This is a genomic window from Paenibacillus sp. P46E (assembly GCF_001909095.1).
GTDB lineage: Bacteria > Bacillota > Bacilli > Paenibacillales > Paenibacillaceae > Paenibacillus_AQ > Paenibacillus_AQ helianthi.
In genome coordinates this window covers 1-93,117 of sequence record NZ_LVYZ01000045.1, presented here as the reverse complement: position 1 = coordinate 93,117, position 93,117 = coordinate 1, and the positions used below count along the sequence as shown (strand labels likewise).

At 51.4% G+C, this 93,117-nt stretch carries 75 protein-coding genes, 1 other RNA gene and 1 other annotated feature; of the genes, 70 read left to right on the top strand and 6 right to left on the bottom strand.

Going from position 1 to position 93,117, the window contains the following annotated elements; translation table 11 throughout:
* Positions 1-42 precede the first annotated feature (42 nt).
* Together A3849_RS17360 and leuS are read left to right on the top strand one after the other, a co-directional pair.
* Entirely contained in the window at positions 43-1,110 is a 1,068-nt protein-coding gene (locus tag A3849_RS17360; protein ID WP_074112548.1) for an AI-2E family transporter, read from the top strand.
* Positions 1,111-1,237: 127 nt separating this feature from the next.
* Positions 1,238-1,503: a binding site (T-box leader), on the top strand.
* Between the two features lie 385 nt (positions 1,504-1,888).
* A complete protein-coding gene (gene leuS / locus A3849_RS17355) occupies positions 1,889-4,342 on the top strand; it encodes a leucine--tRNA ligase (protein WP_074112547.1) in 2,454 nt (817 codons plus the stop codon).
* Between the two features lie 100 nt (positions 4,343-4,442).
* On the opposite strand, the gene comER is transcribed toward leuS, so the two are convergent.
* Entirely contained in the window at positions 4,443-5,291 is an 849-nt protein-coding gene (comER, locus tag A3849_RS17350; protein ID WP_074112546.1) for a late competence protein ComER, read from the bottom strand.
* Positions 5,292-5,574: 283 nt separating this feature from the next.
* Here comER and A3849_RS17345 point away from each other — a divergent pair, with 283 nt between their 5' ends.
* The 6 genes from A3849_RS17345 to A3849_RS17320 all read left to right on the top strand — a co-directional run bounded on the left by A3849_RS17345 (position 5,575) and on the right by A3849_RS17320 (position 12,603).
* Complete coding sequence (locus A3849_RS17345) at positions 5,575-6,081, top strand: ComEA family DNA-binding protein (protein WP_074112545.1); 507 nt, start codon at positions 5,575-5,577, stop codon at positions 6,079-6,081.
* Between the two features lie 156 nt (positions 6,082-6,237).
* A complete protein-coding gene (locus tag A3849_RS17340; protein ID WP_074086294.1) occupies positions 6,238-6,756 on the top strand; it encodes a deoxycytidylate deaminase in 519 nt (172 codons plus the stop codon).
* 168 nt (positions 6,757-6,924) lie between these two features.
* Positions 6,925-9,606 carry a ComEC/Rec2 family competence protein gene (locus tag A3849_RS17335; RefSeq protein ID WP_074112544.1) on the top strand — a complete coding sequence of 894 codons (2,682 nt, stop codon included), beginning with the start codon at positions 6,925-6,927 and terminating at the stop codon, positions 9,604-9,606.
* A gap of 114 nt (positions 9,607-9,720) precedes the next feature.
* Positions 9,721-10,257, top strand: coding sequence for an RNA polymerase sigma factor (locus tag A3849_RS17330; protein ID WP_074112543.1), 537 nt, complete (start codon positions 9,721-9,723; stop codon positions 10,255-10,257).
* Positions 10,254-11,420, top strand: a complete 1,167-nt coding sequence (locus A3849_RS17325) for a hypothetical protein (protein ID WP_074112542.1) — start codon at positions 10,254-10,256, stop codon at positions 11,418-11,420. The genes A3849_RS17330 and A3849_RS17325 overlap by 4 nt, the downstream gene beginning before the upstream one ends.
* Before the next feature lie 157 nt (positions 11,421-11,577).
* The gene (locus A3849_RS17320) at positions 11,578-12,603 is read left to right on the top strand and encodes a LacI family DNA-binding transcriptional regulator (protein ID WP_074112541.1); all 1,026 of its coding nucleotides are present in this window, start codon (positions 11,578-11,580) and stop codon (positions 12,601-12,603) included.
* A gap of 132 nt (positions 12,604-12,735) precedes the next feature.
* Here the strand turns inward: A3849_RS17320 and A3849_RS17315 are convergent, their stop codons facing one another.
* Entirely contained in the window at positions 12,736-13,689 is a 954-nt protein-coding gene (locus A3849_RS17315; protein ID WP_074112540.1) for a sugar kinase, read from the bottom strand.
* A 340-nt stretch (positions 13,690-14,029) separates the two neighbouring features.
* Between A3849_RS17315 and A3849_RS17310 the strand changes: the two genes are divergently transcribed.
* From A3849_RS17310 to holA, 5 genes are all read left to right on the top strand, one after another.
* A complete protein-coding gene (locus A3849_RS17310) occupies positions 14,030-14,671 on the top strand; it encodes a bifunctional 2-keto-4-hydroxyglutarate aldolase/2-keto-3-deoxy-6-phosphogluconate aldolase (RefSeq protein ID WP_074101918.1) in 642 nt (213 codons plus the stop codon).
* 257 nt (positions 14,672-14,928) lie between these two features.
* The gene (locus A3849_RS17305) at positions 14,929-15,477 is read left to right on the top strand and encodes an RNA polymerase sigma factor (protein ID WP_074086301.1); all 549 of its coding nucleotides are present in this window, start codon (positions 14,929-14,931) and stop codon (positions 15,475-15,477) included.
* Positions 15,474-16,715 (top strand): anti-sigma factor family protein, encoded by a 1,242-nt coding sequence (locus tag A3849_RS17300; protein ID WP_074112539.1) that lies wholly within the window; start codon positions 15,474-15,476, stop codon positions 16,713-16,715. The genes A3849_RS17305 and A3849_RS17300 overlap by 4 nt, the downstream gene beginning before the upstream one ends.
* 67 nt (positions 16,716-16,782) lie before the next feature.
* Positions 16,783-16,944 (top strand): hypothetical protein, encoded by a 162-nt coding sequence (locus A3849_RS32960; protein WP_178382726.1) that lies wholly within the window; start codon positions 16,783-16,785, stop codon positions 16,942-16,944.
* A 54-nt stretch (positions 16,945-16,998) separates the two neighbouring features.
* Positions 16,999-18,018 carry a DNA polymerase III subunit delta gene (holA, locus tag A3849_RS17295; RefSeq protein ID WP_074112538.1) on the top strand — a complete coding sequence of 340 codons (1,020 nt, stop codon included), beginning with the start codon at positions 16,999-17,001 and terminating at the stop codon, positions 18,016-18,018.
* Positions 18,019-18,194: 176 nt separating this feature from the next.
* Here the strand turns inward: holA and rpsT are convergent, their stop codons facing one another.
* Positions 18,195-18,467, bottom strand: coding sequence for a 30S ribosomal protein S20 (gene rpsT, locus A3849_RS17290; protein WP_074086304.1), 273 nt, complete (start codon positions 18,465-18,467; stop codon positions 18,195-18,197).
* A gap of 179 nt (positions 18,468-18,646) precedes the next feature.
* Here rpsT and gpr point away from each other — a divergent pair, with 179 nt between their 5' ends.
* From gpr to dnaJ, 11 genes are all read left to right on the top strand, one after another.
* Complete coding sequence (gene gpr / locus A3849_RS17285; RefSeq protein ID WP_074112537.1) at positions 18,647-19,657, top strand: GPR endopeptidase; 1,011 nt, start codon at positions 18,647-18,649, stop codon at positions 19,655-19,657.
* A gap of 204 nt (positions 19,658-19,861) precedes the next feature.
* Positions 19,862-21,205, top strand: coding sequence for a stage II sporulation protein P (locus tag A3849_RS17280; RefSeq protein ID WP_074112536.1), 1,344 nt, complete (start codon positions 19,862-19,864; stop codon positions 21,203-21,205).
* Positions 21,206-21,243: 38 nt separating this feature from the next.
* A complete protein-coding gene (locus A3849_RS17275; protein ID WP_074112535.1) occupies positions 21,244-21,735 on the top strand; it encodes a hypothetical protein in 492 nt (163 codons plus the stop codon).
* A 205-nt stretch (positions 21,736-21,940) separates the two neighbouring features.
* Positions 21,941-23,755: a translation elongation factor 4 gene (gene lepA, locus A3849_RS17270; RefSeq protein WP_074112534.1), complete on the top strand. Its 1,815-nt coding sequence runs from the start codon at positions 21,941-21,943 to the stop codon at positions 23,753-23,755.
* A gap of 327 nt (positions 23,756-24,082) precedes the next feature.
* Entirely contained in the window at positions 24,083-25,255 is a 1,173-nt protein-coding gene (gene hemW / locus A3849_RS17265; protein WP_074112533.1) for a radical SAM family heme chaperone HemW, read from the top strand.
* A gap of 74 nt (positions 25,256-25,329) precedes the next feature.
* The gene (locus tag A3849_RS17260; protein WP_143191846.1) at positions 25,330-25,839 is read left to right on the top strand and encodes an N-acetyltransferase; all 510 of its coding nucleotides are present in this window, start codon (positions 25,330-25,332) and stop codon (positions 25,837-25,839) included.
* 183 nt (positions 25,840-26,022) lie between these two features.
* The gene (locus A3849_RS17255) at positions 26,023-26,754 is read left to right on the top strand and encodes an SDR family NAD(P)-dependent oxidoreductase (protein WP_083613556.1); all 732 of its coding nucleotides are present in this window, start codon (positions 26,023-26,025) and stop codon (positions 26,752-26,754) included.
* Between the two features lie 133 nt (positions 26,755-26,887).
* Positions 26,888-27,919, top strand: a complete 1,032-nt coding sequence (hrcA, locus tag A3849_RS17250; protein WP_074112532.1) for a heat-inducible transcriptional repressor HrcA — start codon at positions 26,888-26,890, stop codon at positions 27,917-27,919.
* Between the two features lie 48 nt (positions 27,920-27,967).
* Positions 27,968-28,558, top strand: a complete 591-nt coding sequence (grpE, locus tag A3849_RS17245; RefSeq protein WP_256700806.1) for a nucleotide exchange factor GrpE — start codon at positions 27,968-27,970, stop codon at positions 28,556-28,558.
* Between the two features lie 102 nt (positions 28,559-28,660).
* Positions 28,661-30,505 (top strand): molecular chaperone DnaK, encoded by a 1,845-nt coding sequence (gene dnaK / locus A3849_RS17240; protein WP_074112531.1) that lies wholly within the window; start codon positions 28,661-28,663, stop codon positions 30,503-30,505.
* Between the two features lie 119 nt (positions 30,506-30,624).
* Positions 30,625-31,749 carry a molecular chaperone DnaJ gene (gene dnaJ / locus A3849_RS17235; RefSeq protein ID WP_074086315.1) on the top strand — a complete coding sequence of 375 codons (1,125 nt, stop codon included), beginning with the start codon at positions 30,625-30,627 and terminating at the stop codon, positions 31,747-31,749.
* A gap of 226 nt (positions 31,750-31,975) precedes the next feature.
* On the opposite strand, the gene A3849_RS33895 is transcribed toward dnaJ, so the two are convergent.
* Positions 31,976-36,076, bottom strand: a complete 4,101-nt coding sequence (locus A3849_RS33895; RefSeq protein ID WP_074112530.1) for a S8 family serine peptidase — start codon at positions 36,074-36,076, stop codon at positions 31,976-31,978.
* Between the two features lie 653 nt (positions 36,077-36,729).
* Here A3849_RS33895 and A3849_RS17225 point away from each other — a divergent pair.
* The 3 genes from A3849_RS17225 to A3849_RS17215 all read left to right on the top strand — a co-directional run bounded on the left by A3849_RS17225 (position 36,730) and on the right by A3849_RS17215 (position 37,839).
* Entirely contained in the window at positions 36,730-37,101 is a 372-nt protein-coding gene (locus A3849_RS17225) for a hypothetical protein (protein WP_074112529.1), read from the top strand.
* 69 nt (positions 37,102-37,170) lie between these two features.
* On the top strand, positions 37,171-37,350 hold the full coding sequence (locus A3849_RS17220; protein ID WP_074106767.1) for a YfhD family protein: 180 nt from the start codon (positions 37,171-37,173) through the stop codon (positions 37,348-37,350).
* Positions 37,351-37,464: 114 nt separating this feature from the next.
* Positions 37,465-37,839, top strand: coding sequence for a hypothetical protein (locus tag A3849_RS17215; protein ID WP_074112528.1), 375 nt, complete (start codon positions 37,465-37,467; stop codon positions 37,837-37,839).
* Between the two features lie 152 nt (positions 37,840-37,991).
* Here the strand turns inward: A3849_RS17215 and A3849_RS17210 are convergent, their stop codons facing one another.
* Positions 37,992-39,428: a DHA2 family efflux MFS transporter permease subunit gene (locus tag A3849_RS17210; protein WP_074112527.1), complete on the bottom strand. Its 1,437-nt coding sequence runs from the start codon at positions 39,426-39,428 to the stop codon at positions 37,992-37,994.
* Between the two features lie 126 nt (positions 39,429-39,554).
* On the opposite strand from A3849_RS17210, the gene A3849_RS17205 reads away from it, so the two are divergent.
* The 13 genes from A3849_RS17205 (at position 39,555) to A3849_RS17145 (ending at position 53,378) form a co-directional block, all read left to right on the top strand.
* The gene (locus A3849_RS17205) at positions 39,555-40,193 is read left to right on the top strand and encodes a TetR/AcrR family transcriptional regulator (RefSeq protein ID WP_074112526.1); all 639 of its coding nucleotides are present in this window, start codon (positions 39,555-39,557) and stop codon (positions 40,191-40,193) included.
* A gap of 133 nt (positions 40,194-40,326) precedes the next feature.
* Positions 40,327-41,142 (top strand): DUF2935 domain-containing protein, encoded by an 816-nt coding sequence (locus A3849_RS17200; RefSeq protein ID WP_074112525.1) that lies wholly within the window; start codon positions 40,327-40,329, stop codon positions 41,140-41,142.
* Positions 41,143-41,373: 231 nt separating this feature from the next.
* The gene (locus tag A3849_RS33890) at positions 41,374-42,285 is read left to right on the top strand and encodes a methyl-accepting chemotaxis protein (RefSeq protein ID WP_074112524.1); all 912 of its coding nucleotides are present in this window, start codon (positions 41,374-41,376) and stop codon (positions 42,283-42,285) included.
* A 139-nt stretch (positions 42,286-42,424) separates the two neighbouring features.
* A complete protein-coding gene (locus tag A3849_RS17190; protein WP_074112523.1) occupies positions 42,425-42,988 on the top strand; it encodes an RNA polymerase sigma factor in 564 nt (187 codons plus the stop codon).
* A complete protein-coding gene (locus A3849_RS17185; protein ID WP_074112522.1) occupies positions 42,948-44,612 on the top strand; it encodes a DUF4179 domain-containing protein in 1,665 nt (554 codons plus the stop codon). Before A3849_RS17190 ends, A3849_RS17185 begins: the two co-directional genes overlap by 41 nt.
* Positions 44,613-44,774: 162 nt before the next feature.
* The gene (locus tag A3849_RS17180) at positions 44,775-45,536 is read left to right on the top strand and encodes a glycosyltransferase (RefSeq protein WP_074112521.1); all 762 of its coding nucleotides are present in this window, start codon (positions 44,775-44,777) and stop codon (positions 45,534-45,536) included.
* A gap of 32 nt (positions 45,537-45,568) precedes the next feature.
* A complete protein-coding gene (locus A3849_RS17175) occupies positions 45,569-46,147 on the top strand; it encodes a DNA-3-methyladenine glycosylase I (RefSeq protein WP_074112551.1) in 579 nt (192 codons plus the stop codon).
* A gap of 84 nt (positions 46,148-46,231) precedes the next feature.
* Positions 46,232-47,290 carry a 50S ribosomal protein L11 methyltransferase gene (gene prmA / locus A3849_RS17170; RefSeq protein ID WP_074112520.1) on the top strand — a complete coding sequence of 353 codons (1,059 nt, stop codon included), beginning with the start codon at positions 46,232-46,234 and terminating at the stop codon, positions 47,288-47,290.
* A 2-nt stretch (positions 47,291-47,292) separates the two neighbouring features.
* The gene (locus tag A3849_RS17165) at positions 47,293-47,976 is read left to right on the top strand and encodes a site-2 protease family protein (protein WP_074112519.1); all 684 of its coding nucleotides are present in this window, start codon (positions 47,293-47,295) and stop codon (positions 47,974-47,976) included.
* A gap of 152 nt (positions 47,977-48,128) precedes the next feature.
* A complete protein-coding gene (locus A3849_RS17160) occupies positions 48,129-48,893 on the top strand; it encodes an RsmE family RNA methyltransferase (protein WP_074112518.1) in 765 nt (254 codons plus the stop codon).
* Between the two features lie 3 nt (positions 48,894-48,896).
* Complete coding sequence (gene mtaB / locus A3849_RS17155) at positions 48,897-50,237, top strand: tRNA (N(6)-L-threonylcarbamoyladenosine(37)-C(2))-methylthiotransferase MtaB (protein WP_074112517.1); 1,341 nt, start codon at positions 48,897-48,899, stop codon at positions 50,235-50,237.
* Positions 50,238-50,569: 332 nt separating this feature from the next.
* Complete coding sequence (locus A3849_RS17150) at positions 50,570-51,004, top strand: NUDIX hydrolase (protein ID WP_074112516.1); 435 nt, start codon at positions 50,570-50,572, stop codon at positions 51,002-51,004.
* A gap of 133 nt (positions 51,005-51,137) precedes the next feature.
* Positions 51,138-53,378, top strand: a complete 2,241-nt coding sequence (locus tag A3849_RS17145) for an Ig-like domain-containing protein (RefSeq protein ID WP_074112515.1) — start codon at positions 51,138-51,140, stop codon at positions 53,376-53,378.
* Positions 53,379-53,540: 162 nt separating this feature from the next.
* Here A3849_RS17145 and A3849_RS17140 read toward each other — a convergent pair whose 3' ends face one another.
* A complete protein-coding gene (locus A3849_RS17140) occupies positions 53,541-54,530 on the bottom strand; it encodes a Na/Pi cotransporter family protein (RefSeq protein WP_074112514.1) in 990 nt (329 codons plus the stop codon).
* Between the two features lie 98 nt (positions 54,531-54,628).
* On the opposite strand from A3849_RS17140, the gene A3849_RS17135 reads away from it, so the two are divergent.
* The 30 genes from A3849_RS17135 (at position 54,629) to rnpB (ending at position 92,769) form a co-directional block, all read left to right on the top strand.
* Positions 54,629-56,026: a class I SAM-dependent rRNA methyltransferase gene (locus tag A3849_RS17135; protein WP_074112513.1), complete on the top strand. Its 1,398-nt coding sequence runs from the start codon at positions 54,629-54,631 to the stop codon at positions 56,024-56,026.
* Between the two features lie 289 nt (positions 56,027-56,315).
* Positions 56,316-59,843, top strand: coding sequence for a helicase-exonuclease AddAB subunit AddB (addB, locus tag A3849_RS17130; RefSeq protein WP_074112512.1), 3,528 nt, complete (start codon positions 56,316-56,318; stop codon positions 59,841-59,843).
* Positions 59,840-64,006 (top strand): UvrD-helicase domain-containing protein, encoded by a 4,167-nt coding sequence (locus tag A3849_RS17125; protein ID WP_074112511.1) that lies wholly within the window; start codon positions 59,840-59,842, stop codon positions 64,004-64,006. Before addB ends, A3849_RS17125 begins: the two co-directional genes overlap by 4 nt.
* A gap of 81 nt (positions 64,007-64,087) precedes the next feature.
* Positions 64,088-65,272 carry an exonuclease SbcCD subunit D gene (locus tag A3849_RS17120; protein ID WP_074112510.1) on the top strand — a complete coding sequence of 395 codons (1,185 nt, stop codon included), beginning with the start codon at positions 64,088-64,090 and terminating at the stop codon, positions 65,270-65,272.
* A 1-nt stretch (position 65,273) separates the two neighbouring features.
* Positions 65,274-68,870, top strand: a complete 3,597-nt coding sequence (locus A3849_RS17115) for an AAA family ATPase (protein WP_074112509.1) — start codon at positions 65,274-65,276, stop codon at positions 68,868-68,870.
* Positions 68,871-69,388: 518 nt separating this feature from the next.
* The gene (locus A3849_RS17110; protein WP_074085707.1) at positions 69,389-69,748 is read left to right on the top strand and encodes a histidine triad nucleotide-binding protein; all 360 of its coding nucleotides are present in this window, start codon (positions 69,389-69,391) and stop codon (positions 69,746-69,748) included.
* Positions 69,749-69,889: 141 nt separating this feature from the next.
* Complete coding sequence (gene rpsU / locus A3849_RS17105; RefSeq protein ID WP_005547957.1) at positions 69,890-70,063, top strand: 30S ribosomal protein S21; 174 nt, start codon at positions 69,890-69,892, stop codon at positions 70,061-70,063.
* 15 nt (positions 70,064-70,078) lie between these two features.
* Positions 70,079-70,522: a GatB/YqeY domain-containing protein gene (locus tag A3849_RS17100; RefSeq protein WP_074085706.1), complete on the top strand. Its 444-nt coding sequence runs from the start codon at positions 70,079-70,081 to the stop codon at positions 70,520-70,522.
* Positions 70,523-70,737: 215 nt separating this feature from the next.
* Entirely contained in the window at positions 70,738-72,120 is a 1,383-nt protein-coding gene (locus tag A3849_RS17095; RefSeq protein WP_074112508.1) for an NfeD family protein, read from the top strand.
* Between the two features lie 39 nt (positions 72,121-72,159).
* On the top strand, positions 72,160-73,161 hold the full coding sequence (gene floA, locus A3849_RS17090; protein WP_074112507.1) for a flotillin-like protein FloA: 1,002 nt from the start codon (positions 72,160-72,162) through the stop codon (positions 73,159-73,161).
* Positions 73,162-73,176: 15 nt separating this feature from the next.
* Entirely contained in the window at positions 73,177-73,755 is a 579-nt protein-coding gene (locus A3849_RS17085) for a hypothetical protein (RefSeq protein ID WP_074112506.1), read from the top strand.
* Positions 73,756-73,902: 147 nt separating this feature from the next.
* On the top strand, positions 73,903-74,196 hold the full coding sequence (yqfC, locus tag A3849_RS17080) for a sporulation protein YqfC (RefSeq protein ID WP_074085702.1): 294 nt from the start codon (positions 73,903-73,905) through the stop codon (positions 74,194-74,196).
* On the top strand, positions 74,193-75,374 hold the full coding sequence (gene yqfD / locus A3849_RS17075) for a sporulation protein YqfD (protein ID WP_074112505.1): 1,182 nt from the start codon (positions 74,193-74,195) through the stop codon (positions 75,372-75,374). The genes yqfC and yqfD overlap by 4 nt, the downstream gene beginning before the upstream one ends.
* Positions 75,375-75,389: 15 nt before the next feature.
* Positions 75,390-76,361: a PhoH family protein gene (locus tag A3849_RS17070; protein WP_074112504.1), complete on the top strand. Its 972-nt coding sequence runs from the start codon at positions 75,390-75,392 to the stop codon at positions 76,359-76,361.
* A gap of 17 nt (positions 76,362-76,378) precedes the next feature.
* Positions 76,379-78,634, top strand: coding sequence for an HD family phosphohydrolase (locus A3849_RS17065; protein ID WP_074112503.1), 2,256 nt, complete (start codon positions 76,379-76,381; stop codon positions 78,632-78,634).
* The gene (ybeY, locus tag A3849_RS17060) at positions 78,631-79,128 is read left to right on the top strand and encodes an rRNA maturation RNase YbeY (RefSeq protein ID WP_074112502.1); all 498 of its coding nucleotides are present in this window, start codon (positions 78,631-78,633) and stop codon (positions 79,126-79,128) included. The genes A3849_RS17065 and ybeY overlap by 4 nt, the downstream gene beginning before the upstream one ends.
* Positions 79,128-79,523, top strand: a complete 396-nt coding sequence (locus A3849_RS17055; RefSeq protein WP_074112501.1) for a diacylglycerol kinase family protein — start codon at positions 79,128-79,130, stop codon at positions 79,521-79,523. Before ybeY ends, A3849_RS17055 begins: the two co-directional genes overlap by 1 nt.
* A gap of 134 nt (positions 79,524-79,657) precedes the next feature.
* Positions 79,658-80,077, top strand: a complete 420-nt coding sequence (gene cdd / locus A3849_RS17050) for a cytidine deaminase (protein WP_074085696.1) — start codon at positions 79,658-79,660, stop codon at positions 80,075-80,077.
* Between the two features lie 394 nt (positions 80,078-80,471).
* Complete coding sequence (gene era / locus A3849_RS17045; RefSeq protein WP_074112500.1) at positions 80,472-81,365, top strand: GTPase Era; 894 nt, start codon at positions 80,472-80,474, stop codon at positions 81,363-81,365.
* Positions 81,366-81,483: 118 nt separating this feature from the next.
* Positions 81,484-81,627 (top strand): YqzL family protein, encoded by a 144-nt coding sequence (locus tag A3849_RS17040; protein ID WP_074112499.1) that lies wholly within the window; start codon positions 81,484-81,486, stop codon positions 81,625-81,627.
* 36 nt (positions 81,628-81,663) lie between these two features.
* Complete coding sequence (gene recO / locus A3849_RS17035) at positions 81,664-82,419, top strand: DNA repair protein RecO (RefSeq protein ID WP_074112498.1); 756 nt, start codon at positions 81,664-81,666, stop codon at positions 82,417-82,419.
* A gap of 412 nt (positions 82,420-82,831) precedes the next feature.
* A complete protein-coding gene (glyQ, locus tag A3849_RS17030) occupies positions 82,832-83,719 on the top strand; it encodes a glycine--tRNA ligase subunit alpha (RefSeq protein WP_074112497.1) in 888 nt (295 codons plus the stop codon).
* The gene (gene glyS / locus A3849_RS17025) at positions 83,712-85,790 is read left to right on the top strand and encodes a glycine--tRNA ligase subunit beta (protein WP_074112496.1); all 2,079 of its coding nucleotides are present in this window, start codon (positions 83,712-83,714) and stop codon (positions 85,788-85,790) included. The genes glyQ and glyS overlap by 8 nt, the downstream gene beginning before the upstream one ends.
* Before the next feature lie 202 nt (positions 85,791-85,992).
* Entirely contained in the window at positions 85,993-86,472 is a 480-nt protein-coding gene (locus A3849_RS17020) for a YaiI/YqxD family protein (protein ID WP_178382725.1), read from the top strand.
* 39 nt (positions 86,473-86,511) lie between these two features.
* Entirely contained in the window at positions 86,512-88,332 is a 1,821-nt protein-coding gene (gene dnaG, locus A3849_RS17015; RefSeq protein ID WP_074112549.1) for a DNA primase, read from the top strand.
* 40 nt (positions 88,333-88,372) lie between these two features.
* On the top strand, positions 88,373-89,506 hold the full coding sequence (rpoD, locus tag A3849_RS17010) for an RNA polymerase sigma factor RpoD (protein ID WP_036683799.1): 1,134 nt from the start codon (positions 88,373-88,375) through the stop codon (positions 89,504-89,506).
* A 98-nt stretch (positions 89,507-89,604) separates the two neighbouring features.
* Positions 89,605-90,429 carry a hypothetical protein gene (locus A3849_RS17005; RefSeq protein WP_074112495.1) on the top strand — a complete coding sequence of 275 codons (825 nt, stop codon included), beginning with the start codon at positions 89,605-89,607 and terminating at the stop codon, positions 90,427-90,429.
* Positions 90,426-91,202 (top strand): tRNA (adenine(22)-N(1))-methyltransferase, encoded by a 777-nt coding sequence (locus A3849_RS17000; protein ID WP_074112494.1) that lies wholly within the window; start codon positions 90,426-90,428, stop codon positions 91,200-91,202. Before A3849_RS17005 ends, A3849_RS17000 begins: the two co-directional genes overlap by 4 nt.
* On the top strand, positions 91,178-92,293 hold the full coding sequence (locus tag A3849_RS16995) for a Nif3-like dinuclear metal center hexameric protein (RefSeq protein ID WP_074112493.1): 1,116 nt from the start codon (positions 91,178-91,180) through the stop codon (positions 92,291-92,293). Before A3849_RS17000 ends, A3849_RS16995 begins: the two co-directional genes overlap by 25 nt.
* Positions 92,294-92,355: 62 nt before the next feature.
* Positions 92,356-92,769, top strand: an RNA gene (gene rnpB, locus A3849_RS16990) — RNase P RNA component class A.
* Positions 92,770-93,117: the final 348 nt, after the last annotated feature.

The window sequence follows — 93,117 nt, the reverse complement described above, 5'->3', positions numbered from 1 at the left end:
TCGTATGCCTGTCTTGGGCTGAATACGATCAGGAGGGATAACATGGAGCAATGGTCCCAAAGTAAATGGTTCCGCCGGATGATCGGAGTACTGCTTGCCCTGATCATATTATATTTCGTTTGGCTCCTCCGTCCGATGTTAATGGGAGTTTTCGTCTTTCTCAAAGCCATCCTTGCGCCGTTCCTGGCAGCTATGATTATCTCGTATGTGCTGAATCCCGTAGTGAGTATGCTCGCCGGGAGAAAAATGCCGCGCAGTGTAGCCGTGTTGCTCATCTATGCTGTATTTCTGACCTCGCTCGTAGTTATTGCCATCAATCTGATTCCGATGTTCATCGAGCAGCTTGAAGAATTGAACGAGCATTTACCGGAGATGACACTGCATGCACAGGGACTCATGCGTAACATGAATAACAGATTGATTCCGCCTGGTATCGAGATGGGCATGAACAACTGGTTTTTTCAGCTGGAAAACCGGCTGGCGGCAGGAATCTCCCATTTTCTCGATAACATTGGTTCGACCATTGGTCTGTTGTTCAATGCCTTTATCGTGCCTTTTCTGGTGTTCTACATTCTCAAGGATTTCGATGTATTCGAACGGACCGTTGTCGCTTGTCTGCCACGCTCGCGCCGCAAGTCTATGGTCAAGCTGCTTAAGGATATTGATGACGCGCTTGGCAACTACATCCGTGGGCAGTTTCTGGTCTGTCTGATTATCGGGGTACTGGCCTACATCGGCTATGCGATTATAGGCATGCCTTACGCGCTGCTGTTTGCTTGTGTGGTGGCGGTATTCAACATTGTTCCGTATATGGGGCCTTTTCTGGGTGCAGCACCCGCGATTGTAATGGCTTCGACCCTCTCACTTCGCCTCGTCCTGCTCGTTGCTGTGGTTAACACCCTGTGCCAGATGCTGGAGAGCAACGTCATTTCGCCGCAGGTGGTCGGAAGGCGGCTGCATCTGCATCCGCTGCTGATTATTTTTGCACTGCTGGTAGGTGGGGAAGTGGCCGGAATGATCGGTCTGATCCTGGCTGTACCGGTATTTGCAGCCGGCAAAGTAGTGATTCAGTATTTTCTCGCGTATTATATACGGCGAAAGCCGGTCTAAGCCGTTTTATGAGGGCGTATCGCTCACAGATTGCTGATTCAGGCACCCGCAAGCGGAAATCATTGACTCTAACTGCTTCTTTTGTATATAATGTGGGGAACATTACTGATTAATAATCAGTAAGCATAGCAGTGCGATGAAGAGGAGTATTAATTCGTGAGACCGTTATAGCAGAGAGCCGGCGCAGGGTGCGAGCCGGTTAACGGAGAAGAATGAACTCACCTCGGAGTAATGGTGTTAAGCCGCAGGGTCTGCAAGCAGAAGCTTGAAGCCCGCGCCTGAAGCGTCGTCGATTCACCCCCGTTACCGGGTGTCAAAGTGAGTGGCCGGGTAAAGAATATTCAGCCGCTAACTAGGGTGGTACCACGGGAATTCAAACCTCTCGTCCCTAGCGATAATACGCTAGGGATGGGAGGTTTTTTTGCGGTATTGGGGCCATATCCAGCGGAACAGCGAATCCTGAGCTGATTCTTGGACTTTGCTGCCCGTCAGGTAAAGCGGGTCATCTCTGCATTAGAATTTTGCAGGGAAGAGGAACGGAAAGAAATTTTGGAGCTGGAGCAACGATAGTGGCCGCCCGAGAGCTTTCCGTAGGAAAGCTTGCATCGTAAGCATAAGCTATTCTCGGATTTCTACCTCGAAGAGCAGTTCCAATCAAGAAATCCGAGAATAACAGCGGGCGGAAGCCCAAACATTTCTGGTAGTAACGAATACTCCCTGCTTTTTAATGTAGGCAACAGTTTAACTAAGTAAGCAACACTCCAAGGAGGAGCATAAGATGAGCGACAACAAAGCAGCAAGCACAACAGCCCCCACAGGCTACCGTGCCCAGGTGATTGAGCCGAAATGGCAGAAGTTCTGGGATGAGAACAAGACGTTCAAAACAGGTGAAGAGGTTAACAAGCCAAAATTCTACGCACTGGATATGTTCCCGTATCCTTCAGGCGCAGGGCTGCACGTAGGCCACCCGGAAGGCTACACGGCGACAGACATTGTCTCCCGCTACAAACGGATGCGCGGCTACAATGTGCTGCACCCGATGGGCTGGGATGCCTTCGGACTTCCAGCAGAGCAGTATGCGATGGATACCGGACAGCATCCGCGCGAGATAACGGTGAAGAATATTGATAATTTCCGCCGGCAGATCAAATCGCTGGGCTTCTCCTATGATTGGGACCGCGAGATTAGCACAACCGATCCGGAGTATTACAAATGGACACAGTGGATTTTTATCCAGCTGTACAACCGCGGCTTGGCCTATGTGGCAGAGGTGTCGGTCAACTGGTGTGAAGCGCTGGGAACGGTTCTGGCAAACGAAGAGGTTATCGACGGAAAAAGCGAGCGCGGCGGCCATCCAGTGGTCCGCAGACCGATGCGCCAGTGGATACTGAAAATTACGGAGTACGCTGAACGCCTGCTTGAGGATCTGGAAGAGCTGGACTGGGAAGAAAGCATCAAGGATATGCAGCGCAACTGGATTGGCAAGTCTACAGGAGCTGAAGTGATTTTTGCCATTGAAGGTCATGATGCCAGCCTGGAGGTATTCACGACCCGCCCGGATACATTGTTCGGAGCAAGCTACTGTGTACTGGCACCGGAGCACAAGCTGGTTGATCTTATTACGACAGAAGAGCAGAAGGCGGCTGTATCGGAATACCGCGCCAAGGCTTCACGCAAGAGCGACCTTGAGCGTACCGATCTCGCTAAAGAGAAATCTGGTGTATTCACGGGTGCCTACGCCGTCAATCCGGTGAATGGTGCACAGGTGCCGATCTGGATCGCCGATTATGTGCTTGCCGGGTATGGAACGGGAGCCATTATGGCGGTGCCGGGACATGATACCCGCGACTGGGAATTCGCCAAGCAGTTTGGTCTGAAGATCGTTGAGGTGGTACAGGGCGGAAATGTCGGAGAAGAGGCTTACAGCGGCGACGGACCTCATGTGAATTCCGACTTCCTGAATGGTCTGGACAATAAAGAAGCAATTGCGAAAATGATCACCTGGCTTGAGGAAAAGGGCAGCGGCAAAGGGAAAGTGACCTACCGCCTGCGCGACTGGCTGTTCAGCCGCCAGCGCTATTGGGGTGAGCCGATTCCGATTCTGCACCTGGAAGACGGCACGATGAAGACGGTTCCTGTAGATCAGCTGCCGTTGCTGCTGCCGGAAGTGGATTCCATCCGCCCTTCAGGCACAGGAGAATCCCCGCTGGCTAATGTGACGGAGTGGGTCGAAACGATAGATCCGGAGACAGGCATGAAGGCACGCCGCGAGACGAACACCATGCCGCAATGGGCCGGCAGCTGCTGGTACTACCTGCGTTATATCGATCCGCGTAATGACAAGGAGCTGTGTTCACCGGAGAAGCAGAAGGAATGGCTGCCCGTTGACCTGTACATCGGCGGAGCCGAGCATGCAGTACTGCATCTGCTGTACGCACGCTTTTGGCATAAGGTTCTCTATGACATCGGTGTAGTGGATACCAAGGAACCGTTCCATAAGCTGGTGAATCAAGGCATGATCCTGGGGAATAACAATGAGAAGATGAGCAAGTCGCGTGGCAATGTCATTAACCCGGATGAAATTGTAGAGGCATATGGCGCGGATACGCTGCGTGTCTATGAGATGTTCATGGGGCCGTTGGAAGCGACGAAGCCATGGAATGAAAAAGGTGTGGAAGGCATTCACCGCTTCCTCTCCCGCGTATGGCGCCTGTTCGTGAATGAGGACGGCAACATCAGCGCGAAAATCACCCCGGATGGCGGTACCGACGAGTTCAAACGGACCTGGCACAAGACACTTAAGAAGGTCACGGAGGACTTCGAGCACCTGCGCTTCAATACAGCGATCAGCCAGCTGATGATCTTCATCAACGATGCTTACAAGCAGGAGACCTTGTCCTCCGAAGCAGCAGAGCATTTCGTACAAATGCTGTCGCCACTTGCACCACATATCGCGGAGGAGCTGTGGCAGCTGCTCGGTCATGAAGGCAGCATCAGCTATGTGGCTTGGCCGGCTTATGATGAAGCGTTGACTGTAGATGCTGAAGTGGAAATTGTTATTCAGGTGAATGGGAAAATCGTACAGCGTGCATTGATCCCGCAGGACATGAGTCAGGATGATATGCAGAACCATGCGCTGTCGCTTCCGAATGTGAAGGCAGCTGTCGAGGGCAAAACCGTGCGCAAGATTATCGCGGTTCCCGGCAAGCTGGTCAATATAGTAGTGGGTTAAGCGAAGAACGCAATTCTGCCCGCAGCAACGGAGTCATCCGTGCTGCGGGCTTTCTTGGTTTTGGCAGCAGGGTGCCGGTTCCATGCCGGTTGGAGGGATTCTAACGGTCGAGCGGCCCTTGAACGATGCCACCGAGACCGAATAAGGTGTCCAGCTTTTCGACATCTTCATCGAATTTATCGTGTGTGGTGAGGATCAGCTGCTCAAAAACCCCTTCCAGACTGGTCCGCAAATGGTTCAGTGCTTCCGCTGTAATGCCGCCGCGTACGGCGACCCGCTCCTGCAGCTCCTGCGGAGTGAAATTACCTTCGGTCAGCAGTTTCCCTGTGCCTAACAGCATTTCACCAGCGAGCCGGCCAAGCAGGACTTCATCTATGCCTGTAGCCTCAACAGCGGCTTCAATCCACCGCTCAAGAAAAAAACTGATGAACGCGGGACCGCAGCTGGAGAAATCAGAGGCGATCCGGGTATGCCTTTCCTGAATTTCCAGTGGAACCCCTATGAAAGACAGCAACTCCAGCAGCACGAGCCGATCTTGTTTAGTAAGCCTGCTGCCGAATATGCAAAGTGAAGTTCCGCTTTTGGCACAGTGGGTGATGCTGGGAATGATTTTGGCTATTTTGGACGGCAGCGTGGATTCCAGATGGTATAGCATCACTGGGCTGGTGATGGATACAACTATCTGCTCGCTCCGCAGGCAAGAAGAGATTTCATCGGTCAGGGATTTGAATTCCAGCGGCTTAACACAGAGGAAGATGATATCGCTTCCGTCTGCAGTTTCCCTGTTGCTGCCGATGATGATGTCAGGATGGCGTTTTTGAAGCTGTAGAAGCCTGTTCGGGCTGCGGTTGCTGGCCAGCACATCACATGGCTTAAGCGCACCCGAAGACAGGAAGGCGTCTATAAGCAGACTGCCCATACTGCCTGTTCCGATAAATCCCACCTTCATCTAGGGTACCCTCCTTTCAGTATGGCTATGGCCTTGCAGGAATACTCTTCGTTAAATGTATGCGCAGGAGTCTTGGACAAATGACAGGTTTCAACTGTATTTTTGAAAATATACGGGTGGATAGTTGGTTGCCATAAATTATATTTTACAGAGGAGAACAGGATATGAATAAAAAAGGAATAGCTTCGGTATTCGTTGCTGCCCTGCTTGGCGGTGGGTTGTATGGACGGCGGACCGGGAAGAGAATAAGGGCATCGGCGGCTGGGAGACGCTGAATGCCAGTATGGCGCAGACGCTGGGCACAGCGGACAAGCCGGGTACAGCAGTAGCCGCAGGTGGAAAAGATGAGAAGGGCATTGGGGATCAAACAGATGAACACAATAAGGGTGAAACAGCAGATGCCGTGGTAACAGGCGATGTGGCTGGAGGTACGGTGACAGGAGGAAGGCCGGCGGCAGGGGACAATGCGGCAGATTCAACTGGAACCGCAGGGTCCAGCGGAACAGCGGCAGCAGGGAACGGCGCAGCAGCCACAGCAGTTGCAAGTGAAGCAGCTCCTTCGGGGAGCACAGTATCTTCAGGACAGGCTTCCGCAGAAGGCAAAATAAATGTTAACACAGCGGATGCTGCTGCCCTGATGAATCTGCCTGGCATTGGTGAGAAGAAGGCACAGGCGATTATAGACTACCGCAGCAGCAAAGGGGCTTTTCGCAGCTTAGCGGATTTGGGCGGGGTGAAGGGAATCGGGCCGAAGATGCTGGAAAAGCTGAAACCGCTGGTAGCTTTTTAAACTAGGCGTGTAGCTATTACAGGTCTGATATTCATTAATCGGGCGTTCTATTTGAAGCGGAAAGGACAGGTTTTTCCGTATCCGATGTCCTAGTGAGACACCGCCGCAATATGCTACAATAATGAACAACTATCAAAGAGAAAGTGGAGATTGCTAATGACTGTAGCCTACCGCAAAAATTGGGATACTTACTTCATGGATATTGCCTGTATGGTCTCCACACGTTCGCGTTGCTCCCGCCGCCATGTCGGTGCGGTACTGGTACAGGGCAAGAAGCTGCTGGGCACGGCGTATAATGGCGCCCCAATGGGTGTACCGGATTGCTCAGAAGCAGGCTGTATGGTCTCGGAGCAATATGAACGTGAAGTGGTTAATGGCGTGGAGACGATGGTGATGAAGCAGCGCTGCATCCGCACCATTCACGCTGAACAGAACCTGCTGCTGTTCACAGACCGGAGCGACCGGGAGGGCAGCACTGTCTATGTCACGGACGAACCCTGCTGGACCTGCGCCAATATGCTGGCCAACAGCGGAATTGTAGAGATTGTCTATCTGCGTCCTTACCGCAAAGATATGGAGAAGGTAGAGGCCATGCTGGGCTCCAAAGGCATCATCTTCCGGCAATTGGAGAATTATGAGCCGCCTAAGGAAACGATGATCACCGTATCGGAATAACAGGAAGCCGGCCATTAACTGAAATAAAGATAAGCATCAGGGGAGGAACCTCTGTACACGCGATTGTTGCGTATGCAGGGGTTCTTTTTTGGTTGCATCCGCATGTAAGAGTCACAATTCGCCTACGGCTATGAGAACTACAATATACAAGTATGAGGAGGAATATGGATGAAAAAAAGGCCGCTGTTAAGCTTTGCAGTGTGCTGGGTCGCGGGCAGCGTGGCGGGCTGCTTGTTTTCCGGGTATGAGCTTTTAATGTACATAGCAGGTTGTCTGCTGCTGCTTGCAATCGGTGCCGTCGGCGGGAGAAGCGGGTGGAAAATCGCCGCAGTGCTAGGGTTGTCACTGGTTGCGGCGGCCTTCTACTGGGAATGGAATGAAGGAAGAAATGTCAGCCTGCTTCCGGGTGCATGGGAACAATTGGGGACAGAGCTGAATGAGTCTTATGTAAGCGCGGAGGGAGTAATCGTATCCCCTGTGGAGCGGGATGGAGACCGTGTGAGCTTTACGGTGAAGCTGTCGCGGATGGGGCTGAGCGGAACCGGTAAACAAGCCGTTGCGCAGAATCAGCATGCGGACCGGGAACCGGGAGCAGGTGTGGCAGGCGAACGGATCGCTGTGCAAATCAAGCTTCAGGCTGAGCAGGAGATTGTCGTGGCTGCCGGATGGAAGAGAGGAGACCAGGTAGTTATTCTGGGTGAGCTGGAACAGCCGGGGGAGGCGCGGAATTTCGGCGGTTTTGATTACCGCTCCTATTTGCTGACGCAGAGAATTCACTGGCTGCTTAAGGGAGATGGTACAGCAAGTGTACAGGCTTCGCCTCCTGCATCCTGGCATCCTGCCAGCATTCTCCGCTGGAATGATACGGTACGGGCTGCCCTTGGGGCGGAGATGGACCACTTGTTCCAGGAGCCGCATGCAGGATACATGAAAGGCCTGGTTCTGGGCATACAGGACGATTTGGATGAGGAAACCTTCAAGCAGTTCTCACAGCTGGGTCTGACGCATATTCTGGCGATCTCAGGAATGCATGTCGCGGTGTATGTCGGCGTGATCTTGTTCATCCTTAGACGCTGCCGCCTTACCAGAGAGACAGCCCTCACTGTCACTCTGCTACTAGTGCCTGTGTATGTACTCCTGTCCGGTGCCGGGCCATCCATTGTACGGGCTGGCATCATGAGTATGATTGCCCTGCTGGCTGCCCGGTTCGGCATGCTGAAGGACGGGATGAATATTCTCGCAGCAGCGGCATTGATTATGCTGATCTGGAATCCGTATCTGCTGCTTAGCGTAAGCTTTCAGCTCTCTTTTCTCGTGACGGCAGGACTCATGATCTATGTTCCTCTGGTGAACCCGCTGCTGCGAAGACTACCCCGCTGGCTGGGCGGTGCCGTGTCGGTTACACTGATTGCACAGCTGGTTTCTTTTCCGCTGACTATCTACTACTTTAACCAGTTTTCATTGCTCTCCTTCGCTGCTAATTTGGTATTTGTCCCGTTTATTACGTTCCTGGTCCTGCCGATGGGGACACTTGCGCTGCTACTTAGCCGGCTCTGGGACACGGCTGCCGGTGTAACCGCTCATGTTGCTGAACTGCTGAATGATGCCACATTTCGCGCTGTGGAGTGGACAAATGGATGGTCCGGGGGCGTAACGATCTGGAGTTCTCCTACTTTGCTGTGGATGGGGTTGTATTATGGCCTCCTCTATGGTGTGCTCTATACCATGCAGCAGCGTACAGAAGCGCGGCTGGCTCCACAGGCCATGGAGGATGAAACGAAGCCGTTGGCGGAGTTGGATCAACCGGCGGATGACAGAGGAATATGGCGTACAAGGATATGGAGCGGAGCCGGGAGTAATGCGGAACAACTGCTCTTTCAGATGCCGGACTCCTTGCGATGGAGTGGAAGGGCTGTCCTAATTGGTATAGCTGCAATGGTTCTGCTGCTGTATAGGGGCTATCATCCGGAACACCTGGCCGGTGCCGGACGGGTGAGCTATCTGGATGTTGGACAGGGCGACAGTATTTTGATCACTACCCCAGGTGGAGCCCATATTCTTGTGGATGGTGGAGGCACTGTCAGCTTTGGCAAAAAGGAAGCATGGCGCGTCCGCCGCAGCCCGTTCGAGGTCGGAGCCAAAACCCTGCTGCCGCTTTTGAAGCAGAGGGGCATTCACAGGCTGGACGCCATCATTCTAACTCATGGCGATCAGGACCATGCCGGGGGGCTGCAGGCTGTGCTGGAGGGCATGCCTGTCTCTTCGCTTCTGTTCAACGGGACGCTGGCTGATCGGGAGCCTTACCGGAAGCTAATGAACACGGCGCTTGCGGCAGGTGTCCGGCTGTATCCGGTGCAGCAGGGAATGGCGCTTGCTCCGGATGACGATACGGAGCTGATTTTCCTCTGGCCGGAACCGCAGGCGGTGGGAGAGCCTATCCTGCCGGAGGTGGAGGAGCAGAATCACGAATCGGTGGCTTTTCGGCTGCAGATGAACGGCCGGAGTTTTCTTTTTACAGGGGATATGGATAAGGCTGCGGAGGAAGCGATCCTTGCGGACGGCAGGGAGGCGGGAATCGGCGCTGGACAGCCCATTGATGTGCTGAAGGTCGCGCACCACGGCAGCAAAACAGCAACGGGCGCTGCCTGGCTGAACTTCTGGAAACCTGGTGCAGCGGTGATTTCTGCCGGAGTTAACAATCTTTATGGACATCCGAATGGCGATGTGTTGAAGCGTCTGGCTGACAGCAGCACCGCTGTGTACCGGACCGATCTGCAGGGTGAGATTCAGATGGAGGTCCGGCCGGGGGGGATCAATGTACGTCATAAGCTGGAGCCGGAGACTCCTTGATCTTAGCTTTTTTATTGGGAAATGTATGATCGGCCCACGATCTTGTAATTATTTCTGGAACGGGAGGGAACCATTTGCAGTCTGAAGAGTCTTATTAGGCGAGAGGTGAGAGAGATGCAGAGCAACGAATTGCCCTATGCCGTGGCCTATACCCCAACCATGACGCTCCGGGAGATGATGGAGACCTACGGTTCTGATGTGTGGCATTATGCTTTTTTCCTGACCCGCAGCCGGGAGCAGGCAAATGATATCAGCCAGGAGGTGTTCCTAAAGGCGTATAAGGGGATCGGCAAGTACCGCGGTCAAGCTACGATAAAAACCTGGCTGCTGACAATTACACGCAATACGGCGTTCAGCTTCAGACGGAACAGCTTCTGGCACAGATTCAGTCCGCTTGGAAACCGGCAAGGCCCCGGGCAGGCATCTTCGGCAGAAAAAGAAGCCATCGGCAACCAGGTGGTCAGCCGGATCTGGGAGATCATCCTGGCGCTGCCGGATAAGCACCGGGAGGTGCTCGTGCTGGATATCCGGCAGGACTTGTCCGTGGCGGAGATGGCAGCTCTGCTCGGAGTAGCTCAGGGGACAGTCAAATCCAGGCTGGCGCGGGCCAGGGAGAAGGTCAAGACGGCGATGAAGGAGGAGGACTTATGACAACAATACATGATGAGGAAGACAACGTGGTAGTGACCGGAGCAAAAGACTGGTATGCCAAGGCCGGCCGCAGTCCTTTTGCAGAGGATGGCTTTACCCCGGAGCTGATGGCCCGGGTAGAAGCAGCTGCAGGCAGTAAGGGGGAAGCGAAGTCTAAATTCCGTTCCGTCAAAAGCCTCGGCCTCACCTGCCTGGCCGCTCTCATGGTGTTCGGTGTTCTGATCTGGCCGCCGGGTGGCAAGGGAAACGTTGCCGGGCAGCTGTCCTCGCTCTGGGAGAAGACCACGGGCGCGGCGGTTCGGCCTACACCTTCCCCATCGGCGCCCTCACAAGGATTAGGATTGTACATGAGCTCCGCAGAGTTTGAAATCGGCGGACTGAAGTATTATATGCCTATGCCTCTGGACAGAAATAAGTCGCGGGCAATTGCTGTTGAGACATCTGCAGGGATTGTATGGTCACCTCCACCGCCAATGGTAGATTACATGAAGCCGAAATATACACATAACACAGAACCATACACCCTGTATTTGACCCCCAAAGGCCATTCGGAGCTGTCAGCCGCTACAGCCAAAAGAATATATACTTTTCCGCTGTATGCAGGCGGAGCACAGACCTATTTTGATTTAGGATACATCTATGGCGCGGGAAATTACCTTCTGTTTTCCCACAGCACTTATACGCTGGGTGCGGAGCGGACACCTAACACAGGCAAGCTTTCCGTTATAGATCTCAGAAAGGCTGAAGCAGGGGAAGTAATCGTTCCCAGAGAGCTCTTATCGTTTGATTCATCTTTTACTTTATCCTTATACTATTCCTTCATGGCTACTGATCCGGACAGGGAGGAAGTACTGCTGGTCAATTATATGGAGGATGGTAAAGGTGGATATACGCAGCACAGTAAGCTGCTGGACATAGCAACCGGGAAGTCACAGGTGCTCACGGGGAACATCACAATAGAGAAGAAAGAACGGCCTGCAAAGACTCATTATGGCACAATTGCGATTGATACCAAAGAGGATTATTTCGTGGCTCATTATGAAGTGAAAGGGGAGGAGCGTACGGTAGAGATCAATATACAGGCCGGCCAGCAGTGGTATTATGATTGGTGGTATAAAGAACATGGCCAGAAGACCGAGCCGTCTGCAACGCCTAGTAAATAACTTATCCATTAATCTCAATAATGATTACTAGATAATTTACTAAAAAAAAGCTATACTTTCTGAGTGAGTTCGGAAAGTATGGCTTTTCTGCGTGAATTCGCTCTCGCCGAGTGGTTTGGGAAAGCCGGTATTTTCTATATAGAGTGGAGCGGAATAGATGAAGAAGCTGACGATTGAAGATGTCGCCCAGAAGGCGGGAGTATCCAAAAGCACGGTCTCGCAATTTCTAAATAAACGGTTCAAATATATGAGCGAAGCGACCAAAAACCGCATTGCCGATGTAATCGAGGAGCTGAATTATCAGCCTAACGGGCTAGCCCGAAGCCTGAAGCAGAACCGCACGCATATGGTTGGTATTATTGTGGCGAATCTTGATTATTCGTTGTCCATCCAGTGCATCCGGGCGATCGAGAATGAACTGCAGCGCCATGGCATCCAGGTAATTATTTGTAATAGTGATGAGAATGCGGATAAAGAAAACACACATGTAGAGGCGCTTGTGGCCCGTCAGGTGGACGGGTTGATTATTTTTCCGACCGGAGACCATCCGTCTCCCTATACCCGGCTGATCGAAGCGGAATATCCGCTTGTATTCATGGACCGGCTGGTAGAAGGGATTACGACTCAAAGTCTGCTGCTCGACAACGAAATGGCCGTCAAAACAGCCATCAAAGAGCTGACCGGGAAGGGGCATGAGAATATCGCCATCTTGTCGCTCCCGCTTGGCGATCATGCGATCACCCCCCGTAAGGAGCGGATGAGCGGCTACAGAAAGGCCATGGAGGAAGCCGGGCTCAGGATGAATGATGAGTACGTGCGCAGTGTGCCGAGAGAGTCTATTGCTTCCGCGCTGGATGAGCTGTTAAGCCTGCCGCAGCCGCCGACTGCTCTGCTCGCAGCCAACGATCTGGTGCTGGGGGAAATCCTGAAATATGCTAACCGCCACTCCATTGCAATCCCCGGCCAATGGTCGGTGGTTGGGATTGATGATGCGGAATTTGCCCGGATCTACAATCCGGCTATCACAACGATCCGGCAGCCTGCCTATGAAATGGGAATGAAGGCCGCCAAAATCATGCTTTCTCTGATTGAGGATCAGGGGGACGCTATGCCGATCACGTACAGGTTCCCTCCAGCGCTGCAGCTGGGGCAGTCCGTACAGGCTCCAATGCCAACCAAGTAAAACGATTTGTTCATAAGCATTGGCTACGCCTAGCAAAAAGCCCTCCACCGTCTAGTAAAGACGGTGGAGGGCTTTTATAGCATCGGGATGGGTGTGCATATAGAGTGCAGCACTTCTTTGGAAGCAGCCTGCTTACACGCCTGCCTTCATAAACTTTTCCAGCCCGACGCGGGTAGGCAGTCCATCCATGTCTCCAGGAGACATCACGGCGAGTGCGCCAATCGCATTGCCGCGTTTCACGGCTTCGGCAACGGTCAGCTTTTCCAGCATCGCGCTGATTACACCAACTGCAAAGCCGTCACCGGCGCCCACAGTATCAACAACGGTTTCTACCTTGAAGCCGTCGACATAACCTTCTTCACCGGAAGCCGTTTTGTAATAAGCGCCTTCAGGACCAAGCTTGATAACCACCAGCGATACACCGCGCTCCAGGTAATAGCCGGCAATTTCTTCAGGAGTCTCAAGGCCTGTAAGGATTTTGCCTTCACCGAGCCCTGGCAGGAACCAGTCGCAGCGTGTGGCCAGATCGTTAATGGTGTTCACCATGGTTTCTTTGTCCGGCCAGAGGGTTGGGCGCAGATTCGGATCAAGGGAGACGGTTTTTCCGCTCTTCTTCATAAATTCCATGGCGTACAGCGAGAATTCATGGCAGGTCTTCGACAATGCCGAAGAGATGCTTGTAACGTGCAAATGCCCTGCGGAAGCGAAATACGCCTCATCGAAATCGGCCAGACTCAGCTTGGAGGCCGCGGAATTTTTGCGGAAATACTCAACCTTGGGATCACCGGTCAACACCTTGGATTTGATCAGCATGCCGGTTGGAAATTCTTTGGTGTACGTGATGCTGCCGGTATCAATTTGCTCTTTATTCAGCGCACCAACTATAAATTGGCCGAAGTTGTCCTCGCCAAGTTTCGTTACATACCCGGTTTTGTGCTCAAGACGTGATAATCCGGTAGCCACATTGCTCTCTGCACCGGCCAGCGCTTTGGAAAAAGAAGTAACTTCGTGCAGCGGGCCCACCTCATTGGCATAAAACATAGCCATCGGCTCTCCGAATGTAACTGCATCCAGCTGTTTGCTCATGAATATTTCCTCCTCGGGGTAAGCGTACAACCCCTGTATAAATGATTTGTAATTTGAAATTATCATATAAATCGGTTTTCTACAATAAGACTCGCCCCGCTCAAATGAAATTTTTTAATGTGATCATATCAGATAGATCATGAAATCCCTTATTATAAAAGGGTTTTTGTGAGTATTTCGAGGATTTTACGTTCTGTTCACATAAAAATATATTGACGTAAGAAGACATTGTTATTACTATTTTCTTATAAGGTTTTGGCTTATGGTTAGTAAATTAGATAAAAATGTTTATCTAAATTAATATTCTAAATATCAAGGAATTAATGAAAGGGAGTTTATGATGAAGAAAATAAAAGTATTGCAGAACATCACATCCGTTGGCGTGGTAGCTGTTATTCGTGCCGACAATGCAGACGATGCTTTCAAAATGTCCGCAGCCTGTATCGAAGGTGGACTGAATAACATTGAAGTTACCTTTACCACTCCGGATGCCGACGTAGCAATCAAACGGCTGGTAGCCGAATACGGAAGCCAAGCAGTGATCGGTGCAGGTACTGTACTTGATCCTCTTACGGCAAGAATCGCTATTCTGGCAGGTTCCGAATTTGTGGTCAGTCCTTCTTTTGAAGAAGAAACCGCCAAAATGTGTAATCTCTACGGTATCCCGTATATGCCTGGCTGCATGACACTTAATGAAATGAAAGAAGCATTGAAGCTGGGTGTGGATGTATTGAAGCTGTTCCCGGGCAGCGCCTTCGGACCGGATTATGTCAAAGCCGTTAAAGGACCGATGCCGCATGTCAACATTATGCCTACTGGTGGCGTGGATCTGAACAACATGGAAAAATGGATTTCAAACGGCTGCATCGCTGTAGGCATCGGAGGCAACCTGACTGCTCCAGCCAAGGAAGGCCGCTACGACCAGATCACTGAGCTTGCCGCCAAATATGTGGCGAAGTTCAAGGAAATTAAAGGCGCTTAAGTCCGCTCCTATTAATAACTATACAAAGATTCAATTACACACCAGCCGGTTTGCACCTTAAAAGGGTACAGGCCGGCTGTTTTGCATCTTTTTGATTTCACTTTTGTTACAATCTTTCTATAAAAGAGTATTTGAATGATTGAAGCTTCCCCTGTATGCTTAGTAAGGATTATGGATACCAAAAAAATTGATTACAGGCTTGCAACAAATTCGCAGTCTTGCGCGTCAGTAAGATTGCATAGAGAGGGGGAACCTTCGTGGTGGAGCAGGGACTCATCAGAGCCGCTCAAGCGGGCGATCGCGACGCTCTAATCACCCTATTGCGAGAAATTGAAGGGCATGTATATAAGACGGCCTTCTACATTCTGCATAATGAACAGGATGCTTTGGATGCTTCACAGGAGGCGCTTATCCGCGTGTATACCAAAATAGGTTCTTACGAGGAAAAAGCCCAGTTCAAAACATGGGTACAGCGGATCGTGACCAACATATGTATTGATAAGTTCAGAAGAACGAAACCTACGGTTTCCATTGATGAACATGAGATGGTGTTTCCGGATACACATAATGTGGAACGTGAAGTGTTGTCCGGTTACCTGGCAGAGGATATACGGGAGGCGATTGATCAGCTTCCGGAACATCACCGCACGGTAATCGTACTGAGGTATTTGCAGGATTTTTCTTACAACGAGATTGCAGATTCGCTGGATCTGCCCTTGAATACAGTGAAATCGTATCTGTTCAGGGCAAGGCAGCAACTGCAGAATAGACTTCAGGAGTATCAGAAAGGTGGTGTATCAGGATGAAATGCGCGGAGGTGATGGAATGGATGCACCGCTATCTGGATCATGACTTGAGCCAAGAAGAAATCATTGAAATGTTCCGTCATATCGACAATTGTCCTTCGTGCGCGGATGTCTTTGACCGTCTGAATGTGCTTTCCCAGCAACTTGAGCAGCTGCCGGACGTGAAGCCACCTTTCAGTCTCGTTGATTCGATTTTGCCTCAGCTTGACGAGCTGGATCGCAGTGCCGACCAGGAACCGGTCATGACGAGCACAGAAGGATCGAAGGTTGTTCCGTTCACCCGTAAAAGCACCCGTGGCAAATTCTCCAAGGGTTCGTCCCTGGCGACACGGACAGGCATTGGTGCAGTGGCGGCAGCAGTGATACTGCTAATAGCTATTTTTAACATGCCTGACAGTATGCCGGCTGCAGATGTGGATATGGCACTCAATCAGGCTGCAGATACAAACTCTGGACAGACTATGCAAAAGACTGAAGAGGCGGCAGGGTCTGAACCGGGTGCAGTACAGGACGGCAGCGGGGATAGCGTAAATGGCGCAGATAGGGCGGCAGGGATTACAGAACAGAATAATAATACTTTTTCAGCTACCGGGAACAATACTTCCGGCGGTGCTGATGAGATGGTGACTTCATCTACGGCACCAACTCCGGATTCCCCGGCGGTTACACCTGACCCAACCAAACAGCCGGCATCCTTCAAGCGGCAGATCATAGCGGAGCCTGACAAGGACCCTGCCACACCTGCGGTAGAGGATATGAAGATCAGCACTTCTGGTCCGGATACCAGCGAAGCTAAGGATTCTCAGGACAGCCCGCCAAAAAGCGGAGGCGGAGCGAATAATTCCATCAGCGAGTCGCAGCAGTCTCCTTCATCGGAAGAAGCCGGGGTGATGGGCTTGCGCTCGGCACTGGTCGCACCCTCGCCTTTGACATCGCCTGACGGTCGTCTTGGCGCTGAGCTCGCAGGACAGCAGCTTGTACTCTATGCTATACCGGAAGGCGCTGCGAGAGACGATTGGACGGTGCTGACATCACTTCCCCTGGAGGGGGAATGGGTGTCCGGCCAGTGGTCGGAAGATAGCCGTGTGTTCACTTATGTGACCCTGAAGAACGGCAATCAAATGACCAAGAGCTATACCGTCCCGGATTCGGTAGTATCTGCGGCACCCTCGGGTTCACCAGCAGCTTCTTCTACAGCACCTGCGGCTACTCCGGACGCGGCAACGTCTACAAAATAATCGCAGAGTGGAACTTTTTACGCAGTATAGGAATATACTATAGTAAGAGGACAGGAGATACAGGATCGTGAGAACCATCGGTATGACCGCCGGCTGGAAAGTTTCTAGAGCTTTTCCTACCGTCGTTTATATAGATGCGCCGCGGAAACGGAGCAACTTTGGCAATGCTGCCGGAGTTGCTCCGTTTTTGCGCGGATATCTGCCGACTCCACTTCATGTCTATGTTTAAAGATGCTTTTTTGTTACAATATTCAAAGACTGAAATGGAAAAGGAAGTGGCGGGATGGATGCCAAAACGGCGGCCAAAGACATCAAACAAGGGAATGTATTGCCACTCTACGTGCTGTACGGCAGCGAGAAGTTCCGGATGAATGAATTTGCGGCTTTTCTGGAGGATCATCTGATTGCCAAAGAGGACCGGGATTTTGCTGTCATTCCCTTTGATCTTTCCGAGACGCCGGTGCAGGCGGTTGTGGAAGAAGCGGAGACTGTGCCGTTCATGGTGGAGCGGAAGCTGCTGCTGGTGCGTGACGCCTCCCTGTTCACTGCAGGCAAGGATAATGCCAAGATCGAACATCGCATAGAAGTTCTCAGCGAATATATGCAGCATCCGGCAGATTTTAGTATCATCGTCTTCATGGTCAATAATGACAAGCTGGATGAACGAAAAAAAATCGTTAAGACAGCCAAGGCTGCAGGGACTGTGCTTGCCTTTAATCCTTTAGGCGCAGAGGAACTGCTGCGCTGGGTCGAGAAGGGCTTACGGGAACGGGGCTGCGTGTCCGCACCGGGTGCAGCAGCGGCTCTTGTGGCCAATGCCGGAACAGGACTACAGGGATTGTCGGCGGAAATGGACAAGCTGAGCCTGTTTGCAGGCAAGGGCGGGACGGTGGATGCCGCAGCAATTGAGAGCCTTGTACACCGCGGGACCGAACAGAACGTGTTCACGCTGGTAGAGGATATCGCCAATCTGCGCCTGGACAAGGCGCTGAATACACTCTATGAGCTGCTGAAGCAGCGGGAAGAGCCTATTAAGATTGCGGCGCTGATTGCGAGACAGTTTCGGATGATTTTGCAGGTGAAGGATCTGTCAGCCCAGAGCTACTCACAAGGCCAGATCGCTTCCCAACTGGGGCTGCATCCCTATGCCGTCAAGCTTGCCGGTGAACAGGCTCATAAGTTCGAGAGCCAGCGGCTGCGGCAGATTCTCAGCTTTCTGGCTGACCTGGACTACCAGATGAAGACAGGGGCTATCGACAAAGTGCTGGGTTTGGAGATGTTCATGTTACGGCTAGGAGCCTGAAGGTGAACCGGTGATTTCAAGATTGTAATAACATAAAGCCTGCTCCGCAGCGTAGGAACGCTAACGGGCAGGCTTCTGTTGGTTATTTTTGCTTAAAAACAAAAACAAAAAAACCTAACCGTATGCAGCATAGCGGTCAGGTTCTTATAGTGCTCATTATTAATGTCGCCCTTGGCTTAGGCTTGAGCCTTAAGAGCGTTCAATTTCTTCGCCAAGCGGGATTTTTTGCGGGCAGCCGCATTTTTATGAACCAGGCCTTTAGTTACAGCCTTGTCCAGCTTTTTGGAAGCAGCTTGGAAAGCAGCTTGAGCAGTTTCCACTTCAGTACCAGTCAGAGCTACATCAGCAGTTTTCACAGCTGTACGAAGCGCGGATTTCTGGGAAGCGTTCAGTGCACGGCGTTTCTCGGCCGTCTTGACGCGTTTTACCGCGGATTTGATATTTGGCATTGCATTCACCTCCTGAAAGACATTCGAAATCATCAAATGATTCACAACTTAAAATAGTTTAGCATGACCGCACACAAAATGCAAGACTAATGCTTTTAATTTAACCCATTCCTGCTTGAATAAAGCAAGGCCTTCACTCGCACACTATCATCAATATGGATAAGGAGGCTGAACTAATAATGGAACTGGATCTTCAGCTATATTCGGTACGCACAGATTTGGCGCTGGAAGCCAAAGAAATGGCTCAGGGACCGCAAAAAACGCCTATCCCCGGTGTGAACGAAGAGGTAGAGGAAGCGGATGGCATTAAGGTCACCCGTCTTGCCGTAGCGAATAATGCAGGCTCACAGGCCATTGGACGCGCCATAGGAAACTACGTGACGCTGGAGGTTCCGGCACTTCGCGGCGGCGATACTGGTCTGCAGCAGAAGGTATCCGTGGTTTTTGCCAGAGAATTTGAACAGTTCATGGACAGAATCGGTATTGACCGCGACTCGTCGGTGCTGATTGTCGGCCTTGGCAACTGGAACGTGACTCCGGATTCACTGGGACCGCTCGTTGTGGAGAATTCGCTGGTTACACGCCAGTTCTACGAGCTGGTTCCCGATCAAGTCTCTCCGGGTTACCGCAAGGTGAGCGCAATTGCACCAGGTGTGCTGGGGCTGACCGGTATTGAATCCAGTGAAGTGGTCCAGGGAATCGTGGACCGTACGAAGCCCGACGTGATTATCGCGATAGATGCACTGGCATCCCGTTCACTGGAACGAATTAATACGACCATTCAAATCGCCGATATCGGCATCCATCCCGGTTCCGGAATTGGCAATAAACGCCGGGGGCTAACCAAGGAAATTCTCGGGATTCCCTGTATTGCGATCGGCGTTCCTACCGTCTGCTATGCTTCAACCATCGTGAATAATGTGCTGGAGATGATGAGCAGGCATTTTGGACAGGTTGGAGCCGGAGCCGCCCATACCAAAGAAATAATGGGCATGCTGGACGACATCTCTGAACAGGAACGGCTGTCGCTCGTCAAAGAAGTGCTGGAACCGCTCGGACATGATCTGATTGTTACGCCGAAGGAAATTGATGAATTTATTGAAGAAATCGCCAACATCGTAGCCAGTGGGCTGAACGCTGCGCTCCATGAGGCTGTGGATCCGGGCAATGTGGGAGCGTATACCCACTGAAACCTGTCCTGCGGTACGCCATGCCCGCCCAGTCTGCCTGCCGGCAGCGGTCGGGCTTTTTTTCGTAGGATGAACAATGCTTCATTTTGACGGCCTGGTTAGGCAGGTCTTCCTTTTCTCTCATTTCAGGTTCTACCATTCCTCTTCCGCTCATAGATTGGGAGTATAAGAGATTACAGAGGGCTGGAGGAGGACATAACAATAATGAACAGAAAATGGTTTCAGCTATGGAATATCGGCCGGCTGCGGGGAAAGCTGCTGGATATCCTGTCGCTGGGGAGAACGATGCTGCTGCTGGCCGGAGGTTCACTTGTGTTTTTTATGCTGCTTGGAGCCGGTGGATTGGCCGGTCAAAAGCTGAACTCTTCACCCATTCCGTCAATGAGAGGGTTGGCGGCTTCCTTATCCAGCGGGTTTTTTATGGAACTGCTCGGTATGGAGGTTCCCCATCTGCCGAAAGGTGAAGAGCCGTCTGCATTTTCGGGCAAAAACGTAACTTCCTTCGTCTTTCGGATGCTGACCAGTGTGGACCCCGGCGACCCGAAAAGCCTGCTCTCCCGTGAGGTTCCGGGCCTGGCCGCGGATGATCCGTTCCTGCTACGTCTGGGCTCTGGCGGGGCTAAGGATGCTCCTGCGGATTACCATCCGGGAACGGATGAGCTGGCAGCTGGAGATTCCGGTGGGAATGGTAAAGGGGATGAGACAGGAACAGAAGCGGGGTCAGGCGGAACAGAGCCTGCGCACAGCGACGGATCGGACGAGCCGGATGGCGGTGAAACGGCCGCACCGCAGCCTGAGCCCACCATCGCACCGGATTCATCAGGCGGCAACGGCAGTGAGTCCATACCCGGCAGCAGCCAGGATACTTCGATCAAACGGATCTTAATCTATCATTCCCATCCCCGCGAGGCCTATAATCCGCTGCTGGGGGTAGAGAGTGACAATCCAAGCTCCGCTATTCCTTCCAAAAATGTAATGCTGGTAGGATCATATATTGCCAAAAGACTGGAGCAGCGCGGAATTGGTACTGTTCACAAACAAGAGGATTACGCCACGAAGGTGCCGGATTACAATTGGAACTTTTCCTATAAATATTCAAGAATGACTGTCAAGGCAGTGCTAAGTGCCAACCAGGAAATGAATGAAATGATAGATATCCATCGTGATTCGCAGCGGCATGGTAAAACCACAGCCGTCATAGACGGGAAAAGTTACGCTCAGGTGTATTTTATCCTTGGTCATGCGAATAAAGATTGGAAGAAGAATGAGGCGTTCGCCAACAAAATTCATCAGCTGCTTGAAAAAGACTATCCGGGTGTTTCCCGTGGCATCTGGGGCAAGTCCTCCGGGAATGGCAATAATGGTGAGTATAATCAGACTCTTTCTCCTAACAGTGTATTAATTGAGGTGGGCGGTATCGACAATTCTGCAGATGAACTGAAGCGGACGGCGGATATTTTGGCGGATGCGATCGCCGATGTGTACTGGAGCAGCCATGATGCAGAGAAAGCGGCGGCACCTGATGCCGGGGTAGGCACAGGGAAGTAAAGTGACTGAATCATAAAAGTAGAGAGGGGGACATTCAGATGTCGCGGTTCGGCAAAAAACTGGTCGTAGTCGGCATATCGTTGGGGATCGGCATATTGGCAGGCATGCAGTTCAGCAGCAGTTTGGGTACAAATGCTTCTACCGCAGTGCCTGGCTGGAATGGTGCAACCGGGACAGCTCAAACTGCCCCTGCTGGCCAGAAGACTGAGGTGCATTCAGTCCCAGTGACAGGTTTGGCGCAAGGCGGGCAAGCCTATGTGTATGTTCCTGTGACTGTAGATCCTGTCACTGGCGAGTACAAGGTTGCCCAGGTGCAGCCGCAAACCCCTGCGGGCCAGAGCGCAGCCGGCAATCTGCCGCAGCAGGAGGTTCCGGACTACAGCCGTATGAGTCCTGAACAGATCCTTATCCCTGATGAGCAGAAGCCCACAGTGGACAAGCTTGCCGACAAAACAGCGGGGCTGCTGCAAGAAGCGTCGCAAAAGAGTATCCGCTGGGTGGTCTCACTGTTCGATTCTGCTAAGGAATAAACTGACTCGGACCCCGCAATGCGGCCCATCATGAATTTTTGATTCCTACAAAGTAGCGGATTCACCATCCTCAGGGGTGGAGAATCCGCCTTTTTCTATGCCGCAGATCCTTTCTTGGAGCGTATGGGGTCAGGCGGGATTGATGGGCGAAGCGTGTACTGTTATAATAAGTGGATTAACATTAGGCTGTCTGTGGGGGTAAGGAATGACTGACGTTCAGAAAAGACAACAACAAATCCGCAATTTCTCGATTATTGCACATATAGACCATGGTAAATCGACACTGGCCGACCGCATTTTGGAATATACAGGTGCGCTTACTTCGCGCGAAATGCAGGAGCAGGTGCTGGACCAGATGGATCTGGAGCGCGAACGCGGCATCACCATCAAGCTGCAGGCTGTGCGCTTGACCTACCGTGCCGATGATGGGCAGGATTATTATCTCAACCTGATTGACACACCGGGGCATGTCGATTTCACGTATGAAGTTTCCCGCAGTCTTGCAGCCTGTGAAGGCGCACTTCTGGTGGTAGACGCTGCACAGGGAATTGAAGCCCAGACCCTGGCCAACGTATATCTGGCGCTGGACAACGACCTGGAAATTCTGCCGGTCATCAACAAGATTGACCTGCCGAACGCTGATCCTGACCGGGTGAAGCAGGAAATTGAGGATGTCATCGGACTGGATACCAGTGAAGCGGTACTAGCTTCCGCCAAAGCCGGTATCGGCATCAAGGAAATCCTGGAACAGGTAGTGAAGCAGGTTCCTGCACCAACCGGGAATTCCGAAGAACCGCTGAAGGCGCTAATTTTTGACTCACATTATGATCCGTACAAAGGTGTTATCGTATATGTGCGCGTTATTGATGGCAGTATCCGCGCCGGTTCGAAGATTAAGATGATGGCAACGGACAAGACCTTCGAGGTGATTGAGGTCGGTGCGTTCATGCCGCGTATGAGCATCGTATCCGAACTTAACATCGGTGATGTTGGTTTCATCGTTGCCGGAATCAAGCATGTCGGCGATACCCGCGTGGGTGATACCGTAACAGACGCCAAGAATCCGACACCGGAGCCGCTGCCGGGTTACCGCAAGATCAACCCGATGGTCTATTGTGGTCTCTATCCGATCGAAACCTCGGATTACAATGACTTGCGCGAAGCACTGGAGAAACTGCAGCTCAACGATGCTTCACTCAGCTTTGAGCCGGAAAGCTCAAGCGCGCTGGGCTTTGGCTTCCGTTGCGGCTTCCTGGGACTCTTGCACATGGAGATTATTCAGGAGCGGATTGAGCGTGAATTCAATCTGCCGCTGATCACCACGGCACCAAGCGTAATTTACCGCATTAAGCTGACCAACGGTGAGATCATTCAGATCGACAATCCTTCGCATTATCCGGAGATTGGCACGATCGACTATATTGAAGAGCCGTATGTCAAAGCCGGAATCATTGTGCCGAACGATTACGTAGGTACGGTCATGGAGCTGTGCCAGAACAAACGCGGTGAATTCGTCAATATGGAGTATCTGGACACAAGCCGAGTCACCATCACATATGAGATTCCGTTGTCCGAGATTGTCTATGACTTCTTTGACCAGCTGAAATCAGGAACGAAAGGGTATGCTTCCTACGATTATGAAGTATCGGGCTATCGCCAGTCGAACCTGGTTAAGATGGACATTCTGCTAAATAATGAGCAGGTCGATGCCTTGTCATTCATCGTCCACCGTGACCGCGCTTATAACCGCGGCCGCATCATTTGTGAGAAGCTGCGCGGTATTATTCCGCGGCAAATGTTCGAGGTGCCGATTCAGGCATCTGTCGGAACAAAAGTCGTGGCCCGCGAGACGGTTAAGGCGATGCGCAAGAACGTCCTAGCCAAATGCTACGGCGGTGACATTTCGCGTAAACGGAAGCTGCTGGAGAAGCAGAAGGAAGGTAAAAAGCGCATGAAACAGGTCGGTAGCGTTGAAGTGCCGCAGGAAGCGTTCATGGCGGTGCTTAAGATTGACGAGTAGCTTGTAGCGAGCCCCGGCTCGTGCTGAGTAACGAACGCTAGTGTGTTCTGAAGGGAAGCCTGACGGCTTCCCTTTTCTGGCTAAATAGCTTGAACTTTTGAAATATACGACCAGGGAAAAGTGGCGGAAGAGAAGTTTGGAACTGTAGGAGCGAATACGTCCGCCATTGTCTGCGGATTTCCACCGCGAACAGCGTGCAAATCAAGAAATCTGCAGACAACCGCGGCCGGAAGTCCAAACATTATCAGCAGTCACGACCATTCCCGAAGTAGAACCATCACAAGTTCAATCTATATAGATATATAATTTTGAACAAAGGAGACAGCTATGACAAACCTGAATAATGGCCGTCCCCCGGAGGCTGTATACATTCATATCCCTTTCTGCACCAATAAATGTTTTTACTGTGATTTCAATTCCTATGTCCTGAAGGATCAGCCAGTCATGGATTACCTGCAAGCGCTGGACCGGGAAATGGAACTTACGGTGAAAAATACTCCGCCTGGCGTGATCAAGACGATTTTTGTCGGCGGGGGAACTCCTACGGTGCTGAAGCCGGATGAAATGGCCTATTTTCTAAAATCGGTCCGCACACACTTCCCCCAGTGGGATGAGAATATAGAGTTCTCTATGGAAGCTAATCCTGGAACCACAGATCAAGATAAGCTTGCAGTCATGAAGGAAGGCGGCGTCAACCGGGTCAGCTTTGGCGTACAGGCTTTTCAGAATGAGCTGCTAAGCGGCATTGGGCGCATTCATAACGTGGATGATGTCTACCGAAGTCTGGAGAATGCGCGCAGTGTGGGTCTGCATAATCTGTCGGTAGATCTTATGTTCGGACTGCCGAACCAGACCGTCGATATGCTGAGGGAGAGTATATCCAAGGCACTGGAGCTGAATTTGCCGCATTATTCAATCTATAGCCTCAAGGTCGAGGAGAATACACTGTTTCATACCCTCTTTAACAAGAACAAGCTTCCGCTGCCCAGCGAAGAGGATGAACTGGAGATGTACCTCCTGCTGATGTCTACTATGGAAGCTGCAGGTTACGGGCAATATGAGATCAGTAACTTTGCCAAGCCGGGGATGGAGAGCCGTCACAATATTACGTATTGGCGTAATGAGGATTACTATGGCCTAGGGGCCGGGGCGCATGGATATGTGAAACGGCAGCGGCATATGAATATCAAGGGTGTGAATCCGTACATTGAATCTTCACTTAAGGGACTGCCGCGTCTGGACAGCTTCAGGGTCTCCGAGCAGGAGGCGATGGAGGACTTCATGATGGTTGGCCTACGCATGCGTGAGGGTGTGTCGGATCAAGCGTTCCAGGCACAGTTCGGGAAGTCTCTGCAGGATATTTTTGAAGGGTCGCTGAATAAAATGCTTACCGCCGGTCTGCTCGAGCAGGATGGTGACATCTATCGCCTAAGCAAGCAGGGTATCCTGTTCGGGAACGATGTTTTCGGCGAATTTGTCGGGGCTTTGACAGAGGTTTAATTTTAAAATATATCTTGAATTGTAATTCACTCTGTTGTATATTTATTCATATTAACAACAAGGGGTGAGTCAAAGTGCTTGTCAAAACGGAGAAGGTCCGCCAGTCGGCTCCTGAGGGAGACCACAAGGTGATATGCAGAAATGCTACGGTGGAAGATGTAGAGCCGCTGTATTTAATGATAGAAGAATACGCTCAGCGCGGAATTATGCTTCCCCGTTCCAGGCAAGCACTGACCCGCCAGATTGACCAGTTCGTGATCGCCGAATTAGGCGGCCAATTCATCGGCTGCGGATCGCTGTTCAGACTGGGCGCTGATCTCGTGGAGGTCCGTTCGATCGGATTGCGTGATGAGGGTAAAGGCAAAGGCGTGGGTTCGATGATCCTGGAGAAGCTGACGGAAGAAGCCAAACGCCAGAAGATTCCCAAGATTATGGCGCTGACTTATGCAGTGGACTTTTTTCTCAGAAACGGCTTTACCGTTGTAGAGAAGGAGATTTTCCCGGAGAAGGTCTGGACCGATTGCGTGAACTGCAAGAAGCAGCTTGCCTGCGATGAAATCGCCGTGCTGAAGAAGCTGGATTAATAACCAGAGCGGCATTAGCCTAACTGGCTTACCTTATATAAGATGCATAACCACTTTTCTGCAGACGGAATCCGTTTGCGGAAGAGTGGTTTTTTTGATTACATCTGATAACCATTGAGTGGATGAGGCCAAAGAAGAATTTGGTGGCAACGAATGTGAAGCTTATGCGTATAGCAAAGAGGGGTGTACATTGTTATCGCTGATCTGAACGCAGAGGAAGGGCTTAGGACGGCGGCTGAACTTGAGCGGATGGGCGGGGAGTGTCGCTTCATTCCGATGGATGTCACTGATGGAACTGCGGTAAAAGCAATGGTAGATGGTATTTACCGGGATTTTGGGCGTTTGGATTATATGTTCAACAATGCTGGAATTGCAATGTACGGGGAGATTGGGGATATGACACAGGAGAACTGGCAAAGGATCGTGGATGTGAATCTGTGGGGAGTCATTCATGGGGTGCAGTCAGCCTATCCTTTAATGATGAAACAAGGGTTCGGGTACATTGCCAATACGGCTTCTGCAGCTGGTCTCGGACCTGCTCCTGGAAGTGGTGCTTATTCTGCGACGAAGCATGCGGTGGTCGGGCTGACGACTTCTCTGCATTATGAGGCAGAGGCATACGGTGTCAAGGTAAGCTGCCTGTGTCCGGCATTTGTCGACACGCCGATTTTTGAAAGCGGTGAGGCGGTACATATGGATAAAATGAAGGTGTTGACCCAAGTTAAAAAGCAAAAGCTTATGACACCGGAGTATTTTGCCGCTCTTGCGTGTAAAGGCTTGGAGAAAAATGAAGCGCTGGTGAACCCCATGCCGCTGCGCCGGACGATGGATATTTTGTTTACGCTTTTTCCTTTTCTGCACCGTAAGGTAATGCAACTGGTCTGCCGAACGTCGCGGGAAGCCCGGATCGGCTGAAATAGGCGCAGCGAAGATATTGAACTGACTTGACAATGCCAAGGTCAGTTTGGTATTTTTGTATTAGTGGTTAGCACTCATCTGACTAGAGTGCTAACGAATCGGGAGCCACAGCCGACAGGAGGGGATTTGCATGTTAACCGAACGCCAGAGAATGATTTTGAATGCCATCGTAGATGATTACATTACTTCTGCCGAGCCGGTTGGTTCGCGAAGCATTTCCAAACGGGGAGATGTAGGCTACAGTCCTGCAACCATCCGTAACGAAATGGCCGACTTGGAGGATCTGGGCTATCTGGAACAGCCTCATACCTCTGCAGGCCGGATTCCTTCCCATAAGGGCTACCGTTATTATGTGGACCATCTGGTACCATGGAATTCGGCTGAATCGGCGGAAATGGGCACGATCCGTGAATTTTTTGCCGAGAAGCTTAATGCCACGGAGCAGGTTATCCAGCATGCGGCAATGATTCTATCCAATATGACGAATTACACTTCCATCCTTTTGGGGCCGGAGGTTTTTCATACTTCATTGCGCCATTTCCAGCTGCTGCCGCTGGATGACAACACCGCCGTGGCGATCATTGTTACAAGTACCGGCCAGGTAGAGAATAAGACTGTAACTATTCCACCGGGAATTTCTCTGTCCGAGATGGAGAAAGTGGTAAACCTGCTCAACAGCAAGCTGGTGAATGTTCCGCTCTATAAGCTGAAGAGCCAGCTGTATTCCGAGCTTGGGGAGGAAATGCAGCGCCACATCTCCCACTATGAGGAATTAATGAAGGTACTGGACACGGCACTCGAAAGTGACCATGAACAGCGTATCTATCTCAGTGGAGCGACTAATATGCTTACCCAGCCGGAGTTCAAGGACGTCGATAAGGTGAAGAATATTCTCGACCTGCTGGAAGAAACGCCTACACTCCTCAAAATGCTTGCTCCCGCATCCGGGGGGACCGGAATGCAGGTGCGTATCGGCATGGAGAATAAGCATGAGGCTTTTGCCAACTGTAGTCTGATTACTGCCACGTACTCGCTGGACGGGAAGGCGCTTGGGAGCATTGGCATCCTGGGTCCAACCCGGATGGAATATGCGCGCGTAATGGGCATACTGGGGATTCTGTCCCGGGATTTGACAGCGATGCTGGCACACTGGTATAAGTGAACAGAGCGTAATTGATTTCGTGACTGATTTTAAGGAGGTGAAGACAACTTGAAAGAGGAAAAGATTCAGGATACTAATGAAATTAAGGATCAGGTAATACATGAGAATCAGGCAGCCGATGAGGCTGAAACAGCCCCTGAGCATGGTGCAGAAGCTTCGGAAGAGGCCTTCGAGGAGGCTTCGGGAACTGGAGAAGCAACGAGACGCCTGCAGGAGCTGGCTGAAGAATATCAAGGACGTGCGCTGCGTGTGCAGGCCGATTTTGATAACTTCCGCCGCCGTACCCAGAAGGAAAAAGAGGAATTGGCACAGTATGCCACAGCCAAGCTGGTTGGTGAACTGATTCCGGTACTCGACAACTTCGAACGTGCAATTGCCACAGCTCCGGCCAGTCCGGAATTCGAGGCGTTTAACAAAGGTGTGAATATGATTTTCCAGCAGCTGGAAGGGGTATTGAAGTCTGAAGGCCTTGCAGCCATGGAATCAGTAGGACAGCCTTTCAACCCTGAATACCATCAGGCCATCATGCAGGTGGAGAGCGAGGAACACGAGGAAGGCATCGTGACGGAAGAGGTCCAAAAGGGCTATCTCCTGAAGGATAAGGTTCTTCGTCCAGCCATGGTCAAAGTCAGCATGTAGTCCTGTCTATATATGCCGGTTGTATATGAGTTCCAATCCATTACTTAATAGAAAATCCAACTGGAGCTAAGGCTCCATATCATTTTGAGGAGGCACATTACTGTGAGTAAAGTTATCGGTATTGACTTAGGAACCACCAACTCTTGCGTGGCCGTTATGGAAGGCGGCGAAGCCGTCGTTATTCCGAATCCGGAAGGTGCGCGTACAACCCCATCGGTTGTAGGCTTCAAGAAAGACGGCGAGCGTATCGTCGGCGAAACAGCCAAACGCCAGGCCATTACGAACCCGGACCGTACCATCGCATCCATCAAACGCCACATGGGCACGAACCACAAAGAAAGCATTGACGGCAAAGACTACTCGGCACAAGAGATCTCGGCCATGATCCTGCAAAAGCTGAAATCCGATGCTGAAGCTTATCTAGGCCAAACCGTTACTCAAGCAGTAATCACGGTTCCAGCCTATTTCAATGACAGCCAGCGTCAGGCAACTAAGGATGCAGGCAAAATTGCCGGTCTGGAAGTTCTGCGTATCGTGAACGAACCAACAGCAGCGGCTCTTGCTTACGGTCTGGAGAAATCCGAAGACCAAACCATCCTCGTCTATGACCTTGGTGGCGGTACATTCGACGTATCCATTCTTGAACTGGGCGACGGCTTCTTCGAAGTAAAAGCTACAAGCGGTGATAACCGTCTTGGCGGCGACGACTTTGACCAAGTGGTTATGGATTTCCTCGTATCTGAATTCAAAAAAGAGCAGGGCATTGACCTGAGCAAAGATAAAGCAGCAGTACAACGTCTGAAGGATGCCGCAGAAAAAGCGAAAAAAGAACTGTCCGGCGTACTGACTACTACTGTATCCCTTCCGTTCATCACGGTTGTTGACGGCGTGCCTCAGCACCTTGAAATCAACCTGACCCGTGCGAAATTCGACGAGCTGACTGCAGGCCTGGTTGAACGTACACTCGGACCTACCCGCCAAGCGCTGAGCGATGCAGGTATGACTCCGGCTGATCTGAACAGAATCGTACTCGTAGGCGGTTCCACACGTATTCCTGCCGTACAAGATGCGATCAAGAAGCTTACCGGCAAAGAGCCTCACAAAGGCGTTAACCCGGATGAAGTAGTAGCCCTTGGTGCAGCCGTTCAAGCGGGTGTATTGACTGGTGACGTAAAAGACGTTGTATTGCTTGACGTAACTCCACTGTCCCTGGGTATTGAAACTGCGGGCGGCGTGTTCACGAAGATGATCGAACGCAATACTACGATCCCTACAAGCAAATCGCAGGTCTTCTCGACCTTTGCCGACAACCAGCCAAGCGTGGAAATTCACGTGCTGCAGGGTGAACGCCAGATGGCGAACGGCAACAAGACCCTGGGACGCTTCATGTTGAACGAGATTCCACCGGCACCACGCGGCGTACCGCAAATCGAAGTTACCTTCGATATTGACGCCAACGGTATCGTAAACGTATCGGCAACGGATAAAGGAACCAACAAGAGCCAGAAGATCACCATCACTTCTTCCAGCGGCCTGAGCGACGCAGAAGTAGAACAAATGATGAAGGATGCCGAGCTGCACGCTGAGGAAGACCGCAAGCGCAAAGAATTGGTAGAAGCGAAGAACTCTGCCGACCAACTCGTGTATTCTACAGATAAAGTAATCAAAGACCTGGGCGACAAAGTGGATGCTTCTGAAGTAGATAAAGCGAACGCTGCTAAGGACAAGCTGAAAGCTGCTCTGGAAACTGATAACCTGGAAGAAATCAATGCGGCTACAGAAGCGTTGACCGAGATTGTGCAGCAATTGTCCGTGAAGCTGTATGAACAGGCGGCACAGGCAGAACAAGGCGCAGAAGGCGGCCAGGGAGCTTCTGAAGGCGCGAAGAAAGACAATGTCGTAGACGCTGACTACGAGGTTGTTGACGACGAGAAGAATCAAGGGTAACCTTAGACGATAAGTTTATTCTGAACGAAGGGAAGGTCAAGACCGGGGCATCCCGTGTTTTGACTTTCCTTTTAACATGTTACAGGGAGTTTGAGTACTGATGTACGGAGGTGAAAGCAGTGGCAGATAAACGCGATTATTATGAGATTCTGGGCCTCGGAAGAGATGCATCAGACGATGAAGTGAAGAAGGCGTACCGCAAACTGGCGCGCCAGTACCACCCGGACGTCAATAAAGCCAGCGATGCAGAGGCTAAATTCAAAGAAGTGAAGGAAGCCTACGATGTGCTTAGTGACGGCCAGCAGCGTGCACGATATGACCAGTATGGTCATATGGATCCCAATCAGGGAATGGGCGGCGGCTTTGGCGGCGGTGGCGGTGATTTCGGAGGGCTTGGCGATATTTTCGATATGTTCTTCGGCGGCGGTGGCCGTCGTGATCCGAACGCTCCGCAGCGCGGCGGTGACTTGCAGTACACCATGACCATTGAGTTCAAGGAAGCGGTATTCGGCAAAGAAACCGATATCACCATTCCACGCACGGAGACCTGCGATACCTGCTTCGGCTCCGGTGCCAAACCCGGTACCAAGCCTGAGACCTGCTCCGTATGCCATGGCAGCGGCCAACAGGAGTTCGTGCAGAACACACCGCTTGGACAAATGCGGAACCGCCGTCCTTGCTCTAATTGCTCAGGCACCGGCAAAATCATTAAGGAAAAATGTACAACATGCGCTGGCCAAGGCAAAGTCAAGAAACAGCGTAAGATTCATGTCCGTATTCCGGGCGGCGTTGATGACGGCGCACAGCTGCGCATGACGGGCGAAGGCGAAGGCGGTACACGCGGCGGTCCGGCAGGCGATTTGTACATTGTTATCCGTGTGAAGACGCATGATTTCTTCGTACGCGAGAACGATGATATTATGTGTGAGGTTCCATTAACATTTGCCCAGGCAGCGCTTGGCGACGAGATTGAAATTCCAACACTGACGGAAAAAGTGAAGCTCAAGATTCCGGCAGGCACACAGACCGGAACCTTCTTCCGGCTGAAAGGCAAAGGGGTTCCACATTTGCGCGGCTCAGGAACTGGGGATCAGCATGTACGGGTGATTGTCGTGACTCCTAGCAAGCTCAGTGACGAGCAGAAAGACCTGCTCCGCCAGTTTGCTTCTTACAATGGAGAAAACACACATGAGCAGGAGCAATCCTTCTTTGACCGTGTGAAGCGTGCCTTCCGCGGCGACTGATTGTTGAAGGTTCTGAAGTAACAGCGATATAATATCGATTTACACATAGACGTCTGCCCGTTCTCTTAGAGGACGGGCAGACGTCTTTTGCCGGGTAAAGCTGATCCATTTATTTCTGGATGAACGCAAAAAAAGATCGTGTATGGCTGAGCCATACACGATCTTTTGGTTACAGCAGCCTGATATTCTCCGGTTCAAGCTGGAGAAACCGAAAGCATACTCTGAACTACTCGATCAAACCAATCTTGCTAAGAAGCTCGTAGAGAGCAGCAGCAGCTGTCTCACGGGTTGCTGGAGCAGTAGGATTGAAGGTCGTTCCAGTGTCACTGCCGATGATGCCGGCTTTGGACAGGGATTGCAGGCTGTCCTTCGCATAAGGTGCTACTTTGGCACTGTCGGTGTACGCAGTGAACGAAGGATTAACGGACTTCAATTCGGTTCCTGTCAGCTTAAGCGCTCTGTCGAGAATAACAGCAAGCTCTTGACGGGTTACCTTTTGAGTTGGAGCAAATTTACCTTTGCCAATGCCCAGAATCAGGCCTGCTTTGGAAGCAGCGGCAACATCTTTAGCATACCAGTCAGATGATTTCACATCGGAGAAGGTAACGCTGGCATCAGTGCGCAAGCCAAGTGCACGGGTCAATAGTGCGGTGAACTCAGCGCGTGTCAGATTGCTCAGCGGCGAGAAAGTTGTCGCCGAAGTGCCTTGGATAATCAGCTTGTCGGCCAAGGTCTGAATCGCAGCAGCCGATTTGGAAGAAGCGATATCCTTGAAGGCTGCAGCCGGTTTGCTTACTGCGGCGTACACCGAGAAGCCAGGGCGGCTAACTGTAACGATTGTCGTTCCATCCGTCTGAGGCGCGAATACAGAAGCAACCGGGGTTACCAGTCCATTCTCTTCGAAGAGCACACCTGCAGTTTTTGGCTGGATTGCACCAGGTACTGTAAAGGATCTCTTAATGAAAACATTATTTGGAACGTTCAAGTAAGTGCTGCTTGTAGCTGTAGTCCATGAAGCTTCAAAGGAAATCGGGGTTCCGATTACCGTCGAACCAGGGGTACTTGCAGCCAGCTTGCTTGCAGCGTCAGGCTGTTGCTTAATGTCAAGCTTCAAGCTTTGACCAGCAGGAGAAGCTGAGAGCAGGGATACCGGCAAGGATACAGCGGAACCGCCAATACTAACAATGATGGAGCTATCCGAGTGGATGCCTGCCAGCAGCTTCACTTGATCAGCAGTCAAGCTTAATACTGCAGATTTGTCAGAGATGGTCCCTACGGAGATCACAACGGCAGACTTGGAGGCAGCGGCTTTAGCCAGAGCTGACTTCAGATCAGTGTCGTTAACGGTTACAGTGGTTACGCCATCCTTCGATGCGGTTACAGGGGTTACAGTTACCTGTGTTGCCCCTTCTTCCACAAGGGATTTAGCTGTACCCGGGATCGCTGGTGTTGTCGGTGCAACTACACCACCACCGCCGCCAGTTGACGGAGCAGAGCCTGTTATAAACCGGAAAGAGGTATAGGTGCTGTAATATGTGTCATTGTTCAAATCAATCTTGATAGGTCCCTTGGTATTGTCTTTTGCAGTGATAGCCAGAATCTCAAGCTTATAAATCCCATCGGTAATTGTTGCTACGGCAGGGTTGCCTTTGGCATCAACGATAGGATCACCGTTGCTGTCATAGGGCTGGTAAGTGGCTCCGATAACCGTGCTGTAGCTGCCCGGTGCAAAGAATTTATCCGGTGCGCCCGTAGTGGATACCTGGAAAGAGCCTTTCTTGGCATCGTCCATACCCACCAGATTAACTTCATAATAGTTGATATCATCAGCTTTTAGTTTGTAGGAAAGAACAGCGGATGAGCTGGAATACACAATCGGCGAGCTGATCACCGCTTCCTGTACGCCTGTGCCCCAATCAGGCTGTTCAGCCTTATCATTGACATGGACAGTAAATGGAAGATGCAGGGTCGGTTGTCCTGGAGCTGTCAGAACAACTTCACCTTGGTAATCCAGTTTCGGATCAGCATCAGCTGAAACGGCAACATTCAAATTAAATCCGGTTGTACCGTATGCGGATGCTGTTACAGTGGTTTTGTCCAATGTAGCAGAGACCTTATCCGGATCACCATAGTTCCATTCAACGGAAGCAGTGTATGCAACGTTGCTCTTGCTGACGTTCTTCAACTGCAGCGCTTTGCTGGCCGTGGAGCCTGGCACCAGCACTCCAAAACTTGTTGAAGGATTGTAGTTGGTGATTCTTTGAGATAGATAGTTCTTGTCAAGAATAGAGATAGGTTCTACGGCTTCTAGCAGTGCCGGAGTCAAAATCGCATTTTCAACATTGGCCCGTCCAGGACCTTGAAGGTACAGGTCTTCCGGATTTCCATTGTAGAGGATCGGATCTGCAGTGTTTGCCAGAGCGGCACGAATATCAAACGGTGTATATTCCGGATGCGCCTGCTTGAGCAGCAATGACAGGCCCGCTACATGCGGGGTAGCCATACTGGTACCGCTGATACGGTTGTAGGCTTTGGAATAATCTCCACCATAAGCTGGCCATGTAGACAGCACTCCGTCACCAGGAGCTACGATGTCTGGTTTGATGCTCAGGTTGCCATCGACATTCGGACCCAAGGAGGAGAAGGTGCTCATGGTATCCCCTGTTGTCATTTCATGGTTATAATTTGAACCAAAAGTGAAATAAGTAGGGTTAGCTCCATTTGCAATAATCGCTCTGGCCAGCTGACGGCCTTTTAGGCCTTCAATGTCGAACGTAGGAATATTATCGTAACCATTTCCTAGATTCACACCGATAAAGCCGGAACGGTCTTTGTAGCTTTCGTCAAGAATAGCTTCACTTTTACCATCCACTTTTTTAGCATTACCGTTGAAAATTACAAGTGCTTTGGCTCCATGTGCCTTTGCATTCGCAATTTTGTCTGTAAACGCCAAGTCGCCACGGGATATCAAAACGATGGAACCGCTGATATCTTCTTTTGGATAATCTTCATCAGCCCCGAGGTCAGCGTAGACAACACGAACGGGCTCAGTGCCAATAATGCTTGCAAAGTCCGTTTGTGCCAACTCGAAAGCCATCATGTGGAACGGATAATAGGTATCATAAGTCACTGAAGTAACAGAGTTTGCGATTTCCGCCTTGAACTGGCCGGAGTAAGCATCAATTGGACTAGTTACGGAACCAACAGAGATCGCCAGCTGGGATGTAGCAGGGGAACCGAGTGAAAAGTATCCGGCCTCTCCATTATTGCCGTTCGCGATAACTGCCACAACACCTGATAAAACAGCGTTATTAATCGCTATTGAATCCGGGGAGTTCACATCTTTTTCGGAATCGGAACCCAATGACAGGTTGATAACATCCATGCCATCCTTTACTGCGTGTTCAATACCGTCAATAACTTGAGCGGAAGAGCCGGAGGATGTGCTTGGTTTATCCAGATTGCGTCCCAGTACCTTATACACATAAAGCTCTGCACCAGGGGCTACACCTTTTTGGGCCACATCACCTTTGGCGGCATATTGTCCAATAATGGTGCCGGCTACATGAGTGCCGTGATACGTTCCGCCATAGCCTACGCCATAGGGATCTTTATCGGGGGTCAGCGGAACTTCTTCATAAGGATCATTGTCCTGATAGAAGGAGTCATAGCCGCCTTTGTAGGCTGCTGCGATGTCCGGGTGCTTATAGTCTACACCTGTATCGATGACGCCGACTTTCAAGCCTGCACCATTAATTCCGTGATCCGCAGCCCATGTGGCACGAATCTGCTCGAGTGGAGCATTGTCGTTTCTGTAAGTAGTATCAGTTACTGTCTGATCAGGAAGAGTGTACCAGGTGCTGTTCGGGTAAATGGAAGTAACGCCGGAAATCTTAGCCAGCTCCGGAATCTTGTTCGCCGGAACGGTAACTTCAAAGCCGTTCAGTATGGTGTCATACTTGTAGTTGACAGTGAGGCCAATGCCTTTGGCTTTTGCCTGGTCAAGCACACTGGTCTGCTGGCTCTTTACCGCCGCTTCGGTAGCTGTTTTGGCTAGAGCTGAGATTCCCTGCTTGGCCGCGTATTTACCGACAGCTGCAGGCTGGCCGCTTAATTGAACAATGACCCGGATATTATTTGAGGATTTGGTGTTGATCTGTGGAGAAATAATAGTCGGATTTGATTGAATCAAAGATGTTAGTTGATTGTTTAATGATGACGTCTGCAAGCTGCTGGCGGCGAAAGCCGCTCCCGGAATCATACCGGCTGTCACGCCCAGTGATAAGGCTAGTACAGACAGCTTACGAGGTAGTTTTGTCCACTCCAAATGTAATCCCCTCCAAGTTATGTTGTTAATTCTGGCTCACATCTCTCCTGCTTCAGACAGTCAGTGCGGATTCTCCTTTTCTATTGATCCCTTTTATTTCCGTCTAGATTAGTAGGAAAAATATTAAGAAGATTTTACCACCGGTAAAATGTAAAATCCACATAAAATTTATGAAGTTTTGAGACGGAACGTTTTTTGATGATGTGAAATGTGACATGGATAACCTTATAATGGAAAAAATTAATTAGAAAAACCCCGATATATCTCGAGGGAAAATATACAAGACTGGGATGACGTTAGAGAACGTAACACATAAATTGTGCGGGAAAATACTTTATTGTTCGTGTAAAACCTAAATTCTAGTGATTTATCATCTCCTTTTGGCGATTTGTTTCTTTTTGGTAAAGTAAGACAGCAGGATATATAAAATTAAGTTTATTTTACAGTTAAGCGGAGGGATGTTATATACTACTTTTGTACCATATTAAGGAAAAAACTTGGAGATGTCCTCTAAATCCTAGTTTTTTTGTAGGGAATACATAGTGGTTATGAGGCAATGCCACATTTGACAGGATACGCATAAATTTCTTCTCCTGAATGCAAAATAGAATTGTACACATGGCGTATGGCATTCCAGGAAGGCAGGGATATAGATGTCTGAAAAAAATATACTGGCTTATTTTAAAAGTCCTGAAGCTGCCGAGGCAGTCTCCCGTAAGCTGCAATCCCTCCGGGTTATTGATATGTCGATAGACCGGTTCAGCAAATATCCGGGAGGCGCCCGATATTCGGGAAATAATCCGCTGACGGGGGATATCCCCAGTCTGGCAACCCTGACGCTTAATTCCACGCTGGATAGTCATTCTGCCGGTATTTTGGCGGCTGCGGATTCGAGTGCCAGCGGGATGAGCCATGGCGGAGAGGGAGGGCCGACTGGCCGGGATATTTTGCTGACGGTTGTGCTTGATTCAGAGGTTTTTGATCAGGCGCTGTCCTTAATTGAAGAGGCTGGCGGAATGATCTGATGCCTCAGGGCTCTATACAAAAAAATGTTTTCTTATAGGGATGAATCTATATAGGAGGGTGGAATTTAAATGGACAGAGAGAACTCGAAAATCTTCTCCAAAACTGACAAAATGAAAATGCTCTATGAAGCGAAGGCCGAGGATGTTGTCTATTCTGCGGCAGAAGCAGACACGGATGATCTGGAGGCGCAGGACCGCTCACTGGAGGCTGACAAACGTCAGCTTCATGAAATTCTGAAGAAGGAATAGACCTTAAGATATTTAAAAGATGCCCCACGGCTGTGGGGTTTTTTGTGTTTCGTACCTGCTTCCGCCAAGGAATACGTAGTATAATTAAGCACACAGGGTAAATAGGGGGATACTATGGATAACATCGTGTTATGGAGCGGGCTGGCTCTGGTGGTGGCGCTGCTCACCTTTTTGAACCAGAAGCAGGTCTACTCTTCGAACGTAAAAAGGGCTTACGGCGAGCTGCGCGAGCTAACCGTTAAGATCCGCAGCGGGCAGTCGGAGAACGCTGATCTGAGCCGCTGGGAGAGAGCGCTTGCGGAGATGGATAAGCATCCGAATGAATTCAACAAGCTGGAGGCGGAGATTGGCTTTCGCCGGGCTTTTGTCGCATACCTGGAGCAGCACTATCCTCAGGACCCGAGATTGCCCGAGTTGCGGGAAGCCGCAGCTTTCCAAAAGGATTCTGTCTGGGGTATTAAAATGGGGGACTATGGTTCGAAAAAGTAACTGTCCCAGAAGGATTGAATGGGATGGTGCACCGTTTCTTCTTTTATAATGAGAGGAATAAAGAACGTTGGTTGATGGAAATCTGCCAAAGAGGGTCCTGACAGCCATTTGTGGCTTCAGGTCCCTCTTTTGACTAGAGTATATGCTATCAGTCAGGCTTTCTTTGCCGCTCCAGCTTTTGACAAAAAAACTGAGGGAATAAAAGCAGCTACCGTGAATCCAATCGACCACCAAAAGGCTGCATGAAATGCGTCTGCAACCGTCCGGGCACCTGGTGCTGAATGGCCCGAAAGCTGATGTGCGATGACAGTTGCCAGTATGGCCGCTCCGAACGCTCCCCCGATGGTCTGGAAAATCCTTATTGAAATACTGGCATGTGGAACCTGATCTTTGCGTAATCCGTCATAGGCGGAAACCATAACTGGAATCAGGAGTCCATTCAGAGCGGCGCCCCTTACCAGCAGCGCCGCTGCGAGCAGAAGCTGATTGGTGTCGGGACCTGCGAAGGTAAATGGCAGTGTTGCAGCTATTGTAACAAGTAGACTTAGGATCACGATGATCCGCGAGCCCATTCGGTCGGACAGCCCCCCTATCCAGCTTCTGGTCAGCAGCATGCCAATCCCCTGAGGGATTAGCAGTACACCCGTATAGAGCACACTTTCACCACATACCTGCTGATAGTATAATGGCAAGAGGAGCAAAGCTCCGTTCATGACCATGCCTGCAAGGAACACTGTAGCATTCGAAGCGCAAAAAATGCGTGATTTGAAGAGGCGCAGGTCAAGCAGCGGTGCTTTTTTAGTACGTAAAGCGTAGACGATAAATGCCGCCATAAGGACCAGACCCGTCACCAGGGGAAGGATTACCCGGCTGCCCTTCAAACCGCCATAATTACTGATCTGGGCAATACTGTAAATGAGCGTGGCGAAGGCTGGTGATAAGAGAAGAAGGCCGGCTATGTCGAGTGACTGTTTGCTTGGGGACGGCTTATCCGACGGTATTCCCCGCCAGGCCAGCAATAGGGCAATCATAGTAATGGGAATATTCACATAGAATATCCAGCGCCAGCTTAAGGCATGGATCATGATTCCGCCTAGGACAGGACCGAGAATGGGGCCAAGTAAGGTTGGCACACTGATAATCGACATCACCCTTCCGAGATTCCGGCCACCCGTGGTCTGGACAAGCACGGTTTGCAAGGTAGGAATCAATATTCCCGCGCCAACCCCTTGAAGAAGCCGGAAGCTGATCAGGCTGCCGGGACTCCACGCCAGTGAGCAGAGAACGGAGCCTGCAAAAAATACAACGAGTGCAAACATATATACCTTTTTGCCGCCAAAACGATTGACAGCCCAGCCGGAAACCGGCACTGCCATGCCCATGGTCAGAATATATCCGGTAATTACCCATTGAATGACCGAAACAGTGCTGTTCAGATCATATCTGAGTGTGTCTATCGCCACATTGACCATCGTTGAATCAAACAGCGGCGCCAGAGCACCGAATACCAGTATAAGGGCTACTTTGAGTACAGCAGGATCGAGTTTTTCAATCTGTGCTTTTTGAGGTTTGGCTTGAATATCTGACATGTAAAATACTCCTTCCACTCACCTTTTAAGGTACGGTACGTACCGTACCTTATTAATATAAGCTATACTATCTTTACCCGAAATGCAATGAATAAATGGTGAAAATATATGAAAGAAGGAATAGCTATGGATCAAACACAAAATGATCTGTTATCTCCACCTGAGCATTCAAAGGAGGAGGAGGGTCAGCCTAAGGGCGCACGCCGCCGTGGCGACGTCCTGGAGAATGCTATTTTGCAGGCTGCCTGGGAGGAACTTGAGGAGGTCGGATACGCCCAACTGACGATGGAGAATATTGCGGTACGGGCAAAAACAAACAAAACCGCCATATACCGCCGCTGGCCGAACAAAGTTAAGATTGTGGTTGCGGCCATCGTCAAGCATGTGCCCCAACCGGATATTTTTGCTCCGGCTACAGGTGACCTTCGCAAGGATGTGATTAATCTGCTTCAGGGAATCTCGAAGCCCATGCAAAAGATCGGCGCGGAAACCATACATGCTCTGATGGTGGAGTATCACGGCAATGACCTGTCCTCCCAGCTGATGCGTCCAAAAACGGAAGATAAGCTGAACGCCGCCATGAAGAATATATTGAAAAACGCGCAGAAGCGTGGTGAGGTCAGACTGGAACAAATCAATGAGCGTGTGGTTTCTCTTCCTATTGATTTATTGCGCTATGAAATCCTTACCACCCATGAGCCAGTGTCGGATTCAACGATTTTGGAGATCGTGGACGATATTTTTTTGCCGCTGGTTCGTCAATAGTTGCCGCCGATAAGCGGTCTATTGTGCGGGAGCCTATTCCGGCAATAATTGTTGGGCAATCATCATAGAGGACAACCAAACTCCATATGCATAGCTGTAGATGAATTCTATTTATGCAAGGGAGGAATAGTCATTGGATGAGTTTGTGGCCCGGTCGCTAGATGAAATCCGATTTTGGTCAAGGATCATGAAGGAGCATTCCTTATTTTTGGGTTTGGGGTTTAGGGCTGAGGATACGCAGCTTAAGAATGAAGCCAACCAGTTTTACGCTATTTTTGAGGAGATCGAGCGCAGGTCCTATGAATTCCAGATAGGGGTTGATCCCCACACCATTCAGGCGTTTAATACGGAGGTTCGTATTGCGGCGACCAATATCTGGGCGTTCAAAAGAAAGGTGCTGGGCCTGATCCTGCAATGCAAGCTTCCGGGACAAACGAATTTCCCTTTACTGGTGGATCATGTTAGCCGGGAGGCTAATTATTTCAGAAACCGCTTGGAGGAGCTTAATTCGGGAAGACTCGAACCGCTGCCTGATGCCATAATTGATGAGAATGTCTTTTTCCTGAAGATCATGGCTGATCATGCCAAATTCATTGGTCATTTGCTGGATCCGTCCGAACGGAAACTGGTCGATCAGGCACGGGAATTCAGTAATGATTTTGATAAGCTACTGTTTCAGGCCATGGATTTGAGCCATATGCGACCGCAATCTCAAACGCCTCCGCTCCTCAGCCAGTTCGTGGACGAAAATCGGGTTTCTGTAAAATCATTGCGTGATTTCAAGAAAACCGCACGTGATCTAATTGAGGAATGCCGGATCAAGAGCATCATTCATCCTTTACTGGCGGACCATGTATTCCGTGAAGCAGAGCGCTTCCTCTTTATTCTCGATATGTTTGATCAATCGTTATCTGGTGCTAAAGTGAACAAACGGGAAATCCTGCATTAATATTCCGAATAACATTAGCTGCAAACGCTCAAAACCGCGGGCAAAAGGTCTGCGGTTTTTTTGTTTTTTGTGGAGGAAGAATAGAATTATTTTTTTTGCAGCGATTTATGGAAAAATTTCTGCATTTTTGTAATCCAAAGCCTTGATTATACCGTTAATATGAAAAAGGGTTAAATTGAAAATTTAAAGTTCGCAGGATCATAAATTTGAGTGTTACGGGGAGAAGTCATAATGGAGAATGTATCAGCCCAGGAAGTAACAGATACCCTCGTTATTAGAGCTTTGGAAAGAAATCTCGCCTTAATCCGCTTTAATCTTGAACGCAAAGTGGCCTATGTCAATGAGGTGTTCGCCAGCTCAATGAAGTACAGGTCACAGGATATGTACGGAATGCAGCACCGTGAATTTTGTTTTCCTGAATTTGTGAACAGTCCGGATTATGAAATGTTCTGGCAAGATTTATTATCCGGCAAGAGCTTTCAGGATAAAATCGAACGGATGGACTCCGAGGGCGGTTCGGTATGGCTGGAGGCTACGTACATGCCAATTTTTGATGAGGCAGACAAGCTGGTCATCGGTGTGACCAAGGTCGCAACCAATATTACCTCCAGGCAGATCAACATCAGCGGTGTAGTGGAACGGATGCAGGAGATGGCCGATAGTCTGAATCAGCGTGCGGAAAAAGGGATTGAGCGGAGCCAGGAGCTGCTGCTGAGCATTGACAAAATCGCCGGAGTCTCGAGTGAGAATACCCTGACGCTGGCCAATCTGCAATATAAAGCAGGAGAGATTCAAGGCGTGGTGCAGACGATCCGTGATATTGCCTCGCAGACCCATCTGCTCGCGCTTAACGCGGCAATTGAAGCTGCACACGCCGGTGAATTCGGGCGCGGGTTCGATGTGGTGGCCAAAGAAGTCCGAAAGCTGTCGGCTATGGTTCAGGATTCTATCACTGAGGTACGTGACAGTGTAAAAGGTATAACAGAGGAAATTGGCAGAATGTCCTCAGGAATAGATCAGGTTCAAAATAGTGTAGAAGAAAGCCAGCGGCAGGTTGAGGTCGCCCTGCAGGAGTTCACAGGGATCGCCACCTCAGCGCAGGAACTGGATACCCAAGCCCGTGAAGTGCTGAATATTATCTGACCGGAGTACTATATAAGCAGCATGGACCTTTTAATGAAAGAGGTCCATGCTGTTTTTTTTGATTAATACTCCAGAAATGAACCTTTTTCGGGGCTGGTTTGTTGAATACATAGGATAACAAGAAAGGAGGGCGCATGAGTTGGAGAGCAACCGGGAAGTGTTCGAAACCTACAATAAGGATGTATACCGGACCTGCTATTACATGGTGCATGATGCGGCGGATGCCGAGGACCTGTGCCAGGAGGTATTTATTACGGTTTTTCGCAGCGATTGGCAGTGTATTGATTATCTCAAATCCTGGATTATGAAAATCACCGTAAATGCCTGTCTGAATCATCTGAAGCGCAGGCGCAGCCTGCAGCACAAGTTGGCGGACAATCTTCATCTGTTTCAGGGAAAAGGTGTGGCGAAGTCAGTAGAAGGGCTGGTCGAGCAAAAAGAAACCTCGCAGGAATGGGTGGTTTATCTCTCGCGGCTTCCTGTGAAGATCCGGGCGGTGCTGACCTTGAGGTACATGCACGACTTCAGCCTGGCTGAAGTGTCGGAGGCGCTGTCCATTCCGCTCGGAACAACCAAATCAAGACTGCATAAGGGCCTGAAGCTGATGAAGAACGTGCTGCTGGAAGCTGGGATGCCGGAAGAGGCGTGGAAAGGAGAACCTTATGAAGCAACTGGAAGATGTACTCAAGCGTCAATTAAATGAAGACCAAGCCATAACTTATCCTGATTTCGATGATATGTGGACACGCATAGAGCAAGCAGAAAGCAACTCCTCCAGGTTACAGGCAGGCAGAGCTTTTGCTATTCCCCGCCGTCCAAGAAGCTGGAGCAAAATTGCTGCTGTAGTTTCGCTTAGTGTGCTTGTGGCTGCGGCTCCTGTATATGCGGCGATTCACTATGATTGGGGTAACCTTTTACGCAGCAATGAGGGGATTCAGGCGGCATTAGATCAGAACCTTGGACAGCATTTGGGCCAATCCATAACCAAGGATGGGGTGACGCTTACGCTTCAGACAGCCATTGTGGATGAGAACCGCACGGTCATACTTTATAGTCTAGATGTTGGGAAGCATAGAGAAACCGATTTTTGGAATGTGAAAGGTATGACCTTAAAGGGAACAAATAGCAGCAAGGAAGGCGAATATAACTACGTGCAGTGGGATGAGGAAAAACAGCGGTATAACGGTTATTTTGAGAGTGATTGGACACCGGGGCAGGATACAGCGAAGATTATTTTAACTGCAGACGCAATTGATTTGAAGACAGTGCAGTCCAAGGAGCTTCCCTTGAATCCCGCATCACCGGAAGTGCAGAGCTTTAACATCGGCCGGGAAGGCATGCGAAAAATAGATGTTCAGCCGTTGGTTCAAAGCAAGGATAAACTGCTGCTCTTAGGGGAAGTTACCTTCGATGATCCGTTGACCAAAGCTTGGGTCTATCCGCAGATTGCCGCATACAACGGTACAACTATGGTGAAAGAGCTGCCTGGAGGCACCTTCGGTGAGCCGGGCGATCATGGGGAATACAAATTGAAGCATTTTTTAAAGGCGGATGAAATTACCCCAGGACAAACCCGCTTTAAGCTGCAATACTGGAAGCAGGAGCGCAGCATTCCCGGGCCGTGGTTCTTTGAGCTGGAATTAAGCAAAAAGCAGATGGAGAGTGGAACGATTATTAAGAAGCTGGATGTACCGGTGGAGCCTGGAGATACCAGCAACACGATAGAGAAAATGGTGATTACTCCTACACAGATCCGTCTTTCCATAAGATATAAAGGGAATGGTGATCAGGAGCAGATGCCCTATAAGAAATCCTTCCTACTGGTGGATGGCAGAACACTTAAAAGTGGCTTTTACTATGGATACTCCACAGAGGATCCTAATCTGATCACGCTTCGTTTTGAGCGTCCAGCAGGACTGTTGGTTGACGAGGGCACACCGATCACTTTTGTTGGAAAATATAAAGTGACGATTCATACCGATGATAAAGCTCCGACACTTTTAAAGAATATATCCACTGAGAAACAGACCTTGATCCGCGATGTTGGCGGTTATCCTGTGGAGTGGACGTATTACATGCAGGGAAAAGACCTGTACATTGAAACTGGCAGTGACGACCCTCATTTTGGCGGGATCAACCAGACCAATATGGGGGAGAAATACAACGATCCGCTAGGCAAACCTGTAACCACTAACTTTAGAGAAGACGGAAATAATAAAGCGATTGATGTCTATAAGAATTTCAAAGGCACTGAGGCTTCTGTCTATATGTACTTCTACACGACGGACGATCCGGACAAAGAGACGCGGGTACAACTGCAGCCTTAAATCCGCTGTGAGTATTAGGGAAAATACGTAAATGATTTTTAGCATTGGAGGTGTCCAGACCCATTGGCGGGTAAGGGCACCTCTTTACTTTTGCAACGAATCCTCGCTGCGTACGTATGGTAAGGGAGGCTTTTTAACTGAAAAAAATAAGGAGGATCCCCTATGAGCAGTACCCCTTTTGCCGGCCCTGAGGTGCAGGGTGAAATCAAGTTTTCTGTCCTGATTCCCGCACATAATGAAGAGAAATACATAACCAAATGCCTTCAGTCCATTGCGGCGGCGGCGGAGTCTTTTCCGGATCAGGTGGAGGTAATTGTCATTCTTAACCGCTGTACGGATACAACCGAAGTGATAGCGAAGTCTTATAACTGTATGGTTATTCACGATGACCGCAAAAATCTCTCACAGATCCGAAATGCCGGTGCCGCAGCCGCCAGAGGAGAAATACTGGTCACAATTGATGCGGATAGCCAAATGACTGAGGGGATGCTGTCTGAGATGGACAGACTGCTCTCGCTGGGTACTTATATCGGAGGGGGTACAACGGCCAGATACGAGCGAATGTCTCTGGGGATTGTGGTGTCAACACTCATGCTGATAATCCCGCTCGTTTTTAAATACGGGGCTATATCTGTTGGGATCTTCTGGTGCTACAAGTCTGATTTTGAGGCTATCGGGGGATTTAATGAAGAGCTGCTGATGACCGAGGATGCCGATTTCGCCTTGCGTCTGAAGAAGTGGGGGAAGCGGAATGGCAAGAAATTTGGTACGATTACCAAAGCCCATATGATTACCTCCTGCCGTAAATTTGACCAAGCGGGCGATTGGATGCTGGCGAAGCGTCCAAGGCTGATATTGGCTTATTTAAAAGGAACGGACCCCAAATATGCCGATGAGGCTTATTACGAGAATCATGAAAGATAACTGTCTGAGCAGAAGAAGGAGAGAGCTTGATTGTGAATATTACACGCTGTGCATGGGTTAATGAAGACCCGCTGTATATGGCTTATCATGATGAGGAATGGGGCAAGCCCCTGTACGATGACCGGAAACTGTATGAGCTGCTGATGCTGGAAGGGATGCAGGCCGGATTGAGCTGGTATACGGTTCTGAAGAAGCGGGAGCATTTCCGTGAAGTGTTCGACGAATTCAATCCACAGAAGATTGTTCTGTATGACGAAGCCAAAATCGAAGCACTGATGCAGGATACGGGAATCATCCGAAACGGGTTAAAAATCAATGCGATCATCCAGAATGCGGTAGTGTACCAGCAGATTTGCCGGGAAGAGGGGAGCTTCGCTAAATATCTCTGGACTTTTACCGGCGGAGAGCCAGTGATTAACAGGTGGGAAACACGGTCTGAAGTTCCGGTTACCAGTCCTCAGTCCGACCAGATGAGCAAAGCGCTGAAGAAGAAGGGGATGAAGTTTGTGGGCTCTACCATCTGTTATGCGTTTATGCAGGCCTCCGGCATGGTGGATGATCATACGACAGATTGTTTTTGTCACCAAAAAGGTCTGCTGTCCGGGAGATAATCGGCAGTTTGGCGCTGCGTGGGGAAGAAATGGTATACTGTTAAATATTCAATTGCTACAAAACTTTTAGGAGGACCCACACACATGTTATGGCACGAACTGACGGTACATACAACAGAAGAAGCACAGGAGATGATATCTAATCTGCTGTATGAAGCCGGAGCAGGCGGTGTTTCCATCGAAGAATCAGGAACGCTGAATAAGGTACGGGACACCCGTTACGGTGAACTATATGATGAGCCGCTCAATGATATCCCTGAAGGGGAAGCGGTGATTAAGGGCTATTATGCTGAAACTGTCTCCATGGACGATGTTATCCAAGAACTGGCTCCAAGAGTTGCAGAGCTGCGCGAGTTCGGGATTGACCCCGGCAAAGCGTTAATTTCCTGGAAAACGGTAGATGAAGATGAATGGGCCCATGCCTGGAAGCAGTATTTCAAGCCACTTCGTGTATCGGAACGGTTGACCATTAAGCCGACCTGGGAGGAATACACGCCTCAAGGCCCGGATGAAAAGATTATTGAACTGGATCCCGGCATGGCCTTCGGAACCGGAACACATCCAACCACGGCACTCTGCCTGCGCGCACTGGAAAAGTATATCCAAGGCGGCGAAGAGGTGATCGATGTGGGTACTGGCTCTGGCATTCTTGCCGTAGGTGCGATGCTGCTGGGCGCTAAATCGGTGTTGGCGCTGGATCTGGACCCGGTAGCGGTAGAAAGTGCGCGGGAGAATGTGGCGCTGAACCGGCTGCAGCAAGCGATTACGGTAAAGGAAAGCGATCTTCTGTCGCTCTTGGGCGGCGAGCGGGCTTTGGATTCGGCGGCCGGAGAGATGTGGCCTTCAGCCAGACCCGGCCATGTGGCGGAACCTGAGGCTTCTTCTTCTGCTCCGTCTAACGAAGTGGGCCTTGGTGTTACCCTGCCGGTCAAAATCGTGGTCGCCAATATTTTGGCAGAGATCATTGTATTATTCACGGATGATGTCTACCGTGCACTTCAGCCGGGCGGGATCTATATTACCTCCGGTATCTATAAGGATAAGGAAGCGCTTGTTGCTGGAGCGCTGGCAGCTTCCGGTTTTGAGATTAGGGAAGTATCCCGTGAAGAAGATTGGGTGGCGTTTACAGCCGGAAAGAGGTAAAGATGGATTTCTTGCAAAGTATTATACGTATTCCGCTGCAGCAACTCCCGTTCTTTCTGATTACAATTGTAATTGCATTTACGGTGCATGAGTTCAGTCACGCTTATTTTGCCAATAAATTCGGCGATCCTACCGCACGGATGCTGGGCCGGATGACGCTCAACCCTGCGGTTCACTTTGATCTGTTCGGAATTATTCTGCTGCTCATCGCTGGCTTCGGCTGGGCCCGTCCGGTTCCCGTGAACCGCGACAACTTCAGCCGTCCCCGCCTGATGGGCGTGATCGTCTCAGCAGCCGGCCCGATTAGTAATCTGCTGCTGGGAATCTTGGGTTCCTTCATCTATGCCATATTGCTGGGAACCGGAATCATTGATTCCATTACAAACGAACAATTGCTTCGGGCGGTTGTCTGGTTTTTCGGGATTTTTATCCAGTTCAATTTCTTTCTTTTTTTGTTTAACCTGATTCCGCTGCCGCCACTGGACGGGTACCGCATTGTGGAGGATGTGGCTCCCCGTAATGTCCGCGGAAGTTTGCAGCAATACGAACAGTGGTTGTCCTTTGTTTTTCTGCTGGTTATTTTCATTCCCGGGCTGCGTCACTATACAATTACTCCAATGAACAATTGGTCTATACAGATCGGGAATGATTTCCTCCAGCTATTCCTGAAGCTGTTCGGTATGTGAAGCCTTAACTGGGACTATTCACAGCCAGGCAAACGTTGTATGATGTTGTGTGGTGTTTTTAGAGGAATATAGGTGTACAGAGCGGCGGCAGGGAACCTGGGAAGCAGGAACGCTGCCGCTTTTATGCTGAATAAGGACAGGATGATGAGAAGATGCAGCGTTATTTCGTTACACCGGAGCAATTTCATCCGGAAACGGTGGTCATTAGCGGCGAAGACGCCCGTCATATCGCGAAGGTGATGCGAGGCAAGGCCGGGGACAAGCTGATTGTCAGCGATGGAGTATCCCGTGAGGCGCTGGTGGAAATTGCCGGGATTGAAATAGGTGAAGTGACCGTCAATATACTGGAAATGCTGGATATGACGCATGAGCCGCGGATCAAGATTACTGTGGCCCAGAGTCTGCCCAAGGGAGACAAGCTGGAGACCGTGATTCAGAAATGCACCGAAATCGGTGCGGTGGGTTTTGTTCCTTTTCTCTCAGAGCGCACGATCGTGCAGTATGATGAGCGTAAGGAGAGCAAACGCCTGGATCGCTGGCGCAAAATCTGTAAAGAGGCTGCCGAGCAGGCACACCGGAACATCGTTCCGGAAGTGCACTCTCCGCTTGCCTGGAAGCTGCTCTTGAAGAGCTTCAATGAGTATGACGCCGTGTATTTCTGTTATGAAAAAGAAGAAGGCCTGCAGCTCCGCAGCGCGGCCGCTCCCTGGCTTGCCGGACTACCTCAGCAGTCGTCCGGCAAGGTGATGGTAGTCGTCGGCCCAGAGGGTGGTTTCAGTCCTGAAGAATGCCGTGCTGCCGAAGAGGCTGGAGCGGTTTCAGTCGGACTTGGACGGCGTATTCTGCGCTGCGAGACGGCAGGTATGGTAGCCGCTGCTTGTATTCTTTATGAATCTGGAGAAATGGGGGGAGTTTGAACAATGCCATCCGTAGCATTTTATACTTTAGGTTGTAAAGTGAATTTCTATGACACTGAAGCCATCTGGCAGCTTTTCAAAAATGAAGGTTACGAGCAGGTTGATTTCGAAGGGCCCGCCGATGTTTATTTGATCAACACTTGTACAGTAACGAATACAGGCGACAAAAAAAGCCGCCAAATGATCCGACGTGCTGTGCGCCGCAATCCGGAAGCGATAGTTGCTGTTACCGGCTGCTATGCGCAGACCTCGCCTGGTGAGATCCTTGATATTCCGGGTGTCGATCTTGTGATTGGCAACCAGGACCGTGAGCATATCATGACTCATGTGAAGAATATTCAGGAGTCCCGTGTGCCCGTGAACGCTGTCCGCAACATTATGAAGACGCGGGAATTCGAGGAGCTGGATGTGCCTGGCTTTGCCGACCGTACGCGGGCTTTTATGAAAATTCAGGATGGCTGCAACAACTTCTGCACCTTCTGTATTATCCCATGGTCGCGCGGATTATCACGCAGCCGTGATCCGAAGTCGATCGTCGCCCAGGCGCATCAGCTTGTGGAAGCCGGATACAAGGAGTTTGTGCTCACCGGTATTCATACCGGGGGCTATGGCGATGATCTGGACAACTACCGTCTCGCTGACCTGCTCTGGGAGCTGGACAAGGTAGACGGGCTGGAACGGGTTCGTATCAGCTCTATTGAGGCCAGTCAGATTGACGGGAAACTGCTTGAGGTCCTGAACCGCAGCTCCAAAATGTGCCGCCATCTGCATATTCCGCTTCAGGCCGGACATAACGAGGTGTTGAAGGCGATGCGCCGTAAATACACAACAGAAGAGTACTACGCCAAAATGGAGCTGATTCGCCAGGCGATGCCGGATGTAGGCATAACCACTGACGTCATTGTCGGCTTCCCGGGTGAAACCGAGGATATGTTCCATGCCGGTTATGATTTCATGAAGGCTGTCAACTACTCCGAGATGCACGTATTCCCTTACTCCAAACGGACGGGTACGCCGGCAGCACGGATGCTGAACCAGGTGGACGAAGAGATTAAGAACGCCCGCGTACAGCAGCTGATTGACCTCTCCGAAGAAATGCAGCTGGCATACGCCCGCAAGTTCGTAGGCAAGACAGTCTCCGTTATTGCTGAAAGATCAGCCAAAGACGCTCCAGAACGCAGCACCCAGCATGGCTTCAGCGATAACTATCTGCAGGTTTTCTTTGGCGGCGATGATTCGCTGCAGGGAGAGCTCTGCCAGGTGAAGATTACGGAAGCCGGAGTGAATGAATGCCGCGGTGAGCTAGTCAGTGTAAGCCGGAGCGGGCTTAGTCAGATCGTGTAGTGAGATTAGGATATGAACGGATGTAGAAGAGTTTCGGTTAGTGTTACTTATTCCAGCTTAGCTGCGCAGATTAACTCTACGCCCCACTTTGTGGGGCTGTTTTTCTATTTGGGTAATAAAGTCAGAGGGGCATATGCTTACGAAGTAAGTTTTGCCTGAAGCAATTCGCTGAAGTAATACTGGCAAAACTAAGTTAATGCTTACGAAGTAAGTTTTGCCTGAAGCACAATCGCTGAAGTAATGCTGGCAAAACTAAGTTAATGCTTACGAAGTAAGTTTTGCCTGAAGCGCAATCACGAAGTAATGCTGGCAAAACTTTTAGGAGGATGAATATGGCGTACAAGCAGATTTCAGCGGGCGGGGTAGTCTACCGGACAGGGGCTGCCGGTCTGGAAATTCAGCTTATTGTGGACCGTTATGGTAAAATCTCGCTGCCCAAAGGCAAGATGGAGCAAGGCGAGACCGTGGAGGAGACGGCACTGCGTGAGATTTGTGAAGAGACCGGGACGGTCGGAGTGATCAGAGTACCGATTGATGTCATTAAATACACGTTTCAGCATCCGGTTCACGGCATAGTGAATAAGGAGGTTCATTACTTTCTTGTAGAAGCTGTAGGAGGAGAGACCAAGGCTCAGACCGAAGAGATTAACGCTGTCGAATGGCATGAACCGGCGGTGGCCTGGACCCGTGGAACCGGGAATTCATACTCCAATAATATCCGTATTTTACGCAAAGCATTATCGCTGCTGGGGATAAAGACCGTATAGTTAGAAAGTCCTGAATTTGGCTGGAACTCAAAATAAACGGAACTAAGGGTAAAGACTCGGGCACTAATTGTCGATATAGTGGAAGAGTGTGGAAATCAAGCACTAATAATTTCAATGCCTAAGGAGAGAACAAATGACTGTGTACAGGAAAATGACGAAAATGCTCCTCATTATGATATTGTTGACTGTTGTAGCACTTCCGGTAAACGTCTTTGCAGCTACTGGTGACATCAATTCCATTGAATTCGACAGCTCTGCAAAAATAGAACTTACCGTAGGCCAGACACCTAAGCAGCTTAAAGTATATGCTAACGTGGAAGGCTCCTCCTCCAAAAGAGATGTGACGGCTGCGGCCACGTGGACTTCCTCCAATACGAGTGCAGTAAGTGTACTCTACGGACTATTGAAGCCGGAAGGCGCAGGTACGGCAATCATAAGAGCAACCTACAACAATGCAGTTGCTACGATTGAAGTAACTACAAGCTATCCCTATAAGGAATTAACACTGGAGCGCAGCTCCGATGGGAACTATAAGCTGGGCGACAGTCCAGAGACACTGCTGGTCAAAGCCAAAGTCGTTGGTGGAGATTCAGCCACTTCTGTAAAAGATGTGACTACCGATGCGGACTGGACCAGCTCCAGTACCAATGTACTGACCGTAGATGATGGCAAGATTACCCTTGTGGGTGAAGGATCGTCAACCATCACAGCGAAATACAAAGGCTTGACTGCCACCTTCAAAGCCGTCGTGCAGCTACCCTATTCGGCTATTGTTTTGAAGGCTAAAGACACAGCTGTGAAAGAGCTGGAACTGGTTGTTGGAGATTCTCCGCTGCAATTGAGCGCAATGACCAAAGCTACAGAGAGCAGCCCGGAGAAAGATATTGCTAAAGATGCCAACTGGACAACCTCTAGTGATAGCATTGCCAAAGTAGATAAAGGGATGATTACAGTACTCGGTCCTGGTAAGGCTGTTATTACAGCAAGCTACCTGGGCGTGTCCAAATCGGTTGATGTCTATGTGCGTTCGCCATATGAGGCGCTTCAGCTGACGCCGGAAGGAGATCAATTCCTGTTCCTTGGGGAAAGTCTGAAAGTGAAATCATTTGTACGGGATGCCGTGAATTCCACCAAGAATCAAACAGCAGGCACAACCTGGACTTCTGACAACCAACTGACAGCAACAGTAACGGCCGACACGGTAGCTTCGGATAATGCTGTGGCAACACTAACAGCCAAAGCAGTCGGAACGGCTGTTATCAAAGGGGATTACCTGGGTGTCAGTAAGTCGTTCAAGTTAACTGTATACCCGAATCTTACAGATATGACTGTAGAAAAAACTGAGCAGGAGCTCTACACCGCGGATACTGTAAGCCTGCCAAAAGTAAGCGGAACGAAGTATGATGGAACGAAGCTCGACATCAGTGATCAAATGGAGTGGACTTCCCCAAATGAAGCAATTGCTCAGATCAAGGACGGAAAGCTTGTCGGTGGTAAGGCCGGTACGGTAACCCTTACAGGCAAGATTAAGGAAAATTCAGTCACTGCTCCTTCTTCTACAATCCGGAGCAAGAGTGTTGAAGTGAAAGTGACCGTTCTGAATAAAGTGCTCGTATTGATCGGACCAGAGGATGCACTGGGACTGGTTATTGGAGAAGAAGAGCCGCTGCCTGCAGTTCAGGCAGTGCTTGAGAACGGGGATGAGCTGGATGTCACCGCGACGGTAAAGTGGGAGCTTAGCGGCAGCAATGCTGTGATCAAGCAGACTACTGCGGGCAAAACCCTTAAGGGATTGGCCAAAGGCTCTGCAACATTAAAGGGAACCTATTCCAACAAGACAATCAGTATTCCGGTGATGATTGAGCAGAAGGTCGTCAAACTGCTCATAGAGCCAAGCACACTTGAAATGAATCTCAAGTCCTCCAAGGCAATTAAAGTGACTGGAACCTTCTCTAACGGAAAAACAGCGAATTTCTCCGGTGCGATGGATTGGGTCTCCTCCAATCTGGAAGTGGCTACGGTTAAAGGAACATCTGTAAAAGCTGTTGGCGAAGGTACAGCAACACTTACCGGGTCCTACCAGGGAATCACGGCAACCGTCAAGATTACCGTGGTACCTAAGCTGACCAAGATTACCATCAGTGACACCAGGCTGAATCTGGCAGCGGGTGCTTCCCAAGCCGTGGTTGTAACTGCGCTGTATGATACCGGCAAGACAGCCATTGTCACTGGAAGCACGGTTTGGACAAGCTCTAAGCCTTCCGTGGCCAAGGTGAACGATTCCGGTATGATCACTGCAGTTAGCAAAGGAACAACCACAATTAAAGGCAAGTTCAATAATAAAACGGTAACAGTATCTGTTACAGTAAAATAGTATGATTATCCGGCACAACCGGATCTTCTGATGCAAAACATCAAGACCTGTTAATCCGCCTGTATGAGGGGATGCGGGTCTTTTTTCTTAGCGCTTAAACAAGCATTAGAACTGTAGGGCTGATTGAAGTATAATGGTACAGCGATAATGCATTCTGGACAGTTATGCCTGCAGCCGTTTCTCCAGCCGGGTCCATACCGGCAGGTAGCACAGCGGCAGCACGCCAAGTGAACAGACGACATTGAAGATCGTCTGGGCATGGGCGAGCTGGGCGGCAGGGCCGCCGCCGATCCAGGCAGACAAGGATTGCAGCGGTTGAATGAAGGGCAGGAACAGCAGGGCGCCGCCGACATTCAGCACGACATGCGACCCGGCGACGAACTTGCCGGAAGCCGAGCCACCGATGGCGGCGATGACGGCGGTGACGCAGGTGCCAATGTTGGCCCCCAGTACGACGGCGATGCCAAGCGCCGGCGGCATTATGCCGGAACTTGCAAGGCCCATCGCCATGCCGATGACAGCCGCACTGCTGTGCAGCATTGCGGTCAGGCAGGCTCCGGCAGCCAGGCCCCAGAGCGCACTGGTTGCCGCATGGTCCAGGAACCATTGGAACAGGCCGCTGGCCTGAAGTGCGGGACCGATAGACTGCATGACCGCAATGCCCCAGAGGACCATTGCAAACCCGGCCACCGCCAGGCAGAGGAACTGCAGGGGGGTGGAAATGCTGCGTATGGCGTCCGCCAACCTTGAGCCTTGGGACGGCCGCTCGCCGAGCATGACGGCCACCGCCCACATACAGAGCGATACGACCAGCAGCGGTGCGGCCATAGAGCTGATCTGCAGGCCGATCAGCTCTGTGGTCAGGCAGGTGCCGATGTTGCTGCCCAGGATGATACCCAGCGTCCGGGCATAGGTCAGCAGTCCGGCGTTAACCATGCCGATGGTGAGCACCGTTACGGCAGTGCTGCTCTGCAGCACTGCTGACAGCAGGCTGCTGGCAATTAGGCCTTTTAGGGGCGTGGAGGTTGCTTTGTGCAGACTTCTCGTAAGCAGAGGGCCGGCGAGTCTCGTCAGCGCAGCCTCCATCAGCTTCATGCCGGCGAGGAAAATGACGAGACCATATATGACAGGGAACAGCAGATCACGGATCATAGGGACAAGCTCCTTTGAACGGGGTTGTACACCAATATATGAATGCAGTGAAGTGGACATGTATACAAATCATTAACAAGAACAGGGAGTTGAAGGTATTGGCATCGGTTATTCTGGAACGCAGCCGTAAAAAAAGACTGGAGCAGGGCCATCCGTGGGTCTATGCGAGTGAAGTCGCATCCGTAGACGGAGATCCGCAGGCAGGCGGATTGGTAGATGTACTTAATCATCAAGGAAGATTTCTCGGGACAGGGTATTACAATTCTGCTTCGCAGATTCGGGTAAGAATTCTATCCCAGGATCCGCTGGCGGCAATGGATACCGCTTTTTTTGCCGAGCGGTTTGCGAGCTGTCTGCACCATAGAGAACGGTTTCTGCCTGGAGCGGATGCGTACCGCCTGGTATACGGGGAAGCTGATTTTCTGCCCGGGCTGATCATCGACCGCTTCGGTGATGTACTGGTAGTGCAGCTGCTGACACTGGGTATGGACAAGTGCCGCGAACAGATTGTTCAGGCGCTCGTAGAGGTTGTGGCACCGCGCGGGATTTATGAGCGCAGTGATGTGAGTGTACGCGAGCTTGAAGGACTGGAACAGAGAACCGGTGTGTTGTTCGGGGAGTGTCCGCGCCATATCACTGTGAGTGAGAACGGTCTCAAGGTGATTGTTGATATAGAAGAAGGTCAGAAGACCGGATACTTTTTTGACCAGCGGGAAAACAGGGCTTCCATTGCTCCGCTGATCCAGGGCTGGGGTGGACGAAGCGGCATTACCCTGCAGGAGGTTGCGGCAGAAGACGGGACAGTTCAGACTCTTCCGGTTAACAAAAGCGGCAAACCGGTTACCTTCCCTTACTGGGACGGTGCAACAGTGCTGGAATGCTTCGCGCATACCGGCAGCTTCACTCTCCATGCGTGCAAATACGGGGCCAAAAAGGTCACCTGCCTTGATGTATCTGCCCATGCGATCGAGAGCGCCAAAGCCAACGTGGAACTGAATGGCTTCACCGACCGTGTGGAATTTGTAGTCGACGATGCCTTTGCTTTCCTGCGCAATCAGGTCAAAGGTGTGGAAGAACGCTCTGAGCGGGCTACCGGCAAAACGGATGCCAAGCCGGGCGCTAAAACCGCGGCCAAAGCGGATACCGCCAAACCGATGACAGCCGGAGGCGGACGAACCTGGGATGTTGTTATCCTCGACCCGCCTGCTTTTGCCAAGACCAAGAGTGCGGTGGCTGGCGCCTGCCGCGGTTACAAAGACATCAACCTGCACGGTATGAAGCTGGTCAACGAGGGCGGCTATCTCGTAACAGCAAGCTGCTCCTATCACATGCAGCCGCAGCTGTTCCTGGACACCATCGCGGAGGCCGCCAAGGATGCGGGTAAAGTGCTGCGTCTGATCGAGTGGCGGGCCGCAGGCAAAGACCATCCGCAAATTCTCGGTGTGGACGAAGGCCATTACTTGAAATTTGCCATTTTTGAAGTGCGCAGCAAATAGATCTGTATAGAAGAGCCTCTCCGGTAGCCGGAGGGGCTCTTTCTGTAAAAAAGTAGAATTCAGAGGATGCTAGATAGAGATATGCAAAGAATGGCAAACGTATGTTCTTGCTGGAAGAGGTATGCTATAATATTGGGACGGATTCACTTGAATATTTTCGGATTATGGATGGAATATGTACTGGACTTGCTGGCATTCTATACGCCGGTAGGAACTATAAAACACGTGAATAATTGTATAGCATGTTATAGCTTTAACTATTTCTCCGCTACGGAAGGGGTTTACTGTGATGACAGTACACTTTTTGATTGGCCGCTCAGGCAGCGGTAAGACTACGAAAATATGGGAGGATATCTCCTCCTGTCTCGAAGCGGAACCACTGGGTGCGCCGATTATAGTGCTTGTCCCGGAGCAGGGCTCCTTCGGTGCAGAGCAAGGGCTGCTGAAGACTGGCAAGACGAAGGGCAGCATCCGTGCCCAGACGCTGAGTTTCTCGCGGCTGGCCTACCGGGTGAAGCAGGAGACCGGAGGCAGCGCGAGTCTGCCGATCAGCGAGGAAGGCAAGAAGATGCTGATCTACAAGATTATCAGCCGCCGCAAGGAAGAGCTGAAGCTGTTTGGTGCATCGAGCGACAGACCGGGCTTTGTAGAACGGCTTAGCCAACTGCATACGGAACTGAAGCGCTGCTGCCTGGGCACTGCTGATCTGGAGGAGCAGATCGCCCGGATGAGAGACTCGATAGGGCGAAGTCCCATTCTTGCAAGCAAGCTGGATGATGTACATATGGTGTTCCGCGAGTTGGAACAGGAAATGTCCCAGCTGTACATCGATGAGGAGGATCGGCTGGCTGAACTGGCTGAACATATTCAGGAGTCTTCTTATATTCGTGGTGCGGAAATCTGGGTGGACGGTTTTCACGGCTTCACAACACAGGAATTTGCCGTGCTGCGGGAGCTGATGCAATATGCCGCTAAGGTCACAGTCGCTTTGACACTGGACCGGATTTATTCTGCGGGCATGCAGCCTCATGAGCTGGAGCTGTTTCATCCCGCGGCAGTAACCTGTATCAAGCTTCGCGGAATGGCAGATGAAATGGGCCTGACGGTATGGGATGAACTCCTGGCACCCCCGGTGCTGCCGCGTTTTGTCGGAAGTCCTGTCCTTGCCCATCTGGAGAAGGGGTTTGGCCGGCGAATCCGCTGGATCGGTGCCGCTTCAGAGGTTGCAGATGCAATTACCCTTACTGCGGCAGCTTCGCGCAGAGCCGAAGTAGAAGGAAGCCTGAGGGAGATGCTCCGTCTTGCCCGTGAGGAAGGTGCAAAATACGGGGAGATGGCTGTATTTATGCGTAATATTGCCGACTATGAGCAGCTTGTGGTTCCCCTGTTCCAAGACTACGGAATCCCATTCTTCCTTGACCAAAAGATGAATGAGCTGCATCATCCACTGGTAGAATTTATCCGCTCTGCCTTTGATGTGGTGCGAAGACGGTGGCGGTATGAGGATGTGTTCCGCTGTGTGAAGACGGACCTGTTGCTGCCGATGGACTACAGTGTGACGCGCGCCGATATGGATGCACTGGAGAATTATGTGCTGGCTTGCGGCATTCAGGGCCACCGCTGGACGAATGGCCGGTCCTGGAAAGGAATCCCGAGTCTGTCGCTGGAAGGCGAGAGAGCCGTGGATGAAGTGCTGCTGGCAAGAATGGAAGCATGCCGGGAGGTTATTACAGGTCCGCTTCAGGCTTTTGAGAAGCGGGTCAAAACAAGCCGCAGCGGACTGGAGCTGTGCAAGGCTGTCTACTTTCTTCTGCAGGACACGGATGCCGCAAGCAAGCTGGAACAGATGAGTGCCAAGGCGTTAGGGCTGGGGCAGCCAGAAGCGGCCCGCGAGCATACCCAGTTATGGGGAGCGGTACTGAATCTGCTGGATCAGATTGCCGAGATGATGGGCGGCGAAAGAATGGAGTTTGATGTTTTTGCCGGGGTACTGGAGACAGGGCTGGCTGAACTGAAGATGGGGCTGGTGCCGCCTGCGCTGGATCAGGTGCTGGTGGGAACTATGGACCGCACCCGGGTATCGGGAGTCAAATATGCCTTTTTACTGGGTTTCAATGAAGGGGTTGTTCCCGCCCAGTTCAAGGAGGACGGCATCCTCTCGGAGGGGGAACGCCTGCTGCTGGAGAATGCCGGAATGGAGCTTACTCCCGGATCTTCCCGCAAGCTGCTGGATGAGCGTTTTCTAATTTACAATACACTCACTACGGCAAGCCGCAAGCTTTGGATCAGTTATGCGACAGCAGATGAAGAGGGTAAGGCTCTGCTGCCATCCGAAATGATCCGCCATTTGCATGGCATGTTTCCAGGGGCACTCAAAGAGCAATTTGTATCCGGATTTCCAACAGCTGTGGGTGGAGCGGCAGACGAAACTGAGGCGCTTGAAGCGCTGCATATGGGTTTTGTAGGTCAACCGGAACAGACGCTGCGCATGCTGGTTCTACAGCTTCGGCAGTGGCGGCAGGGAGTGGACATTCCCGCGCTCTGGTGGGATGTCTATAACTGGTTTATCACGGATAAGGAGCATGGACCGCAGCTGGTAAAGCTGCTTGGTTCACTCTTCTACCGCAATGACGGAAATCGGCTGAAGCAGGAGACCAGTCTGCGTTTATACGGCGGAACGACAGTACGGGGCAGTGTATCCCGCATGGAGAAATTCGTCGCCTGCGCCTTCTCGCATTTCGCTTCCTACGGTCTGAGGCTGAAGGAACGCCAGCTCTACAAGCTGCAGGCCCCTGATATTGGGCAGCTGTTCCATGCCGCTCTCAGCGAAATGGCCGTTCAGTTACAGAAGCAGGGACGCAGCTGGGGCAGCATGACGGCAGAGGAATGCCGCCGTGAGGCCGGGGAGACTGTGGACAGGCTCTCGCCGCTTCTCCAAGGTGAAATCCTGATGAGCAGCAAGCGTTACGGATATATCTCCCGTAAGCTCAAGAACATCGTCGGCCGCGCCTCTGTGATCCTTGGGGAACATGCCAGAAGGGGAAGTTTTGAACCGGTGGGGCTTGAGCTTGATTTTGGACCGGGCAAGGACCTGCCGCCGCTTCGAATCACCCTGCCAAACGGCTGTGTGATGGAGGTGGTGGGCCGGATCGACCGTGTGGATATGGCCGAAGGCGAGCAAGGCATTCTGCTGCGGGTCATCGACTATAAATCCAGCCAGAAGGACCTCAAGCTGCACGAAGTCTATTACGGGCTGTCGCTGCAAATGCTTACCTACCTGGATGTTCTGCTCACCTATTCGGAGCAATGGCTCGGCAAGACTGCTCTTCCTGCCGGAACGCTCTATTTCCATGTGCATGATCCGCTCTTGACCTCAGCCAACGGCATGAACCGCGAGCAGGCAGAGCAGGAGCTGATGAAGCGTTTCAAAATGAAAGGGCTGCTGACTGCGGACCGTGAAGTAGTCTCACTTATGGACACCACTCTGGACAAGGGGCATTCCTCGATAGTGCCGGTGGCACTGAAGAGCGACGGGAGCTTTTATAGCAGTGCATCAGTCGCTACGCCTGAGCAATGGGGACATCTGCTGTCTTCGGTACGCAGTACGATCTCCGATATCGGGACACGCATTACCGAAGGCGATGTGGCGATTCAGCCCTACCGGATACAGCAGGAAACGGCCTGCACCTTCTGCTCTTTCCGGCCGGTATGCCAGTTTGATGAGGCTGTGGAAGGAAATGCTTACAACATTCTCGGCAAGCCGGGCAAAGAAGTGATCTGGGACCTGCTGTCCCGCGAAGGAGGAGAAAAGCCATGATACGAAAAGCGGAAATAGAGCCCAAACCGGAAGGAAGTCTATGGAGCGACGACCAATGGCGCGCTATCGCCGAGAGCGGTGATGATATCCTGGTCGCGGCGGCGGCAGGCTCCGGCAAGACTGCAGTGCTGGTCGAACGGATTATCCGTAAAATCAGCAGCGAAGAGAACGGGTTCAGTGTAGACCGGCTGCTAGTGGCCACGTTTACAAAGGCAGCGGCTGCTGAAATGCGGCAGCGTATCCGCGAGGCACTGGAACGAAAGCTGGAGGAGGAATCCGGGGATGAAGAAGGGAGCCGGGGCAATGAGCATCTGCGCCGCCAGCTTGCTCTGCTCGGCAAAGCCTCGATTACGACGCTGCATTCCTTTTGTCTGGAAGTCATCCGGCGTTATTACCAGCTCATTCCCATTGATCCGGGTTTCCGGATTCTGAATGAGCATGAAGCAGAGATGATGCGCCAGGAACTGCTGGAGGAGCTGCTGGAAGAGAAATATGGAGAAGTGACAGAAGACGGGGAAGATACTGTTTTTGTACAGCTGGCTGACTGGTTCAGCGGTGAACGCAGTGATGATGCTGTGCATGCGCTGGTGCAGCGGCTGCATGATTTTGCGCGCAGCCATCCCTGGCCGGCGGAGTGGTTGCGGGGTACCGCTGCGGATTTCTCGTTACCGGACACGGATGCTCTTAGCCGCACGCCATGGGTCCAGAGTATTCTGGCGGAAGCGAAGCTGACGCTGGATGGGGCTGCGAGCCAGCTCCGCGAGGGCCGGAATATCGCTTTGCAGCCGGGAGGGCCTGCTCCTTATGCCGAGAATCTGGCTGCGGATCTGGAAATGGTGCAATCGCTGCAGGAAGCTCTGGAATTCCGCCCGTGGGCCGAGCTGTATGATATTTTTATGGAAATATCGTTTGGAAAGCTGAAGGCCTGCAAGAAGGACTCGACCGATCCCGGACTGCAGGAGACGGTGAAGGATCTCCGTGATAGTGTGAAGAAGAACCTGCTGGAGCTGCAGAAATCCCTATTTGGGCGTCCGGCCGAGGCCTTTCTGGGCGAGCTGCATGAGGCAGCACCGCTGATGCGGGAGCTTGCGGAGACGGTAATTGAATTCGGTGAACGCTACCGGATCGAGAAAGCAGGGCGGGGCCTGGTCGATTTCAGTGACCTCGAGCATTACTGCCTGAAGATCCTGCGCCACCAGGATTCTGTACCCGGTCATTCAGTGCCTTCGGATGCGGCCATGGAGTACCGTGACCAGTTTGACGAAGTGCTCTTGGATGAATATCAGGATACAAACAGCGTGCAGGAAGAAATTGTACGCCTGATCTCCCGTGAATCTCCCGGCAACCGCTTTATGGTTGGAGATATGAAGCAGAGTATTTACCGTTTCCGGCTGGCGGAGCCGGGATTGTTTCTGGATAAATACCGGAGCTTTGGCTCAGCCAGAGACAACAGAAGTGATGGCGTAACCGGGACTGGGGAAGGTGCCGGAGGAGATGAAATCCAGAATTCAGGCAAGCCGGAAGGCGGCTCGGTAATCGATCTGGCCCGCAACTTCCGCAGCCGCCTGGAGGTGGTCAATGCTGTTAATATGATTTTCCGGCAGATTATGGACAGTAAGGTTGCTGAAATAAGCTATGATGAGCGCGCAGAGCTAGTCTACGGAGCACATTTTCCGGGGGCTGAGGAAAAAGGGCCGGATCTTTATTTTGCCCCTGAGCTGCTTCTTATCGACCGGGGAACATCGACGTCCGGACGCTCAGAGGAGCCGGCTGAGGACGGGGAACTTCCCCCGCAGGAGAATGAAGCCATTGAGAGTGAAACCGCACAGCTTGAGGCGAGGGCCATTGTGCGGCGCATCTCGCAGATGACCGGCATGAGTGGCGGCGAGCCGCTGCTTATTTATGATAAAGGCCTAAAAATCATGCGGCCGGTTGTTTACGGCGATATAGTCATTCTGCTGCGGTCTGCGCGGATTTGGACACCGTTGATGATCGAGGAGCTGCGTTTGGAGGGTATCCCGGCGTATGGTGACCAGAACAAGGGTTACTTTCAGGCTACCGAAGTAGAAATTGCCCTTTCGCTGCTGCAGATTGTGGACAATCCCCGTCAGGATATCCCGCTGGCTGGCGTGCTTCGTTCACCTGTGGTGAATTTGCGCGAAGAAGAGCTGGCTTTGGTGCGCCTTTGCAGCAATGGTTCATTTTTTGATGCTGTCCTTGCGGCAGCCGGGGAAGAGAATAAACCAGTCTATTCTTCAAAGTCTTTACATGCGGAAATACAGCAGGCAGCAGGATTGACAGAGGCTGTTCAAGCCGAGAGTGCTGCTGTTAATGAAGTCAACCTGGCACAAAGCGGTGGATTTGCGGAAGATACAGCAACTGCCTTAGGAATACCGGAGATTTCTTTAGAGCTTCAAATGAAGCTGCAAGCTTTTCTGAAGCTGCTTGAGGGCTGGAGAAATGCCGCACGGCAAGGCAGTCTCAGTACATTGATCTGGCGGATTTATGGTGAGAGCGGTTATCTGGAGTGGGTTGGCGGCCTGCCTGGAGGCTTTCAGCGCCAGAACAATCTGACAGCACTGTATGACCGGGCCGTACAATTTGAAAATGACACCTCTTCGCGAGGATTATTCCGCTTCTTGGTGTTCATTAACCGGCTGAGAGAAAATGGCGGAGACTTGGGAGTGGCCGGAGGAACGGGTGAAGAGGCCGGAGGAGTCAGAATTATGACCATTCACAAGTCCAAGGGTCTGGAGTTCCCGGTAGTGTTTCTGGCAGGGATGGCGAAGCCGTTCAACCGTCAGGATCTGTATTCACCTTTCCTGATGCATAAAGAGCTTGGATTCGGACCGCGTTTTGTAGAACGGGATACCCGGGTCAGCTACCCTACACTTCCTTATCTGGCCATCAACCGCCGTTCCCGGCTGGAACTGCTGGCAGAGGAAATGCGTGTGCTCTATGTCGGATTAACCCGGCCGCGTGACAAAATGATCCTTGTCGGCACGGTAAGGGATTTATCGCGCACCCTTGCAGGCTGGAGCAGCGTGCAGTCCCGTGAAGAATTGCTGCTGGAGGATCATTTACTGGCCCGGGGACGCAGCTATTTAGATTGGGTAGGACCGGCACTCATCCGGCATCCAGGAGCAGCTATTCTGCGTAAGCTGGCAGGAACAGAGGGGGCTCTATCTGCGGTACTGCATAGAGATGCTTCTAATTGGAGCATCTCAGCGGTGAACGCGGCAGAACTCAGTTCCGGCTCTCTTGCTGCGGCTGGTACAGCGGATCAGAATGAGGAACGGTATACTATGCTCGAAGCATTGAAGCGCGGCCGCAGTGTGGCATCTAAGAACACAAGTAGAGAGACTGATATCACCGCACGACTGAACTGGGTCTATCCTTATGCTGCCGCATCCGGGATTCCCGCTAAAACTTCAGTCACCGAACTGAAATCGATGCTGTCCATGCAGGAGCAGCCTTCCTATGATTTGCTGGAAGAGTCACGGCTCCCGGCTTCGGGGAATGGCCTGGCACGCGGGGTGGCAGGAACAGATAGTCTGCATCTGCAGCGCCCGAAATTTATGGAGAAACGTGGCTTGTCGCCTTCAGAGCGGGGAACGGCCTATCATACGGTCATGCAGCATGTTCCGCTGGAAGGTGCTGTAGACCGTGTTGTCCTGGAAGCAACAATAGCACGTCTTACACGGTTTGCCATTCTCACAGTCGAGCAGGCCGAGGCAGTCGAGCTTGGTGATATTGAGGCGTTTTACATGGGGGAAATGGGCCGGAGGCTAATTGGGGCTCCCTGGAAAAGAAGAGAACAGCCTTTCAGTTATATGGTTCCGGCAAGTGAGGCCTACCATGGACTCATTGATCTCAATGAAGCGGCAGCGGGACTTGAAACTCCTGAAGTCAGACCGGCCATGGGGGAATCCGTCCTGATTCAAGGTGTAATCGACTGCCTCTTCCGGGAGGAGGGACGGCTGATTCTGCTGGATTACAAGACGGATGCTGTTCTGGAGCATCAGGGCGGAATTGATTCTCTGAAAGAAAAGTACCGGTTTCAGCTGGAGCTGTACAGCAAGGCGCTTCTGAATATTCTCGGGGAGCCGGTCAGCGAGATTTGGCTGTACTTTTTTGACGGCGGTCATGCTGTAAAGCTATAAATCGATCCATATTCTTGCCGATGAAACTATAAATCTATCAATCGAGAAATACCGCATGAGGGCGGGGAAAAGAGGACGACAATGCGCATATTGCATACGGGGGACTGGCATCTGGGCCGGACGCTGGAAGGAAGAAGCCGGCAGAAGGAGCAGGAGCAGTTCATCGATGAGCTGGTAGAGATTGCTGATGATTCCCAGGCAGATCTTATTCTGATGGCGGGAGATGTTTATGATTCCGTGAATCCACCGGCAGCAGCAGAGCAGCTGTTCTACGATGCTGCCGCCAGACTTACGGCAAATGGCCGGCCGCTGGTGGTCATTTCCGGCAATCATGATCAGCCTGAGCGTGTAGCATCCGTGTCCCCGCTTGTCCGCAGACAGGGCATTACACTTGTAGGTTTGCCTACCTCTGAGCCGGTGACGGTCCATGCTGTACGTACAGGAGAAATCGCCAAAATCGCAGCCCTTCCTTATCCCTCTGAAGCCCGGCTTGGCGAACTGCTCGCCGGGGATAGCGGAGAAGATGAGCTTCGTCTTGCCTACAGCGCAAGGGTAGGCAGGCTGATGAGCATGCTGGGGCGGGAATTCACACCTCAGACGGTCAATTTGGCGATGAGCCATATCTATGTCCTGGGCGGTTTAGAGAGTAAAGACTCGGAACGGCCGATACAGGTGGGTGGTGCTTACACTGTAGATCCCTCAGCGCTGTCATGTGGTGCACAATATACAGCGCTTGGGCATCTTCACCGCGCCCAGAGCGTGAAGGGCGACGGCATGATCCGTTATAGCGGATCGCCTCTGGCCTACAGCTTCTCTGAAGCGGGTCAGGCCAAGTCCGTGGCATTGCTAGAGATTGCGCCTGGCGGAGAACCTTCCTTTGAGGAAATCTATTTGCGCTGCGGCCGTCCTCTGGTGAACTGGAAGTCTTCCGGCGGGTTACAGGAAGTCTATAACTGGCTGGACGAAGGCCGGGATGCAACTGCTTTTATTGATCTGGAGCTCCGCCTGACGGAAGCGATGTCGCTGAATGATATCCAGCGGCTGCGCAAATCCCGAGAGGGGATCATCCATATTCGTCCGGTGTATCCGCAGATGGAGCAGGAGCTTGAGGAGATGGCCCGTTCGCGTATGCCGGTTCAAGAGCTGTTCCGCAGATTCTACCAGCGGCAGACCGGCGGGGCAGAGCCTGAGGACAGCCTGATTGAACTGTTCCTGGAGCTGGCAGAAGAAGAGCGGCGCGAGCCTGCGGAAGGGGAGGAGAACTGAAGTGAAGCCAATTCTACTAAAAGTGGCTGGACTGCAAAGCTACAGAGAGCAGCAGGAGATTGATTTTGCGAGTCTGACCGAAACAGGGCTGTTCGGTATTTTTGGGCCGACGGGAAGCGGCAAATCCAGTTTGCTGGACGCGATCACACTGGCCATGTATGGCAAAGTGGAACGGGCAGTGAACGGGACACAGGGAATCATGAACCATTCCGAGGACCAGCTTAGCGTGGCATTTACTTTTGAGCTGACTTCCTCAGCCGGCCCCCGCCGTTACCGGGTCGAACGGAAATTCAAGCGGACCGGAGACCAGTCCGTGAGCAATACAATCAGCCGTTTCATCGAGGTTGCAGATGACGGTGATCACGTGATGGCCGATAAGCTGGCCGATGTTACACGCTGTGTAGAGGAGCATATCGGACTTAAAATGGATGATTTCACCCGGGCCGTTGTGCTGCCGCAGGGTAAGTTTGCAGAGTTTCTGTCACTGCGGGGTGTAGACCGCAGACAAATGCTCCAGCGTCTTTTTCATCTGGAGCAGTATGGTGACGGGCTGGCGCTGAAGCTTAGCCGCCGGGTGAAGGAGAATGAGGCTGCGCTGCGCGCACTGGAGGCGGAGCAGCAGGGGCTGGGCAGTGCAGGCAAGACAGATGTTGAGGCTGCTGAGCAGCGCCTGCAGGAAGCGGTCCGCCAGGCGGCAGATTGCCGCAAGCGGCTGGATGAGGCGGTGCAGCGGGCGGAACGCTATGCCCGCATCCGCGAGCTGCAGGACGAGCGCTCCCGCCGTGAGGGGCAGCGGCAGGCTTTGCTTGCGCAGGAGGCAGATATCCTCCTGCTGGAGCAGAAGCTCGGCAAGGCTGACGAAGCCGAGAAGATGCTGCCCGCGCTGAGGGCCTGGCGCAGCGCGGAAGAGGCCTGGAAAAGCCGATTGGCCCGTGCGGAGGGCCAGGAGGTGCAGGCCGCCGCAGCCGAGCGGCAGGCGGCGGAGCAGGCAGCGGCGGAAGCGGCGGCGCAGGCCGCGCTGGCCGAGGAGGAACCCGCCCTCCGGCAGGGGGCGGATACCTACCGCCGCGCGCTCGAGCTGGAAGCCGAGCTGGGCGGATTGCGGCGCGAGCGCACAGCGGTGCTGGAGCGCCGCGATGAGGCCTCCCGCGGGCTCGCTGCCCGGCGGGAGAGCATGGCCCGGGAGCGTGAGCTTTTGGCCAAGGGCCAAAAGCGCCAGCAAGAGCTGCAGCAGAGCCTGCAGCCGCTGGCGGTCCGCTCCCAGGAGCGGCAGACGCTGCAGGAGGCCATGCAGCGTCTCCAGGGCCTGCGTTCCGCCTCCTCCCAGCGGGAGACGGCGGAACGGGAACGCGCCGAGCGCGCCGCGGTGCTCGCGGCGGCAGAGGCGCGGCTCGCCGCCGCCGGGGACCGGCGGCGCTCGCTTGAGGCGCAGCGCGGCGCGGGAATCGCCGCCGCAGTGCTGCACCTGGAGGAGCTGCGCGCCGGAGAGGCCGCAGCGGGAGCCGCCGCCGATCAGCTGGAGCTTCACGGAAGCACGCTTGCGGCGGCGCTCAAGGGCCAAGAGCGGCACCGGCTCTCTCTGTCGCTCGCCAGTGAACTGCAGGACGGGCAGCCGTGCCCGGTCTGCGGCAGCCCGCATCACCCCGCACCTGCGCTGACAGAGGACAGCGGCGAGCGGGATGAGCTGGAGCGGCAGCTTGAGCAGTCCCGTGCGCTAGGCAGACGGGCGCTTGAAGCGCGTCATCTGTTCCGCAGCCTGCTGGAGCAGGACGTGACCTGGCTGGAGCAGGTATACGGCGAAGGGGCAGTAGAATCCTTCGCGGCACCTGCAGCTGCGGGGCTGGAACAAGACAGCGCTGCCGACCCAGTCCCGTCCTGGACCTTGACTCCTTCAGATTTAACTGAAGCCCCGGCTTCTTTGGATCATCCTGCAAATCTGACTCTATCAACTGGCCTTGAAGTCCTGGCTCCATCAGATCAATCTGCAGCGCCGGCCAATCCTTCTGAGGCTTCGGCTTCTGCCGGTCTCTCTGCCGATCCTGTTTCATTCAGCACTGATACAGTTTCGGCAGAGCAGGCTTTGTCCGGATTGGAAACTGATTTTTCTGCGCTTAAAATCCGCTCCGGTGAGCTTCGCCGAAGTGCGGCAGAATGGCAGCGCTCCATGCAGGAACAACAGCAGCTGACCCATAAGGAAGCAGCAGCGGCGGAAGCCGAAGCAGCTTGGCTGCAAGGCATTACAGCCAAAGCCGCAGATCTGGTACGGCAACTGGATGAGCTCCATAACGAATGGATGCGGCTCTTTCCGGAGCTGGCTCCGGATGATGCCGAGCATGCCTACCGCGAAATGCAGAAGAAGGATGAGCTAGCTGAAGAAATTAGGGGACGGCTGGAGATCAGCGTCAAGTTCCTGGATGACAAGAGTACTTCCGTGCAGGTGCTTCAAGAGGAAATAGCATCCTTAGACAAAGAACTGGCACAGTGGAACGCACAGCTGGAAGGGAAAGAGGCATTGGAGCGAGAGAAAGAGCAGCGTCTCCTTCAGTGGACTGGCGGCAGGTCTGCTGCCGTCTTGCTGGCGGAATGCGAGCAGCGCCTGCAGGCGCTGCAGGCGGGTCTGGACAGCAGCAGGCAGGCTCACCGGACAGCAGCGGAACAGGCACAGCATGCGGTGAAGGAAGCGGCTATCAGCCGCCAGGCGGCTGATTCTGCCCGGGAGCATTGTGCGGCTGCCGCCTCGCATTGGGAGGACTGCTTGAACGCTTCGCTGTTTGCTTCAGCCACTGAGGTTGAAGGTGCTGCGCTCACCCCTGAAGAGCGGACAGGTGCAGGTGCCCGTGTGCGGGCCCATCGTGAAGGTGAAGCTGAAGTTACGCTGCAGCTGCGGAATATTGAAGAGAAGCTGGAAGGGGCTATTTTGAGCACAGAGGAATGGCAGGAGAGCCAGGAGACCCTGCGTAGATGCAAGGAAGACGATGAGGCTGCTTTGCAGGGCCGGGCCCGTGCTGAACGAGATCTGGAAGACTTGCAGCACCGGCATGTCCGATGGATGGAGCTTGAAGGGAAGCGTGCGGAGCATGCTGCGCTTCAGGACCGGCTGTCCAAGCTGCAGACCGTGCTGCGTGGAAACGCCTTTGTAGAATATATTGCAGAGGAGCAACTCATGCAGGTATGTCAGGCAGCTTCACAACGGCTTCGTTTCCTGAGCAAGCAGCGTTATGCGCTTGAGGTGGATTCCGGCGGCGGGTTTGTCATTCGTGATGACGGGAATGGTGGAGTAAGACGACCTGTATCCACCTTATCTGGCGGAGAAACATTCCTGACCTCTTTGTCCCTGGCACTGGCGCTTTCGGCGCAGATCCAGCTGCGGGGGCAGTATCCGCTGCAATTCTTTTTCCTGGATGAAGGCTTCGGCACGTTGGACCCGGATCTGCTCGACACAGTTATCACATCACTCGAAAGACTGCATAACGACCAGCTCTCCGTTGGAATCATCAGCCATGTTCCTGAGCTGAGGGCACGTCTGCCCCGCAAGCTCGTTATCGTTCCGGCAGAGCCGGGAGGCGGGGGTTCGCGGATTATTTTGGAAAAAATGTGATGCCTGATATACAATGTGATAACTGTCACAGATACAGCATCATACCCTTGTTATAATACAGCTAAGCCGACATCATTTTGAAACACCTCGGCGGACGTATGACCGGGAGCATTTCTCCTTTTCATACGTCCGCCGCCGAATCAGCTTTCTGAGCTGATAGGGTGTTTCTTTTTTTTGTCTTTTTTTCATGCAGAAATACACAATGAATTCCCAGCAGTCTGTATCTATAACAGAGCTGATTGTCTTCAAATTCCATGCTTTATATCAATCGAACTTGTGAATTTTCTATTCTGGATCTGCTGTGACTACAGACACCCCCTCATTCCTAATCCCTATGTTTCCACAATCTTCCGGGGGCCATTCCCCTTTGGCACCTGTCTTTCCCAATCCGCAATTATCCTGTATGATAAGAGACATAAAATAATGATGCCGCGAAGTATGCCATTCCCGAGCACGGATTAGCACAAGCTGGATTCACCTGCTGGCTTTTCACCACAACTATAGGAGGAAGCGTCCCGATGGAAACCGTATTTAGCAAAATCATTGAAGGTTCGATACCTTCCAAGAAGGTATTCGAAAATGAACGGATTCTGGCTTTTTATGATATTGAGCCTGCAGCTCCGGTACATGTGCTGATTATTCCAAAGAAGTTCATAGCTTCCATGAATGACGTTGCACCTGAGGACCTGCCGCTAATCGGTGAGATTCATGCCGTGGCGCAGCAAATTGCTGTCCAGCTTGGGATTGCAGACAGCGGGTACCGCCTGATTAACAATTGCGGACCGGACAGCGGACAAGCTGTGCCTCATCTCCACTATCACTTGCTTGGCGGGGCCAAATTAGGCGCTCTTGTCGGAAATTCGGCATCCCACGCCTGACAGATTTTAAATACGGAAGTACCTGGCCGAAAAAAAGAATAACACGAAGGTTGACACCATATTTCACTTTGACCTATAATGAAATTTGATGAACCGTGTTGTTATGCTCTTGGACGGTCTGGTCGGAGGGAGGGAAAACTGGTGTCTGAAACGAAAGTTCGCAAAAACGAGACAATTGATGCTGCACTTCGTCGCTTTAAACGTTCCATTGCTAAAGATGGTGTCTTGGCTGAGGTGAAGAAACGCAAGCATTATGAAAAGCCAAGCGTAAAGCGCAAGAAGAAGTCTGAGGCTGCTCGTAAGAGAAAGTTTTAGGAGGATTACCCACGCATGAATCTTAGCGAACGATTAAACGAAGATATGAAGCAAGCGATGAAGAGTAAGGACAAGTTCACACTCTCCACGATTCGAATGGTTCGTTCTACAATAAAGTATCTTGAAATAGATTTGAAGAGAACATTAGACGACAACGAAGTGCTTGATATCCTTAGTCGTGAAATCAAACAGCGCAAAGATGCCCTCCAAGAATTTGAATCAGCGGGTCGCGACGAGCTTGCCGCGAGTACGAAGGCAGAAATCGAGATTATCATGAAATACCTACCTGAACAGCTTTCCGAAGAAGAAATTAAAGTAATTGTACAGCAGACCATCCAGGAAACCGGTGCTTCTTCGAAAAGTGAAATGGGTAAGGTGATGAGCGCACTGATGCCTAAGGTAAAAGGTCGCGCCGATGGTAAACTCGTGAACCAGGCGGTTCTGCAATTTCTGCAATAATATAACGCTAGCACCCCTTTTTTAAGGGGTGTTTTTCATTTTTCGGGGAATTTATGCATTTGCAGGGTTATAAGATTATGATAGGGACACATTCTAAGAATAGACTTTGATGTGTCTCTTTTTATGCTGCATTCTTTATCTTCGTTTGAAACGCTTGTGTCTATAGGGCGTACTATGCACTAAGAGCTGGAATTATGTGAAGAGGAGGTAAGACCTTGGACAGATTTCGTAAAATCGCGGTATCCAGTATTTCCGTTCTCCTATTACTGCTGCTGCTGATACCGATAACAGGTGTGGCAAGCGCAGACAAGGCTTCGCCGCGTACATCGGCAGCTGCGCCTGTGTCCAAGAATGGGCCTGTATTTATCATTCCGGTAGATCAGGAAATTGAACGTGGGCTCCAGAGCTTTCTGGAGCGGGGATTCCAGGAGGCGGCAAACTACGGGGCTGTTCTGATTTTGCTGGAAATAGATACACCGGGTGGACTCGTGGATTCGGCCGAGCAGATCGGCATGATGGTACGCGACAGTAAAATTCCGACTGCAGCTTACATCAGGGGGGATGCCGCTTCGGCAGGCAGCTATATTGCGCTGAACGCAGGAAACATCATTATGAAACCGGGCAGTATGATTGGTGCGGCTTCCCTGGTGGACGGCAGAGGAAATAGTGTGGAAGACGCTAAGCTCACGTCCTATTGGAAATCAAAAATGGTCGGTGCCGCTGAGCTGAACGGGCGTGATCCGGAAATAGCTGCCGGGATGATGGATAAGAATATTGTCGTTAACAAGCCCGAGCTTGGCGTAAAAAAGGCACAGGGCCAGATTATCGCATTAAGCAGCGATGAAGCGCTCAAAGCCGGGTACGCAGACAGCATCGCAAGTACGCCTGAAGAAGCGATCACCTCACTGGGCTATTCCACAGACGACATTTTTCGCGTAGAGCATACAGGTGCGGAAAAAATGTCGCATTTTCTGACCAACCCGATTGTGATGACGATTCTGCTCTTCATCGGAATTGCGGGAATTATCATTGAGATGCTGGTTCCGGGCTTTGGTGTTCCGGGGATTATCGGCACGCTGGCCTTTGCACTATATTTCTTCGGTAATTACGTGGCGGGCTTTGCCGGTGCCGAGACCTGGCTGTTGTTCATTCTGGGGCTTGTAATGCTGGTGCTGGAGCTGTTTGTCCCGAGCTTTGGTATACTCGGTATCCTGGGCTCTGTACTCCTTGTAGCGGGCGTAGTAAGGGCTGCTTACAGCTATACACATGCGTTGTTCAGTCTGGGCATTGCTTTTGCGGCAGCGGCGGTAGTCATTATTATTGTGGCCGTCACTTTCAAGGAACGTGGGATATGGAACCGGTTTATCCTGAAGGACAGCCTAACCAAAGAGCAGGGATTTGTGCCTGTACTGGAGAAGCTTAGTTTGGTTGGAGCCTCCGGTGTCAGTATAACACCGCTTCGTCCGGCAGGAACGGCCAGTCTGAATGGGGAGCGGGTGGATGTGGTCACCGAGGGCTCCTTTATTGACACAGGAGTCTCCATTTCGGTGATTAAGGTCGAAGGCGGACGAGTGGTTGTGAAGGAAGCCGCGAAGTAAGAATTGTGAAATTACATTTTAACGGAGGTTGGAAGAGGTATGATTGAAGCGTCTACTATTACGATTTTGCTGATCGCGGTTGTTGTGATTGTTGTGTTGAGTGTGTTTTTCAGCTTTTTCCCGGTCATGTTATGGGTTTCAGCCTGGGCTGCCGGAGTGAAAATCAGTATTATTACCCTGGTGGCGATGAGACTCCGGCGGGTTACGCCAAGCCGGATCGTTAATCCGCTGATCAAGGCAACTAAGGCGGGGCTTGGCGTGAATATTAATCAGCTCGAAAGCCATTATCTGGCGGGCGGGAATGTAGACCGGGTTGTGAATGCGCTAATCGCTGCACAGCGTGCAGATATACCGCTGGAATTCACGCGTGCCGCTGCGATCGATCTGGCTGGACGGGATGTGCTGCTGGCGGTGCAGATGAGTGTTAATCCGCGCGTGATCGAGACTCCGATTGTAGCCGCAGTAGCCAAGAACGGTATCGAGGTTAAAGTAAAAGCGAGAGTAACCGTACGCGCCAACATTGACCGCCTCGTCGGCGGTGCAGGTGAAGAAACCATTATCGCCCGTGTAGGGGAGGGGATCGTCACCACAGTAGGCTCAAGTGATTCCCATAAGGACGTGCTGGAGAATCCGGATTCCATCTCCCGGACTGTATTATCTAAGGGACTGGATTCGGGGACGGCTTTTGAAATTCTGTCCATAGATATCGCTGACATTGATGTAGGGAAGAATATTGGTGCTTATCTGCAGACTGAACAGGCTGAGGCAGATAAACGGATTGCCCAGGCCAAAGCAGAGGAGCGCAGAGCAATGGCTGTCGCCCATGAGCAGGAAATGAAGGCCCGTGTCGTTGAGATGAAAGCACTTGTAGTCGAGTCCGAGTCCAAAGTGCCGCTGGCCATGGCGGAAGCGCTGCGCTCCGGCAAGCTTGGAGTTATGGATTATATGAATCTCAAAAATATCGAAGCTGACACTCAAATGCGCGGTTCGCTCGGCAAACTAAACGACGGTGATGACAACAGCCGTCCAACCAATAAATAAGGGGATGTGAGTCCCATGGGCAGCTTGATTTATGTAGCAGCGATTATCATCATCGCAATCATTTCGAGTCTGAATAAGGCGGGGAAAAAGAAGGGGGGCACCGCTTCGCCGGGAGGAATGCCTAGTTTTGGAAGTGGAGGCGGGAATCCCCTTCAACCCTCCCGGCGCACGCAGAGCAACCAGAAAAACGAGCGCAGTGGTTTTCCTGTTCCCGGAGGAGATTCCCCTAACCTTAGCAGGCCTTTGGCTTCCTTCCCGGTGCCGGAATATGATGCATCCCCGGCATGGCCGGAATCTGCAGAGTCGCCATCCCCCGATTACCAAACTGGTGAAGGTGTTTCTTTAGAGCAAGCCCGGGAAGACGGCGTACAAGTCCGTGCAGAGCGGATGGAGCGGGAGTTGAAACGCTTGGAATCGCAATTTAGCGGGAGTGCGTCCACCGTGGGCTCTGGAAACGCCAGCAAACGGCCTGATGCTGTCCAGGAGGTTGACCGGGATTTCAGGGCAGACCGCAAGGCGCTGCGGGACGGTCTCCGATGGGCGGAAATACTGGGTCCCCCGCGGTCGCGGCAGTCCCGTACATTTCGCAGATAGTCTGTAAGCTTCGGATTCCTATGAGGAGTCCGGAGCTTTTTTTCTTCCTGTATACCTGTAATGTTATTCGCTTCCCGAGTTCTTCTCATAAACAAAAGCGCTCCCGCATAAGGTGTACAGAAGGCAGGAAGGGGGAGAAGTCTACTTATGACCCGTATTGGCCGCAGGCTGCGGGGATGGACAAACGGGGTACTGGATCTTCCGCAGGACGTCCTGCAGGAGTTGCCCCGAATCACCCTGATCGGCAATAAAGAACTGTATATCGAGAACCACCGCGGTGTGCTGCATTTTTCCTCCGGGCAGCTGAAGCTGGCGTTAGTTAACGGTTCGCTGGAAATTTCCGGCGAAGGGTTGATGATACGCAATATATTGGGCCAGGAGCTGACGGTAGAGGGAGTTATCGGAGAAATCAGATATAAGGGAAGCGAGGAGAAAACATGAAGGAACCGCCTCTGTCATCACTGCGGGGGTTCGTTACACTGCATGTGACGGGACCGCAGGTGGAAAAGTTTATCAACGCCGTAACCGAAGCAGGAATCGTGATCTGGGACGTGAGGCCTGCCGGCAACGGTGCTTCCCTGAACCTGTTACTGGATGACTTTTTTGTCCTTCGGCCGCTCTTGAAAAAGACAGGCTGCCGCTCGCGGGTCACAGCCAGATATGGACTGCCGTTCCGGGCGGCCAGGCTGTGGAAACGGAAGTTTTTTGCCGCAGGTGTGCTGCTGTTCGGCATTGGCCTGCTGCTGTTATCCTCGATGGTATGGACTATCCGAATTGAAGGCAACGACCGGATTGCTTCCGAGGATATCCTTCAGGCCGCACGACAAGAGGGGGTATACCCCTTCCAGTGGATTTGGCGCATGGAAGATCCGGACAAGCTCTCCAAAGCGCTGACCTCAGAGCTTCCGGGGGTCTCCTGGGTAGGGGTGCAGCGGACTGGGACGAGCGTCAAAATCCAGATTGTGGAGTCCGACCAGCCGGAAAAAAAGCCTCTGCTCAGCCCGCGGCATCTGGTCAGCAGGACCGATGCCGTGGTCAGCGAAATCTATGCGGAGCAGGGCAGACCTGTAGTAAGCCGAAACACACGGGTTAAAAAAGGGCAAATATTGATCTCAGGTACACTGGGTGATGAAGAAAATATGCAATTTGTAGTAGCCAAAGGCGAAGTGAAAGGGCTCGTCTGGCATGAATACAATATAGAGGTACCGCTGAAAAGAGCAGGAAGCTCCTATACCGGAGAACGGAAGGACCGTACCTATCTCGTGCTTGGCAAATGGGCGATTCAGCTGTGGGGTTACGGTGTATCCGGCTTTGCAGAATCACGTACGCTTACGGAGCATGATCCGCTGACGTGGCGGTCATTCCAGCTGCCGCTGGGGCTGATGACCGAGAAGGAGATGGAGGTCCGTAGCACAACTGATACACTGACACCCGAGGCTGCACGGCAAGAGGGGATCACGCGGGCGAAGAACGATATTTTGGCCCGTTACGGCACGGATAGCACCATAAAAAGTCAAAAAATTTTGCATGAGAAGAAAGACAATGGTAAAGTTTATATGAAAGTGCTCTTTGAAGTGGAAGAGAGAATCACGGAAGAACTTCCGATAGTAAACAACTGAGGAGAATGAGGCTACTTGTCAGAACAGACTGCAAGCATTCGTATATCTTTGCAAAATGCGGGAGAAGCGCAATCCCTGTTCGGCCCGCAGGATGGTTTTCTGAAAATAATCGAAAGTGAAATTCCTGCCGTGATTGACTCGCGTGAAGCTGAAATTACAGTTCGCGGAGCGGAGCGGGAAGTGGACATGCTGGAACAGCTGTTTGGTGTGCTGCTCTCCCTGATCCGCAGCGGCTACATACTAAGTGAACGGGATATTCAGTATGCGGTGGAGCTGGCCAAGGACTTCCGGTCCGACCAGCTGCTTGATTTGTTCAAAGGTGAAATCACGACCACCTTCCGCGGCAAACCTATCCGCGTCAAAACGATTGGCCAGAAGCATTACGTAACTACCATCAAGAAGCGGGACATTGTCTTCGGCATCGGTCCAGCCGGTACCGGCAAAACCTATCTTGCCGTTGTGCTGGCTGTTACAGCGCTGAAGGAAGGCTCCGTCAAACGTATAGTCCTTACACGCCCGGCTGTGGAAGCAGGAGAGAGCCTGGGCTTCCTTCCTGGCGATTTGCAGGAAAAGGTAGATCCGTACCTCCGTCCGCTTTATGATGCCTTATACGACGTTATGGGCCCCGATCAGGTCGCTAAGGCATTGGAGCGTGGGTTGATTGAGATCGCTCCGCTTGCTTACATGCGCGGGCGTACGCTGGATGATTCCTTTATCATTCTCGACGAAGCCCAGAATACCACCCCGGAACAGATGAAAATGTTCCTGACCCGCCTTGGATTTGGCTCCAAGATGGTAATCACGGGGGATGTCACCCAGATCGACCTGCCGCGCGGCAAAAAATCGGGCCTAATCGAAGCCAAGGCGATTTTATCCGGCATTGATGAGCTGGGTTTTGTCTATTTCGCAGAACAGGATGTAGTCCGGCATTCCCTGGTACAAAAAATTATCGTCGCCTATGAACGCTCTGCCGAAAACCGCGAATAAAAAAGGGGACTGTCTTCATGGCCTCAAAGCAACCATCCAAATTAAGCGGATTTGTATACAGCAACAACGGCTGGAAGTATAGCGCGGTAACGCGCTATGCTCTTTTCCTGTTACTTGGACTCATTTTCTACTTCAGCCTGTCGTCAGACCTGGTACCCAAGAAGTATGACATCAAAGAGGGAACCCACAGTGCCAAGGAAATCACAGCACCCAAGCAAATCCTAGACACCAAAGCCAAGCTTAAAGCCCAGGAAGAAGCGGCCGAGAATGTAACCAACCGTTATGCAATCATTCCAATGAGAGCGGATAATCTCGTAACCTCCCTGCTCGACCGGATTGACCGGCTGAATCAGGATGATCTCATCTCGCAATCCGACAAAACGGCTATTTACCGGGAGGAGATTCCTCAGCGGGCCAATGATTTTATTTTGAATTTTGTGACCTCCAGCCGAAGCTCCGGTACCTATTCCGAGCATCTGCTGGATGAAATGCAGTCGGTGATCAAGGATCAGACGTATGTTATTCCAGAAGAGACCTTTATCAAGATTCCGCGTCTGACCTCTCAGGATATTATCGAGATGAAGCCGGTTGCCCGGGATATCGTAACGAAGCTTATGAATGATCAGATTACAGACGCCCAGTCTGCACGTGCCAAAGTGGCTGAGCAGGTCAGCGTCAGTTCGCTTAGCCAGCGCACGGCCCGTGAGGTTGTGCAGGAACTGGTGCGGCTCGTGATTACAAGCAACAAGTTCTACGATGAGGATGCGACCAAAGAAGCCAAGGTACAAGCCCGGGAGAATACACCTGATGTGTTCATTGAGCAGGGGGACGTACTTGTTGCCAAAGGGGAGCTAATCACTCCCGAGTTATATGCACTTCTGGATGATAACGGCCTGCTGAGCAACGAGGTTAATTATTGGCCGCAATTTGGTCTGCTGCTGCTTTCGGCTATGCTATCCTTTGGCCTTTTGACCTTCATCCGTTATAACGGGGGAACCTCCGGCTTTAAGTATAATAACTCCCAGCTGCTGATGCTGGTGCTGGTATTTATAATTACGATTATTACGATGAAGCTGGCTGCGTTCCTGCAGACAGATGTACGTTCTTATGTCGGTTTCCTGGCCCCGGTTGCTATTGGTGCAATGTTAATCACCATGCTGCTGGATATGACCCTGGCATACTTTTGTTCCATTTTGATTAGTATACTTGCCAGCATCATCCTAAATGTGCAGCAGAACACCGTATTTGATTTCACCTTCGGGTTCTTTGCACTTATCGTATGTTATGTCGCCATCTTTGCCACACACCGTGCAGGACAGCGTTCCACGCTCCTCAAAGGCGGGATCATGGTATCCTTATTCGGCTGCTTGACTGTATTTATGCTTACGGTGCTTGGCGGAGGCGTATGGAATCAGACGCAGACTCTCTATGCGATTGGCTTCTCTTTTGCCAGCGGTCTGCTGACTGCCGTACTGGTTATTGGTCTGATGCCTTTCTTCGAGGCTACCTTCGGTATCCTGTCGGCGCTCAAGCTAGTCGAATTGTCGAATCCGAACCATCCCCTGCTGCGCAAGCTGCTTACGGAAACGCCGGGTACCTATCATCACAGCGTGATGGTTGGCAACCTGTCGGAAGCGGCGGCGGAGGCTATTGGAGCAGATGGACTGCTCTGCCGGGTCGGCTCCTATTATCATGATATTGGCAAGACCAAACGGCCGTTTTATTTCATAGAGAACCAGAACAACATGGAGAATCCGCATGATTCGATCGAGCCGATGCTCAGTAAATCAATCATTGTGGCGCATGCAAGGGATGGGGTGGAGATGCAGAAGGAGTATAAGCTGCCGAAGCCAATCCGCGATATTGCCGAACAGCATCACGGCACAACATTCCTGCATTATTTTTACCATAAGGCACTGAAGCTGGCTGAGGAAAAGGGGGTGGAGCCCGATTTCACCGAAGAGGACTTCCGGTACCCTGGACCGAAGGCTCAATCCAAAGAATCCGCCGTGGTCGGAATCGCCGACAGTGTGGAAGCCGCCGTCCGCTCGCTCCGCAAACCTACAGTAGTGCAGGTAGAAACGATGATTGAAAAAATCATCAAGAGCCGCCTGGACGATCATCAGTTCGATGAATGCGATCTTACGATCAAGGAGCTCGATATTATCGCGCGGACACTGAAAGAGACGGTAATGGGGATTTTTCACTCAAGGATTGAATATCCCGAGGATGTGAAAAAACCGAAAAAAGAGGAAGGGGCCATAACAACATGAGCTTAGCAATCGTTTGGAACAACGAGCAGGAAGAGCATCCAATAAGCGATGAGCTGATCACCCTACTGGAGAATATTCTGCAAAAGGCAGGACAAATGGAAGGGATTGACGAAGGCGAAGTGGATCTTACTTTTGTCAATAATGAGCGTATCCACGAATTGAATATGGAGTACAGGGGGATCGACCGTCCGACGGATGTACTCTCCTTTGCCATGAACGAAACCGGAGAAGATGAGCCGGAAATTATATATGTTTCCCAGGACAATGGAGAAGGAGAGGATGTCCCTTATGTTCTGGGCGACATCATTATCTCTGTGACCCGGGCGCAGGAGCAGGCGCTGGAATATGGACATTCTCTGGAACGTGAGCTCGGCTTCCTGTTTGTCCACGGTTTCCTGCACCTGCTGGGCTATGATCATCAGGATGCGGCTTCGGAGGCAGAAATGATGTCCAAGCAGGAGCATGTGCTGCTCCAGGTCGGGTTGACCCGCTAATGGTCAAGAATACAGCGGTAGGCCATAAAAAGTTCTGGCACTCTTTTCGATTTGCTGCGCATGGCATTGCTTCGGCGTTCAAATCCGAGCTGAATATGAAGGTGCACAGCACTTTAGCTGCATTGGTGCTTGTTGCCGCTGTTATATTCAGACTTCCCTTGTCCAGCTGGATGCTGCTGTTGCTTGCGATTACGCTCGTTCTGACCGCTGAGCTGCTGAATACCGCCATTGAAGCGACGATTGATCTGGTTTCCCCGGAGATACACCCGTTGGCTAAAAAGGCGAAGGATACCGCCGCAGGCGCTGTACTGCTCACGGCGGTCTTTGCTGTCATCGCCGGAATCTATGTATTTTATCATCCTGTGATGGACTGGATCACCGGACTTATGTCATAATCAGTTTACAACTTAAGCTTATGGGAGAGGCGGACCCGCGTTTTGCGCTCCGTCTTTCATTGTCTTTACCTCAAAGCCAGTTTGTACGAAGTTATTCAGTGAAGTAATCCTAACAAACTCTTAGGAGGACAACTATGGAATCTGCCCTACTCTTACAAGAAGCGATCAAAGCTCGGGCCAATGCCTATATCCCCTACTCCCGTTTCGGTGTCGGAGCAGCATTGCTGGACCAGGACGGCCACGTGCATCATGGCTGCAATGTTGAGAATGCCGCCTTTGGGCCGACAAACTGTGCCGAACGGACGGCCCTTTTCCGCGCCATTGCGGACGGCCACAAGGCTGGAAGCTTCAAAGCGATCGCAGTCATTGCGGATACAGACGGACCAGTGTCGCCTTGCGGCGTCTGCCGCCAAGTGATGGTAGAGCTATGCCCTCCGGATATGAAGGTCATTCTAGGCAACCTGAAGGGTGACATTCAGGAAACTACGGTACGGGATTTGCTTCCGGGCGCGTTTGGACCCGCCGATCTGGAGCAGGGCCAGGCTCCCGAGTGAGCCGGGAATTACGGATCGATTCAGGGACTCACTAAGCTTATGCTACACTTCTTACAGCAGAGTTCGAGAATACAATAGATTGGTTAATCAGCCTTTTATATGCGAATTCTAATGTGCAAAGTGCAGCAGAATGAACAGAAGTATTCATTCAGCACTTTAGTAAATTTGTTCCACAGTCAAGCGTGTTCCCGCAGGGAACGTAAGCGTTCCAACCGTCAACCTCATTCCCATGTGACCCCAAGCCGCTCATTCGCCCGTTTCCGGGTGTCCAGAGGGCGGGGCCCTTGGGGTCCCCCTTGGCTAAGGGGGATTTAGGGGGATCGAAAAGCCTTAGAAATATTAAAATGTACAGGTTTAAAAAAAGTTCCAAGAAGGAAGTAGGAAGGAAGATCATATGAAATTCAAATCAGGGTTTGTCGCTATTATCGGCAGACCGAACGTAGGCAAATCGACACTCATGAACCAGGTGATCGGACAGAAGATCGCCATCATGTCGGACAAGCCGCAGACAACCAGAAACAAAATACACGGGGTATACACCGCTAATAATTCGCAGATCGTATTCCTGGACACGCCGGGTATTCATAAAAGACAGTCTAAGCTGGGCGACTATATGAATCAGACGGCGATGAGCACACTGCATGAGGTAGAAGCTGTGCTGTTCCTGGTGGACGCTTCCGAAGGCATGGGCGGTGGTGACCGCTATATTGCCGAGCAGCTGAATGGAATCAAGACGCCGGTCATTCTTGTGATGAACAAAATTGACAAAATCGAGCCGGAGGCTCTGCTTCCGCTGATCACCGAGTACAATAAGCTGCATGAGTTTGCTGAAATTGTACCGATTTCAGCCAAGCTCGGCAGTAATGTGAATACACTGCTGGATCAGGTGGCGAAATATCTGCCGGAAGGCCCGCAGTATTATCCCGATGACCAGATTACCGACCATCCGGAGCAATTCGTCTGTGCGGAATTGATCCGTGAGAAAATATTGCATCTGACCCGCGAAGAAGTGCCGCATTCCATCGCGGTTGCGATTGAGGACATGCGTGTCGAATCCAATGGCGTTGTACATGTTTCGGCTGTCATCTTTGTCGAACGTGATTCCCAGAAGGGGATTATAATCGGCAAGCAGGGTGCGCTGTTAAAAGAAGTGGGCAGACGGGCCCGGACGGATATCGAGAACCTGCTGGGTTCGAAGATTTTTCTGGAGCTGTGGGTAAAAGTGAAAAAAGACTGGCGTAACCAGGACCGCGTTCTGCGTGATTTGGGCTTCCACAAAGACCTTTAACATCCGCATCTGCGGCTTTTTTGAAATATCTTGGCAGGAATTGCAAGGATAGATCCTGGCCTATCGCACATCCTATTTCTGAAGAGACATCGTGTTTCCGAAGAAAGGATGAATACGAATGCGAGACTTTTCGTGGAAGTATTTTGCAATGACTGGAGATGTCGATGCTTATCTGCTGTACAAAGAAGCCGCAGATCCGCTTAGTGGCGGCATAGAGCTGCCCGCGGAGGAAGAGAAGGTCCTTGATGAAGAAGCGCAATAAGGACTGGTTGCTTGCCGAGTGGTTGGGGGAAGAGGCATGCTATACAGGGTGGAAGGGATCGTCATCCGCAGCATGGACTACGGCGAGGGGAACGCGATTATTACGCTTTGCACCGAGAACGCCGGCAAAGTAGGTGTTCTCGTGCGTGGTGCCAAAAAGGTTAAAAGCCGCCATGCTGCCTTGATCCAGCTGTTCACTGCCGGAGAATTTGTGTTTTTCCGCAACAATGGGGGACTCGGCACTCTGAATGCCGGGGAGATAACGAAATCTCACCATCCGCTTCGTGAGGATCTGGTTAAAGCGGCCTATGCTTCATATGCCTGTGAGCTGCTCGACCGTGTGCTTCATGATGAGGAAACCGGCAGCTTCTGGTACCGGCAGCTCTCGGCTTGTTTGAATGCGATCGAGGAAGACAAAGAGCCAGGTATCATTACTAATGTTTTTGAAATGAAAGTTCTACAGGCAGCAGGCTATGGCCCGCAGCTGGATCATTGTATTGTTTGCAGCCTGGACAAGCCTGATGAGGAACTCCGGCTCAGCCCCCGCCTCGGCGGTGTCCTCTGCCGCAGTTGCAGGCATAACGATCCTCCGGCAATGGAGGTCTCCCCCCGTGCACTTAAGCTGCTGCGTTTATTCGCTGCCCTTGATCTGACACGGCTTGGCAGCGTAGATGTGAAGGAAGAGACACGGGCGGAACTCAAAAAGATTATGCGGGCTTTTATGGACCATCAGCTGGGGCTGAAGCTGAAGTCGCAGAATTTTCTGGATCAGCTTGATAAATACAATATTTGACGAAATCCAAAAAATCCGTTACTATAGGTTCAGTTTCTTTTATAGTTGTGCCGTTGTAGCTCCTAACATGGAGTAACGTGCAGTGATCGGGAAAGTAATGAACATCATTGTCGCTTAAGCGAGCCGGGGGTAGTGGAAGCCTGGCGGGACAACGTTCATGAACATGGCACCCGGGAGTACGCAGGCGGCCAAATGAAAGTGGATTTCGTCATTATTGATGAGATCAAGTAGGGTGGAACCGCGGGAGTAATTTCAAGCTCTCGTCCCTATGTCTGTATATCAGGCATGGGGGCGGGAGCTTTTTTGCCTTGTGATGAGCAAGGATAGAAAAGTGACGCCTCCATCGCACAGCAGGCAAGATGAACCATGGCAAGAGGCGCAGTTAAACTTGTGAAGCGAAGGAGTCGGTAGTATGAATTTTCAGCAGATGATTTTGACGCTGCAGCAGTTCTGGTCTGCACAGAACTGTATTCTCGTCCAGCCGTATGATACGGAAAAAGGTGCCGGAACCATGAACCCCATGACCTTCCTGCGTTCGCTCGGACCGGAGCCGTGGAAGGTAGCTTATGTGGAGCCTTCACGCCGCCCGTCAGATGGACGTTACGGGGAGAACCCGAACCGCCTGTATCAGCATCACCAGTTCCAGGTAATCATCAAGCCGTCCCCGGATAATATCCAGGAGCTGTATCTGGACAGCCTCAAGGCGCTTGGGGTAGATCCACTTTTGCATGACATCCGTTTTGTCGAAGACAACTGGGAGAATCCGTCGCTGGGCTGCGCGGGTCTGGGTTGGGAAGTATGGCTGGATGGTATGGAAATCACACAATTCACGTATTTCCAGCAAGTCGGCGGCATCGAGACCAGCCCGGTAGCTGTCGAAATCACTTACGGTATGGAACGTCTGGCTTCATACATTCAAGATAAGGAAAATGTATTCGATCTGGAATGGGTGGACGGCATGACCTATGGCGATGTATTCCATCAGCCGGAAGTCGAGCATTCTACCTACACCTTTGAAGTATCCGATGTCAAAATGCTATTTACACTCTTCAATACCTATGAAGAAGAAGCACGTAGAGCCATGGAGAAGCACCTGGTGTTCCCGGCTTACGATTATGTGCTGAAATGCTCACACACCTTCAATCTTCTGGATGCGCGCGGAGCGATCAGCGTGACCGAACGTACGGGCTTTATTACCAGAGTCCGCAATCTTGCCCGCACCGTAGCGGCAACATATCTGGAGGAACGCGAGAAGCTTGGATTCCCTCTGCTGAAGAAAGAAGGTGCTGACCTTGTCTAAAGATATATTGTTCGAGATTGGTCTGGAAGAGGTTCCTGCCCGCTTCATCCGTGCTGCAATGGAGCAGCTTCAGGACAGAACCGCTAAATGGCTGGAAGCTTCGCGCATTGCCCATAGCGGAATAAGCTCCTACGCAACACCGCGCCGGCTTACAGTTCTGGTGAAGGATGCGGCGGAACGACAAGAGGATATCAGCGAAGAAGTGAAAGGCCCTTCACGCAAAATAGCACTGGATGCGAGCGGCGAGTGGAGTAAGGCTGCACTCGGCTTTGCACGTAGCCAAGGGGTATCCCCCGAGCAGTTCACGTTTAAAGAGCTGTCCGGGGTGGAATATATCTATGCCACCAAAAACAGTGACGGCGTAAATACCTCCTCCCTGTTGTCCGAAGGACTGAGTAGCATTGTCAACGCGATGACCTTCCCGAAAAATATGCGCTGGGGAGCGTATGATTTCAAATTCGTCCGTCCGATCCGCTGGTTGGTAGCTCTTTTCGGCCAGGAGATTATTGATCTTGAAATCACCGGAGTCAAAGCCGGGAATGTTAGCCGGGGACACCGGTTCCTGGGAACAGAAACGGTCATCGTCGAGCCGTCACAGTATGTGGAGGCTATGCGCAGCCAGCATGTACTGGTGGATGTGAAGGAACGTGAAGAACTGATTCTGAACCAGATCCACAAGCTGGCTGAAGAAAAGAACTGGACCATCGCGATCAAAGAGGACTTGCTGGAGGAAGTACTGTTCCTGGTCGAAACTCCTACCGTGCTTTTCGGTACTTTCGATGCATCGTTCTTGAATATCCCGCAGGATGTGCTGATCACCTCGATGCGGGAGCATCAGCGTTATTTCCCGGTCTTTGACGCAGCGGGTGCACTTTTGCCTTTCTTCGTTACCGTACGCAACGGCAACGCACAGTCGCTGGACGTGATTGCCAAGGGCAATGAGAAAGTGTTGCGTGCCCGCTTGTCGGACGCGAAGTTCTTTTATGAAGAGGACCAGAGGCTGCAGATCAGCGATGCGCTGGCTAAACTCGAAAATATTGTGTATCACGAAGAACTGGGCAGCGTAGGCGACAAGGTCCGCCGGATTCGTGCAGTAGCTGACCGCCTGGCGGCTAAGCTGGGACTGTCCGATAGTACGGCTGCTGAAGTCAGCCGGACTGCTGATATTTGCAAATTCGATCTGGTTACACAAATGGTAAATGAGTTCTCGGAATTACAGGGAACCATGGGCGAAGATTATGCGCGCAAGGCCGGAGAACCTGAAGCGGTTGCCAGAGGAATCTTCGAACACTATCAGCCACGGTTCGCAGGAGATGCGGTGCCTGCGTCTGAAGTAGGGCTGGTTGTCAGTCTTGCGGATAAAATCGACACCATTGTCGGCTGCTTTTCGATCGGTATTATCCCGACAGGATCACAGGACCCGTATGCGCTTCGCCGCCAGGCGGCAGGTATTGTGCAGATCGTACTTGAGCATAAGCTGGCCATCTCTTTGCAGGAAATTTTTGATGCGGCGGTGGATGTGCATGAAAATTTACGCAAAGAGAAACATTTTACCCAAGACCTGCGTATAAACCTTTACGAGTTCTTCGGACTGCGAGTGAAACGTCTGTTATCCGACAATGTGCGCTATGATGTTGTGGATGCGGTGATTGCTGCAGGCTTTGATGATATCGTGGCTGTAGTAGGCAGAAGCCGTGCGCTTATGGATACTGTGAATGGTCAGGCTGATTTCAAAATCACCGTAGATTCACTGACACGGGTAAGCAATTTGGCGGCCAAAGCGGCTGAAGGAATCAACGTAGATCCTACTTTGCTGAAGGAAGAAGCGGAGCGCACACTTTATGAGACTTGGCAGGCTATACACAAGCCATACCAAGAAGCGCTGAGTGCCAGAAATGCAGAGGAAGCACTGAGGATTCTGTCCGGTCTGAAGGATGCAGTTACCGGGTTTTTCGATTCTGTAATGGTCATGGCCGAAGACGAACAGATTCGTGCGAACCGTCTGGCGCTGCTTGCAGGTATTGATGCGGACTCCAAAGCCTTTGCTGATTTTGGCAAGCTGGTGTGGTAGTCTCTTCCTGAGAAGACCCTTATGTCTGTATCGGAACCGGAAAAATGTACAACTTTGTGCAGTTATGGTATAGATCGATGGTTTGGGGTATAAATATACGGAACGGTGCCAATGCGTAAGTTGACATCCGTTCCGTATTTATGCTTTTCAAAGCAGGATTTCTGTTCGGCAAAGCGTATATATATTACACGGGAAATTGGTGATGCTCATGGAAGGTTCCCAGGAAAGAAAGATCGTAGTCGACGGGGATGCTTGTCCGGTGAAGCAAGAAATCATTGCGGCCGCCCGAAGCTTCGGGATCCCGGTAATTATGGTCTCATCCTATGATCATGTGCTTAAAGGGGAAGAAGGCGTCTCCATCGTTCAGGTGGACCGCGGGGCAGACAGCGCCGACCTGTACATCGCCAATCATATTTCTGCAGGAGACATTGTCGTTACGCAGGATTTTGGCCTTGCTGCACTTGCGCTTGGCAAACGCTGCAGGGTTTTGTCTAACCGCGGACAGGAGTATGACGATTCCACAATGGATTTTATGTTGGAGGGTAGGCATGCAAGGGCCGTGGAGCGCCGGCGGGGACACTATTCCAAGGGACCTAAAGCGATCACCACGGAAGAAAAAATTTATTTTCAACATAAACTGACAAAACTTTTAACACTTTTGCAGGAGAATGTACAACTATAGCGAATTATATTTACTTGTTAAGAGATGAAGGTGGTTGAAGTGGCTAGCGGACAAGGTAATATTCCGGAAGAGGTTATCGAGAGTGTGCTCGCACGGCATGACATTGTCGATACAGTCGGTAAGGTTGTCCATTTGTCCAAGCAGGGGAAATATTTATGGGGCCTCTGCCCGTTTCATTCGGAGAAAACTCCTTCCTTCACTGTAACCCCTGACAGGGGTGTCTTTCATTGCTTTGGCTGCGGTATGGGTGGAAATGCCATCAAATTCAGGATGGAAATCGAAGGATTATCCTTCCCCGAAGCAGTCCGAATCATGGCGGAAGAAAGCGATATATCTATTCCCGAAGGAGCAGGGGGGATTCAGTCTCCTCCTGACCCTGAGCGTGACCGGTTGATTCAGGCCTATGAGCTGTCGGCAAAATTTTATCATTTTCTGCTGAAGAATACGGAATACGGCACTGCCGCCATGGATTATTTGAGATCCCGGGGCTTCAGCGACAAAATGATCGACCAGTTCCAAATCGGCTACGCCCCGGACCGCTGGGATACACTGCTGCAGTTCCTCGAGAAAAGGAATTTTGATCTCGCTGAGATGGAAAAGGGCGGATTATTGTCTGCCAGAGGCGAGGGGAAAGGGTACATTGACCGCTTCCGCGGACGTGTCATTTTTCCGATTGCGAACCGCACAGGGAAGGTAATTGCTTTTGCCGGAAGAATTCTAGGGGACGGTCAGCCGAAATATTTGAATTCCCCGGAGAGCAGATTATTTAACAAAAGCCGGATTCTGTACAACTTGCACCAATCCAAAGCATCCATCCGCAAAACGCGGCAAATCGTCCTTTTTGAAGGATACGGTGATGTCATTTCGGCTTGGGAAGCAGGTGTGCATAACGGCGTAGCTACCATGGGCACCTCACTTACAGATGGGCATGTGGCGCTGATGAAGAGCCTGGGTGATGAAATTGTTCTGGCTTATGACGGTGACAAGGCGGGACAAGCTGCTGCGATTAAGGCGATCCCGATGCTGGAGGACAATGGCCTTCGGGTAAAGGTTGCCGTGCTTCCGAGCGGACTCGATCCCGATGAGTTCATCTCCCGTCATGGCGGTGAGCGTTTCAAGGATCAAGTCATTGATTCGGCAGTCTCATCGATTAAATTTAAGCTTATATATCTGAAAAAAAACCATATACTCCTAGAGGAAGACGGCAAAATTGCGTATGTCAAGGAGGCATTGGAGATTATTGCATCACTGCATTCCTCCACAGAGCGCGAGGTCTACCTGCGTGAAATCGCCTCTGAGCTGGAGCTGTCATATGATAGCTTGAAGCAGGACTGCAATTTACTTCGGGCTTCGATGCAAAAAAACATCCCCGAAGGGGATAATAACGACAAAAGGTGGAATAATGGTAGGCATAAAAAAGGGCAAGTGCAAACACCGACTTTGCTGCCGGCTTACCATGTTGCCGAAAGGCGCCTGCTGTCTTTGATGATACAGGACCCGGAAGCTGCCGCATATGTAGGCGAACGCCTCGGAGAAGAGTTTAACATCGATGATCATGCGGCAATAGCCGCTTATCTATATGCCTATTACGCGCAAGGCAAACCACCCGGCATCAGCCGGTTTCTATCATCGCTTCAGGATGACCGTCTGGAAAAGACTGCAACAGCCATTTCCATGATGGACACTCCACCGGACTGGAATACGCAGGTCCTGGATGATTGTATCCGTGAAGTGCGGAAATACCCCGTGCAACGCGGGATGGAACAAAAGCGCGAAGAGATGATTCAAGCTGAGAAATCAGGCGACTTTTTGCGTGCGGCACAAATTGCAAGTGAGATTATAGCCCTAGAGAGACAATGAGCAGTTGACAGGATGTACCTAGGGAGGAGGGAGTCGAATTATGGCGAACGATCAGCACACTGAACTGGAAGCGGAATTTACTCTGGATCAGGTGAAGGACCAGCTTATTGAGCAAGGCAAGAAAAGATCATCATTGAACTACAAAGATATTATGGAGAAATTGTCGCCGTTTGATCAGGACCCCGAGCAAATGGAGGAGTTCTACGAGCAACTGAGTGATTTGGGTATCGAGGTTGTGAATGAGAATGACGAAGAGGTGAACAGCCTCCGGCCAAGTGAGGATAATGAGGACAAAGACAGCGATGATTTCAGCTTCGACGACGATTTGTCACTCCCGCCCGGAATTAAGATTAATGACCCGGTCCGGATGTATCTGAAGGAAATTGGACGGGTGCCGCTGTTGTCGGCTGACGACGAGGTAGAACTGGCGATGAGAATCAAAAACGGGGATGAGGAAGCAAAACGCCGTCTGGCTGAAGCGAACCTGCGTCTCGTAGTTAGTATCGCCAAACGGTATGTCGGACGCGGAATGCTATTCCTGGACCTGATTCAGGAAGGTAATATGGGTCTGATCAAAGCTGTTGAGAAATTTGACCATAACAAAGGATTCAAATTCAGTACGTATGCGACCTGGTGGATTCGTCAGGCTATCACACGGGCGATTGCAGACCAGGCCCGGACTATCCGGATTCCGGTACACATGGTAGAAACCATTAACAAGCTGATCCGGGTATCCCGTCAGCTGCTGCAGGAGCTTGGACGTGAGCCGTCGCCGGAGGAAATTGCCGCCGAGATGGAGCTGACAGTAGAAAAGGTCAGAGAAATTATGAAGATTGCCCAGGAGCCGGTATCTCTGGAAACGCCGATTGGTGAAGAGGATGATTCGCATTTGGGTGATTTCATCGAGGATCAGGAGGCTCTTGCACCTGCGGATGCGGCTGCTTATGAGCTGCTGAAGGAACAGCTGGAGGATGTGCTGGACACGCTCACCGAGCGTGAAGAGAATGTGCTTCGTCTGCGTTTTGGCCTGGATGACGGACGGACGAGAACGCTCGAGGAAGTTGGTAAAGTATTCGGCGTTACCCGTGAGCGGATTCGCCAGATCGAGGCAAAGGCCTTGCGCAAGCTTCGCCATCCGAGCCGCAGCAAACGTCTTAAGGATTTCCTCGAATAGTTGTTATGAACCGGACCTTCTGCTGCACGGTGGCAGGAGGTCTTTTATCTTGAATAGAAGCAAGTGCCAGAGTCAAGGTCCGAAAGAGGGTTGAGCCGTTGAACTTGGAAAAACGTGAAATTATTTTAAGAGAAATTCAGTACTGGAGAAGAAGTAAAGTGTTGCCGGAGCAGTATTGTGATTTCCTGACCAACCTCTATGATGATGAAGCAGAGGTGAAGGACAGTAATCCGATTTCATTCCGCAATCTTCAGCAGGGAAGCATCAAAATTTGGCTGTTTGGTTTTGGAATTATTTCCTTGATTTTCTTGATTAGTCTTTATTTTAGCGTTTTTCCCTGGCCTTTGCAACTTGCAACAGCACTCTGTGTCCTAATTGTTTGTTATGGTTACTCCGCCATTTACCGGGACCGGAACAACATGATCAGTCTCATGCTCGCAGGGATAGGCAGCATATTAACGCTGGGATTTGGATTATGGCTGATTGCACTACATAACCTGGACCCGGACTTCTGGAGGCCTTTGCTGATTGCAGGCTGCGGACTGCTGTGGGTCGTTCTTGGTTTTCTCCTTCGCATTAGCCTTTTGCATTTTTGCGGTTTTGCTTTTTGGACCCTGCTTTATGCAGGATTCTTCGGTCAGGTGCGTCCGGACGCCTCTATTCTTGAACTGGAGCTGCTGTATCTGCCGCTGTGTGTGCTTATGGTATGGCTGAGCTGGCTGCTGCATCACCGGGTAAATGGTGTTTCAGGAGTCTACCTGGGCGTTGGTGTTTCGCTGTGGATTATGCCTGAGATCGATGCATTGCTGCTGAGACCTGACTTTCCGCAGTGGGTTTCGCTAATACTGATATTGAAGATTGCGGCAGGTCTTGCTCTGCTGTTTATTTTCCGTAAAAAATGGATAACGTGGGTGACCTCATGAATAACAATAAATTATCAAACCGGCTTCAGCTTGTACTGGAGCAAATTCCGCAGGGCAGCGTGGTCGCCGATATCGGCTCCGATCATGCGCTTTTGCCTGTAGCGGCTGTAGGTAGTGGCCGGGTACGATCTGCTATCGCAGGAGAGGTGAATCCGGGACCGTTTGAAGCTGCCCGAAGAGGGGTGGCTGAGGCCGGACTAGGGAAGGCAATTGCCGTACGGCGCGGCGACGGGCTTGAGGTGCTGGAGCCTGGAGAAGTGGATTGCATTACTATCGCAGGTATGGGGGGAGCCCTCATTGCTTCAATTCTGGATCGTGGGTTGAACCTTGGAAAGCTTGAAGGTGTTAAGACTCTGGCTCTGCAGCCGAATGTGGGAGAGGATATTCTCCGCCGCTGGCTTTTGAACCACGGGTGGGTACTTACCGCCGAGCATATTCTGGAGGAAGACGGCAAGATCTATGAAATTCTGACGGCAGTGAGGGAAGCGGCTGCTGCCGGAATTACGAATGAACAGCTATATCAGGAGCTTAGATTGTCTTCCGGTGTGGTATGTGACCGTGAGCTACTGCTGGAGATGGGACCTTGGCTGCTTCAGGCGCCCAATGAAGCCTTCTTCAGCAAATGGCAAGGGGAGATTGATAAGCTCGAAGGCATTCTTACTTCTCTGTCACGCTCGGAGCTGGAATCTGCGGAGGAGAAACGGGGTAAGATCAAAGCACAGATCAGACGAATTACGGAGGTGCTGGAATGTTTGCCAAAGGCCAAACTGTAATCGGTTATATGGAGCAGCTTGCTCCCAAACATCTGGCGGAGGAATGGGATAACGTGGGCCTCCAGCTGGGATCTCTGCAAAAGGAGATTAGTGGCGTCCTTGTGGCGCTTGATGTGAATGAAACTGTTGTGGACGAGGCTATTGTCCGGGGCTGCAATCTGATTATCGCCCACCATGCGATTATTTTCCGCCCGATCAAGGGAATTCAGACCGATACTCCAATGGGTAAGCTCTATGAGAAGCTGATCAAAAATGATATTGCCGTCTATATCAGCCACACGAATCTGGATGTGGCAGAAGGTGGTATGAATGATTGGATGGCCGAAGCTCTTGGCATTCAGGAAGGTGCTCCGATCAAGGATATCCATACTGAACAGTTATCCAAACTGGTGGTCTTTGTGCCAAAGGATCATCACCAGAAGGTGCTGGATGCCATCTTGAATGCTGGTGCCGGTTGGATTGGCAATTACAGCCACTGCAGCTTCAATATTGAAGGGTACGGCACATTCATGCCAAGGGAAGGCTCTGATCCGTTCCTTGGGGAGCAGGGCAAGCTGGAGCGTGCGGAGGAAATCCGTATTGAAACGATTGTTCCCCTGCCTATCCGGAACAAAGTCGTGCAGGCCATGCTGAAGGCCCATCCTTACGAAGAGGTGGCTTATGACCTTTATTCCATGGACCTCAAGGGTCGTAGCTTCGGACTGGGCCGGGTAGGGAAGCTTAAGGAGCCGATTACGTTAGGCCAATTCATTGAAACGGTCAAAAGCGGACTACAGGTGGACCATGTGCGCGTCGTCGGCGACTTAAACCGCCCCATCCGTAAAGCTGCCGTAATGGGGGGCTCCGGGGCAAAGTATTACAACAGTGCCATCTTCAAAGGAGCAGATGTGCTGGTGACTGGGGACATTGACTATCACACAGCCCAGGATGCTGCACTGGCAGGCATCGCCCTGATTGATCCGGGACATAATGCAGAGAAAATTATGAAAGTGAAGGTAGCCGAATGGATGACGGGTAAGCTGACTGAGCATAAGTACGATACAGCTGTACATGTCTCTCAAGTGAACACGGAGCCTTTTGCATTCCTGTAAAGCCACATATTTACACTTGTGCGTCAAGGTGCAAGTCTGTATAATATACAATGTTGTTCAGGAAAGTTTGACAGACAATCGCCGGTGCGCGTGAAGACGCCGCGGGAGGAAAGTCCGGGCTCCACAAGGCAGGGTGCTGGATAACGTCCAGTCGGCGCGAGCCGAAGGATAGTGCCACAGAAATGGACCGCCGATGGCCGCCTTCGGGCGGCACAGGCAAGGATGGAACCGAGGTGTAAGAGACCCCGAGGAACGCTGGTGACTTCGTTCCTGGTAAACCCCATCTGGAGCAAGACCTAATGAGACGCAGCTTCTCCTTACGGAAGAAGCAGCCTTCGCCTGAGGCGCGTCTAGGTTGGTCGCTGGAGCTGTGCAGTAATGTATGGCCTAGATAGATGATTGTCGCTTATGGTGGGAGGGTAGTTCCCGTTTGAACCACGACGAGCACAGAACCCGGCTTACGGCAAACTTTCCTAACTGACAACTTATAGACAAAATGAATCTACTGATCGCTAATGATAAGACAGGGGCTGTCCCAAACTAACATGGCCTGACGGCCACCATCATGAATGAAAATGTCTTGGCTTGTGAATCTGTGTCTTCCATAATGGAAGTGCAGGTCACAGGCCGAGGCTTTTTTGGTAGGACATACTCTGAGTCCCAAACCGGCCGATTGTATCCCACGAGTACCGCCAATTGTTGCTATGAGCACGTGTATAAAAATCCTTTTACTTGAGGGTACATGACCTGCGTCAAACTGATTCCAGGGGTGATGTGGATGGAGGCGATTTTAGAAAGATGCGCGGGGCTAGACGTTCACCAAG

Bases quoted from the DNA above. Each gene is read 5' to 3' on its own strand.
- A3849_RS17360 (WP_074112548.1), top strand. From the start codon at position 43: ATGGAGCAATGGTCCCAAAGTAAATGGTTCCGCCGGATGATCGGAGTA.
- leuS (WP_074112547.1), top strand. From the start codon at position 1,889: ATGAGCGACAACAAAGCAGCAAGCACAACAGCCCCCACAGGCTACCGT.
- comER (WP_074112546.1), bottom strand. From the start codon at position 5,291: ATGAAGGTGGGATTTATCGGAACAGGCAGTATGGGCAGTCTGCTTATA.
- A3849_RS17345 (WP_074112545.1), top strand. From the start codon at position 5,575: ATGGCGCAGACGCTGGGCACAGCGGACAAGCCGGGTACAGCAGTAGCC.
- A3849_RS17340 (WP_074086294.1), top strand. From the start codon at position 6,238: ATGACTGTAGCCTACCGCAAAAATTGGGATACTTACTTCATGGATATT.
- A3849_RS17335 (WP_074112544.1), top strand. From the start codon at position 6,925: ATGAAAAAAAGGCCGCTGTTAAGCTTTGCAGTGTGCTGGGTCGCGGGC.
- A3849_RS17330 (WP_074112543.1), top strand. From the start codon at position 9,721: ATGCAGAGCAACGAATTGCCCTATGCCGTGGCCTATACCCCAACCATG.
- A3849_RS17325 (WP_074112542.1), top strand. From the start codon at position 10,254: ATGACAACAATACATGATGAGGAAGACAACGTGGTAGTGACCGGAGCA.
- A3849_RS17320 (WP_074112541.1), top strand. From the start codon at position 11,578: ATGAAGAAGCTGACGATTGAAGATGTCGCCCAGAAGGCGGGAGTATCC.
- A3849_RS17315 (WP_074112540.1), bottom strand. From the start codon at position 13,689: ATGAGCAAACAGCTGGATGCAGTTACATTCGGAGAGCCGATGGCTATG.
- A3849_RS17310 (WP_074101918.1), top strand. From the start codon at position 14,030: ATGAAGAAAATAAAAGTATTGCAGAACATCACATCCGTTGGCGTGGTA.
- A3849_RS17300 (WP_074112539.1), top strand. From the start codon at position 15,474: ATGAAATGCGCGGAGGTGATGGAATGGATGCACCGCTATCTGGATCAT.
- holA (WP_074112538.1), top strand. From the start codon at position 16,999: ATGGATGCCAAAACGGCGGCCAAAGACATCAAACAAGGGAATGTATTG.
- rpsT (WP_074086304.1), bottom strand. From the start codon at position 18,467: ATGCCAAATATCAAATCCGCGGTAAAACGCGTCAAGACGGCCGAGAAA.
- gpr (WP_074112537.1), top strand. From the start codon at position 18,647: ATGGAACTGGATCTTCAGCTATATTCGGTACGCACAGATTTGGCGCTG.
- A3849_RS17280 (WP_074112536.1), top strand. From the start codon at position 19,862: ATGAACAGAAAATGGTTTCAGCTATGGAATATCGGCCGGCTGCGGGGA.
- A3849_RS17275 (WP_074112535.1), top strand. From the start codon at position 21,244: ATGTCGCGGTTCGGCAAAAAACTGGTCGTAGTCGGCATATCGTTGGGG.
- lepA (WP_074112534.1), top strand. From the start codon at position 21,941: ATGACTGACGTTCAGAAAAGACAACAACAAATCCGCAATTTCTCGATT.
- hemW (WP_074112533.1), top strand. From the start codon at position 24,083: ATGACAAACCTGAATAATGGCCGTCCCCCGGAGGCTGTATACATTCAT.
- hrcA (WP_074112532.1), top strand. From the start codon at position 26,888: ATGTTAACCGAACGCCAGAGAATGATTTTGAATGCCATCGTAGATGAT.
- A3849_RS17225 (WP_074112529.1), top strand. From the start codon at position 36,730: ATGTCTGAAAAAAATATACTGGCTTATTTTAAAAGTCCTGAAGCTGCC.
- A3849_RS17220 (WP_074106767.1), top strand. From the start codon at position 37,171: ATGGACAGAGAGAACTCGAAAATCTTCTCCAAAACTGACAAAATGAAA.
- A3849_RS17215 (WP_074112528.1), top strand. From the start codon at position 37,465: ATGGATAACATCGTGTTATGGAGCGGGCTGGCTCTGGTGGTGGCGCTG.
- A3849_RS17210 (WP_074112527.1), bottom strand. From the start codon at position 39,428: ATGTCAGATATTCAAGCCAAACCTCAAAAAGCACAGATTGAAAAACTC.
- A3849_RS17205 (WP_074112526.1), top strand. From the start codon at position 39,555: ATGGATCAAACACAAAATGATCTGTTATCTCCACCTGAGCATTCAAAG.
- A3849_RS33890 (WP_074112524.1), top strand. From the start codon at position 41,374: ATGGAGAATGTATCAGCCCAGGAAGTAACAGATACCCTCGTTATTAGA.
- A3849_RS17185 (WP_074112522.1), top strand. From the start codon at position 42,948: ATGAAGCAACTGGAAGATGTACTCAAGCGTCAATTAAATGAAGACCAA.
- A3849_RS17180 (WP_074112521.1), top strand. From the start codon at position 44,775: ATGAGCAGTACCCCTTTTGCCGGCCCTGAGGTGCAGGGTGAAATCAAG.
- prmA (WP_074112520.1), top strand. From the start codon at position 46,232: ATGTTATGGCACGAACTGACGGTACATACAACAGAAGAAGCACAGGAG.
- A3849_RS17165 (WP_074112519.1), top strand. From the start codon at position 47,293: ATGGATTTCTTGCAAAGTATTATACGTATTCCGCTGCAGCAACTCCCG.
- A3849_RS17160 (WP_074112518.1), top strand. From the start codon at position 48,129: ATGCAGCGTTATTTCGTTACACCGGAGCAATTTCATCCGGAAACGGTG.
- mtaB (WP_074112517.1), top strand. From the start codon at position 48,897: ATGCCATCCGTAGCATTTTATACTTTAGGTTGTAAAGTGAATTTCTAT.
- A3849_RS17150 (WP_074112516.1), top strand. From the start codon at position 50,570: ATGGCGTACAAGCAGATTTCAGCGGGCGGGGTAGTCTACCGGACAGGG.
- A3849_RS17145 (WP_074112515.1), top strand. From the start codon at position 51,138: ATGACTGTGTACAGGAAAATGACGAAAATGCTCCTCATTATGATATTG.
- A3849_RS17140 (WP_074112514.1), bottom strand. From the start codon at position 54,530: ATGATCCGTGATCTGCTGTTCCCTGTCATATATGGTCTCGTCATTTTC.
- addB (WP_074112512.1), top strand. From the start codon at position 56,316: ATGACAGTACACTTTTTGATTGGCCGCTCAGGCAGCGGTAAGACTACG.
- A3849_RS17125 (WP_074112511.1), top strand. From the start codon at position 59,840: ATGATACGAAAAGCGGAAATAGAGCCCAAACCGGAAGGAAGTCTATGG.
- A3849_RS17120 (WP_074112510.1), top strand. From the start codon at position 64,088: ATGCGCATATTGCATACGGGGGACTGGCATCTGGGCCGGACGCTGGAA.
- A3849_RS17110 (WP_074085707.1), top strand. From the start codon at position 69,389: ATGGAAACCGTATTTAGCAAAATCATTGAAGGTTCGATACCTTCCAAG.
- A3849_RS17100 (WP_074085706.1), top strand. From the start codon at position 70,079: ATGAATCTTAGCGAACGATTAAACGAAGATATGAAGCAAGCGATGAAG.
- floA (WP_074112507.1), top strand. From the start codon at position 72,160: ATGATTGAAGCGTCTACTATTACGATTTTGCTGATCGCGGTTGTTGTG.
- A3849_RS17085 (WP_074112506.1), top strand. From the start codon at position 73,177: ATGGGCAGCTTGATTTATGTAGCAGCGATTATCATCATCGCAATCATT.
- yqfC (WP_074085702.1), top strand. From the start codon at position 73,903: ATGACCCGTATTGGCCGCAGGCTGCGGGGATGGACAAACGGGGTACTG.
- yqfD (WP_074112505.1), top strand. From the start codon at position 74,193: ATGAAGGAACCGCCTCTGTCATCACTGCGGGGGTTCGTTACACTGCAT.
- A3849_RS17065 (WP_074112503.1), top strand. From the start codon at position 76,379: ATGGCCTCAAAGCAACCATCCAAATTAAGCGGATTTGTATACAGCAAC.
- ybeY (WP_074112502.1), top strand. From the start codon at position 78,631: ATGAGCTTAGCAATCGTTTGGAACAACGAGCAGGAAGAGCATCCAATA.
- A3849_RS17055 (WP_074112501.1), top strand. From the start codon at position 79,128: ATGGTCAAGAATACAGCGGTAGGCCATAAAAAGTTCTGGCACTCTTTT.
- cdd (WP_074085696.1), top strand. From the start codon at position 79,658: ATGGAATCTGCCCTACTCTTACAAGAAGCGATCAAAGCTCGGGCCAAT.
- era (WP_074112500.1), top strand. From the start codon at position 80,472: ATGAAATTCAAATCAGGGTTTGTCGCTATTATCGGCAGACCGAACGTA.
- A3849_RS17040 (WP_074112499.1), top strand. From the start codon at position 81,484: ATGCGAGACTTTTCGTGGAAGTATTTTGCAATGACTGGAGATGTCGAT.
- recO (WP_074112498.1), top strand. From the start codon at position 81,664: ATGCTATACAGGGTGGAAGGGATCGTCATCCGCAGCATGGACTACGGC.
- glyQ (WP_074112497.1), top strand. From the start codon at position 82,832: ATGAATTTTCAGCAGATGATTTTGACGCTGCAGCAGTTCTGGTCTGCA.
- A3849_RS17020 (WP_178382725.1), top strand. From the start codon at position 85,993: ATGCTCATGGAAGGTTCCCAGGAAAGAAAGATCGTAGTCGACGGGGAT.
- rpoD (WP_036683799.1), top strand. From the start codon at position 88,373: ATGGCGAACGATCAGCACACTGAACTGGAAGCGGAATTTACTCTGGAT.
- A3849_RS17000 (WP_074112494.1), top strand. From the start codon at position 90,426: ATGAATAACAATAAATTATCAAACCGGCTTCAGCTTGTACTGGAGCAA.
- A3849_RS16995 (WP_074112493.1), top strand. From the start codon at position 91,178: ATGTTTGCCAAAGGCCAAACTGTAATCGGTTATATGGAGCAGCTTGCT.